Consider the following 113,922-nt stretch of genomic DNA (forward strand, 5'->3'; position numbering starts at 1 on the left):
GCTTCGAAGCACCCGAAGGCTTCGAGGCACGCGAAGGCTTCGAAGCACGCGAAGACCTCTGAGAACCCCACGACCGGGCCGGTCTTCCGGCCGCTCCTCGCGGTCGTCCTCTCGCGGTCGTCCTCTCGCGGTCGTCAGCGACGCCGCCCGCGCCGCGCAGAAGGGGCCGCGGGCAAGCCGGCCGCTACGCCGCCGCCCGCGCGGACTCGATCGCCGCCGCCAGCCGCTCGGGCTGCCTGGTCGACAGGTACAGGTACGGCGTCGGGTCGGCCGGGTCCGTGACCTCGACCTTCAGGGCCTTCGGGATGTACGCGCGCAGCAGCATGAAGGCGCGCGTGTCCGCCTTGTGCGTGCGCCACGCGCGGGCCTCCTCCGGGTCCAGGACCTGCGCGTCACCGAGCGCCGACACCGGGACCCTCGCCTCGCCCGCGATCAGCGAGCCGCCCACCACGCGGATGCGGACCGATCCGTACGAGCTGGCCACGACCGCCGACACCGCCGTGCCGCCGACCAGGCCGCCGAGCATCGGCAGCGTGCCGAAGGGCAGCAGGACCAGGGCCACGGCGGTCCCGGTCAGGAGGCACATCAGCCACCAGGAGCGGGGCGCGGTGAGGCGTTCTTCGTACGGTGTCGCGGAGAGCTGCATGGAGCCAAGCTTGGCACGGTGTCGGCGACCCGTTCACGCGCGGGTAAGGTCTGCGGCTGTGAGTGGTACTTCCGCAGCTCTGATGCCCCCCGCCGATGCCGTGGCGCCGATACGGCACCCTGACGCTCCCGCCCCGGGCGAACTGCTCGGCGAACACTACGGGCAGTGTTTCGGCTGCGGGGGAGAGCAGCCCCACGGGCTGCACCTGGCGGCGCGCGCCGGTGAGGGCGTGTCCCTCACCGCCGAGTTCACCGTCCAGCCCGCTCACCAGGGCGCGCCCGGCCTCGCCCACGGCGGGGTCCTCGCGACCGCCCTGGACGAGACCCTCGGCTCGCTGAACTGGCTGCTGCGCACCATCGCGGTGACCGGACGGCTGGAGACCGACTTCGCGCGGCCCGTCCCCGTCGGTACCGTGCTGCACCTGGAGGCCGAGGTGACGGCGGTGGCCGGACGGAAGATCTATTCGAGGGCGACCGGGCGGATAGGCGGCCCCGACGGGCCCGTCGCCGTGCGGGCTCAGGCGCTCTTCATCGAGGTGAAGGTCGACCACTTCATCGACCACGGCCGCCCTCAGGAGATCAAGGCGGCCATGGACGACCCGGACCAGGTGCGGCGCGCTCGCGCCTTCGAGGTGAACCCGTGAGCCGTGAGGCCGTGCAGGTGCTGATCCGGCGCGTCGACCCCGACGTACCGCTTCCGGCGTACGCGCACCCCGGCGACGCGGGGGCCGATCTGCGCACCACCGAGAGCTGTGAGTTGCGGCCGGGGGAGCGGGCCGTGCTGCCCACGGGCGTGTCCGTCGCGCTGCCCGAGGGATACGCGGCCTTCGTGCACCCGCGGTCGGGTCTCGCCGCCCGCTGCGGTGTCGGCCTCGTGAATGCCCCGGGGACGGTTGATGCCGGGTACCGTGGGGAGATCAAGGTGATCGTGGTGAATCTCGACCCGCGCGAGTCCGTGCGGTTCGAGCGCTTCGACCGGATTGCCCAACTGGTCGTCCAGCAGGTCGAGAGGGTCCGCTTCCAGGAGGTCGCGGAGCTTCCCGATTCGGCGCGGGCCGAGGGGGGCTTCGGGTCCACCGGCGGTCATGCCGCTGTGGGCGGCGAGGCGGGCGGGAATCGATACGCTTCGGTCGTATCCGACCGGGAAGGACAGTGACGTGTTCGGACGTCGCAAGAAGAAGGGTGCCGCCGAGGACGCGGCCGGCGAGGCCGAGCAGGTCGTCGACGGTGTCGACACTGAGGCGGAGGAAGAGGTCGGGCGCGAGCGCGAGCGCGTGCGGCTCGAACCGGAACCCAGGCCCGACGGACCCTGGGACAGCTCCGAGATCCGTGAGCCGGGTGAGGGCCGCGTGGACCTCGGCGGGCTGTTCGTGCCCGGGGTGGACGGCATGGAGCTGCGGGTCGAGGTCGCGGGTGACGCGATCGTGGCGGCGACCGTCGTCCTGCGCGACAGTGCCGTTCAGCTGCAGGCGTTCGCCGCGCCCAAGCGCGAGGGCATCTGGGCCGAGGTGCGCGAGGAGATCGCCTCCGGCATCACCCAGCAGGGCGGCATCGTCGACGAGGTCGAGGGCCCGCTGGGCTGGGAGCTGCGCGCACAGGTGCCGGTGCAACTGCCGGACGGCACGGGCGGTTTCCAGGTCGTGCGGTTCGTCGGTGTGGATGGTCCCCGCTGGTTCCTGCGGGGTGTGATCTCCGGCCAGGGCGCCGTGCAGCCGCAGGCCGCGGGCCTGCTGGAGCAGATCTTCCGGGACACGGTCGTGGTGCGCGGCGAGGGCCCGATGGCGCCGCGCGATCCGATCGTCCTGAAGCTGCCGAACGACGCCCAGATGGTGCCCGAGGGCATGCAGCAGGACGAGGGCGCCTCCCGTTTCTCCGGCGGCATGGGCCAGTTGCAGCGCGGCCCCGAGATCACCGAGGTCCGCTGACCGCCTCGCGGGACAGAACGATCAGGCAGGCCGTGCCCCTGGTTCAGGGGTGCGGCCTTTTCGTGTGCGGACCCTTGACCGGCAGTTGGTCTGTACCTATCGTCTCGGGCCATCGAGCGTTCAAGGGGACGCTCATCGTTCACATGTGAGAACGGATGGCTGTCGTATGCCTGCTGCTCCCCCACGTCATCGCCGCAGATCGCACGCCTTACTGTTCCTGACACTGGCCATCGCGCTGACCGGCGGCCTCCTGCTCCAGCCGGCGGCCCGTCGCGCCGAGGCGGCCCCCGCCGCCTTCGTCCACCCCGGAGTCACCGTTTCCAGGGCCCAGCTCGACTTCGCGCGCGACAGGGTCGCGGCCGGAGCCCAGCCCTGGAAGGGCGCCTTCGACCAGATGACGGCGAGCGCGTACGCCGACCTGAACCGCACCCCGAAGCCCCGCGCCACCGTCGAGTGCGGCTCCTACTCCAACCCGGACCACGGCTGCACCGATGAACGCGGGGACGCGATCGCCGCGTACACCGACGCCCTCGCCTGGTACATCACCCGTGACGAGCGGTACGCCGAGAAGTCCATCGAGCTGATGGACGCCTGGTCGGCCGTCCTCAGGAGCCACACCAACAGCAACGCGCCCCTGCAGACCGGCTGGGCCGGCTCCTCCTGGCCCAAGGCCGCGGAGATCATCAAGTACACCTACACGGGCACCTGGGCGAACGCGGGCCGCTTCGCCGCCATGCTCCGCGACGTCTACCTGCCGGAGGTGATCGGGGGCTCCCACTCCAACGGCAACTGGGAGCTGTCGATGATGGAGGCCGCCGTCGGCATCTCCGTCTTCCTCGGGGACCGGGCGTCGTACGACACGGCGATGGCGAGGTTCCGGACGCGGACGGCGGCGTACGTCTACCTCGCCTCCGACGGCGACCTGCCCAGGACCGTGCCGAGCCAGAACCTCGACACCAGGGACAAGATCGTCAAGTACTGGCAGGGACAGTCCGCCTTCGTCACCGGCCTCACCCAGGAGACCTGCCGCGACCTCACCCACACCGGCTACGGCATCTCGGCGATCTCGCACGTCGCCGAGACCAGCCGGATCCAGGGCCGGGACCTGTACGGGACCGACGTCGGCGAACGGCTGCGGCAGGCGCTCGGATTCCAGTCCAGGTACCAACTGGGCGCGGCCGTGCCGAGCTGGCTGTGCGGCGGATCCCTCACCCTCGGTCTCGGCCCGGTCACCGAGGTCGGCTACAACGCCCTGCACAACCGCCTGGGCATCGCGATGACCAGCACCCAGGCGCTGACCGAGCGGAACCGCCCGGCCGGCAGCAACAACCTCTTCGTCGCCTGGGAGACCCTCACCCACGGCGACAACCCCGGCTGACCGCTGTGCGGCACGGTCGCGCCCCCGCCGCCGTGGCCCCCGGGCGCGGCGGCGGCCCCCGACCCGCATCAGGGTTTCGTCAAGGACACCCTTCGTCACACACCACGCCCCGGCTGCCGTGATGATGGACCGTAGGGTCGAAACGGCGCACACAGCCGTGACGGGAAGACGATGAGGCCATGGGACGCGGCAAGCTTCGGATCTACCTCGGCGCGGCGCCGGGCGTGGGCAAGACCTACGCCATGCTGTCCGAGGCCCACCGCCGCGTCGAACGGGGCACGGACTGCGCGGTGGCCGTCGTCGAACACCACGACCGGCCGCGCACCGAGGTGATGCTGCACGGCCTGGAGCAGATCCCGCGCAGGGAACTGGAGTACCGCGGAAGCCGCTTCACGGAGATGGACGTGGACGCGGTCCTGCGCCGGGACCCCGCGGTGGCCCTGGTGGACGAGCTCGCCCACACCAACGTCCCGGGCTCCCGCAACGCCAAGCGCTGGCAGGACGTCGAGGAACTGCTGGCCGCCGGGATCGACGTGGTCTCGACCGTCAACATCCAGCACCTGGAGTCCCTCGGCGACGTCGTCGAGTCGATAACGGGCGTACGGCAGCGCGAGACCCTGCCCGACGAGGTGGTGCGCCGGGCGGACCAGATCGAACTGGTCGACATGTCGCCACCGGCGCTGCGCCGGCGTATGGCGCACGGCAACATCTACGCGTCCGACAAGGTCGATGCGGCCCTGTCCAACTACTTCCGGCCCGGGAACCTCACCGCCCTGCGCGAGCTCGCCCTGCTCTGGGTGGCCGACCGCGTCGACGAGTACCTGAACGAGTACCGCAGCCGGCACCGTGTCTCGGCCATCTGGGGCTCACGCGAGCGGATCGTCGTCGGCCTCACCGGCGGCCCCGAGGGGCGCACCCTGATCCGCCGGGCGGTGCGGCTGGCGGAGAAGGGCGCCGGGGGCGAGGTCCTGGCCGTCTACATCGCCCGCAGCGACGGGCTGACCTCGGGCTCGCCCAAGGAGCTGGCCGTCCAGCGCACCCTGGTCGAGGACCTGGGGGGCACCTTCCATCACGTGGTGGGCGACGACATCCCCGCAGCGCTCCTCGACTTCGCGCGCGGAGTGAACGCCACCCAGATCGTCCTCGGCTCCTCGCGCCGCAAGGCATGGCAGTACGTCTTCGGGCCCGGCGTCGGCGCCACGGTCGCCCGGGAGTCCGGCCCCGATCTCGACGTGCACATCGTCACCCACGAGGAGGCCGCCAAGGGGCGCGGTCTGCCCGTGGCCCGGGGCGCCCGGCTCGGCCGCTCGCGCATCGTCGCCGGCTGGCTGGTCGGCGTGGCCGGCCCCGCGCTCCTCACCCTCCTGCTCACCGGCATCGGCACCGGCCCCGGCATCGCCAACGACATGCCGGCGTTCCTGGCGCTGACGGTGGCCGCGGCCCTGCTCGGCGGGCTGCTGCCGGCGCTCGCCTCGGCCGTTGTGGCCTCCCTGCTGCTCAACTGGTTCTTCACCCCGCCCGTCCACACCCTGACGATCGCGGACCCGCAGAACATCGTCGCCATCGCGATCTTCATCGCCGTCGCGGTGTCGGTGGCCTCGGTGGTGGACGTGGCCGCACGGCGCACCCACCAGGCGGCCCGGCTGCGCGCCGAGTCGGAGATCCTCTCCTTCCTGGCGGGCAGCGTGCTGCGCGGCGAGACCAGTCTGGAGGCGCTCCTGGAACGGGTGCGCGAGACCTTCGGCATGGAGAGCGCGGCGCTGCTGGAGCGGACCGGCGACATCGACCCGTGGACCTGCGCGGGCAGCGTGGGCCCGGGCGCGTCGGTCGCCCGCCCGGAGGACGCCGACGTGGACGTGCCGGTCGGCGACCACATGGCGCTGGCCCTGTCCGGACGCGTCCTGCCCGCCTCCGACCGGCGGGTGCTGGCCGCGTTCGGCGCACAGGCCGCCGTGGTCCTGGACCGCCGGCGCCTGAGGCAGGAGGCCGAACAGGCCCGCGCGCTCGCCGAGGGCAACCGCATCCGCACCGCGCTGCTGGCCGCCGTCAGCCACGATCTGCGGACGCCGCTGGCGGGCATCAAGGCGGCGGTCACCTCGCTGCGCTCGGACGACGTGGAGTGGTCGCAGGAGGACCGCGCGGAGCTGCTGGAGGCGATCGAGGAGGGCGCCGACCGACTCGACCACCTGGTGGGCAACCTGCTGGACATGTCCCGGCTGCAGACCGGCACGGTCACCGCGCTGATCCGGGAGATCGACCTGGACGAGGTGGTGCCCATGGCGCTGGGCGGGGTCCCCGAGGACAGCGTGGAGCTGGACGTCCCCGAGACCCTGCCGATGGTCGCCGTGGACGCCGGGCTCCTGGAACGGGCGGTCGCCAACCTCGTCGAGAACGCGGTCAAGTACAACCCCCGGGCAACACCCGTGCTGGTCGCCGCGAGCGCCCTCGCCGACCGTGTGGAGGTCCGCGTCGTCGACCGCGGCCCGGGTGTCCCGGACCACGCCAAGGACCGCATCTTCGAGCCCTTCCAGCGCCATGGCGACGCGCCGCGCGGTGCCGGCGTCGGCCTCGGCCTCGCGGTCGCCCGTGGCTTCGCCGAGGCCATGGGCGGCACCCTCGACGCCGAGGACACCCCGGGCGGCGGGCTCACGATGGTCCTCACCCTCCGGGCCGCGGGGAGCCCGCACGGCCCCGGACGACTCGCCGAACCAGAAAGGCAAACCACATGACCCGGGTGCTCGTGGTCGACGACGAGCCGCAGATCGTACGCGCGCTCGTGATCAACCTGAAGGCGCGGGATTACGAGGTCGACGCTGCCGCCGACGGCACGACCGCGCTCCGGCTCGCCGCCGCGCGCCACCCCGACGTCGTCGTGCTCGACCTCGGGCTGCCCGACATGGACGGCGTCGAGGTGATCAAGGGGCTGCGCGGCTGGACCCGGGTGCCGATCCTGGTGCTGTCCGCGCGCCACTCCTCGGACGAGAAGGTCCAGTCGCTGGACGCGGGCGCCGACGACTACGTCACCAAGCCGTTCGGGATGGACGAGCTGCTGGCCCGGCTGCGCGCCGCGGTCCGCCGGGCCGAGCCGACCCTGGGCGGCGAGGAGGACGCGATCGTGGAGACGGCGGGGTTCGCCGTCGACCTGGCCGCGAAGAAGGTCAACCGCGGCGGGAAGGACGTGCGCCTCACCCCCACGGAGTGGCATCTGCTGGAGGTGCTCGTGCGCAACGCGGGCCGCCTGGTCGGCCAGAGGCAACTGCTGCAGGAGGTGTGGGGGCCGTCGTACGGGACGGAGACGAACTACCTTCGGGTGTACATGGCCCAGCTGCGACGGAAGCTGGAGGCGGACCCGTCGCATCCCAAGCACCTGATCACGGAGCCGGGGATGGGGTACCGGTTCGAGCGGTGAGGCGGCCCGGGCGGCGGGCGGCGGCGGGCGGTTGGGCGGGGGGTGCCGTGGGTACGTCGGTGTCAGCGCACCCCGGTACGCTTTCGGTATGAGTGCTGTTCCTCGTTCCGAAAAGCCGGTGGGCCGTTTCCGGCGCATGCTCGACCGGCTTTCCTCGTCGCGGGAGGACCTGGAGTCCGAGGAACTGCGGGAGGACGCGGAGACCGCAGGCTGTACGCGCATCGGTGACTGCCACGACCGGCAGATCGTCACGGTTACTGGTACCTTGCGCACGGTCACGCTGCGTCCGCGAGCCGGAGTCCCGGCCCTGGAGGCCGAGCTGTTCGACGGGTCGGCCGCGCTGGACGTCGTGTGGCTCGGCAGGCGCTCCATCGTCGGGATAGAGCCGGGGCGCAAGCTGATCGCCTCCGGCCGGATCTCGATGAGCCGGGGCCGCAGAGTGCTGTTCAACCCCAAGTACGAACTCAGACCGCTCGGACGGGAGTAGCCGGTGACGTCACTCGAGAAGCCGACCGAAGACGCCCAGCACGATTCCCGGGCGGTGACCGAGGCCGCGCTCTTCGAGGCGTTCGGCGGTGTCCGGGGCATGGTCGAGACGGTGGTGCCCGGCCTCCTCTTCGTCACCGTCTTCACCGTCAACAAGAACCTGCACTGGTCGGCGATCGCCGCGCTCGTGGTGTCGCTGCTGCTGGTGGTGGTCCGCCTCGTGATGCGGGACACCGTCAAGCACGCCTTCAGCGGTGTGTTCGGCGTCGCGTTCGGCGTGGTCTTCGCGATGATGACCGGCAACGCCAAGGACTTCTACCTGCCGGGCATGCTCTACACGCTGGGCCTGAGCCTGGCCTACATCGTCACCACGCTCGCCGGAGTCCCGCTGATCGGCCTGATCCTGGGCCCGGTCTTCAAGGAGAACCTCTCCTGGCGCACCCGGAACCCGGGCCGCAAGAAGGCGTACGCGAAGGCGAGCTGGGCGTGGGGCCTGATCCTGCTCGGCAAGTGCGCGATCCTGTTCCCCCTGTACTGGTGGGCCGACACCGCCCAGCTCGGCTGGGTCCTGGTGGCGCTGAAGATCCCGCCGTTCCTGCTCGCCGTCTGGCTCACCTGGGTGTTCCTCGCGAAGGCACCCGCGCCGATCGACGTGTTCGCCGAGATGGAGGCCGAGGAGCAGGCCGAGAAGGCACGGCAGGCCGCCGCCGAGGGGCACGAGGCCCCCGCGGGGCGCCACCGCCGGGAGTCGTAGGTCCGGGAGAAGGGCGCCCGGCGGTCGCCGCGCGCCCTTCTCAGGGGGCACCCCCGTCGGACCGCAGGTGGTCCACCGGACTGCCCGCAGAGCGCTCAGGCGTCCTCGCGCCGTACCGACAGCAGCTCCTCCAACTGCTCCTCTCGCGCCTGGGCCGCCACGAACAGCAGCTCGTCGCCCGCCTCCAGGGAGTCCTCCCGGGACGGGGTCAGAACGCGGGTACCGCGGATGATCGTCACCAGGGACGTGTCCTCGGGCCACAGCACATCGCCGACCTGTGTGCCCGCCAGGGCCGACTCCGGCGGCAGGGTCAGCTCGACGAGGTTCGCGTCGCCGTGGCTGAAACGGAGCAGACGCACCAGGTCGCCGACGCTCACCGCCTCCTCGACCAGGGCCGACATCAGGCGCGGGGTGGAGACGGCCACGTCCACTCCCCAGGACTCGTTGAAGAGCCACTCGTTCTTGGGGTTGTTGACACGGGCCACGACGCGCGGGACGCCGTACTCCGTCTTCGCCAGCAGGGACACGACCAGGTTCACCTTGTCGTCGCCCGTCGCGGCGATCACCACATTGCAGCGCTGCAGCGCCGCCTCGTCCAGAGAGGTGATCTCGCAGGCGTCGGCCAGCAGCCACTCCGCCTGCGGTACGCGCTCGACCGAGATCGCGGTCGGCGCCTTGTCGATCAGCAGAACCTCGTGCCCGTTCTCCAGGAGTTCGCCCGCGATCGAGCGGCCCACGGCACCGGCACCGGCAATGGCGACCCTCATCAGTGCCCGCCCTCTCCTTCAGGCCCCCCGGCGAACGCCGCCTCGACCTTCTCGACGTCGTCCGTCCGCATCATCACGTGTACCAGGTCGCCCTCCTGCAGCACCGTCTGCGAGGTCGGCAGCATCGCCTCGCCCAGTCGGGTGAGGAAGGCCACGCGCACGCCGGTCTCCTCCTGGAGCCGGCTGATCTTGTACCCGACCCAGGCCGGGGAGGCATGCACCTCGGCGAGCTGGACGCCACCGGTGGGGTCGCGCCACAGCGGCTCTGCGCCGGACGGCAGCAGACGGCGCAGCATCTGGTCCGCCGTCCAGCGGACCGTGGCGACCGTCGGAATGCCGAGGCGCTGGTAGACCTCGGCGCGGCGGGGATCGTAGATACGGGCCGCGACGTTCTCGATGCCGAACATCTCGCGGGCGACCCGCGCGGCGATGATGTTCGAGTTGTCGCCGCTGGAGACGGCGGCGAAGGCGCCGGCCTCCTCGATGCCCGCCTCGCGCAGCGTGTCCTGGTCGAAGCCGACTCCGGTGACCCGACGGCCGCCGAACCCGGAGCCCAGTCGTCGGAAGGCGGTGGGGTCCTGGTCGATCACGGCGACCGTGTGCCCCTGTTGCTCCAGGGTCTGGGCGAGAGCGGAGCCCACTCTTCCGCAGCCCATGATGACGATGTGCACGACCGTCCTTCCGATGTCCATGATGACAGCTAGGTTCCCTCAGGTTCTCAGACCGCCGCCCAAGCTACACAGGCACGGTCCGCGCGGGGCACCCCCGTGCACGTGCGTCGGACGGCTTTGTCGATCAGCCGCACTCCAGCCCCGCCCGGTCTGACTCGTGAGGCATGTCTCCACCTGTAGGTGGGCGACCTCCAGTTCGAAGCTTTACGATTCTCTGTTGTGTCCAAACTGACCGACGTGCCCAAGCGGATCCTGATCGGGCGCGCCCTGCGCAGTGACCGGTTGGCCGAAACGCTCCTGCCGAAGCGCATCGCCCTCCCCGTCTTCGCCTCCGACCCGCTCTCCTCCGTGGCCTATGCGCCCGGAGAGGTGCTGCTGGTGCTGTCCATCGCCGGCGTGACGGCCTACCACTTCAGCCCCTGGATCGCGCTCGCGGTCGTCGTCCTGATGTTCACGGTGGTCGCCTCCTACCGGCAGAATGTGCACGCGTACCCGAGCGGCGGCGGCGACTACGAGGTGGCGACCACCAACCTCGGCCCCAAGGCCGGTCTCACCGTCGCCAGCGCCCTGCTCGTCGACTACGTCCTCACGGTCGCCGTGTCGATCGCCTCCGGCATCGAGAACCTCGGCTCCGCGATCCCGTTCGTCGTCGAGCACAAGGTGCTCTGCGCGGTCGCCGTGGTCGTGCTGCTCACGCTGATGAACCTGCGCGGGGTCAGGGAGTCCGGGACGCTGTTCGCGATCCCGACCTATGTCTTCGTCACCGGCGTCTTCATCATGATCGCATGGGGCGCCTTCCGCGGACTGGCCCTCGGCGACACCATGCGGGCCCCGACGGCCGCGTACCACATCAGGGCCGAGCACCAGGGCCTGGCGGGCTTCGCCCTGGTCTTCCTGCTCCTGCGCGCCTTCTCCTCCGGCTGCGCGGCGCTCACCGGCGTCGAGGCGATCTCCAACGGCGTCCCGGCCTTCCGCAAGCCGAAGTCGAAGAACGCGGCGACCACGCTCGCGGCGATGGGCCTGCTCGCCGTCACCATGTTCTGCGGCATCATCGTCCTGGCCATGGCGACCAAGGTCCGCATGGCCGAGAACCCGGCCACCGACCTGATCCACAACGGCGTGGCGGTGGGCTCCGGCTATGTCCAGAACCCGGTGATCTCGCAGGTGGCCGAGGCCGTCTTCGGCAAGGGCAGCTTCCTGTTCATCGTGCTCGCGGCGGCCACGGCGCTGGTGCTGTTCCTCGCCGCCAACACCGCCTACAACGGGTTCCCGGTGCTCGGCTCGATCCTCGCCCAGGACCGCTACCTCCCGCGCCAGCTGCACACCCGCGGCGACCGCCTGGCCTTCTCCAACGGCATCGTGCTGCTGGCGGGCACGGCGACCCTGCTGATCGTCCTCTACGGCGCCGACTCGACCCGGCTGATCCAGCTGTACATCGTCGGTGTGTTCGTGTCGTTCACGCTGAGCCAGACCGGCATGGTCCGGCACTGGAACCGCCATCTGGCCACCGAGAAGGACCAGGCCAAGCGCCGCCACATGATCCGCTCGCGGGCCATCAACGCCTTCGGCGCCTTCTTCACCGGACTCGTCCTGGTCGTCGTCCTGGTCACCAAGTTCACGCACGGAGCCTGGGTCGCGCTGCTCGGCATGTGCATCTTCTACGCGACGATGACCGCGATCCGGCGCCACTACGACCGCGTGGCCGACGAGATCGCCGCCCCCGAGGACCGCAGCGACGACACCGTGCGCCCGTCGCGGGTGCACTCCGTGGTGCTCATCTCCAAGATCCACCGCCCCACGCTGCGCGCCCTGGCCTACGCCAAGCTGATGCGCTCCGACACCCTGGAGGCGCTCAGCGTCAACGTCGACCCGGCGGAGACGAAGGCGCTGAGGAGCGAGTGGGAACGGCGCGGCATCGACGTGCCCCTGAAGATCCTCGACTCGCCGTACCGCGAGATCACGCGCCCGGTGATCGAGTACGTCAAGAGCCTGCGGCGGGAGTCCCCGCGCGACGCCGTGTCCGTGATCATCCCCGAGTACGTGGTGGGCCACTGGTACGAGCACCTGCTGCACAACCAGAGCGCGCTGCGGCTGAAGGGCCGGCTGCTGTTCACGCCGGGCATCATGGTGACCTCCGTGCCGTACCAGCTGCAGTCCTCCGAGGCGGCGAGGCTCCGCGCCCGCAAGCGCCAGGAGTGGAACGCGCCGGGTTCCGTGCGGCGGGGGCCGGCGGAGCAGCGGTCCAAGGAGTCGTCGGCCCCGAAGGGCTGATGTCCGCAGGGGCCCGCCGCCCCTCCGGCTCGTGGCGACCGGCCGGACGACACCCGCGTAGACTGGTGGGCTGTTGTCCGGCCGCGCCGCTTCGCAGCCGCCCCTTCCGTTCCCCTCTCGTACCTGGAGCCGTCCCGCCATGCAGGCAGAACCCAAGAAGTCGCTGGTGGGGGAGGAGTACGAGGTCGAGATCGGCCCCGTCGCCCACGGCGGTCACTGCATCGCCCGTACGGACGCGGGCCAGGTCCTCTTCGTGCGGCACACGCTGCCCGGCGAACGGGTCGTGGCGCGGGTGACCGAGGGCGAGGAAGGGGACCGCTTCCTGCGGGCGGACGCGGTGCGGGTGCTGCAGGCGTCGAAGGACCGCATCGAGGCGCCGTGCCAGTACGCGGGCCCCGGCCGCTGCGGCGGCTGCGACTGGCAGCACGCCAAGCCGGGCGCACAGCGCCGGCTGAAGGGCGAGGTGATCGCCGAGCAGCTGAGGCGGCTTGCGGGTCTCACGCCGGAGGAGACGGGCTGGGACGGCACGGTGGTACCGGCGGAGGGCGACAAGCTGCCGGCCGGTGAGGTGCCGAAGTGGCGTACGCGGGTCCAGTACGCGGTGGACGTGTCCGGGAGGGCGGGCCTGCGCCGGCACCGCTCGCACGAGGTGGAGCCGATCGACCACTGCATGATCGCCGCGGAGGGCGTCAGCGAGCTGGGCATCGAGAAGCGGGACTGGACGGGCATGGACTCCGTCGAGGCGATCGCGGCGACGGGCTCGCAGGACCGCCAGGTGATCCTGACACCGAAGCCGGGCGCACGGCTGCCGCTGGTCGAACTGGACCGGCCGGTGTCGGTGCTGCGGGTCGACGAGAGGTCCGGTGGGGTGCACCGCGTCCACGGACGCCCCTTCGTCCGCGAGCGCGCCGACGGCCGCACCTACCGCGTCGGCGGCGGCGGTTTCTGGCAGGTCCACCCGAAGGCGGCGGACACCCTGGTCACGGCGGTGATGCAGGGTCTGCTGCCGCGCAAGGGCGAGACGGCGCTCGACCTGTACTGCGGCGTCGGCCTCTTCGCCGGCGCGCTCGCCGACCGGCTCGGCGAGCAGGGCGCCGTCCTCGGCATCGAGTCCGGCAGGCGTGCCGTCGAGGACGCCCGGCACAACCTGGCGGACTTCGACCGCGTCCGCATCGAACAGGGCAAGGTCGAATCGGTCCTCCCGCGCACCGGTATCACGGAGGCCGACCTGATCGTCCTGGACCCGCCGCGCGCGGGCGCGGGCCGCAGGACGGTGGAGCACCTCTCGACCCTGGGAGCGCGGAGGATCGCCTACGTCGCCTGCGACCCGGCGGCCCTGGCACGGGACCTGGGGTACTTCCGGGACGGGGGGTACCGGGTGCGGACGCTGCGGGCGTTCGATCTGTTCCCGATGACGCATCACGTGGAGTGCGTCGCCGTCCTCGAACCGGTGGTTGAGGGCTCCTGACGCCCAGATAGCAGCAGGCCAGGGTGGTTCATGGGCGGGGCTGGGCCACTCCACGGCCCAGGTGCGGAGAGCGGCCATGGCAGCGTCATCTGCCGCCGCGCGCGGGCGCAGGTCCCATACGGCGCGCACGGTGCGGCCGAGGAGGGTGCGCAGCTCCGGCCACAGCTGGAGGAGCAGGTCCTGGTTGAGGTGGCGGGGCAGGTCGTCGTGCAGGCCCTCGTGCAGGACGGTGCGGTACAGGCCCATACGCTGGCGCGGCTTGGCCAGGCCGTATGAGGTCATCCCGGTGGGCCGGCACCCGGCCGACTGGTCCCGCCACCGTCCGCGGCTACCGCGACCTGCGGGACTGGATGCGCTCACACGGCGAGCTGGCCGTGGTCGGGGTGGAGGGCACCGGCGCCTACGGGGCCGAGCCGGCCCGGGTGCTGGCCGCCGCCCGTTGAGCTCCCCGCGCTGTCACCGACTCACGAGCGCGGATGGGGCAAGGGCCCGAAGCCGGGCGGGATCGGCACCCCGGCGTCATCGGTTGTCCGCCGCGGTCAGCAGGACCTGGCGGGCCTCCCGGGCCTCATGGGTGCGGAGGGATGTCCATTCGGCTACCTGCTCCTGATGGCGGGTCAACCAGGTCCGTTGCATCACCGCAAGGCGGCCGTAGGCGCGCTCCAGGTAGTGGGTGCGCTTCTTGCAGGTGAGGTCGGCGGTGACCGAACGATCGGTGGTGAGGTCCGTGTCCTTGGGCAGGTGCTGGGCGAAGTCGCGAGGGTTCGGGGTCTTGATGCCCGCGTCCGCCATGCACGTGCGCCAGTCGGCGTCGGCGGCGTGCAGGGCGGGGGCGTCGGCCAGGGCGTCCACCGCGTCGCGTTCTCCCTGGTCGAGCACGAGGCGCAGGGTGAGATGCCGTTGCCGGCCGTTCTTGCCGAGGAGGCGGGTCTCGGCCTCGGCGAGGCAGCCGGTGGCAGGGTGGGTGACACGAATGACCTTGTTCTGCGCGGAGATCCGTCGGGCGGGGTCGCCGTAGAGGGCGCGGTCGAAGTCCTCACCCCGATTGTGTTCGACCGGCTGTTGCCCAGGCGCCCCCTCCGGGCCGACGGATTCGATGCCGAAGTAGGACTTGGCGGTGCCTGCCGTTTCCGCTGCGGCCGGGGCGGGGTCGGGTGCTTGGTCGTAATGGAAGCCGTGATGTGCCATGCAGGCGGCGATGAGTGACTGTTCCGCCCGGTGCACCTGGCGAGCCGTTTCCGGCGAGGAGTTGAGCAGTCCGTACAGCGGAAGGGCGGTGTGGAGGGCCGTCAAGTCGCTTGGCTGCGGGGGCCGTCGGGGTGCGCCGTCGTGGCTGAGGGACCAGCCGATCGTCCCCGCCAGTACGACGGATGCGGTGATGAGGGCGGCGGTGGCGGCCTTTCGGCGTGACCTCAAAAGCAACTGGGGATGGGGTGTTTGGGGTGAGTTGGCCGTGCTGGCCTGTGAACTCGTCGGTGGCATGGGGGCGTTCCTCCGCGCTGGCGATGTGAGTGGGCAGCCGGCCCGGGTGTGTGGGTTGCGCGGGTCCGGAGAGCGGGGGCGGCCCGGTGGCCTGCCGCCCCCACTCCACCGGCCGGGCCACTCAGTAGCAGCTGATGGTGGTGGTGCCCCGCAGTTGCAGGGAGCTCGCCCGGTTCTGCAGGCTGCTGGGCAGGTAGTCCACGTAGGAGCCCGGGTTCACGCAGAACAGGAATCCGCTGTAACCGGAGTTGTAGTAGTAGTGGCTCTCGTAGCCGCCCGTGCTGGAGTTGCTGGCGGACACCGTGTTGTCGTTGACGCTCAGGCCGCCGCCCGTCCGGGACGTGAGCTGGTTGAAGGTGTCGCCCGCGAAGTTGCTGTCGGAGTCGAAGTACGAGTGGCGGGCCGAATCGTTGATCCCCAGGTAGAAGACGCAGTGGTACCCGGAGGCGCAGTTCGGGCCGGCGGAGGCCGGAGCGGCGCCTGCGAGCAACCCGGCCGTCGCGGCTATCGCGGCCGCGGCGGCGGTGAGGCCTAGCCTTCTGCGGATGCGCATGTCTGTCTCCAGTCTTGTGACGGATGGGTCCTACGTCCGTGACGGATGGGGCGGACGTCGGATACGCCGACCTTTCATCCCTGTTCGCACGAAGGGGGTGCATTGGTCGGAGTGGTCGGAGTCACTCTGCCGGTCGAGGTGTGCGGAGGGCATGTGCCGGATGCGCACTGTGATTGGCCGACGGCGCACTGTCGTACAGGTGACGCGGGCACTCACGATGGGACCGGGGCTCAGGGGGGATGTCGTGCATGCTGTGTTCGATCTCGAGGACTTGCCTCGCTCCGACCGGGCGTCCGCATGGGAGGAGGCCATCACTCGTGCGACGCTGCCGATGAACTGCCGTTTCCTGGACCCGGGGGACTCCCGGGGTCGTCTGGTGTCCATGTTCCTGGGGGCCGGAGAAGTGCTGGAGACCAGCTACAGCGCGCTGATCGCGGAACGGACGCCACGGCTCATCCGGCGCGACGATCCGGAGCAGTACGTGATCGCCATACCCGCCAGCGGTGTTCAGGGCATTGAGCAGGCACGGCGGCAGGCCACGGTCAGACCCGGTGAGATGGTGCTCTACGACAGCTCGCTGCCGCTCACGGCGTCGGCCACGGTCACCCGGACCCTGTCGAGGGCGTTGGTGTTGCAGTTTCCCAAGCAGTCGATCCGGTTGCCGGAACCGCGGGTGAAGGAGTTGCTGGCAGTGCCGCTGCCGACGACGGCGGGGCTCGGGAAGCTGCTGGCGGGGCTGCTCCGCGGCATGACGGAGGAGTACCAGAAGCTTTCACCGCGCGATCTGGCGCGGGTCGGCCGGAATGCCGTGGACCTGGCCGCGGTCGTCCTGGGGCACTTCGCCAACCGCACCCCATTGCTGCCTCCGGAATCACGGCGCCGTGTTCTGTTCCTGGAGTGCGTCGCCTTCGTGGAGCGCCATCTCGGGGATCCGGACCTCTCCCCGGCCGTTGTGGCACAGGCGCACGGGATCTCGGCGCGGTATCTGCAGCAGGTCTTCCGGGAACAGGGCACGACCCCGTCGTCGCTCATCCGCGAACACCGACTCGCCCGCTGCCGCCGCGACCTGGCAGACCCCGCTCTCCATGCGGTTCCGGTGCACGCGATCGGGGCGCGCTGGGGGTTTCCCCGGCCGTCCGAATTCAGTCGGGCGTTCCGGAAGAGGGAGGGGGTGGCGCCGGGCGGGTACCGGCTGCTGGTCATGTCGGGTGCGGGCAGGAGGCGGTGCGAGCGGAGAGCGGAGGCCGCTCCGGGCACCGCTCGGGGCTGAGCGCACGGGGTCGTCGCCGCGCCCGGCCGATGCCGGTGGCGGTCTGGTGCGGGCGTGCGTGTCTATGCCGGGGCAGGGGCGTCGCCGTCAACGTCTCCAACGACTTCACCGACCTCACCCAGGTCGGGGACCGGCTCCGAGCCGGGTTGTCATGGTGCACGGGGTGGGGCGGCAACGTGACAGCCCCGAGACCCCTTTGGCGGAAGACGAACCAGCGATGCGTGGTGGGTCGGACTCGCCCTGCGCCGAATCCCACGCTCGGGCGGCTGAGGGACGACGACATCGGCTGCGCCGGATACGGGGACCTCTACCGGCAGCCCGGCACGCGAGGCGAGCCGTACTACCGGGCGGAGGACGTGGAGCCGGGGTTCGAGGCCGAACTGCTTGAGACCTGGTGGTGGGAGGCGGCCCGGCTGGATCCCCGTATGCCCAGACCGGACACCGCAGGGCCGGACGCGGGGCGCAGCCGTGCTGGTTCGATCCAGCCCCGGTCCAGCGCGGCGTACAGGGCGCCGTGCCCACGCCGGTGCTCGACCGCCAGCGACAACTCGACCAGGGTCTTCACCGGTCCGTCCGTGCACGGCACCGCGTCCGTGAGCTCGAAGAGCGCGTCCGCTCGGGCCTAGAGGCATGCGTGGAACCCGACCCGAAAGCGGGACAGGATGCCCGGTGCGCGCCGCTGCCTGCCGAGTGGTCCCCCGCTGCCGGGCGGACTCGCGGGCGGCTTGTGCCGAGCCCCGCGAGGGCCGCCCGGCAGCGGGGGACCCGGACCCGGCCTCAGAGCCGGGCGAGTGCGCGCCGCGCCGCGTTGTAGCCGCACATCCCGTGGGCGCCGGCGCCGGGCGGAGTCGCGGCGGAGCAGAGGTAGACCCCTGGCACGCCGGTGGCGTACGGGTCGAGCGCCGCGCGTGGCCGGAAGGCCAGCTGCCAGGGGTCGTTGGCGCCGGTCACGATGTCGCCGGCGACGTAGTTCTCGTTGTGCAGGCTCATCTCCGTCGTGGAACGCACCGATGTCGCCCGGATCCGGTCGCGGAAGCCGGGGGCGAACTGCTCGATCCGCGCGGTGATCGCCTCGGTCGCGTCGCCGGTGTAGCCGGCCGGTACATGGGCGTAGGCGTAGAGGGGGTGCACGTCGCCGGCCGATCGGGTCCTGTCGGCGAGGTACTGCTGGCCGACGAGCACGAACGGCCGCTCCGGCATCCGGCCGGCGGCCACGTCCTTCTCGGCCGCCGCCATCTCCTCCATGCCGCCGCCGAGATGCACCGTGCCGGCCGAGCGTGAACCCTCGTGCGTCCACGGCACGTCGCCCTCGACGGCGAAGTCGACCTTGAACGCGCCGGGTCCATGGCGGTACCGCAGGTACGCGCGGCGCACGCGGGCCGGCATCCGGGCGCCCGCGATCCGGGTGGCCGCCGCCGGGGAGGTGTCCAGCATCACCAGGTCGGGACCGCCGAGCTCGTCGAGCGACGTCACCCGGCGGCCGGTCTCGAACTGGACGCCGTGCTCGGCCGCGCGGACCAGGACCGCGTCCCGGATCGCGGCCGAACCGCCCTCGGCCACCGGCCAGCCGAAGGCATGCGCGGCCGTGGTCAGCGCGACCCCGATCGCCGAGGAGGCGAGCGTGTCCAGGGGCCGGAAGGCGTGCGCGGCGACGCCGGTGAAGAGCGCCCGGGCCTCCGGGGTGCGGAAGCGGCGCGCCAGCAGCGTGGCGGGAAGGCCGGCGTAGGCGCCGAAGAGGGCCAGGTGGAGCGGGTGCCGCGGAAGGTGCAGCACGGGCTGCAGGAACTCCCGGCTGATGGTGCCGAACCGTTTCACGAGCGGTCCGAACGTGTGCCGCCACGCCCGGCCGCCCTCCCCGAGCCCGGCGGCGGTCGCGGTCACCGACCGGATCGCGACCGCGCCGCGCCCGCCGTCGAGCGGGTGTGCGAACTCGACCGGGGCCCAGCGCCAGGACAGGCCCGCCCCGGCCAGGTCGAACCGCTCGGCGAAGGCGGAGCCGGGCGCGAGGGGGTGCATGCCGGAGCACTCGTCGTGGACCACGCCGGGCAGGGTCAGCTCGCTGGAGCGGGTGCCGCCGCCGAGGACGTCCGCCGCCTCGATGACGCGGACCCGCACGCCCGCGGCGGCGAGGGTGAGGGCGGCGGCGAGCCCGTTGGGCCCGCTGCCGACCACGACCGCCGTCGTCATGCGAGCGCCCCCTCGCCGTTCGCCGTTCGGTGCACCGGGTGGTGCCGCGGGTGCCGCCAGGTGACCTGGAGCGGGACGGGCCCGTCCGGCAGCCACGGCTGCCGGTCGACGAGGTCGCGCACGTCCCACCGGCCGCGCTCGACGATCCCGAGAGCCGCGTCCATCACGAAGTACTCCTGCACGGGCCGGTGGATCGGCTGGGACTCCACCCAGAAGACCACCAACTCGCCGGGGGCGAAGCCGAGCCGTCGCTGCATCGCCTCGATCAGCTGGTCGTCGTGGAGGTGGCCGTCGCCGAAGTTCCAGCCGACGACGAGGTTGGCGCCGATCTCGCCCTCACGCACGGTGTAAGTGTCGAGGTCGTCGCCGAGGTAGGTCCGCGCCACCGACAGCAGCCCCTTGCCCTGGGTGTGCATCGAGCGCCAGGCGATGAACATCTGCATCGCCATCTCGGCTTCCGGGGCGGAGTAGCCGAGGGCCCGCAACTGCCGGTTGTGCGTCTCGACCGGGATCGGCAGTTCGTTCAGCCGCTCCTCGGCACCCGGCGCCATCGCCCAGACCGCCGACGCCCAGTTCCCGGCGTACTGGCGCATCGAGGGCAGGAAGGAGACCAGATCCGGGCGCAGGTTCCCCAGTACGGGCAGGAACAGCAGGGCACCCGCGATCACCGGCAGCGTCCACGGCTCGCTGAAGTCGAGCGGGCCGTAGCCCTCGCCGGCCGGGTGCCCGGCGAACAGGAAGATCGCGGTGTACGCGAACAGGACGTTCCACTCCAGCGGCACCGCCAGCGGGAACGTCGAGGTGATGAACAGGTGGAAGAGCACCATGCACGCGACGGCGACGAGGGTCAGCTCCCGGTCGGTGCTGAACAGCAGCACGAGCGGCACGGCGAATTCGGCGAGCGTTCCCAGCACATGAGCCATGAAATGGGCCAGGCCGGAGGGACGCAGGTCCGCGGGCGGGTTCTTGTAGTGCCCGAGCCGCACCGCCCTCGGCATGAACGGCGCGTTCGACACCATCGGGGGCACGACGAACGAGAAGTGGCGGGTGAACTTCGAGACGGCGGCGCCCACCCACACGATGACGATGATCAGCTTCGCGGCGATGATCATGTCGGTGAAGTCGAGCGTGGCGCAGACGACCATCACCGGGACGTACTGCTCGCCCCGTGCCGCCAGGAAGGGGACCTTGTCGCGGAGGCCGAGGAGCACGAGCAGGACGGCCGGGACCGCGAACAGTACCGGCTGGACCAGGCCCCCGGTCACCTGCGGGCGGGCGGCGGACAGTGCCGCGGTGCCGGCCCCGGGCAGCACGACGGCCACGGCCAGGGCGGCGAGGACCGCGGCGTACAGCACAGCGTCGACGACACCGCGCCGGTCACCGCGGGTGAACGGCACCACGCGCGGCCACGGTGGCAGCCGGATCGTGCCCGGCCGCAGCCAGTAACGCGCCCCGCCGTACATCGGTTTGAAGTGGCCGGTGAGCGGACCCCAGGCGCCGCCGACGCCGACGGCCTCCAGCAGCGCCACCCACAGCACGAGCTTCTGGTAGACGATCGGCTCGTCCCACCACCGGCCGACGTCGAGCAGGCCGCCGACGTCGGAGGTGGCGGTCACGACCAGCAGACCGCCGATCGTGGAGAGGCCGACCAGCTTGAGGACGTAGACCAGGTGCAGCACCCACGGGCTGCCGAAGCCGTTTCCGGCCCAGAACGTGCTCAGCACCCTCACCCGCTCGAAGAACGGGCGCCGCAGGAACTCCTCGGGGTCGACGGCGGGGAGGACGGGGGTCTTGAAGGCCATGCCTCACGCTCCGGTGGTGACGGTCTCGTGCTGCCGGCGCAGCGCGGGCTTGTCGATCTTGCCGATGGGGTTCTTGGGGAGGGCGTCGAGGATCCGCACGCCCACGGGCACCTTGTAGCGGGCCATGTTCGCGCCACACGCCTCGACGAGGTCCTGAGCGGTGACGGCGGCGCCGGGGTGCAGTGCCACATAGGCGAACGGGACCTCGCCGAACCGCTCGTCGGGCTGGCCGATCACGGCGGCCTCGCAGACGCCCTCGCGGGAGAGCAGGACGGTCTCGATCTCCTTGGGGTAGATGTTCTCGCCGCCCCGGATGATCATGTCCTTGATCCGGTCGACGATGCGCAGACAGCCGTCCTCGTCGAGGACGCCGACGTCGCCGGTGTGCAGCCAGCCGCCGCGCAGGGTCTCGGCCGTGGCCTCGGGACGGTTGAGGTAGCCGCGCATCACGTGGGGCCCCCGGACGACCACCTCGCCGCGCCGGCCGCGGGGCAGGATCGTTCCGTCGGAGCCCATGATCTCCACCCGCGTCCCCGGGAACGCCGGGCCGACCGTGCCGGCCCTGCGCTCGCCCCACCACCGGTTGCTGGTGGCCGCGCAGGTGCACTCGGTCAGGCCGTAGCCTTCCGCCAGCACGAAGCCGAAGCGCTGCTCGACCGCGTCGAGCAGGTCCTTCGAGGCCGGCGCGGCCCCGCACACGGCGAACCGCACCGAGGAGAAGTCCGCGTCGCGCGGCTGCGCGAGCAGCATGGTGTAGATCGTGGGCACGCCCGAGAAGTACGTCGGACGCTGCCGCTCCACGGCGTCGAGGAACCCGTCGACGGTGAACCGGCTCATCAGCGTCAGCCGGGAGCCCGTGCGCATCGGCGACAGGAAGCTGACGCAGATCGCGTTCACGTGGAAGAGCGGGAGGAAGAGCAGGCAGTGGTCGTCGGCGGTGAGCCGCATCAGGTCGGCCATCATCGAGGTCATCGACTCAAGGTTGGCGTGGTCCAGCATCACCCCCTTGGGCCGGCCCGTCGACCCGCTCGTGTAGACCAGCAGGGCCAGTTCGTCCGGTGAGGTCCGCGCCGCGGGCAGCACCGGCCCCACGGGCACACGCCGCAGTTCGTCGGCGGCGAGGCTGGGCCGGCCACCGTCGGGCGTGCCCGGACCGAGGTTCACGACGAGGACGCTGCCGGCGTCCGTGATCTGGTAGTCGGCCTCCTCGGCGGTGAACGCCGGGTTGATCGGCGTCGCGGCCGCGCCGAGCCGCCACGCGGCGGCCATCGCGACGAGGAGTTCGACGCGGTTAGGCAGCATGACCGCCACGACCGACCCGCGCCCTATGCCGTGCTCGGCGAACTGCTCGGCCGCCGCCTCCACCCACGCGGCGAACTCCGCGTAGGTGAGCTGATGCCGTTCGTCGCGGACGCACGGGCGGTGGGCGTGGGCCGGGTCCGCGGACCAGGGGAGATACGCCGGTGGCGTCATGGATGGCTCCTGCCTTTCGAGGGGGTGCGTCGAAGGTAGGAAGGGTTGTGACGGGCGACACTGTCCTCGGGAGACAAGGAATGGGGTCAGAATGGTCCCGGCGGGCCGCATTCCTTGGCCGGACGGGCAGTTGGTGGAGGTGCCGGGATGGCGGGGCGTCACGACGTGGAGGTGCCCGCCGACGTCGGCGTGATCGGTGCCGCCCTCGCCGAGCAACTGGTGGACCTCACCACGGCCATGGCCGCCGCCATGGAGGAGCAGATCCCGGAGCTGCCGCAGGACCGGACGACCGCGGCTCTGCTCGCGCGGAGCGTGGAGAGCAACCTGCGCGCGGCGAGCGCGCTCTACCGCGGCGAGCTGGAACTCGCCGAGCTGGTGGCCCCCGTGGAGGCCCGGGAGTACGCGCGCAGGCTGGCACAACGCGGCGCCGCCGTGACCGCGCTGGTGCGCGCGTACCGGCTCGGGCAGCATCTGCACCTGGCGTGGTCCGTCGCGGAACTGGTCCGCGAGTACCCCGACCCGGCGCGGGCGCTGGCCGCCGTGCGCGCCCTGCTCGGGCTGAACTTCGTCTACATCGACACCGTCTCCGAGCAGGTCATCGAGGAGTACCAGGCCGAGCGCGAGCGCTGGCTCTCCCACCGCAACACGGTCAGGGCGGAGACCCTGGAGCGGATCCTGGCCGGGGACGCGGTCGAGGAGTCCGCCGCCGAGGCCACGCTGGGCATCCGGCTGCGCCGGCACCACCTGGGTGCGGTGCTGTGGACCGCGAGCGGGCACGACGCACCGGACGACCTGCCGCGGCTGGAGTCCGCGGCCGGCCGCCTCGGGCAGGCCCTGGGCGCCGTGGGCAGCCCCGTGTTCTGGCCGAAGGACTGGGCCTCGGCCTGGGTCTGGTTCCCGCTCGGCCGCGGGACGGCGGCCGACACCGAGGCCGCCGCCGCGGCCCTGGACCGTACCGCACCACGCGTGCACGCGGCCCTCGGCACTCCGGCCCCGGGACTGGCCGGCTTCCGGAACACCCACGAGGACGCCCTGCAGGCCTTTCGCGTGGCCACGTTCGGCACCGGCGAGCCGCCCTCGGTCGTGAGCTACACCGATCCCGGCGTCGGCGCCGCCGCGCTCCTCACGGCCGACCTGCCCCGCACCCGCCGCCTGGTGACCACCTCGCTGGGCGAACTGGCCGCCCGGACCGAGAGCGCCGCCAGGCTGCGCGAGACCCTGCTCGTGCTGATCCAGGAACGCGGGAGCCTCGTCGCCGCGGCGGATCGCCTGCACGTGCACAGGAACACCGTCAAGTACCGCATCGCCCGCGCCGTCGCCCAGCGCGGCCGCCCGCTGGAGGACGACCGCCTGGAGCTGGAGCTTGCGCTGGTCGCGGCGCACTGGCTGGGGGACGCGATACTGCCGGGGGGCTGACCGGCCCCCGAGGACTCGGCGAAGTCGTCCGCGCCTCCGCTGAAGAACCCCGTCCGACCTGCGATTTCTCCGGCGGACGGCAGCCTGTGCACTTTACGTCAAGTATCCAGACGGTGCGTAAAGTCGGAAGCCGGGGTGTGCGCGCACACCGGCGACCCGGACGCCGTCCCCGCGGTCGGCGGCGCGATGGGCGCCGAGGCCGGCCGGGGCGCGGGGCGCTGGTCCCCGCCGGCCCCGTCGGCCGGACAGCACGAGGGGCCTGCGGGACGCATCCGTCCGGCAGGCCCCTCGTGCAGGGTCACGACCGTGCGCTCGGCTCGCGTGCGCCCGGCTCGCGTGTGCCCGGCTCGTGGGCGCGTGCCTCCGCCAGGGCCTCGCCGCGGCGTGCCGCCACGGTCCGCCAGACCAGCGCCACCACTCCCGCGAGACCGATACCGACCCAGGTCAGCGGGTTGGTCCAGACGGCGGTGTCGAGCTGCTGGCTGAGTACGAAGACACCCATGACGACGACGAACCAGCCGAACGCCTTGCGCAGCGTGTCCTGCGGGATGCGCCCGGCGAAGCGGCTGCCGACGAGGCTGCCGACGACGGCCGCCCCGGTGACCATGAGCGCCATGTTCCAGTCGATCTGCACCCCGGCGAGGTGCCCGGCGAGACCGGAGAACGACTTCATGGCGATGACCAGGAGCGAGGTGCCCACGGCCACGCTCATGGGCAGTCCGCCGAGCAGGGCGAGCGCCGGTACGACCAGGAACCCGCCGCCGGAGCCCACCAGACCGGTCACCGCGCCCACGACCAGGCCCTCGATCACGATGTGCTTCACGGGCAGTTCGTGGTGGGCCGGCTTGGGCGCGGCGGCCTTGCGGGGCTTGCGGAGCATGGCGGCCGCCGTGGCGAGCATCATCAGCGCGAAGGCGATGAGCAGCACGGTGCCCGGGATGTACTCGGCCACCCGTCCGCCGGCGTAGGCGCCCACCATGCTGACCGCGCCGAACACCAGGCCCGTGCGCCAGCGCACCCGGCCGGCGCGGGCGTGCGGGACGAGCCCCACCAGGCTGGTGACGCCGACGACGAAGAGGGAGGTCGCGATGGCTTCCTTGCTGTCCTGACCGGCCAGGTAGACCAGGATCGGCACGGTCAGGATCGAGCCGCCGCCACCGAGGATGCCGAGGCTGATCCCGATGAGCACGGAGGCCAGGAGGACGATGGTGATCATGAATGCTCTCGCAGCGAGGAGATGACGGTCCGGATGTCGGTGCGCGGGCCGCGGTTGTAGGGCAGCTTGGACAGCAGCATGCCCATGGCGCAGGTGTTGCTGAGGGCGGCGAAGGTCAGCCCGGCGCCCATGAAGGTGCCGATCAGGTGCACGCCGGGGACGAACAGGCCGGCGATCCCGGAGACCAGGACCACGGACCCCGCGATCAGGCGGACCTGGCGCTCCAGGTCCCAGCGCTCCGGTCCCCGGGTGACGGGACCACCGGAAGCTTCCCAGGCCTTCATGCCGCCGGTCAGGACGCGCAGGTTGGGCAGGCCGGCCTCGGCGAGCGCCTGCTCCGCCTGGGCCGCGCGGCCGCCGGCAAGGCAGATGAGGACCACGTCCTGGTCGAGGTGGTTGAGCAGTTCGGCGCGGTGCTCCCGCAGTGTGTCCAGCGGGACGTTGTAGGCGCCGGGGATGTGAGCGGTGCGGAACTCGCCGGGCGTGCGCACGTCCAGCAGGCGGGGGCCGTCCCCGTGCTTGATGAGTTCTTCGAGGGCGGCGGGGGTCAGGCCGGCGGCGCGAGTGGCGTCGGTGGTCATGATGGCTCCGTCGTGAGTTTGTGAAAAGGCAGGAAATGCGGTGAGTACGGGGCGGCCGGTCCGGGCACCGGCGGCCGGTCGGGCAAGGGGCCCGGCGGGCCGCCGGTTTCAGGTCGGGAGGATCAGACGGCGGCGGGGGCGTTGAGCTGCTCCCAGGCCATGTAGCCGCCCAGCACGTCGGAGACGTCCTCGTAGCCGCGGTGACGCAGCAGGCTGGCGGCGATCGAGGAACGGAGGCCGCCCGCGCAGTGCAGGACCAGCGGCCGGTCGGTGGGGATCTCGTCGAGGCGGCGCGGCAGCTCACCCAGCGAGATGGGCAGGGCGCCCTCGATGGATCCGCTCGCGTCGCGCTCTCCGCAGTTGCGCACGTCGATGACGACCGGGGGCTGCTCCCCCTTCAGGGCATCGCGCAGCTGCGTGGCGGTCAGCCGGCTGGCGGGAACGACCTCGTCGGCCGCGGCGATCAGGGCGTCCTCGGGGCTGCGCAGGTAGCCCGCCACGCGGTCGAAGCCGATCCGGGCGAGCCGGGTGACGGCCTCCTCCTCGCGGTTCTGCGGCGCGATGACCAGCAGCTCCTGGCCGGGCTCGAGTACGGTGCCGACCCACTCGGCGAACCGGCCGTCTTCGGGCACGTTGACCGCGCCGCGCAGGTGTCCGGCGGCGTATTCCTCCATGCTGCGGGCGTCGACCACCACCGCGCCGGCCGCGCGCCGCTCCATGAACTCCTCCGTGGTCAGCGGTCGCGGCGCCGCGGCCTCGTTGTACAGCTCCCGCTCCTTGCGGTTGAGGATCGCGTCGTAGACGAAGTACCCGGGTGCGGAGGGCTGCCCGGCGGTGACGATGGCGATGAACTCGGCCTCGGTCATGGGGGCGCAGGCGTAGTTGGTGGCGCGCTGCGCGCCGATGGTGGACTGCTTCTCGTTCGAGAGGTTCTTGCCGCAGGAGGACCCGGCGCCGTGGGCGGGGAAGACGCGGACCTCGTCCGGCAGGCCCATCAGCTTGTTCTGGACGCTGTCGTAGAGCATGGCGCCGAGCTCGTCGGCGGTCACGCCGATCGAGGCCAGCAGGTCGGGACGGCCCACGTCCCCGATGAACAGGGCGTCGCCGGTCAGGACCCCGTACGGGACGGTGTCGTCGGCGTGCTCGTAGACCAGGACGCTGATGGACTCCGGGGTGTGCCCGGGGGTCTCCATGATCTCGAGGGTGACGTCGCCGAGGGCGACGCGGTCGCCGTCGGTGAACTTCCGGACGGCGTATTCCGTCTCGGCGCGCTGGCCGTAGCCGATCCAGGCTCCGGTGCGGGACGCCATCTCCAGGTGCCCGGCGATGAAGTCGGCGTGGAAGTGGGTGTTGATGACGCCGACGACGGTGTAGCCGCGCGCCTCGGCGTCGGCCAGGTACTCGGAGATGTCCCGGCGGGGGTCGACGACCACGGCCTGGCCGGTGGTCTCGTCGGCGATCATGTACGAGGCCTGGGAGAGGCAGTCCAGGTAGTACTGGGCGAAGAACACGGATACCTCCGTCTGGAAGGGGTCTCTATACCCCTAGGGGTATAGGTGCGGGTGTGCAGGGGGAGGGCTCGGCCGGCCCGGGAGCAGGCACCGCCACGACGGCGCGGCCCGCGCGGGACGCGGGCGCGGGTGGCGCCGGGAGTGACGGGAGTGTCGGCTCCTGCGGGTCGTCTACACCGGCCGCCCCTCGGGCAGGCCGGAAGCCGCGGCGGACGGCGCGGACAGCGGGGAGTGCTGCACACCGTAGAGCTCCACGTCGCGGGTCATACTTTCCTCCAGATACCCCCTGGGGTATTACGCCACCGACGGTAAAGGCTGGTTATCGGGCTTGTCAAATACCCTCCGGGGTATTTACCCGAGGTTTAGAACAGAAGCACCAGCCCTTGGCCGCCGTCGACTCTCACCCGTTGCCCGTCGGTGAGCCGGGTCGTGGCCCGGCCGGTCGCCATGACCGCGGGGATGCCGTATTCGCGCGCCACGATCGCGGCGTGGGACGCCATGCCGCCGGTGTCGACGACGACGGCCGCGGCCCTGCGGAACAGCGGCGTCCAGGCGGGGCTGGTGTAGGGCGCCACCAGGACCTCGCCGCTGCGCAGGCCGCCGAAGCCGGCCTCGTCGTGGACGATCCGCACCGGGCCCTCCGCGACGCCCGCGCTGCCGGGGGTGCCGCGCAGCACGACGCCCGCACCCGCCTCGGCGGGGGTCGCCGCAAGCGGTACGAGCGGTGTACCGGCGAGCCGTGCGCGCGCCGCCTTCCGGCGTGCCGCGTGGGCGCGCAGTTCGGCGCGGAGGGCGGGGGACGGCGGCCAGGTCCCGATGCGTTCGAGCTCGTCCAGACGCAGATGGACGATGTCCTCGGGGCCGTCCAGCGCCTTCGCCCCGGCGAGCCTGCGGGCCGCCTCCCGCAGGGCCTGCCGCATGGTGGGCAGGGGCAGCATGGCCAGGAAGCGGGTGTCGTCGCGCACCTGCTGGAACCACCGGGCCTGGCCCAGCAGTGCCCGCACCGCCGTCCGCAGAACGGGCGGGCCCAGACGCAGCAGGGGGCGGGAGAGCAGTTCCCGCTCGGCCCCGGCGGCCGGGCACGGGCCCTCCCGCGGCGGCGGCCGCGAGGCCAGCGCCGTCAGCAGCGAGAGGACCACGTCGGGCCGCTCGCGCCACGTCGGCTGGGACACGAGGAGCGGGGTGACCGTGTCGCGGTGCCCGTAGCGGTCGAGGAACGCCTCGACATCGGCGAGGAACGACGGAGCCGACGCCCTGAGAACGCCGGGCAGCTCGCCGGCGGGGTGGCGCGCGAAGGCGTCCAGGAGGCCGGGGTCGGCGCGGACGGCGGCGGCCAGGTCCTCCAGGGCGCGGTTCGCCTCGGAGGTCAGGGTGTCCACTCCGGTCAGCAGCGCGCCCAGCAGCCCGCGCCGGCGCAACACGCACAGCAGCGCGAACAGCCCCGCCAGCGCCAGGCCGGTGCGGGGCAGATAGCGCAGCCGCAGCACCAGCACCTGGGCGGCGATGCGCGGCCCTTCCCGCAGCACGGCGAGCAGTTCCGGCCAGGAGCAGCCGCGCAGGTCCCGTTCCCGCAGAGCCCGGGCGCGCTGCCGCGCCGCGTCGAGGAGCGGATCCGACCTCCAGCGGCGGGGGTCGTACCGGGCCGCCGCGCTCACGAGGTGCACCGGTGCCGTCAGCGCGCGCCACGTGGGCCGCGGCATCGGGAACTCCACGCGGGCCACCACGGCGTCCTCGCCGACGAACATCCGGTCCAGGGGCGGCAGCGCGAACCCGGTGACGCGGGCCGGCTTCTCGAACAGGCGCACAAGCGGGCCCACCCACGCGGTGAGGTCGATCGGGTACGGCCGCACCGGCACGACCTCCGCGAGCATCGGGGCCACGAGGCGCTGGACGCGCCCCGGGGTGACGGGCTGCTCCGGCAGCGCGGTCACGGGGCGTGTCTGCAGGAGGTGGACGGTGCCGCCGGCCCAGGCCCACTCGATGTCCTGGGGCCTGCCGAAGTGCCGCTCCACCCTCCTGGCCAGCCGGACGAGCCGCCGCACCGCGGGCGCGGGCAGCCCGGTCGCCGGGCGGTCCCCGGCCACCCGCTCGGTGCCGCCGACGGCGCGCGGGCGGACGAGGACCTCGCCGCCTCCCGCGCTGTGGGCGACCACACGCGCCCGCCGCCGGGTGTCGACCACGATGTGCTCGGGGGTCACCAGTCCCGCGACGACGGCCTCGCCGAGCCCCGGACTCGCGTCGATGACCACCGTGTGCCGGTCGCCGGTCACGGGGTCGCAGGTGAAGGCGACCCCCGCGAACTCGGCGGGCACCATGCGCTGCACGACGACGGCGATCCCGGCCCGGCGGTGGTCGATGCCGTGGCCGGCGCGGTAGTCGATGGCGCGGTCGGTCCACAGGGAGGCCCAGCAGCGGCGGACCGCGTCGAGCAGGTCCCGCTCACCGACGACATGGAGGAACGTGTCCTGCTGGCCGGCGGACGCCGCCCGCGGCAGATCCTCCGTGGTGGCGCTCGACCGTACGGCGACCGCGCCGCCGCCCAGTTCCCGGTACGCGGCGTACACCGCCGCACGCACCGCCCCGGGGACCTCGGCGTTGCGCACGGCCGCACGGACGGCCGCGCCGTCGGCCGTGCCGCGGCCGTGCCGGCCTGTGTCCGGGGGCCGGCAGGCCGCGGTCGTCACCACGAATCCGGGCGGCACCGGGAACCCGGCGCGGATCAGTTCGCCCAGGTTCGCGGCCTTGCCGCCCGCGAGCTCCACGTCCGCGCGGGTCACCCGGTCCAGCGGGACCACGTAGTCGGTGGCGGTCATCGTCTCGCCCTCACCTCGTGCCGGGCCGGGGCGGCTCGCGGCGTCCCACTCCAGGATCGCCCGGGGCGGCGCGGGGTGCCGGGTGACCACCCCCGGTGCGCGGGCCTCGGCCGACCCGCTCCCGGTGCGCGGGCCTCGGTCGACCGCTCCCGGTGCGCGCGGGGTCAGGTGTCCGTGCCGGGCGTGGTGAGGGAGGCGAGGGCCGCGTCGAGGCGCCGGGTGGCCTCCTCGGCGACCGGGCGGATGGCGTCGAGTTCCGTGAGGGCGACCATCGTGCCCGGGTCCAGGGCCTGGACCACCGTGCGGTCTCCGTCGGCGCGGACGACGACGTTGCACGGCAGGAGCAGACCGATGGTGCGGTCGGCCTGCAGGGCGCGGTGGGCGAGCGGCGGGTTGCAGGCGCCGAGGATGACGTAGTCCTCCATGTCGAGGTCGAGCTTGGCCTTCAGGGTGGCTGTGACGTTGATCTCGGTGAGGATGCCGAAGCCGTGCTCCGCAAGGGCTTCGCGGACCCGGCTCACGGTGGTGGCGAAATCGGTGTTCAGGCGCACTGTGCGGTCGTAGCGCATGAGGGCTGCCCCTTTCCGGAAACAGATCGTGTCAGGTGGGAGCGGGTGTTCCAGGTCACTCGAGGTACTCGGGAGTTGGCCGGGATTTAACCATGGCTGGAATACCCCAAGGGGTACTCATGTTAGTGTCAATTACATACCCCCGGGGGTAATTTCCGTATGAAAGGAAGTGTCACAGCGTGTTCTTCGTGGACACCGTAGAGGTGGCGGGGCTCGGCAACCGCAGCTACCTGGCCGGTGGCGACAGGACTGCGGTGGCGGTCGATCCACCACGCGACGTCGACCGGATGATCGCGGCGGCGGCCCGGCGCGGGGTACGCATCTCGCACGTCGTCGAGACCCACATCCACAACGACTATGTCACCGGAGGTCTGGAGCTGGCCCGTCTCACCGGCGCCGCCTACCTCGTGCCTGCCGGGGCCCGGGTGGACTTCGAGCGCATACCGGTGCGCGACGGGGAGACCACGGTCGTCGACGCCGAGGCGGGCGTGTCCCTGCGGGCGATCGCGACCCCCGGCCACACGCCGCACCACACCTCCTACGTGCTCCAGGACGGCGGGGCGGCGGTCGCCGTGTTCACCGGCGGCTCGCTGCTGATCGGCACGGTCGGCCGGCCGGATCTGGTCGAACCCCGGCTGACCGAGGACCTCGCCCGGGCCCAGCACGCCTCCGCCCACCGGCTGGCCGCCGAGCTGCCCGACGCGACGGCGGTGCTGCCCACCCACGGCTTCGGCAGCTTCTGCTCCTCCAGCCAGGCCGAGGGCACGGACACGACCATCGGCAGGGAGAAGACGGCCAACGAGGCGCTCACGCAGGACGTGGACAGCTTTGTCGCCGGCCTCCTGGCCGGCCTGGACGACATCCCCGCCTACTACACGCACATGGGCCCGGTGAACGCGGCCGGCCCCGCAGCGGTCGACCTGACCCCGCCCGCGGTGGCCGACGCCGAGGAGATCGCCGCCCGGCTCGCGGCGGGGGAGTGGGTGGTGGACCTGCGCAACCGGGTCGCGTTCGCGGCCGGGCATGTGGCGGGTTCGTTCAACTTCGAGGCCGAGGGACAGCTGGCCACGTACCTGGCCTGGCTGATCCCGTGGGGCAAGCCGGTGACCCTGCTGGCGGAGTCCGCCGAGCAACTGGGCGCCGCCCAGCGGGAGCTGGTGCGCGTCGGTATCGAGCGTCCGGCGGCCGCGGCCACCGGCGAGCCGTCCGCCTGGGTGCGCGAGGGGGAGACGCCGGCCTCCTTCCCGCGGGCCACGTTCGCCGACCTGGCGGGCCGGCGCCGCGGCGAGGGCGTCGTCGTGCTGGATGTGCGGCGCGACTCCGAGCGGGCCGACGGCTTCGTCGAGGGCTCGGTCCACATCCCGATCCACACCCTGCACCGCCGGCTCGACGAGGTGCCGGAGGGCGAGGTCTGGGTGCACTGCGCGGGCGGCATGCGTGCCGCCATCGCCGCGTCCCTGCTGGACGCGGCCGGCCGCAGCGTCGTCGCCGTCGACGACGCCTATGACAACGCCGAGAAGGCCGGACTCACCGTCCGGAACGACTGATCGGGCATCGGCACGACGCCGACTCGCCCGAAGGGAGAAGCAACACCCATGAACGTGTTCCACCCCGGTCCCGACCGGGTCACCATAGCCGAGGCCGTCGAACGCACCGGTCCCGACACCGCCGGCCGGGCCGTGTTGCTGGACGTGCGGGAAGCGCTCGAGTGGCAGATGGGCCATGCCCCGTGGGCGGTCCACGCGCCCTTGTCGGGACTGGCCGGGGGCTCGCCGCTGCCGCCCGAGGCGCAGGGGCGGCCGCTGGTGGTGATCTGCCGTTCGGGCGGCCGTTCCCAGAAGGCCGCCGAGCTGCTGGAGGAGCGGGGCGCCCAGGTGGTGGACGTGATCGGGGGAATGCAGGAGTGGTCGCAGGCCGGGCTGCGGGTCGTGGATGAGCGGGGCGAGGACGGCACGGTCGCGTGAGTGCTGTGATCCTCGCTCTGACAGCCGGGGCCGTCATCGGCCTGGCTCTCGGGGCGCTCGGGGGCGGCGGCAGTGTGCTCGCCGTCCCCGCCCTGATCTATCTGCTCGGATTCAGCCCGGTCGCGGCGACCACCGGGAGTCTCGTCATCGTGACCATCACCTCGGTCACCGCCCTGTCGGCGCATGCCCGTGACGGTCATGTGCGCTGGCGCACAGGGCTCCTGTTCGCGGCGGCGGGCATCGGCCCGGCGATGCTGGGCAGCGTGGTCGCCGCGCGGCTGCCGGCGGCGGCGCTGACGGCGGCCTTCGCGGTGGTCGCGGCGGGCGCCGCTCTTCGGATGCTGCGCGTGCGGCAGGGGCCGGAGACCGCCGGGCCGGTGCGGCCGGGCCGTGCGGCGGCGGCCGGTGCGGGGCTCGGCGCCGTCACCGGCATCCTCGGCGTGGGCGGCGGGTTCCTCGCCGTGCCGGCGCTGGTGGGCGTCCTCGGCATGCGGATGCGGGTGGCGGTGGGCACGAGTCTACTGGTGATCAGCGTGAACTCGGTGGCCGCGCTCACCACCCGGGTCGGCACGGTCGAGCGGCTGGACTGGGCGATCATCGGCCCGTTCATCGCGGCCGCGATCCTCGGCGCCTGGGACGGCAAACGGCTGGCCGCCAAGGTGTCCGGGCCCACGCTGCAGCGCATCTTCGCCGTGGTGCTGCTGGCGGTCGCCGCGTTCATGCTGATCGACTCGGTGCTGTGACGCACCCCGGTCCGCCCGGCGACGGCCGCCGGCGGGCGCGGTCACGCCAGCGACAAGAACAGCTTCTCCAGACGGGCGCGCAGCTCGTCGACGGTCTCGCCGTCACCGCGGCCGGATTCCATGCCGGTGACGCACTGCTGCAGACCGGTGGCGATGATCGCGAAGCCGGCCCGGTCCAGGGCGCGGGAGGCGGCGGCCAGCTGCATGACGACGTCCTCGCAGTCGCGGCCCTCCTCGATCATGCGGATCACGCCGGAGATCTGGCCCTGCGCGCGGCGCAGCCGGTTCAGCACGGCCTTCAGATCCGTGTCCACCAGGTCCAGCTGCATGACCACTCCTTGAAACGCCCGTTCGGGGAAATACCCATCGGGGTACTGTACGACGTCCCGCATCGGGACAGCATCGACGATAAGGACACAAGGGGATTACTTCTGCCATGACCGCTCCTGTCCCTGTGACCCTCGCCGCCGGCCAGGCACGCACCCGGCTGCACGAGCTGACCGTCATCGACGTGCGCACGCCCGGCGAGTACGCCTCCGGCCACCTGCCCGGCGCCCTCAACATCCCGCTGGACGCCGTCGAACGCGCGCTGCCCGACATCCGGGACGCCGCCGAGCGCGGCGACGTGCTGGTGGTGTGCGCCTCCGGCGCCCGCTCCGAGAACGCCTGCAGGCTTCTGGCCGAGCACGGGATCCCCACCGCCGCGCTCGCCGGCGGTACCGGCGCCTGGGCCGCCGAGGGCCACGACCTCCACCAGCCGGCCGCCCACGGCGATCGCGCCACCTGGAACATGGAACGCCAGGTCCGCTTCACCGCCGGCGCGGTCGTCCTCCTCGGCCTGGCCCTCGGACTGCTGATCCACCCCGCCTTCCTGCTGCTCTCGGCCGGCATCGCCGGCGGACTGGTGTTCTCCGCCCTCACCAACACCTGCGGCATGGCGGTCATGCTGGCCAAGCTGCCCCACAACCGCCCCCGCGCGGCCGACCTCGAGGCTGTCCTCGCGCAACTCCGCAGCCGCTGACCCCGCCTGCCGCCCGGGGCCGGGGGACGCGCGTCCCCCGGCCCCGGGCGGCTCAGCCATCCGTGCGCCGCCCCCTCACACGACGTCGCCCTCCAGCAGCCGGGCCAGGGTGGCGCGGCCCCGGGCGACGACCTCCTCGTCGCCGTGCGGCACGCCCCAGGAGACGGCGCTCGCCGCGTCCACCGCGCACAGACAGCGCAGCGCCGCCTCCTCGGAGGCCGTCAGCCGGCGCCCGAAACCCTCGAAGAAGGCGGTCCTCAGCCCCGGGTCCTCGGCCCAGGGCCCGCAGACGAGCCGGACGACGTCGAAGACCGCGGCGTGCGGCCGGGCCCGTTCCAGGTCGACCACGGCGAGCGCGCCGGGCCCGGTGTCGTACAGCCAGTTGCGTTCCTGGAAGTCGCCGTGGACGTAACCGGCCGGCAACGGGCCGAGCAGCGCCAGCGCGGCCGCATGCCGGCGTACGGTGTCCCGCTCCCGCGCCCCGATCAGGTTCCCGGCGCGCTCCAGGTGGACCTCGGCGTTGCGGGCGGCGCGCTCGACCTCGCCCGCCGCCTCCGCATGGTCCCGGGCGGTCAGGTCACGGGCGTCGCCGTGGAACCGGCGCAGCCATGAACCCGCCCTGCGGTGCAGGGCCCGCCGCTGGGCCGGAGCGAGCGCGAGGGCCGGTACGGCGCGGCCGGGGACCGCGGTCAGCAGCAGGGCCCGGTGCCGTGCGTCGGTCTCCACCAACCGCGGCACCGTGCCCCGTTCCAGGGAGGGGGCCGCTTCGCGGTAGGCGCGGGTCTCCCGGGCGTAGAACTTCGGTGTCGGCGCCACCTTGAGGAAGGTGCGGCCGTTGGCGGACGTCAGCTCCCAGACGCGGGACTCGGGGCGGGGGTGGGACACGTCCCGCACGGACCGGACGGGCCCGACGACGTCCTCGGCCCACTCCGCCAGGGCGGGCGGGATCGGGGTGTGCGGGGTCATGCGCCCCACCTCGGTGCCGGGCGTGATGTGGACGGACGGCCGCCGAGGCGGGTACCACCACGGCCCGTCTCGGTGCGGGCCCCGGCGTCAACCGCGTGCCCGGCGGCGGCGGGCCGTACGGGCCGGTTCTCGAACAGGGGGCGAAGGACGGCAGGGGCGGGGACGGGGTTCATGATTCCTCCAGGGTTCACGCCGATGCGGACAAGCGACCGAACAACCGCCCTGATCATGGACTCGTAACGGGTGCGCGGGAGCTAATTCTCGGACAAAGATTCGGGATGCCCGTGTCCGGCCGGTCGTTCCCGGTGAAACGGCGCGAGCCCCTGCGTTCGATTCCCCCGTGTGGTGACCGGTGACCCGGCCGGGGGGTTGCGCGCACCCTGGTTGACGGGTCGTCAGCTGCTGCCGGTGGCCGGTGGCCGGTGGCCGGTGGCCGGTGGCCGGTGGCCGGTGGCCGGTGGCCGGTGACTGGTGCGGGTGCCGGCGGCTGGTGTCCGTGCCGGCGACCGGTGGCGCCGGCCGGTGGTCCGGCTCGCCGGCTCACACCGGTACGTGCTCCAGCAGGCGCAGCAGATCCCCCGTCGCGTCCAGGGCCCCCAGCGCGGGCAGCGCGCCGAGCGCGAGCGTCGTCGCCGCGAGCGGCCACAGGGACGGGGGCGGGCCGGCCTGGAGGGCGGCGACGCGGCGGGTGACCGCGTGCCGGGCGAAGCCCAGCGCGCACGGCGGCGGGCGGCGCCCGGCGGTCAGGGCGGCGCGGGCGAGGGCGCGGGCCGTGGTGGTGCGGTCGCCGACCGCGTCGGCCGCCTGTTCGTCCGCCCAGCGCTCCACGAGGAAGGCCACCGTGGCGCGGAGGGGTGCGAGCAGCGGATCGGCCGCGGCGGCGAGCGCGACGGCCCTCGACATCAGCGCGTGCCGGTGCGCGAGATGGGCCCGCTCATGGGCCAGCAGCACCCGGCGCTCCGCCGGTTCGAGGGCGCGCAGCATCCCCGAGGTGACCAGGATCCGGCCCGGCGCGCCGCCGTCGCCGGGGATGGCGAAGGCCTGCGGCACGGGCGAGGCGGCGACGACCAGCTCCGTGTCCGCCGGATGCCCGGCGCATAGGGCCCGCAGCGCGCGGCGCATGACGCGTTCGGCCCGTGCGGTGCGGTACACGCGCACGGCGACGAGGACCAGGGCCGGCACGGCGGCGAGGGCGATCGCCTCCGGGACCGGGTCGGGCAGCCGGCGGCCGTCGTCGTGGGCGTCGGCCACGACCTGTGGCGCCTGATTGACCAGGGTGGCCGCGAGCAGGACGAGGGACCAGGTGGTGGCCGCCGCGGTGAAGACGGCGGACGCGGTCAGCACCCGGGCCGCGAGCGCGGGCGCCACCCGCCGGGCGACGAGCGGGCTGATCGCGGCCAGCAGGAGCGAGAGCAGGATCGGGAGGTAGACGTCGAACCTCATGCGCCGGCCCCGCCGGGAACCCGCGGCCTGTCCGTGGCCCCGCCGAGGAGGTCGCGCAGGGCCTGCTCCTCCTCGGGGCGCAGGCCGGACACGAACTGCTGCAGCGTGGCGATCGGGTCCGGGCCCCGGTCGAGTGCCTTGTGCATGGCCTCGGCGGTCAGTTCGGCCGCGTTCTTCGCGGGCCGGTACGCGCCGCGCCGCCCGTCCACGTCACGCAGCACAAGTCCCTTGTCGTAAAGGCGTTTGAGGATGGTGTGCACGGTGTTGTAGGCGAGGTCGCCGTCGATCTCCGACTGGACCTCGGCCGGCGTGAGTGCCTGCTCGGTGGCCCACAGCGCGGCGAGCACCTCGCTCTCCAACTCCCCGGCGCTGCGTCGTTCCACCCTGCCCTGCGGGCCTCTGCCAGCCATGCCCGCAACCTTACAGTGCGTAGGGGAGTGGTGACCCCGGCCGCGGAAGACGTCGAACGCCCCCGGGGCGGGCCCTGTTCACCCCTGTGGCGCAGTGCCGTCCGCAAGGTGGCCGGATCGCGCCCGGCTCCGCGCTGCACCCCCGGACCGGCCGCGCTAACTTGTCCGTGTTTTACCGACTTCTTTCCCGGCATCCACCGAAACCCTACGGCGTGTAGGGCGAGATGCCCCTACGCTCTGCAGGGGGTGAAGGGTGGTCATGGCGCACAGCTCGCACACCACGCTCGCGGACGTCCGCCGGCTCGCGGCGCCGTCGGTCGCGGGCCTGTCGTGGCGCGACCGCGGCCAGGCCCTGCTCGCCCTCGTCGCGGGCGCCTTCACGCTGGCCCAACTCGTCCTCGTGGGACCGGGTCTGGGACTCGGCTGGGACGAGACGGTATACGTGAGCCAGATCAGCGCCCACGCCCCCGCGGCGTACTTCAGCGCGCCGCGCGCCCGCGGCATATCCCTGCTGGTCGCCCCGGTCACCTCGTGGTCCTCCTCCACGGGGCTGCTGCGTGTGTATCTGGCGGTGCTGTCCGGGGCCGCCCTGTTCCTCGCCCTGCGCTCCTGGCGGGGTGTGTTCCCGGCCCGTGTACTCGCCCTCGGCGGCGCGCTGTTCGCGACCCTGTGGGTGACCCTGTTCTACGGTCCGCAGGCCATGCCCAACTACTGGATCGCGATCGGTGCCCTGGCCGGCACCGGCTGCTTCCTGCGGGCCCACGCGGACGGCACGGACCGGGCGGCCGTGTGGGGACTCGCGGTGAGTGCCGCGCTGATGATGTGGATGCGGCCCACCGACGCCGTCTGGGCGTCGGCTCCGCTGCTGATCCTGCTGCTCCTCGTCCGCCGGTGGCGGCGCCTGCCGCTGCTGCTGGCGCTGGTGGGCGGGCTGGCCGCGGGCGCCGCCGAGTGGATCGCCGAGGCGTACGCCGGCTACGGGGGGCTCTGGCAGCGCCTGTCCGACGGCTCCCGGATCCAGGGCGGACTCGGCTGGAACATCGCCGTCGTCGACCAGGTGCGCAGCCTCGGCGGGCGCGCCCTGTGCCGCCCGTGCACCGGCGACCTGCCCAACCCGGCGCTGACCGCCTGGTGGTTCGTGCTGCCCGTGCTCGCCGCGCTCTCGGCGGCCGTCGCGCTGCGGTCCGGGCGCCCCGCCCGCACCCTGCTGCCGCTGGCCTGCGCGGCGACGGCGGCCATTCCGTACCTCTTCATGATCGGGTACGCCGCGCCCCGCTTCCTGCTTCCCGCCTACGCCCTGCTCGCCATCCCCGTCGCCGATGTGCTCCTCGACGTGGTGACGGCGCCGGACGGCCGGTGGCGGCCGGTCACCGCGACCCTGGTGGCGATCGGGCTCGCCGGGCATCTGGCGGCGCAGTACGCGGTGCTGCACGGCACCGTGGACCGCTCGGCAGCCGACCGGCGGGCCTGGTCCCGGACGGCGGCCGAACTGCACCGGCTCGGGGTCCGGCCGCCCTGTCTGCTGACCGGGAACGAGGCACTGCCGATCGCCTTCTACACCGGCTGCTCCTCCGCCGCGACCAGCGGAAGCAACGCCAACACCACCGCCGCCGGCATCGTGCGCACCGCACGGCTCAAGCCCACCGCCTACCTCGGCACCCCCACCGGCCGCCCTCCGTCGTACGCGCGTGACTGGCCTGTCCACTCCTTCGAGGGCATCCGCATCCGCGTGGCCCCGGCGGCGGGGGGCGGGCGCCGATGACCCCTTCCCCGGGCACGGACGCGGCACCCGCCGTGCCGGTGCCGACCGCCACCGCCGCCCCTCGGGTGCGCACACGGGCCCCCTGGCACGTCGCCGTCACCCTTGCCGTGTTCGCCTGCGCCGTGTTCCTCGCCGGGCACCACTGGCCCGTGATCGAGGCCGGCGCCGAGCGGCTGGCGGGCGCCGACCCGGGCTGGCTGCTGCTGGGCGCGACCGCCACGGTGGCGACGTGGGCGTGTTCGGCGCTCGCCCAGCAGGGCGCGGTGACCGAGGCACTGCCCGCGGGGCGGCTGCTGGCCGTGCAGTTCGCGGCGTCCGCGGCCAACCATGTGCTGCCCGCGGGACTCGGCGCGGGCGCCGTCAATCTGCGCTTCCTGACCCGCAGCGGACTGTCCGTGCCCCGCTCGGCGGCCGCGCTCGCGGTCAAGGCCGCCGCAGGGGCCGCGACCCGCGGCGCGCTGATCGCCCTCCTCGCGCTCGCCGATCCCGGGCTGCTGCGCCGCCCGGGGCTTTCGACGGTCACGGTGGCCGCCGCCCTCCTGGCGGTGGTCGCCCTCGTGGTGCTGCTGCCCGGGCCGCTGCGCCGCGCCTCCCGGGCGGTGCTCACGGACGTACGCGCGGTGCACCGGCTTCCCGGCCGGGCCGCCGCCCTGTGGGGCGGCTCGCTGGCCTTCGCCTCGCTGCACGCGCTGGTGGTGGTCGCCGTCACCCGGGCCCTCGGGCTGGCGCTCCCGCCCGACCGGGTGGCGCTGGCCTACCTCGCGGCCTCCAGCGCGGCCGTCCTGCTGCCGACCCCCGGCGGTATCGGCTCCCTGGACGCCGCGCTCGCCCTCGCGCTCACGCTCGTCGGAGCCACGGGCAGCGCGGCCGCCTCGGCGGTCATCGGTTACCGGCTGCTGACGGTGTGGCTGCCGCTGGTCCCCGGACTGGTGGTACTGGGCGTGCTCCTACGGCGCAAGGAGCTGTGAGCGACGGCGTCCGTCATCCGCGGGCGCCGTCCTTCGCGGCCCGGCGGGAGCGCATGATCTCCAGGGCGATCGGGATCAGCGAGACCAGGACGATCGCCGCGATCAGCGGCAGCAGATACCGGTCGACGTTCGGCACCGAGGAGCCCAGCGCGTACCCGGCGAGGGTGAGCCCGACGCTCCACAGCAGGCCGCCGGTCACCTGCCAGACGGTGAAGGTCCGCGCGGGCACGTGCAGGGCGCCGGCCATCGGATTGAGCACCGTCCGCACCACGGGCACGAAGCGGGCCAGCACGATCGCCTTCGCGTGTCCGTACCGCTCAAGGAGCTCCTCGGCGCGCCTCGCGCCCTCGTGCAGCCGGGCGGAGCGGCTGCGGGCGAGCAGCGCGCCGCCCGCTCTGCGCCCGAGCAGATAGCCGCACTGGGACCCGGCGAGCGCGCCGGCCGCCGCGGCGACCAGCAGCAGCGGCAGCGACAGCTTCACGGCGTGCCGGTCGGAGCCGGTGCACAGCAGGCCCGCCGTGAACAGCAGGGAGTCGCCGGGCAGGAAGAAGCCGACGAGCAGGCCCGTCTCGGCGAACATCACGACGCCCACGCCCAGCACGCCGAAGGCCGCGAGCAGGGACTGGGCGTCCAGCACGTTCACCGCGAGCTGCGATGCGGGTGAGAGGGGTGTGACCATCGTCGCGCGCCCTTCCGTACGGGAGGCCGGGCGCGGCACGGTGCCACCCGGCGGCTGACTACAGTCATGTAGACCGTCTGTCGAACTGTAGACGACGTCGGCGCCGTGGACGTTCCCCGATCACCGTGACGAGTGAACCGGCCACCACCGGACCCTACTGCCCGGCGCCGCGGACAGCGGTCACCGGCGGCGTGCCCGTGCCGTGCCCGCGTCAGGCCGGGTACGCGTGCGTCTGGACCGCCTTGACGGCGGCCCAGAACGGTGCGCCCGGAGTGAGGCCGAGTTCGGCCGCGGCGACCGTCGTCAGGTCGGCGGCGAGCGGCAGTTCGCCGGTGAGCTCCGCGCGGATCTGGTCGCCGTGGGTCTCGAACCCCGTCACCTCGCACCGCCACACGTTGCGCGCGCTGGAACCGCTCGGCCGGTCCCGGTACAGGGTCACGGCGCACGGCGGGAACGCCACGAAGACGGGCCCGGACAGATCCTCCGTGGTCGTGATCGCGGGCCCCGCGTCGAGCCGCACCGTGTGCCCGTCGGCCGTTCCCCGGTACAGGTTGAGCCCCACGAGCTGGGCGATGTAGTCCGTCCGGGGACGGCGGGCGATGTCCCGGGGCCTGCCCTCCTGGACCACCCGGCCGTCCTCGACGACCACCAGCCGGTCGGCGAGGACCATCGCGTCCAGCGGGTCGTGGGTGACGAGCACGGCCACCGCCTCGAACCCGGCCAGATGGCGGCGCAGCGTGGCCCGCACCTCCAGCCGGGTGCGGGCGTCGAGCGCGGCGAGCGGCTCGTCCAGGAGCAGCAGCCGGGGCCGGACGGCGAGCGCGCGGGCGAGCGCGACACGCTGGGCCTGGCCGCCCGACAGCCGCCGCGGCTTGACGCCGGCGAGGTCGGCGAGTCCCATGCGCTCCAGCCACGTGGCGGCGATCTCCCGCGCCCGGGCCCTGGAGGCGCCCTGGCAGCGCGGGCCGAAGGCCACATTGTCGAGAGCGGTCAGATGCGGGAAGAGCAGATAGTCCTGGAAGACGACGCCGACGGGACGGGACTCGGGCGGCGTACGGTCCAACGCGACGCCGTCGAGCCGCAGATGGCCGCCGGAGAGCGGGACCAGTCCGGCCAGCGCGCGCAGGGCCGTGGTCTTCCCGGCCCCGTTGGGCCCGAGCAGCGCGACGACGTCTCCGGGCGCGGCGGCCAGCGCCAGGTCGAGTCCGAAGGAACCCCGCTCGACGACGATCCGCGCGTCGAGGCCCTCGCCGTGTGTCTCGCCGGCCACCGGGCCGGCGGTCGTGTCGTCGATGTCGGTCATCGTGGCCTCCGTGGCCTCTGCGGCCTCCCCGGCGCGTCGGCGGGCCGGCAGATCCGGGCGGCGGCCGGTCATGACGCCCTCATCCAGCGGTCCCGCAGCCCCGCGAGCACCGCGATGGACACGGCCAGCAGCACCAGGCTCAGGGCGACCGCCGCCGCCGGGTCGTTCTGCAGCGCCAGGTAGACGGCCAGCGGCATCGTCTGTGTGCGGCCGGGGAAGTTGCCCGCGAAGGTGATCGTCGCCCCGAACTCGCCGACCGCCCGTGCCCATGCCAGCACGGCACCCGCCCCGATGCCCGGAGCGATCAGCGGCAGCGTGACCCGGCGGAACGCCGTGAAGCGGGAGGCGCCCAGCGTCGTGGCGGCCTCCTCGTAGCGGCGGTCGGCGGCCCGCAGCGTGCCCTCGACGCTGATGACGAGGAACGGCATCGCCACGAACGCCTCCGCCACCACCACCCCGGCCGTGGTGAACGGCAGTGTGATCCCGAACCAGCCGTCCAGCCATTGCCCCACGACCCCGTTGCGCCCGAGCGCCAGCAGCAGCGCCACACCGCCCACCACCGGCGGCAGCACGAGCGGCAGGGTGACCAGGGCCCTTACGACGCTCCGGCCCGGAAACTCCGTGCGGGCCAGCACCCAGGCCAGCGGCACGCCCAGCACCAGGCTCACGGCGGTGGCGGCGGTCGCGCTCACCAGGGACAGCCGCAGCGCCTGCCACACCTCCGCACTGGTCAGCTGGTGCGGCATGCTGTGCCACGGGGCCCGCACGAGCAGGGCGACCAGCGGCAGCAGCAGGAACACCAGGCCGACGAGGGCAGGCAGCAGCAGCGGCAGCGGTGTGCCCGGTCCGCGCACGCGCCCGCGCGGCGGCCCGCCCGCCAGGGTGTCGGGCGCCGTGCCGGTCGCGTGGGGCCGCGTCATGGCCGGAGGAACCCGGCCCCGGTCAGGACCTCGCGGCCCTCGGCGGACTTCACCAGCGCGACGAACGCCTCGGCGGCCGGGGCGTTGGGAGCGTTCCTGAGCAGGGCGATCGGGTAGTCGTTGACCGCCTCGGCGGACTCGGGGAACTCCACGCCCCGCACCCTGCCGCCGGCCGCCTTCACATCTGTCCGGTAGACGACGGCGGCGTCGGCCTCCTTGAGCTCGACCTTGTTCAGGGCGCTCTTGACGTCCTGCTCGTAGGAGACCGGAGTGAGCCTGAGGCGGCTCGCGTCCAGGGTCTTCTGCGTGGCGGCGCCGCACGGCACCGTCTTGTCGCACAGCACGACCTTCAGGCCGGGCCGGGTGAGGTCCTTCAGGGAGGAGATCTTGTCGGGGTTGCCCGGCAGGGTGGCGATCTCCAGCTGGTTGCGCACGAAGGTGGCGGGCGTGCCGGAGACGCCGCCCGCGTCGGTGACGGTCTTCATCGTCTTGGGGCTGGCCGCGGCGAAGACGTCGGCCGGGGCGCCGCCGGTGATGCTCGCGGCGAGGGCGTCGCTGCCGCCGAAGCTGAAGGTCACCTTCGTGCCCGGGTGTTCCTTCTCGAACTTCTTGCCCAGTGTGGTGAAGCTCTCCTTGAGGGAGGCGGCGGCGAAGACGGTGACCGTGCCGGACGGCTTCGACGACGAGGACGCCGAGGAACCGGATGTCTTGCCGGAGCCGGAGCCGGACGAGGCGGAGCAGGCACTCAGGGCCAGCAGCACGGCGGCCGCCGCACCGGTCACCTGCAGGGTCCGGCGACCCCGGCGTACGGAACGGGTCATCTCGGCTCCACTTCCTCTGCTCGTGCGGAAGGAACCCGGCGGACCTTCCGATGTATCGATCACATTGTCGCAGATGCCAGCTGGAATCCTCCTTCAGCCTGGCACGAGCCGGTTGGGGGGTCTGGAAGGGTGTGCACATGCCATCACGCTCCTGATCCACCCGCCCGGATCGCGCCCCGGATCGCGCTCCGGGGCGCGCACGGAGCCGGCGCGCGGCCCGCGGCACACCCGCTGCTGCGTACGGCTCAGGTCCGGTCGATGTGCACGCTCGTCGACTTCACACGGGCCGTGGCCTCCGTCCCGACCTCCAGGCCCAGTTCCTCCACGGCCTCCCGGGTCAGCAGGGACACCAGACGGTGCGGCCCCGCCTGGATCGTGACCTGGGCGGCCACGTCACCGAGCTTGACGGCGGTGACGATGCCGGGGAACGCGTTGCGCGCCGAGGTGTACGAGGGGACCTCCTCGTCGCCGGTGCGGGCCAGCTCGACCGAGAACGCCGCCAGGTCCCTGCCGTCGATGACGCGGCGCCCGCTCTCGTCTCGCCGGGTCGCCACCCGCCCCGCGTCCGCCCACCGCCGCGCGGTGTCGGGGCTCACCCCCAGCAGACGGGCGGCCTGACCGATTGTGTAGGACTGCATGTGCGCCAAGATAGGCGCACGCACCGCCCCGGCCGAAACAGCCCCGGGGTGACCACCGGCGTGCCGGATCCGTGGAAACCGACGTGGCCGCCCTCACCCGCATGGGAAGATCCGGCGGCATGGGTGTGTCCTGGGCGGTGCGGAGCGTACGCGCGGCGGTGTTCGCCGTCGTCTGCGTGCTGCTCGCCGCCGGGGGCCATGCCCTGGCCACCGGCGCCGTTCCACCGGTGTGGGCGGACGCGGCCGCCTTCCTGCCCGTGTTCGCCGCCGCCGTGGCGCTCGCCGGGCGTGAGTGCTCGCTCCGTGCGATCGCCGCCGCGATGCTCACCGTGCAGGGTGCCCTCCACCTCGCCTTCGCGGCGGCCGGGCCGTCGCATGCGCCGATGCGTATGCCGGGCGTCTCCCACGCCATGCACGCGGCCTGCGAGCCGTGTGTGACGGCCTCCCGCGCAGTCGCCGCGCACCTGGCCGCCGCGCTGCTCGCCTCCTGGTGCCTGCGGCGCGGCGAGGCCGCCCTGTGGTCGCTGCTGCGCAAGGCGGTCACCTTCGTTCCGGGTCTGGTCGCCTGGTGGCGGCGTACGGCGCCGCCGCCCGTCCGCGTCAGAGCACCGCGCCCGCACGGCCGCAGGCGCCATCCGCTCAGGCAGGCACTGCCGCGCCATGCCCTGACCAGGCGCGGCCCGCCCCCGGTCGTCCCGTACGCGATCTGAACCCCCCATTGTCGAACACCAGTACGGAGTGTGCCCAGCCATGTCCCCGATGCGTACCACCCTGCGCCGCGCCGGCACCGTCGGCGCCCTCGCCGCCGCCTGCGTCCTCACCGCGGCGGGCGCGGCCTTCGCGCATGTCACCGTTCACCCCGAGAGCTATGCCAAGGGTGCCGCGGACGGCGTGCTGACCTTCCGGGTCCCCAACGAGCAGGACACCGCCGCCACGACCAAGGTCGAGGTCTTCCTGCCCACCGACCACCCGGTCCTGGGGGTGCTGGTCAGCCCGCAGAACGGCTGGACCGCGCAGGTGACCACCACCAAGCTCAAGAAGCCCGTCACCACGGACGACGGCACCATCACCGACGCCGTCTCCCAGATCACCTGGACCGGCGGGCGCATCCGCCACGGTCAGTACCAGGACTTCGACGTCGCCTTCGGCCGGCTCCCCGACGACACCGACCGGTTGACCTTCAAGACGCTGCAGACCTACTCCGACGGCACGGTCGCCCGCTGGATCGAGGAGACACAGGGGTCGGAGGAGCCGGAGAACCCGGCGCCGGTGCTCCGGCTGACCGCCAAGGGCGGCGCGGAGGAGGTCGGTCCGGCGGCGTCCTCCTCCACCGGCACGGAGAGGACGGGGACCTCCACCACCAAGGCCGCCTCGTCCGACGACTCCACGGCCCGCGGCCTCGGCATCGCCGGCCTGGTGGTGGGCGTCCTGGGCCTGGCCGCCGCGGGCTTCGCGATCGTCCGCGGCCGCACCCGCACCTCGGCGTCCGGGGAGAGCGACGACTGACGCGGTGACGGTGTTGTGTGGCCGCCGCGCTCTCTGGGACCCGGCAGACGCAAAGAGCGCGGCGGCTGCGAGAGCCCATCGTCGTCGGGCACTTGTGCCGACGCGGCCGCCGGGCCGCCACCGCCGGGTGGCCGAGCGCACCATGGCCCGGCTCGGTGGCAGCCGCCGCCGCGCCGGCTACGACGACCGCTAATCGGGTTGCCGCCGGCCGGCCCGGTCGGATAGGAAGCCTGCATGCTGAGGGGCGCCAAGGTCGGGCTCAGGGCCCGGCACGAGGACGACATACCGATCCTGCAGGCCGGGCTCTACGACGACGTGGTCAACCACTCGCGGGCCGACGGCCGGCCGTGGCGGCCGATCACGCCCGGCTCGAAGGACTCGCAGTTCGTGGTGGACGACAAGGAGCAGCGGCACGTCCCGTTCTCCGTGGTGGAGCTGGACGGCGGCACGCTGGTCGGCGACGCGATGCTGTGGAACATCGACAACCACAACCGGTCCGCGCACATCGGTGTGGGGCTGCTGCCGTCCTCGCGCGGCAAGGGCTACGGCACCGACGTGGTCGCGGTGCTGTGCCACTACGGTTTCGTCGTGCGCGGCCTGCAGCGGCTGCAGATCGAGACGCTGTCGGACAACGCCGCGATGCTGCGCTCCGCCGAGCGCAACGGCTTCGTCCGCGAGGGCGTACTGCGCTCCTCAGCCTGGGTGATGGGCGAGTTCCTGGACATGGTGCTGCTCGGGCTCCTCGCCCAGGACTGGAAGCCGGACCCCAGGGTCTGAGCCGCCGCCCGACGGGCACGGTGAGCCGGCCGCCGGGCAGCAGATCGATCGACGCGGGCGCGGCCTGCCATCGATCACGGCGACCGGCCGGCACCTGCCACTGCCACGCCCGCGGTCCGGCCGGATCCGGCGGTCAACTCCCGTCGGCGGGGCGGGGAGCCCACCGTTCCTCGACCTTCGCCAGCCGCCAGTAGGCGAGGGCGGCCGCCCACACGACCACGAACAGCCCGACGATGACGAAGCCCACGTTGCCGAGGTCGAGCCCCGCTATCCAGCCGGTGACCGCGTCCCGCAGGTCGAGCTTCTCGTGCAGGACGCCGACCAGTTCGATGGTGCCGATCAGGAAGGCCACCGCGATCGACAGTCCGGTGATCGTGAGGTTGTAGAACACCTTGCGCACCGGGTTGGAGAAGGCCCACTGGTAGGCGAAGTTCATGAACGTGCCGTCGAGGGTGTCGAACAGGCACATCCCGGCGGTGAACAGCAGCGGCAGGCACAGGATCGCGTACCAGGGCAGTCCGGCCGCCGCGCCCGAGCCCGCCATCACCATCAGCGTGACCTCGGTGGCCGTCTCGAAGCCGAGCCCGAACAGGAAGCCCAGCGGGTACATCTGGCCGGGGCGCGAGATCGTCCTGGTGAGGCGGCCGAGCACGCGGTTCATGAACCCCCGTGAGTCCAGGTGCCGTTCGAGCTCCTTCTCGTCGTACGTTCCCGAGCGCATCGACCTGAAGACCCTCAGGATGCCGGTGAGGGCGACCAGGTTGAGGGCGGCGATGAGGTAGAGGAACGTGCCGGCCACCGTGGTCCCCATGAAGCCCAGGACCTGGTGGGTGTGAGAGTTCTCGTTCGTGACCCGGTCGGCGAGCTGGGTGCCGGCCGCGATCATGACGGCCAGCAGGACCACCACGCTGGAGTGGCCGAGCGCGAACCAGAATCCGACGGACACCGGCCGCTTGCCGTCGGCCATCAGTTTCCGGGTGGTGTTGTCGATCGCGGCGATGTGGTCGGCGTCGAAGGCGTGCCGCATGCCCAGGGTGTACGCGGTCACACCGAGCCCGATGCCGAACGCCTTGGAGCCGACGGCGTAGTGCCCCGGCACCACCAGGAGGAACAGGATCCCGAAGGCGACCACGTGCAGGGCCGCGATCAGCGCCAGCAGCGCGGCGGTTCGCAGGGTGTCCTCGCGCCGCCACCGGAAGGACGCAGGGTTGGGCAGGGTCATACGGTCACGCTCCAGCACCTCGTGGATCACTTCGTGAGATGCCGTGGCCGGTCTCCTGGCTGACGGATCACCGCGCCCGTCCCAGCCTTCCCGGCCGCGTACGGCCAGTGGCGCCACCCGCGAACGGGCGGCACGGAACGGGAACTCCCCGATCACAGTGGCGAGGGCCGCTCCGGCCTGAGCCCCTGAGGGCTTTCACCGGTCTTCCCGAACACCACGGCCCGCCCACCTTAGGGCGGACCCCGCAATGCCTGCAAGGTTGCACAGTTGCGCAGATGTCCCGAGGTATCGAAGATCACACAGGGGCTCCTGGGACAATGGTCCGCATGCATCTCGTCCCCGCCGAACGCGCCGGCCGGCGCATCATCGACGGCAACCGGGTCTGCCAGGCCATCGAAGCCATCGGTGAGCCCGGAGCCGTGCGTGCCTGGGCCGACCGCTTCTCCCTGCTCGCCGATCCCGGCCGGCTCGCCCTGCTGCTCGCCCTGCACCGGGCCGGGCCGCTCGCCGTCTCCGATCTCGCCGTGGCGACCGGCATGAACGACCCGGCCGTCTCGCAGGCGCTGCGGCTGCTGCGGACGGCCGAGGTCGTCGCGGGGGAGAAGCAGGGGCGGATCGTCCGCTACCGGGTGACCGACTCGGTGATGCTGGAGCTTCTGGAACAAGTCACGTGACGGGCCGTCACTTCGGGGCCGCGGTCCCGCGCTCCAGAAGGATGTCCTGGCTCGACAGCGTCATCGGCGACGCGGAGAAGGCACGCAGCCGGACGCGGGTGCCCTTCGCGGGCAGGACGAGACGGCCGCCCGGCGCACGGAGCCGGTAGGTGGCCGTGGCGTGTGCGGGCACGGACGACGGACCGCGCAGCACCGTCCAGTAGCGGCTCATGCCCTGCCCGGTGGTCACCATGAAGTGGGGCTGGAGAGCCGCGTCGCCGGTGTTGCGCACACGGACCGTGAGCGTCTCCACGGTGAGGGGTGTGCGGGTCGAGCCGAGCGCCTGCATGCGCAACGGCGGCGAGCCGGTCGCCGCCACCGTGACGGCCACCAGGGACGGCAGCAGCAGGGCGGCGGCCAGCGCCGTCCGGGCCGCCGGGCGGCCCCGCAGCAGCCGCGGCTGCCAGGCGGTGGTGAAGGCGGTGGGCGGCACGGTGACGGCGGCCGCGAGCCACAGCGGCGTCATCAGCAGGTAGTAGCCGTCCTGCGAACGGGTCGCCAGGAAGAACGAGCACCAGGGCAGCACGGTCGCGGCGGGGCCCAGCCGGCGCACGAACAGCGCGAACACCGCCAGCAGGCCCGCCGCCAGCAGCATGCCGGCGCGCGAGTACCACACCAGGCGGTCGCTGCCGTCGGTGAAGTAGAGCGAGATGTCGACCAGACCCTGGCCGTGGATCACGGCGCCCTGGGTGATCGGCAGGGCGATGCCCCCGGCCCAGCCGCGCGGTTCGGTCACGATGAAGTAGGCGTTGATCAGCAGCCAGGTGCCGGCGGCCGTGCCGGCGATCCGCGCCACGGCGAGGGCGGCCCCGCGCCCGCCCAGTTCGCCGCGGCGCAGTGCGTAGACCCCGGCGAGCAGGAACGGCGCCAGGAACCACGGCAGTTGCTGGCTCGCGCAGGCCGCCCCCAGACAGGCGGCCCGTGCCCAGTCGGCCGGACCGCCCTCGCCCATGCGGGTCCAGCGCACCACCACGGGGATGAGGAAGGCCAGCGCAACCACCGCCGGGTAGCCGAGCCGGGCGTACGTCGGGACCATGCCGAAGCCCAGGCACACCATGGTGGCCGCCGAACGCCACGGTGCCGGCAGCATCCTCCGCAGGACGACCGCGCCCAGCACGATCGCGCTGGTGGTGACCAGGGTCTCCGGCAGCGCGCCGTGGCCGGCCCACAGCAGTGGCGCGGTCAGCAGCAGGGTCAGCGGCGGGTAGCCGTACGTGAAGTCGTAACCGCCGTGCACCGTCGCCGTGTACGCGACGCCGTGACCGAACAGCCAGGGCCACGGCTGCCCGTACACCGGCCGGCCGTGCAGCAGTTCGCGGGCGGCCTGTGTGGTGAGGACGGACTCGTCGCTGAACCCGTGCTTCACGGAGAGCGCGCAGTAGGCGAGCGTGACTGCTGTGACCAGGACCGTCAGGTCGAGGCGCGCCAGTGCACGGGTGCTCCGCACGACCAGCGTCAGCACACCGGTGGCCAGGATCGACGCGTAGCACACCGAGATGACCGCGGCGACCGCCAGGTGGTGACTGGCGGCGGAGGACCACACCGCGCGGGTGCCGATGAACAGGCTGATGTCCGCGAGCAGCGTCAGGACGCGATGCCACTGAGCGGGAGTCTCCTCCGGCGCGTCCGGGCCGTCCGGCCCGTCCGGCGCGGTCATGGGCGGGCGCGTCCACCGGCCCTTCGCCGGCGGCCTCACTTCTGCCAAGTGCACGACAGGGAACGTAAGCGGACATGATGAACATCAAGCCGATGAAGGTGAAGAGTCCGGTGTGAGGGCGGTAAGAGGCATCTGTCCTCGGTGCGCGGCCGGTGCGGGAGAGGTGGGAGGGTGGGCACACGAGGGCGGCACGCGAGGGCGGCACGCGAGGGGCGCCTTCCGGCCGAAGTGACGGCCGGGACTGTAGCGGTCCGTGTCGCTGTTGGGCCGAACGGGTGACCATGCGTAAGAATTGACCGGTGCAGACGATGAGTGCGAGCCACCCCGGGGAGGGCCGGTGAACAGTCGCGATGTCACCGACGAACAGTGGGAAGGGCTCGCCCAGGTCGTTCCGTTGCGCGGGCGGGACGCCTGGCCGTCGGCGGTCGGCCACCGGTCCGTACCCGAGGCCGAGACCGAGGCGCGACGCCGCTTCGTGGTGCTGCGGGTCAATGTGTTCGCGGATGCCCGCGAGGTCGCCGAGACGCTGATGGCGGGGGTGCCCGTGCTGCTCGACCTCACGGGCGCGGAGACCGAGGTCGCCAAGCGGGTGCTGGACTTCAGCACCGGCGTCGTCTTCGGACTCTCCAGCGGGATGCACCGGGTCGACCGCAACGTGTTCCTGCTGACGCCGCCGGGGACCGAGGTACGCGGGCTGATGGAGGGGGCCGGCGTCCCCGGGGTGTGAGACCGGGTCCGAGGGCGGGCCGGCGGCTCGCTCGATCGTGGGAAGCGCGCGACGGCGGAACGGTTCGCCCCGAGCACGACGGCCTACGGTCCGGACATGACCGTCTCCTTCGCGCCGTCCCCGCCCCGCCCGGCCCGTCTCGCGGATGCGCGGCCGGACCGGCCGTGCGTCACCGAGCTGCGGCTGTCCGCGTTCGCCGGTCACCGGCGGGCCGCCTTCGCCCTGGGACCGCTGACGCTCTTCACGGGACCGAGCGGCTCGGGCAAGTCGCGGGTGCTGCAGGCATACGAGGCGCTGGCGCGGCTCGGAGGCGGGGCGGGGCTGGCCGAGGCGTTCCCGCGTCCGGCGGCCTGCGTTCCCGAGCGGGCACGGCCCGACGCCCAGCGGCGGCGCGGCTTCCGCATCGGCTGCACGGCCGACGGCCCGCAGGGCCCGGTCCGGCTCGACGTCGCCGTCCAGGCCGAGCCCGATCTGCGTGTCGTGGGCGAGCGGTTGACGTCCGGCGGACTGGTCCTGCTGGAGACGGCCCTGCGCGACCCCGGACGGGCGAGCGTGCAGGCGGCCTGGCACACGGCGGGATCCTCCCCGGTGACCCGCGCTCCGCTCCCGGACGACCGCCTCGGCACCGCCCTGCTGCCGCTGCGCGTGGCCGGCCGGACGGACGGCCAGCGCCGGGTGCTGGCCGCGGCCGAGCAGATGGTCGTCGCGCTGCGCTCCGTCTTCGCCTGCGATCCGAGCCCCCGCCGGATGCGTGCCCCCGCCCCGTCGGCCGCGGGCCGGCTGCTGCCGGGCTGCGACAACCTGGCGGCCGTGCTGTGGCGTACGCGCGCGGAGTGCGCCCGGCGGCACGCGCTGCTGGCCTCGGCGGTCGGGGCCGGGTGCGCGGGACGGGTCGTGGATCTGCTCGCGGAGCCGCTCGGTGACGGCACGGTGCGCGCGCTGCTCGACCGCGGGGACGGGCTGCGGACGCCGCTGGAGTCGCTGGGGGACGGCGAACTGCGGTACGCGGCCCTGGCCCTCGTCCTCCTCACCGGCCCCGGCGTGCTGGAGGTCGACCCTGCGGGGGAGGTGCCCGCGGCGCTGCAGACGCTCACGGTGCTGGCGGACGGCCTCGACCGCTGCATGGACCGGCGGCAGGCGCGGGGACTGCTGGAGCTGGCGGCGCGGATGTGCGAGCGCGGCCATATCCGGCTGGTGGGCGCGGTGAGCGAGGCGTCCTGGGCGGCGGGGGTGGAGGGGGTGACGGTGGTAGACCTGAGCCCGTGACAGAAGAACCCCGGCGGCACAACGACCTGGATGTGGCGCGGCTGCAGCGCCGGCTCGCGGAGTTCGCCGCGGCGCGGGACTGGCAGCGCTACCACACCCCGAAGAACCTGGTGGCCGCGCTCAGTGTGGAGGCGTCCGAACTGGTCGAGATCTTCCAGTGGCTGACGCCGGAGGAGTCGGCCCGGGTGATGGAGGACCAGGGCACGGCGCACCGGGTGACCGACGAGGTCGCGGACGTGCTCGCGTATCTGCTCCAACTGTGCGAGGTGCTGGGCATCGACGCGCTGGCGGCGCTGGATGCGAAGATCGACCGCAATGAGGAGAGGTTCCCGGTACCGGGCGCGGACTGAACGACGGCCCCCGAACCCGATCGTCACTCTCCGGAGTTATGGAATGGTCCCCACCTCTCAAGTTGTCCACAGATTTCGGAATAGCTCTGGCTTTTCGTCCCGTGTGCCTTCACTCTGGGTAGTGGACAACGGAGTTCGGGCAGACGTGCACCAGCGCGTCGGACGGAGCGGGGGCAGCGCATGGACGCGGTGCGGCTCATCGTGGCGAGCAGGCGTGCCCTGGCGGGGAGCGAGGACGGGCCGAGGATCATGGCGGAGGCGTGGCAGGCGTACGCCCTGGCGCAGGCGATGGGCAGCCGCCTCGCCGTCTCGGGCCCGCCCGAACTGCGCGGCGAGGCACTGGGGTTGACGGAGCTGGCGGGCCGGGGGTGCGGCGTTCTGGACACGCCGCCCCTCGACGTGGCCGATCTGCGCGCCGCTCAGCTCACGGACCTGGGCGACGCCCGCAGGGCGCTCCTCGACCTCGGCACCCTCCTCGCGGAGCTGGGCATGGCCCTCATCGCCGTCGCGAGCGCGGCGGACGACGAGGGCACCTACTGGCAGTGCATGGAGGCGATCGACGCGGCGGACGAGTCGCGGGACCGGGTCAGAGAGCTGCTGCGCAGGCTGGCGGCGAGGGACGGTGAGATACGGGAACGGCACCGGACGGCGGGGTGAGCCGGGCCGGCCGGCGTTCCGGCGCCCGGTGGCACGGCCGGGCTAAACCGATCCGCAGGCGCCGGGAAGTACCGTCCGCGGGCAAGTGCCCCCCGCGAGAACAGGACATCGCTGATGAACATCGCCAGTCCCCTGGCAGGCAAGCACGTAGTCGTCATAGGCGGAACCTCCGGTATCGGCCTGGCCATCGCCGAGCACGCGATGGCCGCCGGGGCGCGGGTCACCGCGGCCAGCCGCAATCCCGGGCGTGCGGCGGGCACCGTGCCCGCCGGCATGGCGGTCGAGCAGGTCGACATCACCTGCGCGGCGTCGGTCGAGTCTCTGCTGGAGCGTGTCGGTGCCTTCGACCACCTGGCGGTGTCGGCGGGTACGACGGCGCTGGGCACCGTGCGGGAACTGGACTCCGGCGCCGCCCGGGCGTTCATGGACACCAAGTTCTGGGGCGCTTACGAGGGGGTGCGGGCCGCGGCGGACCGCATCGCGAAGGACGGCTCGATCGTCCTGATCGGGGGCATCGCGAGCCGCAAGCACGGCCCCGGCCGGCCGACCATGGCTGCGATCAACGCCGCCCTGGAGGCCTTCGGCAAGGCCAACGCCGTCGACCTGGCCCCGGTGCGGGTCAACGTCATCGCCCCGGGCCTGGTCGAGACCCCCGCCTTCGACGACGTCCCGATGGATGTGCGGCATCGCTTGATGTCCCAGTACATCGCCAGCGTGCCCGTCGCACGTGTCGGGCTGCCCGAGGACATCGCCTGGACCGCGGTGTTCTTAATGACCAACGGCTACGTCACCGGATCCGTGGTCGACGTCGACGGCGGCGTCCAGCTCACCTGAGCTGCGCGGTCGCCGCGGGGCGAGCGGTGCGGGCCCCGCCGCCTGAGGGACGGGGCAGAGGCGGGCTGCGGGTGGCGGGAGGCCGGGGCGGGGCCGCCCCTCGGAGCCGGGCTCGGCGCCGCAGGGCGATCACCGGGTCCGACCTCCGCCCGAGCGTGCAGGATGGAGGCATGGATCTTCGCATCTTCACGGAGCCCCAGCAGGGGGCGACCTACGACACCCTTCTCTCCGTCGCCAAGGCCACCGAAGACCTGGGCTTCGAAGGATTTTTCCGCTCCGACCACTATCTGAAGATGGGTGCCGTGGACGGCCTGCCCGGACCCACCGACGCCTGGATCACCCTCGCCGGCCTCGCCCGTGAGACCAGGCGCATCCGCCTCGGCACGCTGATGACCGCGGCGACCTTCCGCCTCCCCGGGGTTCTGGCCATCCAGGTGGCGCAGGTCGACCAGATGTCCGGCGGCCGCGTCGAACTGGGCCTGGGCGCGGGCTGGTTCGAGGAGGAGCACAAGGCGTACGGCATCCCGTTCCCCAAGGAGAAGTTCGGTCGTCTGGAAGAACAGCTGGAGGTCATCACGGGGCTGTGGGGGACCGAGGCCGGCGCGGCCTTCAGCTTCCACGGCGAGTACTACGACCTGACCGACTCACCGGCCCTGCCCAAGCCCGCCCAGGCCAGGATCCCGGTGCTCATCGGCGGCCATGGCGCGACCCGCACTCCCCGGCTGGCCGCGCGGTACGCCGACGAGTTCAACATGCCGTTCGCGTCGATCGAGGACAGCGAGCGCCAGTTCGGCCGTGTCCGTGCCGCCGCCACCGAGGCCGGACGTGACGCGGACGCGCTGACGTACTCGAACGCGCTGGTGGCCTGCGTCGGCAAGGACGACCAGGAGGTGGCCCGCCGCGCCGCCGTGATCGGGCGCGACGTCGACGAGTTGAAGGCCAACGGACTGGCGGGCTCCCCGGCCGAGGTCGTGGACAAGATCGGCCGGTACGCGGAGATCGGCTCCCGGCGCGTCTACCTCCAGATCCTCGACCTGCACGATCTGGACCACCTGGAACTGATCTCCGCGCAGGTCCAGTCCCAGCTGACCTGACCTGACCTGACCTGACCTGACCTGACCTGACCCGCGCGCCCCCGCGCCCTCCCCCTCCCCCTGCCCATGCCCGGGCCGCGGGTGCGGGCAGGGCGCGGGGCGCACGGCGCCGCGGTCCGGCGCCGCACCCACGACGGTGGCACCGGACCGACCACCGACCCCGAGCGCACCGGATGCTGGGCAGCTGTTCGAAATCCGTTGGTCACCGGTACCCCGGGGCCGGGAGACTCGGGACATGTTCCTGACGATCAGTACCACCGGCACAGCCGAACGCCCGGCGACCGACCTCGGTTTCCTGCTGCACAAGCATCCCGACGCGTCCCAGGCGTTCTCGACCTCCTACGGCACTGCGCACGTCTTCTACCCGGAAGCGGACGCCCAGCGCTGCACGGCGGCGCTGCTGCTGGAGGTCGATGCCGTGGCGCTGGTCCGGCGGGGCAAGGGCAAGGGGCGCGGCGGCGCGCCCGACGCGGCGCTCGCGCAGTACGTCAACGACCGCCCGTACGCGGCCTCCTCACTGCTCGCCGTGGCGCTGAGCAACGTGTTCTCCAGCGCGATCCGGGGCGTGTGCAAGGCCAGGCCCGAGCGCGCCGGGCAGCCGCTGCCGCTGCGCGTGGAGGTGCCCGCACTGCCCGCCCGGGGCGGCCCCGACCTGGTACGACGCCTCTTCGAACCGCTCGGCTGGACGGTCACCGCCGAACCGGTCGCGCTGGACGCCGAGTTCCCCGAGTGGGGTGACTCCCGCTATGTGCGCCTCGCCCTGGAGTCGGACGCGCTGACCCTGGCCGCAGCCCTGCGCCACCTCTACGTCCTGCTGCCCGTCCTCGACGACGCCAAGCACTACTGGGTCTCCTCCGACGAGGTCGACAAGCTGCTGAGGGCCGGTGAGGGATGGCTGCCCGACCACCCGGAGCAGAAACTGATCACCACCCGCTATCTCTCGCGCCGCTGGTCGCTGACCCGGCAGGCGATGGAGCGCCTGGAGCTGGTCCGGCTCGCGGAGGCGGACGACAGCGAGGTCGAGGAGATCGACAACGCGGTCGGGGCGGAGACCGAGACGGAGGAGAGGCCGGCGCCGCTCGCCGTGCAGCGCAGGGACGCGATCACCGCGGCGCTCCGGGAGTCCGGTGCCGCCCGCGTCCTGGACCTCGGCTGCGGCCAGGGCCAGTTGGTGCGGGAACTGCTCAAGGACCCGCGGTTCACGGAGATCGTCGGCGTCGACGTGTCGATGCGGGCGCTCACCATCGCCTCCCGGCGGCTGAAGCTGGACCGCATGGGGGAGCGGCAGGCGTCGCGCGTGAAGCTGCTCCAGGGCTCGCTCGCGTACACCGACGGCCGGCTGAAGGGGTACGACGCCGCCGTGCTGAGCGAGGTCGTCGAGCACGTCGACCCACCCCGGCTGTCCGCCCTGGAGTACGCGGTGTTCGGCTCGGCGCGGCCCCGCACGGTGCTCGTGACGACCCCGAACGTCGAGTACAACGTCCGCTGGGAGAGCCTTCCGGCCGGGCACGCCCGCCACGGCGACCACCGCTTCGAGTGGACGCGGGAGGAGTTCCGGGCCTGGGCGGGCGCGGTGGCCGGGCGGCACGGGTACGGCGTGGAGTTCCTGCCCGTGGGCCCCGACGACCCCGAGGTGGGGCCGCCCACGCAGATGGCCGTCTTCGCCCTGGGCACGACCACCACGACGACCGCCATGCCGACCGCCATGCCGACCGCGAAGGAGGAGAACGCCGCATGACCGAGGCACCCACCCGCGCATCCGCCCCGGCCCGCGCCGAGGGGCGCACCCTGCCCGTGACGGACCTCTCCCTCGTGGTCCTGATCGGCGCGTCGGGATCGGGCAAGTCGACCTTCGCCCGCAGGCACTTCAAGCCCACCGAGGTCATCTCGTCGGACTTCTGCCGCGGCCTGGTGGCCGACGACGAGAACGACCAGAGCGCCAGCCGCGACGCCTTCGACGTGCTGCACTACATCGCGGGCAAGCGCCTCGCGGCGGGCCGCCGCACCGTCGTCGACGCGACCAGTGTGCAGCAGGACAGCCGCCGCCAGCTGATCGACCTGGCCAAGCGGTACGACGTGCTGCCCATAGCCATCGTGCTCGACGTACCGGAGGAGGTGTGCGCCGAGCGCAACGCCGCCCGCAGCGACCGGGCCGGCATGCCGCGCCGCGTCATCGGGCGCCACATCCGCGAACTGCGCCGCTCGCTGCGGCACCTGGAGCGGGAGGGCTTCCGCAAGGTGCACGTCCTGCGGGGCGTGGAGGAGGCCGAGAAGGCGGCGGTCGTCACGGAGAAGCGCTTCAACGACCTGACCCATCTCACCGGCCCCTTCGACATCATCGGCGACGTCCACGGCTGCTCCTCGGAACTGGAGGCGCTGCTGGGCAAGCTGGGTTACGCCGACGGTGTGCACCCGGAGGGCCGTACGGCGGTCTTCGTCGGCGACCTGGTGGACCGGGGCCCGGACAGCCCGGGCGTCCTGCGCCGGGTGATGTCGATGGTGGCGTCGGGCGACGCGCTGTGCGTGCCCGGCAACCACGAGAACAAGTACGGGCGCCACCTCAGGGGCCGCAAGGTCCAGCCCACCCACGGGCTGGCCGAGACCGTCGAGCAGATGGAGCGGGAGAGCGACGAGTTCCGGCAGCAGGTGAAGGAGTTCATCGACGGCCTGGTCAGCCACTACGTCCTCGACGGCGGCAGGCTGGTGGTGTGCCACGCCGGGCTGCCGGAGAAGTACCACGGCCGTACCTCCGGCCGGGTCCGCTCGCACGCGCTGTACGGCGACACGACCGGGGAGACGGACGAGTTCGGGCTGCCGGTGCGCTATCCGTGGGCGGAGGACTACCGGGGCCGGGCGGCGGTGGTGTACGGCCACACGCCCGTCCCCCAGGCGACCTGGCTCAACAACACCATCTGCCTGGACACGGGCGCCGTCTTCGGCGGCCGGCTGACGGCGCTGCGCTGGCCGGAGCGGGAACTGGTCGACGTACCGGCCGAGCGGGTGTGGTACGAGCCGGCCCGGCCGCTGGCCACCGAGGCGCCCGGCGGGCACGACGGCCGTCCGCTGGACCTGGCGGACGTGCACGGCCGCAGGGTGGTCGAGACGCGCCACGCGGGCCGGATCTCGGTCCGTGAGGAGAACGCGGCGGCAGCCCTGGAGGTCATGAGCCGGTTCGCGGTGGACCCGCGGCTGCTGCCGTACCTGCCGCCGACCATGGCCCCGACCGCGACCTCGCACGTCGAGGGCTATCTGGAACACCCGGCCGAGGCGTTCGCCCAGTACCGGGAGGACGGGGTCGCGCGGGTCGTGTGCGAGGAGAAGCACATGGGATCGCGGGCGGTGGCGCTGGTGTGCCGGGACGCGGACGCCGCCCGCGCGTGCTTCGGGGTCGAGGCCGGCCCCACCGGCTCGCTCTACACGCGCACCGGCCGCCCGTTCTTCGACGACCCGGCGGTGACGGAGGAGGTCCTTGACCGGCTGCGGCAGGCTGTGTCGGCGGCGGGTCTGTGGGAGGAGCTCGAGACCGACTGGCTGCTGCTGGACGCGGAGCTGATGCCGTGGTCGCTGAAGGCGTCCGGGCTGCTGCGGAGCCAGTACGCGGCGGTCGGGGCGGCGTCCGGGGCGGCGTTCCCGGGTGCCCTGGCGGCGCTGGAGGGGGCAGCGGCGCGCGGCGTCGACGTAGGTGACCTGCTGTCGAGGCAGCGCGAGCGGGCGTCGGCCGCGACGGCGTTCACGGAGGCGTACCGGCGGTACTGCTGGCCGACGCAGGGCCTGGAGGGCGTCCGGCTGGCGCCGTTCCAGCTGCTGGCGGTCCAGGGCCGCAGCCTCACCAGGCTGCCCCACGACGAGCAGCTGGCGCTCATCGACCGGCTGGTCGAACACGACGGGAGCGGGCTGCTGCAGACGACCCGGCGGCTGTTCGTCGACACCGGTGACCCGGAGTCCGTGCGGGCGGGCATCGACTGGTGGCTGGAGATGACGGGCCGGGGCGGCGAGGGGATGGTCGTCAAGCCGGTGGATGCGGTGGTCCGTACCGCCGCCGGCCGTCTGGCGCAGCCTGGTGTCAAGTGCCGGGGCCGCGAGTACCTCCGGATCATCTACGGTCCGGAGTACACGCGCCCGGACAACCTGGCGCGGCTGCGTTCCCGCTTCCTCAACCACAAGCGGTCGCTGGCGATCCGCGAGTACGCGCTGGGACTGGAGGCCCTGGACCGGCTGGCGGAGGGCGAGCCGCTGTGGCGGGTGCACGAGGCGGTGTTCGGCGTGCTGGCGCTGGAGTCCGAGCCGGTGGACCCGCGGCTGTAGGGCTTCGGCCCGGCCCGCTGTGCTCCTGCCGCTCCGGCCCGGCCGCCTCGGTCCGGCCGCTCGGCCGCGGCTGCTGCGCCGCGGCCGCTCCGGGCCGGTCAGCCGACGTCCGCCGCGGGGGCCGTCGGGGTGCCGTCCGGAGCGTGCCGAAGCAACGTCGGGCCCGCATCGCGGTCCGGCGGTGTGTGCCGATCCCGCTCGCTCGGGCGGCGGACCAGGAGCAGCAGCGGCTGGGTGAGGAGCGTGGTGGCGAGTGCCATGAAGACCAGGACGGTGTACAGGGGAGTGCTCAGCAGACCCGCCTGGAGACCCGCGTTGAGGGCGATCAGCTCGGTGAGGCCACGGGTGCTCATCAGGACGCCGACGGTCCGCGCGTCGTGCCGGTCCAGGCCCCCCATACGCGCCGCCATCGTGCCGCTGCCGACCTTCGTGGCGACCGCCAGCACCGTCACCACCAGCAGAGTGACCCAGCCTGTGGCGTTCATGCTGTTCACGGCGACGGACCGGCCCGAGATCACGAAGAAGAACGGCAGGAGCAGCGAACTGACATCGTGCAGGGGCCGCAGCAGATCGGCATCGAGCGTGCCGCCCTCCTCACGCGGCACCACGACGCCCGCCAGCAGCGCACCGAAGATCACATGCAGCCCGATGAGGTTGGTCACCCAGGCAGAGCCGAGGGCGAAGCCGATGAGCAGCGCCACCCGCAGCGAGGGTTCCATGCGCGTGCCCCACAGCAGTCTGCGCAGCAGCGGCCGGGCCGCGAGGAGCATCAGAACGATGAAGCCGACCGCTATCGTCACCCGCCACGGTCGGCCGAGCGACTGCTCGCCGCCCCTCTCCAGCAGCACCCCGGCCAGCACCGTCCAGCCGATCACGTCGAGCAGTCCGGCGGCGGAGACCGCCACCACCCCGGGCACCGTGCGCGCCAGACCGTTCTCCCGCACCACGGCGGCCAGCACCGGCACCGCCGTGATCGACAGGGCGACGCCGGCGAACACCACCGTGGACGGGGACAGGTGCCGCGGCATACCCAGGTCGCGCAGTGTGTCCCGGAACAGCAGTGCGCAGCCGCTGCCCACAGCCATGGGCACCACGAAGGCCGCCAGTGCCACGGTCACCGAGGCACGGGCCCGGGTGCCCAGGAGCTTCAGATCCAGCTCGTAGCCCACCGCGAACAAGAAGATCACCAGCGCGAACTGGGCGATTCCCGTCAGTGCCGGGCCGATGGCCTCAGGGAACAGTGCCTCATAGGCGCCGGGCGCCACGCCGCCTAGCAGGGAGGGGCCGAGCGCGATGCCCGCCGTCAGCTGGCCCACTATGCAGGGCTGTTTCAGCCGCTGGGCCGCCCAGCCCCCCGCCTGGGCCACCACCAGGATCAGTGCCGCGGCGCCCACGAAATGCGTGACCATGGCATCTGCGCTCACGCTGTCTCCCCGCTCTCGGTCGTCGAAGCCGATGACCCGCCCGGAAGCGGGGCGTGCATGTCCCCACCCGGTTCTGCCTTCCCCAAGGGCTGAGGGCCGATGTCTTGAACTCGCCATGGCAGTCGTGCATGCACCTGCACCAGTATGACGAATGACCGTGCGCCTGGTGTCGGCCCCCCGACGCAACCGCTTCCCGCCCGAGAAGGCGCAGCTTGTCGCCGGGGAGGCGAAATCGACGGGTCCCGGTTGCGGGGACACGAGGGTGAACACGCGCCCGAATGGTCAGGATGGAGGCATGGCATTCCACGTCGACTCGGAGGCCGGGCGGCTGCGCCGCGTCATCCTGCACCGGCCCGATCTCGAGCTCAAGAGGCTCACCCCCAGTAACAAGGACGCGCTGCTCTTCGACGACGTGCTGTGGGTGCGCCGGGCGCGCGCCGAGCACGACGGGTTCGCCGACGTGCTGCGCGACCGCGGGGTCGTCGTCCATCTCTTCGGCGATCTGCTCACCGAGGTCCTGGAGATCCCGGCGGCGAGGTCCCTGGTCCTGGACCGCGTCTTCGACGAGAAGGAGTACGGGCCGCTCGCCACCGACCATCTGCGCGGCGTCTTCGAGCCCCTGCCCGCCCCGGCGCTCGCCGAGGCGCTCGTCGGCGGTATGACCAAGCGGGAGTTCCTCGACGCCCACCCGGAGCCGACCTCCGTGCGGTTCCATGTGATGGACCTCGACGACTTCCTGCTGCGGCCCCTGCCCAATCACCTCTTCACCCGCGACACCTCCGCCTGGATCTACGACGGCGTCTCGATCAACGCGATGCGCTGGCCCGCACGGCAGCGCGAGACCGTCCACTTCGAGGCGATCTACCGGCACCACCCGCTGTTCCGCGATGAGGACTTCCACGTCTGGTCCGAGGGGCAGGCCGACTACCCCTCCACGATCGAGGGCGGTGACGTGCTGGTCATCGGGAACGGCGCCGTGCTCATCGGCATGAGCGAACGCACCACGCCGCAGGCCGTGGAGATGCTGGCGCACAAGCTCTTCGCCGCCGGGTCGGCCCGGACGATCGTCGCCCTCGACATGCCCAAGCGGCGCGCCCTCATGCACCTGGACACCGTGATGACCATGGTCGACGGGGACACCTTCACGCAGTACGCGGGGCTCGGCATGCTCCGCTCGTACACCATCGAGCCCGGCGCCGTGGACACGGAGCTGAAGGTCACCGATCATCCGCCGGAGCACATGCACCGGGCGATCGCCGCGGCGCTGGGGCTGAGCGAGATCCGGGTGCTGACCGCCACGCAGGACGTGCACGCGGCGGAGCGGGAGCAGTGGGACGACGGGTGCAACGTCCTGGCGGTCGAGCCGGGGGTCGTCGTCGCCTATGAGCGGAACTCGACCACCAACACACACCTGCGCAAACAGGGCATCGAAGTGATCGAGATCCCCGGGAGTGAGCTGGGCCGGGGGAGGGGCGGGCCGCGGTGCATGAGCTGCCCGGTGGAGAGGGAAGCGGTCACGGTGTGACCGGTGCCGCTGTGATGGATCACACGGTCGCATAGAAATGTGAGGAGTCGTATAGACTTCCAGCTCATTCCCGTGTCCGACCCTGCCCTCTCGTACTCTGGAGCGCCCCATGGCGACAGTCCCGACCGCCCTCGCCGGCCGCCACTTCCTCAAGGAGCTGGACTTCACCGCCGACGAGTTCCGCGGCCTGATCGAACTGGCCGCCGAGCTGAAGGCGGCCAAGAAGGCCGGGGCGGAGACGCGGTACCTGAAGGGCAGGAACATCGCGCTGGTCTTCGAGAAGACCTCGACGCGCACGCGCTGCGCGTTCGAGGTCGCCGCCGCCGACCAGGGCGCGCACACCACGTACCTGGACCCGGCAGGCTCGCAGATCGGGCACAAGGAGTCCGTGAAGGACACCGCCCGTGTGCTCGGCCGGATGTTCGACGCCATCGAGTACCGGGGGAGCGGGCAGGCCGTCGTCGAGGAGCTGGCCGCCCACGCCGGCGTGCCCGTCTACAACGGCCTCACCGACGAGTGGCACCCCACCCAGATGCTCGCCGACGTGCTCACCATGACCGAGCACAGCGGCAGGCCGCTGACCGGCATCACCTTCGCCTACCTCGGCGACGCCCGCTCCAACATGGGCAACTCCTACCTCGTCACCGGGGCCCTGCTCGGCATGGACGTCCGCATCGTCGGCCCCCGGCCGCTGTGGCCCGACGACGCCGTCGTCGAGGCGGCCCAGCGGCTCGCCCGCACGTCCGGCGCCCGGATCACGCTCACCGAGGACGTGACGGAGGGCGTGCGCGGCGCCGACTTCGTGGCCACGGACGTGTGGGTGTCGATGGGTGAGCCCAAGGAGGTCTGGGACGAGCGCATAGCGCTGCTCGGCCCGTACGCCGTGACCATGGACGTGCTGCGTGCCACCGGCAACGACGACGTGAAGTTCCTGCACTGCCTGCCGGCCTTCCACGACCTCGGCACCGCCGTGGGCCGCGAGATCCACGAGCGGCACGGGCTGACCGAGCTGGAGGTCACCGACGAGGTGTTCGAGTCCGCGCACTCCGTCGTCTTCGACGAGGCGGAGAACCGCATGCACACCATCAAGGCGGTCCTGGTCGCCACCCTCGCCTGACAGTGACGATGTGACGTGGTGACGCCGCTGGTGGCTCTGACCCCTCGCTGGTCCCGGCAGATTCCGTCCCGTGCGCCTCCTCACCCGCTCGCCCACTTCGCCAGCCCCCGGAGCACGGCGTTGCGGCCGCGGTCCGGCACCGTCCACAGGGTCTGCCCGCGCACGCCCCACCGCTCCAGCAGGGCGTTGGCGGCCTGGAACCCGGTCGTCGCCGCCCGTTCCATCAGCGCCACGGGCAGTTCGCTGCGCACCAGGTCGCCCGCAACCACCAGGCGGGGATCGGGGGTGCGCACGGTCGGCCGGTCCCGGTAGCCGCCCACCGGGAACAGGGGGCAGTCCGCGCGCCACTCGTGGCGGGCGTCGACCACCGTCGCCGCGCGCGTCTCGGGGTAGACGCGGTGCAGCCGGCCGACGAGGCGCTTCTCCTCCACGTCCCGGGCCGCCTCGGGCGCAACCGCGTAGGCGTGGAGTTCCACGACCGACCCTCCCGTGCGCGCGGCCCACCGGGCGGCCTCATCCTCCCAGCGTTCCAGGACGCTGATGTTGTCCAGCGTGCCGAAGCCGCTGGTCCCGAGGAAGCCGGGCCGGTCGGGCGCGACGGGCCGGTCCAGCCACAGGCGGCTGACCAGGAACGGCGGGGCGGTGCGCAGCCGTGCGACGCGCTCACGCCAGGGGGCGTCGCCGAGTCGGTCGCAGCGGGCGACGAGGGAGCGCAGTCCGGCGGCGTCCAGGGCGAGGACGACGCTGTCGTACGGCCCCTCGTCCCCGTCGGTGGTGATCCGGTACCCGCCGTCCCGCGCCGGCGCGATGTGCTCGACGGGCGTGCCGGTGCGCAGCCGGGCGCCGTGCCGCTCCACGTAGCCGGCGAGCGGGTTCCACAGGGCGTGCGGGAAGGGGGCGCGGGGCACGTCGAACAGCAGTCCCTCGGCGGAGCCGAGGAAGTAGATGTGGAACATCAGCGCCAGCTCCGCCGCCGACAGCTGCCGCGGGTCGGCGAAGAAGCTCCGGGAGAACACCTCGAAGGCCAGGTGCCGGGCTTTCTCCGGGAAGCGGACGGCGTCCAGGAAGTCGTGGGCGCTGATGCCGTCGAGGCGCGCGTAGACGTCGGGGACGCGGACATCGAACAGGGGCATGGCCGCGACCGGGTCCACGGCACCCAGGTCCCGCAGCCCGAAGGAGGGGCTGAGCAGGGCGAAGCCGAGCGCGCTGAACGGCGGGGTCCGCGGCACGTGCCGGAAGCCGTCCCGCGTTCCGCTGCCGTGCAGCAGGGGGTAGTCCGGCAGGCCGGTCAGCCGCGCCAGGGCGGGGTCGGTGCGGCGCAGCAGCCCGCGCAGGTTGTAGTACTGGCGGAAGAAGGCGTGGAAGCCCCGGCTCATGGTCGCCCCGGTGCCGTCCCTCAGGCGGGTCGGCCAGCCTCCGACCCGCCCGCCGAGGTAGGGCTCGCGTTCGTACAGCGTGACGGCCACGCCCCGCTCGGCCAGCGCCGTGGCGGCGGCCAGTCCGGCGATGCCGCCGCCGACGACGGCGGTGCTGGGACGGGCGCCGTCGATGCGGCGCCGCCCAGCGGGGCCGGGCAGGACACGGGCGCGCCGGTCCCGCCCGCGGCGGGCGGCGGGCGGCCGCGCCGCGCCGGTCATCGCGCGGTCTCCGGGCGCCGGGCGACGAAGGTGTGGGTGATGCCCGTCTGCCATCCCGGCAGCGGCAGGGCCCGCACCCGGTCGAAGCCGGCCTCGCGCAGGCGGTCCGTGAAGCGGTCCGCGCTGTCGAAGTCGACGACGCTGCGCCACAGATGGCGGTACAGGGCGCCGTCTCCGAGAGCGCTCGCCACCGGCTGGACGAGGCCCCGGCTCACCATGGTCCACACGGCGCGGTCGGCGCGCCGGCCGCTGAGGGTGTACTCGTGCACGGCGAGCCGTCCCCCGGGCGCCAGCAACTCGCGCACGATGGTGAGGACGGCGTCGGGGTCCTCGACGTTGCGCAGCAGGTAGGCGGCGAAGACCGCGTCGAACGGCCCTTTCACCCCCGCCTCGGCGAGCCGCTCCACCGGCGCGTGCACGAAGGCGACGCCGTCCGCCCAGGGCTTGGCGGCGGCCCGCTCCAGCATGCCGGCGGAGGCGTCGACGGCCGTGATGTGCGCGGCCGGCAGTTCGCAACGCAGCGCCGCGGTCGAGGCGCCGGTGCCGCAGCCGAGGTCGAGCAGGCGCAGCCCCGCGCCGTACCCGGGCAGCCCGAGCCGGCGCACCGAGCGCCGCAGGTGCGCGTGGTAGCCGGGATTGGCGGCCACCAGCGCGTCGTAGCTGCGGGAGGCGTGGTCGAAGGCGGCGGCGAGGTCGTCGTCACGCAGCAGGGTCATGCGGTCTCCAGGGCGGGTGGGTACGGGTTCGGAAGGTCAGTCGAAGGGGCGGCGGGGCAGGGCCGGCAGCTCCAGCGCCGACCGCAGCATCGGTGCGACCGGGGTGCGCAGGCCGATGGCGAGGTCCTCGTGCAGTCGGGTGTCGCCGTCGAGGAAGCGCAGCAGCCGGTCCATGGGGACCTGGGCGAAGAGCCGGCAGAACAGGGCGGGGCCGTCGACCCGGCCGCTGGCCAGGGCGCGCAGCAGCACGGCGTCCATGGCGCGGGAGCGGGCGGAGTGGGCGGGCGGCGGCAGCGGGCGGCGTCCCCGGCGCAGCGCGGCCGCGACGGCGCGCGTCTGGCGCTGGAGGCCGGCGAAGGTGTAGCCGGTGGCGGGCCGGGTGGCGCCGCCGGCGGCGCCGATCCGGAAGACCGAGGCCCCGGCCCGGCGGGCCATCGGGGCGTCCGTCATGGGGATGACGCCGGTCTCCGTGGCGAGGATCCGCCGGTCACCGAGGCGCAGCACGTCGTCGGCGTAGTGGCGTACGGCCGCTTCGTAGCCCTCCGGCGTCAGGGTGCGCGGGGAGAACTCGGTGTACTCCACGAGGGCTTCGTGGGGTCCGATGGGCAGCACGTAACCGAAGGAGAGCCCGTCGGCGGGCTGCGGGGTGCGGAAGTCCATCAGGTCCGCGACGCGCGTGTCGAAGACCGGCCGGGACGTGCGCACGAACCAGCCGTGGAAATGCTGGAGCAGGGTGGTGCGCGCGGCCGGCAGGCTGCCCAGGGGGCGGGAGTCGAGGACCCAGCGGGCGTGCAGGACGCGGCGGGTGCCGTCGGCCTCCCGCAGGTGTACGCGGGCTCCGCCGGTGACGTCCTCCACCGTGTCGACGGCGGCCTCCAGGCGGCGCACGTTGGGGCTGCCCGCCAGGTCCCGGCCGACCAGGCGCTCGAAGTCGTCGGACCGGATCATCTTGTACCGCAGCGGCCCGAGGTCGCCCTGGAGGGGGTCACCCGTGGGCGGGCGCACCCTGAGCCGGCGCCAGCGGGCCGTCACCGCGGCATCGAACCGGCCGCCCTCCGGCTCCCAGAAGCACCAGGTGCGGCGCGGCGCGCTCAGGGGGCCGGGTGGTGCGCCCACCAGGACCACGGAAGGCGTCCGCAGCCCCGGCACCTGCCCGGACAGGCGGTGGGCCAGGGAGAGTCCCGCTGCTCCCGCCCCCACCACCGCCACCTCCGCCTGCAGCACCGCGGCCTCCTCCTGGCTGTGCCCCGCTCGCCTCGCCTGCCGTATTCCCGCCCGTGTGCCCGAACGGATGCGGATCACCCGTCTGCGGCGGCCGGCCGTCCTTCGGTGAACGACCGGGGAAAAGACATCCCGCAGCAGCGAATCCCGCCCGTCGGGTGGTGCCGCATCCATGTCCGGCCTCCGCGCCGAAGCAGGTGGCGACGGAGCGAAGTGCGTTCACGACGAGAGGAACCGGGATGAGCCCCACACAGGCGAAGGAACACCACGGCGCCGCGCCGCCGCCCGTCCCGCGCCTGCTGCCCGTACCGGGATCGCCCGTCCGGGCGCACCCGGACGGGGCACCGGACGACGGCCGGCCGGAGGAGGCGGGAGCCGTGGACCCGGCCGGCGCCGAGGACGTGCGCCTCGTCGACGCCGACGTGCCCGCCGCCGTCGGACGGGTCCTCGGCCACGTCCTGGACGAACGCCTCGCCCATGCACGGGAGACGGACGAGCTGTTCGCCGAGGACCTAGCGGGACGCGTCGCCGGCTTCACCCGCGCCGGAGGCAAGCGGACCAGGCCCCAGCTGCTGTGGTGGTCCCTGCGCGCCTGCGGCGACACCGCCCCGACGACCGTCTCGGCCGCCCTCCGGATCGGCGCGGCCCTCGAACTGCTGCAGACCTGCGCCCTGGTCCACGACGACGTCATGGACGGCTCGGTGCTGCGGCGCGGCCGGCCCGCGCTCCACGCCGACCTGCGCGCCCGGTACGCCACGGCCGCGTCCCCCGCGCGCGCCGGGCGGTTCGGGGACGCCGCCGGCATCCTGGCCGGCGATCTGGCGCTCGTGTGGGCGGACGACCTGGTCGCCGAGACCCTCCTGGAACCGGCGACGGCGCGCGAGGTGCGGCGGCTGTGGAGCGACATGCGCACCGAGATGGTGGCGGGACAGTACCTGGACGTGCAGGGCCAGGTCACGGCGTCGCACTCGCTGTCGCGTGTCCTGCGCACCGCGTGCCTGAAGAGCGCTCTGTACTCGGTTGAGCGGCCGCTGGCGCTGGGGGCCGTCCTGGCCGGCGCCGACGGCAGTACGCTGCGGGCCCTGTGCTCGGCGGGCCGCTGTGTCGGCATGGCCTTCCAGCTGCGCGACGACCTGGACGACGTCTTCGGCGACTCCGGCCTGACCGGCAAGAGCTCCGGTTCCGACATCCGGGAGGGCAAGCCCACGTACGTTGTCGCCCTGGCGCGGGCCCGCGCCGCCGCGGCCGGCGACCACCGCGCGCTGGCCGTGCTGGACCGGTCGCTCGGGGACGCCGCGTTGCCGAAGGCCGGCCTGGAGGACGTGCGGGCGGTGCTCGAGTCGACCGGCGCGCGGGCCGTGGTCGAGACGAAGATCAGCCGTCTGGTGGCGCAGGGGCTGCGCCACTTCGAGGGCGCGCCGCTCGACCCGGAGGGCGGCGGGCGGCTGTGCCGGCTGCTCCGCTCGGTGGCCGACGGCGGCACCGGTTCCGCCGCGGCGCCTGACGTGCCGGGTGTCCGGGGGGCGCGGCGATGACGCGTACGCTGCCCGGCCGCACCGACCACGTCGTGGTCGTGGGAGCTGGACTCGCCGGACTGGCCGCCGCCCTGCACCTGCTGGGCGCCGGACGCCGGGTCACCGTGGTGGAACGGGACGCGCTGCCCGGCGGCCGGGCCGGACGCCTGGAGCTCGGCGGCTACCGCATGGACACCGGCCCCACTGTGCTGACCATGCCGGACCTGGCCGACGAGGCGTTCGCGGCCGTCGGCGACAGCCTGTACCGGCGCGTCGAGCTGGTCCCCCTGCACCCGGCCTACCGGGCCGACTTCGCGGACGGCACCAGCCTCGACGTGCACACCGGGGCGGACGCCATGGCCGCGGAGGTGGAACGCTTCGCCGGGGCGGGTGAGGCGGCCGGGTACCTGCGGCTGCGTGCCTGGCTGGAGCGGCTCTACCGGGCGCAGATGCGCAGCTTCATCGACGCCAACTTCGACTCGCCCCTCGGTCTGCTGGGCGCCGACCTGGTCCGGCTGGCGGCGCTCGGCGGCTTCGGCCGGCTGGACGCCCGTATCGGGCGCTTCCTGAACGACGAGCGGCTGCGCCGCGTCTTCTCCTTCCAGGCACTCTACGCGGGCGTACCCCCGGAGCGGGCCCTGGCCGCCTACGCCGTCATCGCCTACATGGACACCGTCGCCGGGGTGTACTTCCCGCGCGGCGGCATGCACGCCCTGCCGCGGGCGATGGCGGACGCCGCCGCCGAGGCGGGCGCCGACCTGCGGTTCGGCCGGCAGGTGACCCGGCTGGAGCGGTCCGGCGCACGCGTCACCGCGGTCGTCACCGACCAGGAGCGCATCCCCTGCGACGCGGTCGTCCTCACCCCGGACCTGCCGGTCACCTACCGTCTCCTGGACCGCCGGCCCCGGCGTCCGCTTCGGTTGCGGCACTCGCCGTCCGCGGTCGTGCTGCACGCGGGCACTGACCGCACCTGGCCGCACCTGGCCCACCACACCCTGTCGTTCGGCGCGGCCTGGCGCGGCACGTTCGAGGAACTGACGCGCACCGGGCGGCTGATGAGCGACCCGTCGCTGCTGATCACCCGTCCCACCGCCACCGACCCCGGGCTCGCTCCCCCGGGGCGCCACCTGCACTACATCCTCGCGCCCTGCCCCAACACCGACATCGGCCCGACGGCCGCCGCCTGGGGCGAACTGGCCCCACGCTACCGGGCCAGGCTGCTGCGGGAGCTGGAGCGGCGCGGACTCGACGGCATCGAGGACGCGATCGAGGAGGAGAGCCTCGTCACCCCGGCCACCTGGCACGCCCAGGGGCATGCGGCGGGCACGCCCTTCTCCGCCGCCCACACCTTCCCCCAGACCGGCCCGTTCCGGCCCCGCAACCTGGTGCGCGGCACCGAGAACGCCGTCCTCGCCGGCTGCGGCACCACCCCGGGCGTGGGCGTGCCGACCGTGCTCGTGTCAGGGAAGCTCGCCGCCGCGCGCGTCACCGGCCTCCCCGGCCGCGCCCCGGCCGGCGGGCACGCACCACTGCCTGTGAAGGAGACCACCGGATGACCGACCGTGAACTGGCCGCGGCGGGAATCGCCGACCCGGCGCTGCGCGCGGCGTACCGCCACTGCCGCGCCCTCAACGCGCGGCACGGCAAGACGTACTTCCTCGCCACCCGACTGCTGCCCGTCGAGCGCCGGCCCGCCGTGCACGCCCTGTACGGGTTCGCCCGCTGGGCCGACGACATCGTCGACTCCCTCGACGGCGCCAGCGCGCGCGTCGAGGCGCTGGCGGCGCTGCAGGACGCCCTGGAGACGGGACTGCGCGACGGCCGCAGCCGGGAGCCGGTGGTGCTGGCCCTCGCCGACACCGCGCGCCGCTACGGCATCGAGCACGCGCACTTCCGCGACTTCATGGCCGCGATGCGAGCCGACCTCACGGTCACCGACTATCCGACCTACGCCGACCTGCGCGGTTACATGCACGGGTCCGCCGCCGTGATCGGGCTGCAGATGCTGCCGGTCCTGGGCACGGTGGTGCCGCGCGAGGAGGCCGCGCCGCACGCCGCCGCGCTGGGCGTCGCCTTCCAGCTGAGCAACTTCCTGCGGGACGTCGGCGAGGACCTGGACCGCGGCCGGGTCTACGTGCCCGCGGACCTGCTCGCCGACCACGGAGTCGACCGCGAGATGCTGCGCTGGAGCCGGGACACGGGCCGGCCGGACCGGCGGATCACCGCCGCGCTCAGGGAGTTCGAGGCGCTGACCCGGGGCGTGTACCGGGAGGCGGCCCCGGGGCTCGCGATGCTCGACCCGGTGTCACGGCCCTGCATCCGCACCGCGTTCGTGCTGTACGGCGGCATCCTGGACGCCGTCGCCCGGGACGGGTACGCGGTGCTGCACCGCCGGGCAGTGGTCCCGCGCCGGCGCCGTGCCGTGGTCGCCGCGGACGGGCTCACCCGGGTGGCCGCCGCGCGGCTGCGCGCCCGGAACCAGGCCCGGCGGTCGGTGCCCGTTCCCGCGTGCCCGCTGCCCACCGCCGCGTCCGCCGTACCGGGCCGGCCCGTCACGGAGGAGGTCTCGTGAGCCTGCGCCGCCCCATCCCGCTGTCCCTGCGCCGCCGCCCGGTGCCGTGGGACCGTCAGCGGTCCACCTGGCGCGATGCGAAGCCCGCGTTGATCGCGCAGGCGCTGAAGCGGTCTCAGGCGCGCCCCTCGGGCAACTGGTACGTCGTCGGCGCGACCCGGGACCTGCGCGCCGACCGCCCGCTGGCGCGCACCGTCGCGGGGCAGGAGGTGGTCGTCTGGCGAGCCGCCGACGGCCGGCTCGTGGCCGGCCCCGGTATCTGCCCGCATCTGGGGGCGCCGCTGCGGGACAGCCCCGTGCGCTGCGGCACCCTGGTGTGCCACTGGCACGGCCTCGCCCTCGGCGGCGGCCCGTACGCGGGCTGGCGGCCGCTGCCGGTGCACGACGACGGGGTCCTGGTGTGGGTGCGGCTGGACGCGGTCGGCGGGGAGTCCCCGCTGGACGCGCCGGTCGTGCCGGTGCGTCCCGACGCGGAGCGCGCCCTGACGGCCGTCTACGTCGGGATGGGGACCTGCGAGCCCGAGGACGTCGTGGCCAATCGCCTGGACCCGTGGCACGGGGCCTGGTTCCACCCGTACTCGTTCGTCGACCTGACGGTCGTCGGTTCACCGGACGGCGGCGCGGAGGGCAGCGAGGACGCGTTCACCGTCGACGTCTCCTTCAAGGTGGCGGGGCGGCTGGTGGTGCCGGTGCGGGCCGTGTTCACCGCTCCCGAGCCGCGCACGGTGGTCATGCGCATCACCCGTGGCGAGGGCGCGGGCTCCGTGGTCGAGACGCACGCCACCCCGCTCGGCACGGACGCGCACGGCCGGCCGCGCACGGCGGTCGTCGAGGCCGTGGTGGCGGTCTCCGACCGCCGCGGCTTCGCCGCCGCACGCCGGGCCGCACCGGTGTTGCGCCCCCTGATGCGTGCCGCGGCGGGGCGGCTCTGGCGCGACGACCTGGCCTATGCCGAACGCCGCTGGGAGCTGCGATCCACGGGGCGCCACCCCGGATGAGCGCCGCCCGGCGGCCGGTGACGCCCGCTCACCGGGTTCGCAGTTCGAACGCCGCACCGAGCAGGGGCTGGACAAGAAGGACATCATGTGCTGCCTCAAACGATTCGTCGCCCGAGAGGTCTATCGCGCCCTGACCAGCACACCACCGAACGAATCACTCGAACCGACCTGAGTCCAGCGGGCATCCGGGGCCCTCACACCGGGCGCCGCGGCCCCGGGAGCGACGGCAGCCTGAACCACACCGCCTTGCCGGACTTGGTGGCGCGGTGACCGCAGGACGAGCTGAGGCTCCGGATCAGCAGCAGGCCCCGCCCGTGCTCCTGCCAGGGGTCGGGCGCCCCCGCGGCCGGGCGGGTCAGATTGCCGGGCGGCGCCGGGTCCGGATCGTGCACCTCGACCGTGCACCCCGTCGGCATCAGCTCGACGACCAGCTCTATCGGACCGTCGCCCGTGGCGTGCTCCACGGCGTTCGCCACCAGCTCCGCGGTGAGCAGCTCCGCGGTGTCGCTGTCCGCCGCGTGCTCGATCTCCGCCAGTGCCGTACGGACCAGTGCCCGGGCGACGGGCACGGCCGCGGCGGTCTGCGGCAGCGCGATCCGCCAGGAGGCGGGGGCGGGTGGCTCGTGCAAGGCGGGTCCGTTCATGGCGCAGGCTGTCCTGCTTTCGACTCGGGCATGGTACGGGGCACCCCGCGAGGGGCGGTCGGCGGGCTCGACCCGGGAACTCGGTCGGCTCCCCGGTACCGGGCTGCGTACCCCTACCGACGCCCGGCCGCGCACGGCCGGACCCGTCGTTACCGGCCTGTCGACAAGGTGTGACGCAGGCCGGGCGGCTCTGTCACACGGCGCCCTGCGCGCACCGCGCACGACCGCCTCTTCCCGTTCCACGGAGCCGATCATGGGACGGTTCACCGGATTCACGAAGAATCCGGGCGTATCACGATCGAATCCACCCTGTATCGCGGCATCATGACGACAGTCACCAATGAGTGATAACTTCAGGGGGGGAACAGCACAGCAGACAGCCGCCGCCCCGTCCGAGGAGGCCGCACGTCATGAGTCCCTTCACCGGTTCCGCCGCCCGCACCTCCGACTGGCGGCATCTGCGGTGCGCGTTCGCCGACGGGGTCGCCACGGTGACACTGGCCCGCCCCGAGAAACTCAACGCGCTCACCTTCGGCGCCTACGCCGACCTGCGCGACCTGCTCGCCGAGCTGTCCCGGGAGAAGTCCGTGCGGGCCCTGGTGCTGGCCGGCGAGGGGCGCGGCTTCTGCTCGGGCGGCGACGTCGACGAGATCATCGGCGCCACCCTGTCCATGGACACCGCCCGGCTGCTCGACTTCAACCGCATGACCGGGCAGGTGGTACGGGCCCTGCGGGAGTGCCCGTTCCCGGTGGTCGCCGCCGTGCACGGGACGGCCGCCGGTGCCGGCGCCGTCCTCGCGCTGGCCGCGGACTTCCGGGTGGCGGACCCCTCCGCCCGCTTCGCGTTCCTCTTCACCAAGGTTGGGCTGTCCGGCGGCGACATGGGCGCCGCCTATCTGCTGCCGCGGGTCGTGGGGCTCGGGCACGCCACCCGGCTGCTCATGCTCGGCGAGCAGGTGCGGGCGCCCGAGGCCGAGCGGATCGGGCTGATCAGCGAGCTGACCGGGGAGGGCCGCGCCGACGAGGCCGCCCAGGCGCTGGCCCGCCGGCTCGCCGAGGGCCCGGCGCTCGCCTACGCGCAGACGAAGGCGCTGCTCACCGCCGAACTCGACATGCCGCTCGCCGCCTCCGTGGAACTGGACGCCTCGACCCAGGCGCTGCTGATGAACGGCGAGGACTACGCCGAGTTCCACGCCGCCTTCACCGAGAAGCGGACCCCCAAGTGGCGGGGGAGGTGACGGGGCCGTGCGCGTCGCGGTGATCGGCGGAGGGCCGGGCGGGCTCTACGCGGCGGCTCTGCTCAAACGCCTCGACCCCTCCCGCGAGGTCACCGTCTGGGAGCGCAACGCACCCGACGACACCTTCGGCTTCGGTGTCGTGCTGTCCGACGAGACCCTCGGCGGCATCGAGCACGCGGACCCGGTCGTGTACGAGGCGCTGAAGGCCGAGTTCGTGCGCTGGGACGACATCGACATCGTGCACCGGGGCGTGCGGCACACCTCCGGCGGCCACGGCTTCGCCGCGCTCGGCCGGCGCAGGCTCCTTCAGATCCTGCACGAACGCTGCCGCGGCCTCGGGGTCGAACTGCGCTTCAGGACCGAGGCCCCCTACCCGGCCTGGCTGGCGGAGACGTACGACCTGGTGATCGCCGCCGACGGGGTGCACAGCGCCACCCGTGAGGCGTACGCCGAGGCGTTCGGGCCCTCGGTCGAGGAGCACCGCTGCCGCTACATCTGGCTCGCCGCGGACGTCGCCTTCGACGCCTTCCGCTTCGAGATCGCCGAGACCGAGCACGGCGTGATGCAGCTGCACGGCTACCCCTTCGCGGCCGACGCCTCCACGGTGATCGTGGAGATGCGCGAGGAGGTGTGGCGGGCGGCCGGATTCGACGAGACGGAGACCGCCGAGTCGATCGAGCGCTGCGCCAAGATCTTCGCGGACGCGCTGGGCGGCCGGTCCCTGCGGTCCAACAACTCCGCCTGGACCACCTTCCGCACGGTCGTCAACGACCACTGGTCGCACGGCAATCTGGTCCTCCTCGGCGACGCCGCGCACACCGCGCACTTCTCGATCGGATCGGGCACCAAGCTGGCGGTCGAGGACGCGCTGGCGCTGGCCGCGTGCCTGCGGGAGCACACCGCGCTGCCGGAGGCACTGGCCGCCTACGAGGAGGAGCGCCGCCCGGTCGTCGCCTCCACCCAGCGCGCGGCCTGGGCCAGCCTGGAGTGGTTCGAGAACCTCGGCCTCCACCTCGGCCAGCCGCCCCGGCAGTTCGCCTTCAACCTGCTCACCCGCAGCCGCCGGGTCACCCACGACAACCTGCGGCTGCGCGACGCGCGCTTCACGGACGCGGTGGAGCGCGAGTTCGGCTGCCCGCCCGGCACACCCCCGATGTTCACCCCCTTCCGGCTGCGCGGGCTGACCCTGCGCAACCGGGTCGTGGTCTCGCCGATGGACATGTACTCGGCGGTGGACGGCGTCCCCGGCGACTTCCACCTCGTCCACCTGGGCGCGCGGGCGCTCGGCGGGGCGGGCCTGGTGATGACCGAGATGGTGTGCGTGAGCGCCGAGGGCCGCATCACCCCCGGCTGCGCGGGGCTCTACACCGGGCGGCAGGCCGAGGCGTGGCGGCGGATCACCGGCTTCGTGCACGCCCAGGCGCCGGGCACCGCGATCGGCGTGCAGCTCGGGCACAGCGGCCGCAAGGGCTCCACCAAGCTGATGTGGGAGGGCATGGACGAGCCGCTGGACGAGGGCAACTGGCCGCTGGTGGCCGCCTCCCCGATCCCGTACACGCCGGCGAGCCAGACGCCCCGCGAGCTGTCCCGCGCCCAGCTGACCGACATCCGCGAGCAGTTCGCGGCCGCGGCCTGGCGCGCCGCCCGCTGCGGCTTCGACCTCCTCGAACTCCACTGCGCCCACGGCTATCTGCTCTCCGGGTTCCTCTCACCGCTCACCAACCACCGCAAGGACGCCTACGGCGGCACGCTCGCGCAGCGGCTGCGCTTCCCGCTGGAGGTCTTCGACGCCGTGCGGGCCGTGTGGCCCGAGGAGAAGCCCATGACGGTACGGATCTCCGCGACCGACTGGGCCGAGGGCGGTACCACGGCCGAGGACGCCGTCGAGATCGCCCGCGCCTTCGCCGCGCACGGCGCCGACGCGATCGACGTGTCCACCGGGCAGGTGGTGGCAGGGGAACGGCCGGCGTACGGGCGCTCGTACCAGACCCCGTACGCCGACCGGATCCGCCACGAGACCGGCGTCCCGGTGATCGCGGTGGGCGCCATCTCGTCCTGGGACGACGTCAACTCGCTGATCCTGGCCGGGCGCACCGATCTGTGCGCGCTGGCCCGGCCGCATCTCTACGACCCGCACTGGACCGTGCACGCGGCGGCCGAGCAGGGGTACAGCGGGCCGGGCGTGGCGTGGCCCGCGCCCTACCGGGCGGGCAGCCGGCGCCCGCAGACCGGGCGCGCGGACGCCCCGAAGCCCCGGCTCACGCTCGGTGGCTGAGGCTCACCCCGCCAGGTCCGCCACGCCCGCGAAGACCGCCCCCGCGTCCCGCAGCCGCTCGTGCAGCGCCCGGAAGACGGCGGCCGAGCGGACCCCCGGCCAGTCGTGGGGGAGCAGGCCGGCCGGCAGCCCGGGGTCGGCGTACGGCAGATGGCGCCAGGAGTCCAAGGCGAGCAGGTAGTCGTGGTACGCCTCCTGGGGCGGGGTGTCCTCGCGGTCCTCCCAGGCGTGCAGCACGCGCGCATGGCGGTCGAGGAACGCCTCGTGCTGCCCCGCGATCGCGGCCAGGTCCCACCAGCGCGTCACCGCCTCCACGGTCGGCGCGAAACCGAGGTGCTCGCCGCGGAAGAAGTCCACGTACGCGTCCAGGCCCAGCCGCTGAAGGGTGTGGCGGGTCTCCTCGTACAGGCGTGCCGGGGCGACCCACACCCCTGGGGCCGCGGTGCCGAAGCCGAGTCCCGCGAGCCGGGAGCGCAGCAGGTGCCTCTTCTGCCGCTCCGACTCCGGCACGGAGAACACCGCGAGCACCCAGCCCTCGTCCCGCGGGGGCGCCGTCGCGTACACGCGCCGGTCGCCGTCGTCGAGCACCTGCCGGGCGTCCGGCGACAGCGCGTACCCGGCAGCGCCCGCCGCGGTGCGCTCGGGCACCAGCAGTCCGCGCCGTTTCAGCCGGGACACCGACGAGCGTACGGACGGCGCGTCCACGCCGACCGCGCCGAGCAGCCTGATCAGCTCGGCCACCGGCACCGGGCCGGGGGTGAAGCGGCCGTAGGCGCCGTAGAACGTGACGATGAGGGAGCGGGGAGCGTGCTGATCGGACACGATGATCACTCTAGATCGTCCGCGTCACTCATGATCACCTTGTACCCGTGCGGAGTTGACGCCGGTGCCGTCGCCCGCCGCGTCGACCGTACCGCCGGCGGCCCGCGCGGGCGCCGTGGGCTCCGTCCGCAGCCGGAAGCGCTGGAGCTTGCCCGTCGCCGTGCGCGGCAGCGCGTCCAGGAAGACGAACTCCCGCGGGCACTTGTACGGGGCCAGCTCGGCCTTGAGGAAGGCGCGCAGCCCCTCCGGGTCGCGCCGCGCCCCTGGGCGGAGGACCGCGTACGCCACCACGACCTGTCCGCGCGCCTCGTCGGGCCGCCCGACGACCGCCGTCTCGACCACGTCGGGATGGCGCAGCAGGGCGTCCTCGACCTCGGGACCCGCGATGTTGTACCCGGCCGAGATGATCATGTCGTCGGCGCGGGCGACATAGCGGAAGTAGCCGTCGGGTTCGCGGACATAGGTGTCGCCGGTGATGTTCCAGCCGCCTTGGACGTACTCCCGCTGCCGCGGGTCGGCGAGATAGCGGCAGCCGACCGGGCCGCGCACCGCGAGCAGCCCGGGCTCGCCGTCGGGCACGGGCCTGCCCTGCGCGTCCTGCACGCGCGCCTGCCACCCCGGCACCGGAACTCCGGTGGTTCCCGGGCGGATCCGGTCGTCCGCGGCGGAGATGAAGATGTGCAGCAGCTCGGTGGCGCCGATGCCGTTGATGATGCGCAGCCCGGTGCGCTCGTGCCAGGCCCGCCAGGTGGCGGCGGGCAGGTTCTCGCCGGCGGACACACAACGCCGCAGCGACGCGACGTCGTGTCCGTTCAGCTCGTCGAGCATCGCGCGGTACGCGGTCGGCGCGGTGAACAGCACGGACACGCGGTGCTCGGCGATCGCGGGCAACAGCTGCCGGGGACCGGCCTGTTCGAGCAGCAGAGCACTGGCGCCGGCCCGCAGCGGGAAGACGACGAGGCCGCCGAGCCCGAACGTGAAGCCCAGCGGGGGGCTGCCCGCGAACACGTCCTCGGGGCGCGGCCGCAGCACGTGCCGGGAGAAGGTGTCCGCGATGGCGAGCACGTCCCGGTGGAAGTGCATACAGCCCTTCGGGCGGCCCGTGGTGCCGGAGGTGAAGGCGATGAGCGCCACGTCGTCCGCGGCCGTGGCCACCGGCGGGTAGGGCTCCTCGGGTGCCGGCAGGCGCAGCAGGTCGTCGGGGCCGTCGCCGCCGTAGGCGGTGATGCGCAGCCCGGGCACGCCGGCCTTCACCAGGTCGTCGGCGGCGCGGACGTCGCACAGGGCGTGGCCGACCCGGGCGATCTCGCACATCGTGCGCAGCTCGTGCGGGCGCTGCTGGGCGAGGACGGTGACGGCGACCGCGCCCGCCTTGAGCACCGCCAGCCAGCAGGCGGCGAGCCAGGGGGTCGTCGGGCCGCGCAGCAGGACGCGGTTGCCGGGGACGACACCGAGGCGGGAGGTGAGCGCGTGGGCGATCCGGTCGACGCGGGTGCGCAGTTCGCCGTACGTCCACACGCCGCCGTCCGCCGTGCGGAACGCGGGGCGCACCGGGTCGGTGCCGGCGAGCAGTTCGGCGGCCGCGTTCAGCCGTTCGGGGTAACGCAGCCCGGGCAGGTCGAAGCGGAGGCGCGGCCACTGCTCACGGGGCGGGAGATGGTCGCGGGCGAAGGTGTCGTGATGGGCGGTGGGGGCGCCCGCCTCACTTCCGGCGGCCGTGCCGCTGTCCGGGTCCGGGTCCGTGGTGGCGCTTGTGGCGTCCCTGTGGTCCATGGCGGTTCGCCCCCTCGTCGTGGTGGGCTCGCACAGGGAGCGTATCGTGTTGGTGACGACAGTCAATGGCCCGCGATACGGTCTGGGTCGTCGAGGCGCGCACCCCTGATGCACCGCCAGGAGAGGGGACCGGCAATGACCGCATTCTCGCTCGATCCGGCACAGACCGCCCGCAGCGCGGAGCTGCGCACACTGGCCGTGCGGCGGCTGCGGCCGCTCGCGGAGCGGGGCGAGCCGGGCCGCGTCAATCGCGCACTCGTCGCCGAACTCGGGCAACTCGGCCTGCTGGAACGCCTGTTCACCTCCGGCGCGCTGGAGCTGTGCCTGATGCGGGAGTCCCTGGCGTACGCCTGCACGGAGGCCGAGACGGCGCTCGCCCTCCAGGGCCTGGGCGCGCATCCGGTGCACGCACACGGTACGCCGGCCCAGCGCGCCCGCTGGCTGCCCGGCGTCCGCGCGGGCACCACCGTGGCGGCCTTCGCCCTGACGGAACCGGACGCGGGCTCGGACGCGGCGGCGCTGACCCTCACGGCGCGGCCCGATCCCCCGTCCGGCTGGCGGCTCACCGGTGAGAAGTGCTGGATCTCCAACGCACCCGAGGCCGGCTTCTACACCGTCTTCGCCCGCACCACCCCCGGGGCCGGCTCCCGGGGCGTGACCGCGTTCCTCGTGCCCGCCGACCGCCCCGGCCTGAGCGGCGCCCCGCTCGACATGCTCTCGCCGCACCCCATCGGCGTCCTCTCCTTCGACGCCGTGCCCGTGACCGCGGACGACGTCCTCGGCGAGCCGGACCGGGGCTTCCGTGTCGCCATGACCACCCTCAACCTGTTCCGTCCCAGCGTCGGCGCCTTCGCGGTCGGCATGGCGCAGGCGGCCCTCGACGCGACGCTCGCCCACACCGCCGGACGGGACGCGTTCGGCGGCAAGCTGAAGGACCTTCAGGCGGTCTCCCACCAGGTCGCCGAGATGGCCCTGCGCACGGAGGCGGCCCGCCTCATGGTGTACGCGGCGGCGACCGCGTACGACGAAGGCGCCCCGGACGTGCCACGCCGGTCCGCCATGGCCAAGCTGCTCGCCACCGAGACCGCGCAGTACGTCGTCGACACGGCCGTCCAGCTGCACGGCGCCCGCGCCCTGCGCCGCGGCCACCTCCTCGAACACCTCTACCGCGAGGTGCGCGCCCCCCGGATCTACGAGGGCGCGAGCGAGGTCCAGCGCGGCATCATCGCCAAGGAGCTGTACGCGGCCGTGCGGAGCACGGAGACCGGGATGACCACAGGGACCGGGATGACCACAGGGACCGGGATGACCACAGGGACCGGGATGACCACAGGGACCGGGATGACCACAGGGACCGGGATGACCACAGGGACCGGGATGACCACAGGGACCGGGACGACCACAGCAACCGGGACGACCGGGTTGACCGTGGAGGCCGCACCGTGACCGCCGAACGCGTGAACCCGCCCGAACTCTCCCCGCCCACCGGCTTCTCGCACGCCGTCGTCGCCACCGGCACCCGGCTGGTCTTCCTGGCGGGCCAGACCGCCCTCGACACGGACGGCAAGGTGGTCGGCGACACGCTGCCCGAGCAGTTCGAGCGGGCGCTCACCAACCTGCTCACCGCCCTGCGTGCGGCCGGCGGGACCCCCGCGGACCTCGCCCGGGTCACCGTCTACGCCGCCGACGTGGCCGACTACCGCGCACACGCCGCCGAACTCGGGCGCATCTGGCGGGACTCGGCGGGCCGCGACTACCCCGCGATGGCCGTCGTGGGGGCCGTCCGCCTCTGGGACGAGGAAGCCCTCGTGGAACTCGACGGCTTCGCCGTGCTCCCGTAGCCCGCGCGTCAGGCCGCCATGGCGAGGCGCTCCATCGGCACCCGGCGCGGAGCGATCACACTGCCGTCGGGGAGCAGTTCACCGGTGTCGTCGAAGACGATCACGCCGTTGCACAGAAGGCTCCAGCCCTGCTCCGGGTGGGCGGCGACGACGTGCGGGGCGGTGGTGCCGGCAGCGTGGCACGTGGGCTGGTGGGAACACATGGCGCACCTCCGGGTGAGGGGCGGGCGGCCGGATCGCCGCCTCCCTGGACACGACCATGCTCCGCCGGCCGGCTCATCGGAACCGCCGGCCGGGAAGCGTGACACGATACGGACAACTCCCTGACGGTTCGCGGACGGCCGGTGCCGATTCGCCACGAAGGGCCCCGGCGGCCTCCCCGTGAACTCGACCGTGACCCGGTCATCCGCATCGTGGCCGGCCCGGAGGCGGCTGAGTCAGTCGGCCGTGGGCCTCCACTGGTCGGCCTCTCGTGCCGCCGCGCGCGCACCGAGGAGGCCGACGGCGAGCGAGACCACGGCACATGTCGCCGTGCCGGCCGCCAGGACGGTCCAGGACACGGAGCCTTCCTGTACCAGGGCGATGAAGAACACCGAATGCCATGCGGTCACTGCGCCCGTCACCACTGTGGAGATGAGCAGGGGAACGGTCAGGTGCCATGAGCTCACGGAGCGGAACACGCGGCGGCGGCCGGTCAGGACGGACAGCGGGGCGAGAGCGTGGCGGATCCGTACGAACTCTGCCGCCGCGCTCACCGCGCCGGCTACCAGAAGGAAGAGGAGGCCGGTGACGCCGAACAGCTGGATCCAGTTCGGAAGGCGGGTACGGGAGGACCCCAGCCAGGTCCCGCCGAGCTCTGTGACCTGGACGGACGGGTCGGGGAGCGTGTACGCGGCCTGCTTGACCGCGGCGAGCTGTCCCGGTGCGGGGGTCACGACGAGGAGGGACTGGGTGCCGTCCGCCTTCACCGTGATCCGGGATGCCGGGCTGAACTCGATGTCTCCGTACCAGCGGCGCAGTTCGTCCACCTGCGCGCTGCCTGCGGCCGCGGTCCTCGTGCCGCCGGTGCAGGCGACGTGCAGCGTGCGCAGGTCCCGGCAGGACCCTTCGATCGACACCCACGGGTCCTTCGGCGGTCCGGGGTCGTGCAGGGTGCGGGTCAGCAGAATCGACCCTGAGGGAAGGGAGGTGCGCAACCGGTCCGTCTGCGCCGCGGTCATGCCGCTGGTGGTCAGCTCGATCACGGTGTCCTTGATGCGCTGGTGGGTGGCGACCGCGGCTTGTGCGTGCTCTCCGAGTCTGCTGGTCCACACCTGCATCTGGGCGACGATTCCGATGCCGATCACCATGGCCAGCGCGAGGCGGACGATGACGCCGGGGTGCGCGTGGGTCCACCGTCCGCCGATCATGCGGCCCGGGTGGCCCCGGCGCCGGCCGTTGTCGGCGAGCCAGGCGCCCAGACGGCGGGTGGCGAGGGCCACGACGGAGGACAGGAACGCCCACATCACGACGGTTCCGCCGGTGAACACGATCAGTTGAGCCTTGCGGGGCACGTACTGGCTGGCCAGGACCAGCGCGACACCGGCTCCGCAGACCACCAGCCGCCAGGCGGGAACACGGGAGGTGAACGATGTCGGGCGGGTGGATCCGCCGTCCCGGTGGACACGGTGCGTGGCCACGACGATGCCCAGCACGGCCAGCAGGGAGACGACTCCCGCCCCGGCGGCGGTGGGCCAGGCGTCCGCCACGTCGCGGTGGTCGAGGAGGTATCCGGTGGGCGCCAGGCGGATGTCCGCCACGGAGGCGACGGTGTACGGGACGAATGCGGCGAGGGTTCCCAGCGCCGCCGGGAGGGCGGCTTCACCGATGTTGACGATCATGCGGTGACGCCATGTCCCGCCGAGGGCCTGCAGCAGACTGCTGCGCCGGTCGCGCGAGCGGGAACCGACCCGTGCACTGATCACGACCAGGGCGAGGGCGGGCAGGCCCGTCAGCGCCCACATGGCCGTGAGGGGAGACGTCACGGGAGCTTGGTCGGCCATTTCCCCGGTCGCTCCGCCGCCGCCTCCGAAGGCGGCCACGGGCAGCCATCGGTGATCGCTCTTCGGCGGGGCCTGCGCCACGTGGACGTAGGCGATCCTCTCGGAGGGGGTGACCAGGCCGTCGGTGGTGATGGTTCCGGCGAACGACCCGTACCGGGTGCGGATTCCCTCCGTGTCGCCGGTACGGAGGAGTTCGGGCGAGAGCAGTACCTCGCCCGGCCCGGGCCAGCGGGGCACGCCGGCGGGGACCGGGGCGTCGGCTGTGAGGGGGTGGACGAACACGACGGATACGGGCCGTGCGCCGATGGCGTCGGCGCCTTCCCGGTACAGCAGCGCGGCATGACCGCTGCCGGTGATCACCGGTCCGCGGGCGTCCGCGCGGTTCTCGCGGCCGTCGTACGTGGCCAGGGTGGCCACGGTCGCGAGAGTGACGAAGGCGACGGCGAGGGCGGCACCGAACAGGCCCCACCAGCGCAGGCGGTCGCCGGGACCGGACCGGCCTGCGGCGAGCCCGACCCGGACCAGCGTGCCCGCGGTACGCGTTCGGGTGAGCATCAGACGGCTCCTGCTTCGGCCAGGATCCCGCCGTGCAGTTCATGGCGGCGGTCCGCCCGACCGGCCACCGAGGGATCGTGCGTCACCAGGAGCAGCGCGCAGCCGCGGTCGCGGGCGGCGCTGAACAGCAGGCGGGCCACGCCCTCCTTGGCCTCGGGGTCGAGGGCGCCGGTGGGCTCGTCGGCCAGGAGAACGGCGGGCTCGGTGATCAGGGCGCGGGCCACCGCGGTGCGCTGGCGCTCGCCCCCGGAGAGCATCCCGGTGGGGGTGGTGCCGACGGGGACGCCGAGTTCGCCGAGGAGTTCCTCCGCGCGCCGGTAGGCGTCCTGGGGCCGGCCGCCGTCGAGCAGGACCGGCAGTGCGACGTTCTCCACCGGGCTGAGTTCGGGGAGGAGTTCACCGAACTGGAACACCATGCCGAGGGTGTCGCGCCGTGCCCGGGCGAGCTGCGCGGACCCGAGTCCGGTGATCTCCCGGCCCCCGGCGGTGATCGTGCCCGCCTGCGGCTTGATCAGGCCGAGGATGCACATGAGGAGCGTCGACTTGCCGGAGCCGCTGGGGCCGGTCACCGCGACCGACTCGCCGGGGGAGACGGACAGCGCGACGCCGTCGAGGAGGGTTCGTCCCTCCACCCGGTAGCACAGACCGCTCACCCGGAGCCCGGACGAATCACGTGGTTTCACAGAATCTGGCCTCTTGTGTCAGAAAAGGGAACGCCGCGCCGGCCCGTGCGGGCCGGCGCGGCAGGAGCATCCGTGGGGTGCCGGCTTACGGGATGACCCAGCCGGAGCAGTCGTCCGGGTTGCCGTAGTTCTCGTCGCACGCCTTGAACTTGTAGATCCGGGAGCCGTCGCCCGAGGTGGCGGTGGTGCCCGGGCCGCTGTGGTTCCACAGCGTCCGCTTCGTGTCCGGGCTGGCCGTGCGGTAGTACTCGGCCTTCACCGGGTCCCCGTCCTTGCTGTTGTCCTTGACGGATATCTTCCCGCTGTCACCGCCGGCCGGTGACCAGGCGTGCGCACCGCCGCCGTAGGCGTCGGCGGCGACAGCCGTGGCCGTGGGTACGGCGAGCGCCGCGGTGAGCAGCGCGGCGGCGACGAATCTGACCTTCTTCATTCTGTTCCCCCTGCTTGGTCATCTGTTGGGTGCGAAAAGCCGAGTTGCCATGACATGGCGCCGATGCCACGGCTTTGGGCTGTCGCCCCAGTTGGCGCAACTATCACACAGGTGACGCTCGGGAAGCCTGGAGGTTGCGGGGGGACGACCCAATGTCGGCCTGGGGCTCTATATCGGGTTAAGTAGGTCATGTCCGGTGGTTGTAGGTGAGAGTCCGGAGAGAACCGGAACGAGTCGTGGACGGCGGCTCACCATGGGACGGTCACGGTGTCGAACGGAAACGGATCACGACGGCGCGCCAGGTCCCGAACACATGGCGACGGCGACGTGACCGGGGCCGCAGCCGCCTGTTGGCGGGAATCGATCGGTGGCGAGGCCGCCTCCACCGGCGGACGGACGAAGGCGGGGTGCCCTGCTGGGCGGCCACGGGTGCGGCCGCCGGGGAGCGGGCCGCGGGGGACCGGGCCGCGGGGGACCGGGTTCAGCGGCAGAGTTCCATGATGGAGTCGTCGAAGTCCGGGAACTCTCGCGTGGTCTCCTCGATCACGGCAGCTGCCGGAGCCCGGTGGTCCGGTGCGCATCGCTCGGCGATGGCCGTCAGTTCACGATCGGGGTGCGGAACCCAGTCGGGCTCGTACGAGGCGGCAGCCTCCCAGGGGCCGAAGCCGCCGGCCAGCAGCCACAAGAAGGCGCCCAGGTCGCGCGCCTGGGCCCACGACCCATTCGGCACCCGGGTGCTGAACACCACCACCAGCGGCGCACCGGCGAGCACACCGTCCTACACCGGCGCCCGCTACGAGACCACCACGGGCAACCTCGACCTGCACGCCCGCCAGTACACACCGGCCACAGGCCGCTTCAACCGTCCCGACCCGGCCACCCCCGACCGCTCCAGCCCGTACACCTCGGCCTACGCCTACGCCAACAACACACCCACCTTCCTCACCGACCCCAGTGGCCTGGCGCCGCAGGACCCCGACGACGAGCACGTCCACAGCTTCGGCCAGGCCCTCAAGATCTTCGGTGACGCCTTCGTCCAGGTCTTCAAATCACCCTTCGAGTTCCTCGGCGACGCTCACGACGCCTTCACCGGCCAGAACGGTGGCGCCGGAGCCTTCGTTGACAAATACCTCCCCCTCCGCCCCACCTACCGGCTCTACCGAGCCGAATACATGCTCCGACAGCAGGTCAAGATCACGGATACGGCGATGAGCAAGCTCGAGGAGGCCGGAGCCGTGACCCGGAAGATTCCGGAATCACCGAAGTCGCCGAGATTCCAGGGTTACGAGTTCCACATCCCCCATCGGCTTTCAACCTCTTCAATCGGCTCAGACGGGACGGCGGCATTGAGATATCACCCTGACGACATCGCCCAACCCGACGTGATGGGTTACCTGCGGAGGAATGAGAGCCAGTTCTTCCGCTCGGGTACCTACGACGCCGTCGAACTGGCAGGCATGATCGCCACCGAAGCTCTGACCCTGGGCGCGGGGAATGTCCGGATCCAGTCCGCCGGGGAGTGGCTGACCGTGTCGGCTGACAAGGACTGGCTGGAACGCCACGAGCACGAAGCGTTCCACAACATCACGCCGTTCCCGGAAGCCGGCGTCAACAGCATGCTGGCAGAGGTTCTCGCCGTTGCCTTTTCGGCAGCCGTGACAACCGCCACATGCGACAGGTTCAAGGTGATCAAGGGGGAGGTCACTTCCCCCGCCCGCCCAGTCGGCCAAGACACGGGCAGGGCGGTTGCCTTCATGCGCCGACGCGGGCTCCAACCCCTCGGATGAGTGCGGTGCGGCCGCATGAACCACAACCGGTTCATGCGGCCGCGCTCCCCAGAAAGTACGCCAAGCGAGACGGCGAATCGGGCCACGACGGCTCGAGCACAGCCTGGACGAGCGGGCAGTAGCTCGGCCCCGGCCGAAGTCGCAGAGAAGTCCCACAGGGGCCCGCCGCGCCCGCTCCGGACTCGCCTCAGCGCAGGTCGGACAGGGTCCGGCAGCGTCCGCCCGTCAGATGTTCCGGAACGTCTCGATCTGCGCCCCCACCGTGTTGAGCCGCTCGGCCAGGTCCTCGTAGCCGCGGTTGATGACGTACACGTTCCGCAGCACGGACGTGCCCTCCGCCGCCATCATCGCCAGCAGCACGACGACGGCGGGCCGCAGTGCGGGCGGGCACATCATCTCGGCGGCGCGCCAGCGGGTGGGGCCCTCCACCAGGACCCGGTGCGGGTCGAGGAGCTGCAGCCGCCCGCCGAGCCGGTTCAGGTCCGTGAGGTAGATGGCCCGGTTGTCGTACACCCAGTCGTGGATCAGCGTCTTGCCCTGCGCGGAGGCCGCGATGGCCGCGAAAAACGGGACGTTGTCGATGTTCAGGCCGGGGAAGGGCATCGGGTGGATCTTGTCGATCGGCGCCTCCAGTTTGGAGGGCCGCACGGTCAGGTCCACCAGCCGCGTGCGGCCGTTGTCGGCCACGTACTCGGGCGTGCGGTCGTGGTCGAGCCCCATCTCCTCCAGCACCGCGAGCTCGATCTCCAGGAACTCGATCGGCACGCGCCGGACCGTGAGCTCGGACTCGGTGACGACCGCGGCGGCGATCAGGCTCATCGCCTCGACCGGGTCCTCGGAGGGGGAGTAGTCCACGTCGACGTCGATGGTGGGCACGCCGTGCACGGTGAGCGTGGTGGTGCCGATGCCCTCGATCCGGACGCCGAGCGCCTCCAGGAAGAAGCAGAGGTCCTGGACCATGTAGTTGGAGGAGGCGTTGCGGATGACCGTGACGCCGTCGTGGCGGGCGGCGGCGAGCAGGGCGTTCTCGGTCACGGTGTCGCCGCGCTCGGTCAGGACGATGGGGCGGCGGGGACGGACCGACCGGTCCACCACCGCGTGGTACTGCCCCTCCGTGGCGGTGACGTCGAGCCCGAACCGGCGCAGCGCGATCATATGCGGCTCGACGGTGCGCGTGCCCAGGTCGCAGCCGCCCGCGTACGGCAGCTTGAAGCGGTCCATGCGGTGCAGCAGCGGACCGAGGAACATGATGATGGACCGCGTACGGCGGGCCGCCTCGGCGTCGATGGCGTCCAGGTCGAGGCCGGCGGGCGGCACGATCTCCAGATCGACTCCCTCGTTGATCCACCGGGTCCGCACGCCGATCGACCCGAGCACCTCCAGCAGGCGGTAGACCTCCTCGATCCGGGCGACCCGGCGCAGGACCGTGCGTCCGCTGTTCAGCAGCGAGGCGCACAGCAGGGCCACACAGGCGTTCTTGCTCGTCTTCACGTCGATGGCGCCGGAGAGCCGGCGGCCGCCGACCACCCGAAGATGCATGGGGCCCGCATACCCCAGCGACACGATCTCACTGTCCAGGGCTTCACCGATTCGGGCGATCATCTCAAGGCTGAGGTTCTGATTGCCGCGCTCGATCCGGTTCACGGCGCTCTGACTGGTGCCGAGTGCCTCCGCGAGCTGCGCCTGGGTCCAGCCCCGGTGTTGCCGGGCGTCACGGATGAGCTTGCCGATGCGTACGAGGTAGTCGTCGGACATGAGGCTGAGGTTATCTCAGATATGAGATGGCGCCTCTTGTGGGGTCCGTTCGGGTGGCGGAGGGTGCCGGGGCCGCGCGGGTCGCGGTGCGGTGCGGGGCCGCGCCGGGGCGGGGCGTGATCCGGGTCTCGCATGACCATCCGGCCCCCATGTACTAGAGTTATCTCGACATCGAGATATCTGCCGAGGCGCACCGCAGCCGCCCCGGCGGTAAGGGTTACCTAACTTAGCCTTACCTTGCCGAAGCGGCCGAGGCGTCGTGGCGGCAGGATTGCGGTGGTACGCGCACATCAATGAAGGAGACTGTCGTGTCGGCGAACAGCTTCGACGCCCGCAGCACGCTGCAGGTGGGCGACGAGTCGTACGAGATCTTCCGGCTGGACAAGGTGGAGGGCTCGGCCCGCCTGCCGTACAGCCTCAAGGTCCTGCTGGAGAACCTGCTCCGCACCGAGGACGGCGCGAACATCACCGCCGACCACATCCGCGCCCTCGGCGACTGGGACTCCCAGGCCCAGCCGTCGCAGGAGATCCAGTTCACGCCGGCCCGCGTGATCATGCAGGACTTCACCGGCGTACCCTGCGTCGTCGACCTCGCCACCATGCGCGAGGCCGTCAAGGAGCTCGGCGGCGACCCGGCGAAGATCAACCCGCTGGCCCCGGCCGAGCTGGTCATCGACCACTCCGTCATCGCCGACAAGTTCGGCACGAACGACGCCTTCAAGGTGAACGTCGAGCTGGAGTACGGCCGCAACAAGGAGCGCTACCAGTTCCTGCGCTGGGGCCAGACCGCCTTCGACGAGTTCAAGGTCGTCCCGCCGGGCACCGGCATCGTCCACCAGGTCAACATCGAGAAGCTGGCCCGCGTCGTCATGGTCCGCGACGGCAAGGCGTACCCCGACACCCTGGTGGGCACCGACTCGCACACCACCATGGTCAACGGCCTCGGTGTCCTCGGCTGGGGCGTCGGCGGCATCGAGGCCGAGGCCGCGATGCTCGGCCAGCCGGTCTCCATGCTCATCCCGCGCGTGGTGGGCTTCAAGCTGACCGGTGAGCTCAAGCCCGGCACCACCGCCACCGACCTGGTGCTCACCATCACCGAGATGCTCCGCAAGCACGGCGTGGTCGGCAAGTTCGTCGAGTTCTACGGCGAGGGCGTCGCCGCCACCTCCCTCGCCAACCGCGCCACCATCGGCAACATGTCGCCGGAGTTCGGCTCCACCGCCGCGATCTTCCCGATCGACGAGGAGACCCTCAACTACCTGCGCCTGACCGGCCGCTCCCCGCAGCAGGTCGCCCTCGTCGAGGCGTACGCCAAGGAGCAGGGCCTCTGGCTGGACCCGAAGGCGGAGCCGGAGTTCTCCGAGAAGCTGGAGCTCGACCTGTCCACGGTCGTCCCCTCCATCGCCGGCCCGAAGCGCCCGCAGGACCGCATCGTCCTGGCGAACGCCGCCGAGCAGTTCAAGCAGGACGTCCGCAACTACGTCGACACCGCCGACGAGGCGGGCAAGGAGTCCTTCCCGGCCTCCGACGCCCCGGCCGTCCACAACGGCGTACCGGCCAACCCGGTCCCGGTCACCGCCCCCGACGGCACCACCTACGAGCTGGACCACGGTGCGGTGGCCGTCGCGGCCATCACCTCCTGCACCAACACCTCCAACCCGTACGTCATGGTCGCCGCCGCGCTGGTGGCCAAGAAGGCGGTCGAGAAGGGCCTGACCCGCAAGCCGTGGGTGAAGAGCACCCTCGCCCCGGGCTCCAAGGTCGTCACCGACTACTTCGACAAGGCCGGACTGACCCCGTACCTCGACAAGCTCGGCTTCAACCTCGTCGGCTACGGCTGCACCACCTGCATCGGCAACTCCGGCCCGCTGCCGGAGGAGGTCTCCAAGGCCGTCAACGACCACGACCTCGCCGTCGTCTCGGTCCTCTCCGGCAACCGGAACTTCGAGGGCCGCATCAACCCCGACGTCAAGATGAACTACCTGGCGTCCCCGCCGCTGGTCGTCGCCTACGCCATCGCCGGTTCCATGAAGGTGGACATCACCAGGGACGCCCTGGGCACCGACCAGGACGGCAACCCGGTCCACCTGACGGACATCTGGCCCAGCGAGGCCGAGGTCAACGAGGTCGTCGCGAGCGCCATCGGCGAGGACATGTTCACCAAGTCCTACAGCGACGTCTTCGCCGGCGACGCGCAGTGGCAGGCGCTGCCCATCCCGACCGGCAACACCTTCGAGTGGGACGCGGAGTCGACGTACGTCCGCAAGCCCCCCTACTTCGAGGGCATGGGCATGGACCCGGAGCCGGTCTCCGACATCGCCGGCGCCCGTGTGCTGGCCAAGCTGGGCGACTCCGTCACCACCGACCACATCTCCCCGGCCGGTGCGATCAAGGCCGACACCCCGGCGGGCAAGTACCTCACCGAGCACGGTGTCGAGCGCCGCGACTTCAACAGCTACGGCTCCCGCCGCGGCAACCACGAGGTCATGATCCGCGGTACGTTCGCCAACATCCGCCTGCGCAACCAGATCGCGCCGGGCACCGAGGGCGGCTACACGCGTGACTTCACGCAGGAGGGCGCCCCGGTCTCCTTCATCTACGACGCCTCCCGCAACTACATCGAGCAGGGCATCCCGCTGGTCGTCCTGGCCGGCAAGGAGTACGGCTCCGGTTCGTCCCGCGACTGGGCGGCCAAGGGCACGGCACTCCTCGGCGTCAAGGCCGTCATCGCCGAGTCGTACGAGCGCATCCACCGCTCGAACCTCATCGGCATGGGCGTCCTGCCGCTGCAGTTCCCGGAGGGCGCCTCGGCCGGGTCCCTCGGCCTGACCGGCGAGGAGACCTTCTCCTTCACCGGCGTGGAGGAGCTGAACAACGGCACCACCCCGCGCACGGTCAAGGTCACCACCGACACCGGGGTCGAGTTCGACGCGGTCGTCCGCATCGACACCCCCGGTGAGGCCGACTACTACCGCAACGGCGGCATCATGCAGTACGTGCTGCGCAGCCTGATCCGCAAGTAAGGGATCCGGCACGGCGGTTGGGCCGCGACCCCGGCGACGGGGCCGCGGCCCGCTGCCGTTCTCGGCGGGAGAAGGGGGGGCGGAGCACGCGGAGAAGGGGGGGCGGAGCACGCCGTCGGCCTGATTGTCAGTGGCCGTCCCTAGGGTGGCTCGCATGGAAGTCATGGCCTTGGAACAAACGCTGCGCGAGCGCCCCGGCGACGAAGCCTCGTGGGGCGCCTACGGCGACTGGTTGCGGGAACAGGGCGATCCCCGGGGCGAGTTGATCCGCCTGGAGCAACGCCACGCCCACGCGAGGCCCGCCGACCGGGACGAGCTCAAGCGGCGGATCGATCTGCTGGTCGAGGAGCACGGGAAGAACTGGGACGCGGAGCTGCCGCCCGCGGTGACCGTCCGGGCGCGCCGGCACGGATTCGCCGTCGGCGTCGCCGTCGAATGGTCCGAGCAGGCGCCCGCGCTGATCGAACAGGCGTTGCGGGGCCGCTTTGTGACCGGGCTGCTCATCCGGCCTGGCGACCAGGCGCAGGAGGCCGACGAGGAGTACTACAACGACGAGCCCGGCTGGGACGAGGACGGTGTGCCGCTGCCGCCGCCACCCCATGACGCCGGCGCCCTGGCGGAGCTCGACCTCGGCGGGCTGAGCGAACTCAGCCTCCAGTACTTCCGCATCGGCGACCCCGGCGCCGAGGCCCTGGCCGCCGCGTCCTCGCACGGGCGGATCGAGACGCTCGACCTGCGCTACTGCGGCATCGGCGACGCCGGCCTGGCAGCCCTCGCCGCCTCCCCGGCCTTCACCACCGTCCGCTGCCTGCACCTCCAGTCCAACCGGCTCACCGCCACGGGCGTGCGCGCGCTGGCCCGTTTCGAGCGGCTGGAACAGCTCGACCTCCGCTACAACCGGATCGGTGCGGACGGGGCACAGGCCCTGGCCGAGGCCCCGTTCGCCGGCTCGCTCAGGCGCCTGCTGCTCTACCGCGAGGACGTCTCCGGCGCCGGCGTGCACACCCTGGCGCACGCGCCGCAACTTCCGACGGCCCTGCGCAGCTTCTGGAGGAGCGTATGAGCACCGCACTCCGCGACCGCTTCTTCGCCCTGTCGGCCGGGCGGGCCGACGCGGACGAGATCGCCCGCTACCGCGCGGAGGTCGACGCCACCGACACCGAGCCCGCCGCGACACTGGACGGGCTCGCGATCTCCTGGCACCCCACCGCGCGCTTCAAGGCCGTGCGCTTCGTGGACGCCGAGCGCATCGACGAGGGTGTGCGCGAGCAGTTCGCGCGGCCCAGTGAGCCGGCACCCCACCTGGCCGCCGTCTTCGTCGATCCGCGTGAGCTGTCGTTCCGTACCTTCGAGAACATCGTGCCGCTCGACCGCTGGTTCGCGGACACCCCGCTTCGGTTCGAGCCGGCGGAGCCGGTGGAGCTCACCGGGGGCGCCTACACATCACGGCTGCTGCTTCCCGACGCGGGCCGCGCCCGCCTCGAAGGTCTCGACGCGCTGGGCCTGTACGTCCCGCCGCTCAACGCCGCCACGCGCGGCGGCGAACGCTTCATCTTCCACTCGGCCCTGCTCGCCGAGGCACTCACCGAGGCGGTCGCCGGGGCGATGCCCAAGCCGTTGCTCGACGGCTTCTCGCACGTGAACCCCGTCTTCCGCTGCAACCGCTTCGAGCCCGGCGACGCCAACTTCCACCGCCACCGCGACACGCCCTACTACGACGCCGCCCGCGGGCACGTCTCCCGCTACACGCTGCTGCTCTACCTCACCGGCGGCTGCGGAGACCCCGCGCTCGACCTGACCGGGAGAGCGTCGATCGAGGACGTCGAAAGCTTCACCTGCGTCATCTTCGACCAGCGCTACGAGCACGAGGGCGCGCCCTTCCGCGACGGCCGCAAGGTCTTCCTGCGCACCGAACTCGTCTTCGCCGAGGATCCCGAGGTCACCCACGACCCCGAGATCGGGGCGCTGTTCAGCAAGGCGTGCTACCTGACCGGCGAGAGCGTCTTCGCCCCCGAGCTCGCCCGCCACGCCGACGCCTGCTACAACCAGGTCGCCGCCGCGCACTGGAACGGCGGCCTCTCCCACGGCCCCGCGCACGAGCCCTATGTCCACAAGCAGTTCCGCGGTGTGCACTTCATCGCGAACGGCTACGACTTCTGGTTCGCGAAGAGCGACACGCTCTCCCTCGCCGAGTGCGCCGCGATCACGCTGCTCGACTACTTCAACTGCAAGCTCGGCGACACCGCCTTCCGCGACCTGTGCGCATCGGTCGTGATCGAGGCGGAGGACGACACATGGATACCGGGCTTCCTCGGGGAGAAGAGCGGGGGCGGGGCCGGCGCGTCCGCCGTGGCGCCGTTCGACAAGTCCGCGTTGTTCCCCGAGCCGGAGCTGACGGACGGCGTGTGCTGCCCGTTCCACGACTGCGGCCGGTTCGACCCCACACGCCTGGATGAGATCGTCGACCTGAACGAGCGCGCGCAGAGCTTCGCGAAGGCGCACATCATGCCGGCGCCGATCCTGATGCTCGGCGAGGACGTGGTGCTCGATCCCGACAAGTTCGTGATCCGGGGCAACCAGATCCATGTGCTGGGCAAGGAGTCGCTCACCCCCGTGAACTTCGCCGCGTGCTGGAACGCCGGCGGAGTCCCCGGCAACTACATCGGCGTGGCGGCCACCGTCGGCGCGGCGCACTTCCTCGTCCCGCCGATCGTCTTCTCCGAGACGGACGGCTGCCGCCGCCTGCAGTTCGACTTCTTCCGCAACACCTGGATGGTGAAGCACCGGCAGGCGACCGTCCCCGTCCCCAGGATCAGCCCGCTCGCCGATCTCGACCTGGGCGAACTGGAGGAGGGCGCGGACGAGCCCTGGCTGGACGCCGTCGATCCCTCACTGGTCGAGGGCGGTTCGGGCGAACACCCGACACCGTGGTGGGCCGATCGCTCACCGCTGGTCGACGAGCTCTACGACCATCTCGGCGACTACGACTACGAGTACTACGGCGGCGACCACGATGCCGAGGACGAGGACACCGAGGGGTAGGGGGACACCGAGGACGAGGGGGAGTGCCGGGACGAGGGCCGTCGGACGGCGTCCCGGCACCGCTCAGATCCACCCGGCCGCCTGAGCGATCGCGAAGGGCGCGGGGATCAGGGTCGTCAGACGCAGGTACAGGCCCAGCGGTCTGCCCTCCTGCCAGGGCATGAGGACGTCCACCACCAGCACCATCCCGAGGACGAACGCGCTGCCCAGCGCCGCGCCCAGGGCCATGCCGACGGTGTTGTCGGGTGATCCCCTGCCGCAGCCCAGCCCGTTGGCGCAGCCGGCGAGTATGTATCGGGTCAGCAGCCACCGGACGCACACGCCCGGGACGATCGCGACCGTCCCGATCAGAAGGTTCGCCACCGCGGCCGCCCACCAGGAACCGGCGGTGCCCCTGTCATGGCCACCGTCCGCGCCGGAACCGTGCACAGCCCGCCCTCTCCCCGCTCGTTGCGTTCGTACAGGTAGATGACCACGAGAGCACTCGGGTTGCCCCGCGTGCCGCCGGGGGAGGCCGACACCGCCCCCACGAGTGACCCCTCGTGACACCGGCGTTGCCCCGAGCAGGTGCGAACACGACGGGACCGCCGCTCCCTTGTGCGTCAGACGTTTACAGGGAGCGCTGTGCGCGCTAGCTTCACGCACAGCGGGTGGGAGCGCTCCCATTGGCTCGCGGTCCCGGTGGACCGGAACCTGCCCGGATCGCGCGGGCGCGCTCCCGCTCGGCACCCCGGTAGCGGCCCTCAACGGCGCGTCGAGTTCCTCGAAGGGCCCGGACGTCCGGACGCGACGGTGCGCAACGCCGACTGGAACGGAGTGCTGGATCCGGGCGAGAGCACGACGTTCGGATGCGTCGTCCGGGGCCCGGGTGACGATCCGGCGACCAGCCTTCCCTGCCAGGTGGGTTGAGGCGCTCGGGGCGGACCGGGTGGCGGGTGTGCGCCACCCGGTCCGCGAGCCGTTCCGGCCCACGGGGGAGGGGGCCGGACCGGATGGAACGTGGTTTGCGGGCGTCCGATGGGACGCGACAACGTTGTCGGACCTGGTCTGCCGAACATGGCCCGCGGATGACTGTACGCCCTCAACGGACAACGGTGTCAAGGGCGTTCACCCGTCTGGCTGACCCGCCGGGGAGGGCGCGGGTGTCCGTGGATGCGCGGCGGGCGGTACGCGAGCGGGGCGGGCGCGGAGGGATCTCCGCGCCCGCCCTTTGTCCCACGGCGCCGTCAGGCCAGCAGCTCCACCTCCGCCAGGGTCGACTCCGCGTTCAGGACCAGGCGGTAGTGCGTGTACGCGCCGGGACGCGGGATCGAGAACACCCGGGTCTGCCGGTCCCAGGTGAAGGGTTCTCCCGTGCGGCGGTCAACGGTCCTCCAGTGTGTGCCGTCCCGGGACGCCTCGACGGTCCAGCCGGCCGGTGCCTTCGTGCGGTCCGCCGAGGAGGTCAGGGTGTACTGCACCGCCCGGGGGCGGCCCGTGACCGGCAGGTCCACGCTCGTCACGGTCGCGTCCGTCGCCGACGTGTCGTCGAAGAGGGGACCCTCACCCCGCAGCACGTCGGCGCGCGGCGAGGGCACCTTGTCGTCCCGCGTGATCGACGCCGGTGCCGCGTTCTTCCCCGTGCCCCAGGCCGACGGCCGCGGACCCATGTCGAACTCCAGCACCCCGCCCCGGGAGAGCAGCGCGTGCGGCAGCGCCGTCGACGTCCACCGGTGGCCGTTCACCTTCAGGCCCTGGACGTAGACGTTGCGCGCGCTGTTCCCCGGGGCCTTGATCACGAGGTCCCTGCCGTTCTCCAGGTGCACCGTCGCCTTGGTGAACAGCGGCGATCCGACGGCGTACTCGCCGCTGCCCATCACCAGGGGGTAGAAGCCCAGCGCCGAGAACACGTACCAGGCGGACTGCTCGCCGTTGTCCTCGTCGCCGTGGTAGCCCTGCCCGATCTCGCTGCCGGTGTACAGACGCGAGAGGGCCTCGCGGACCTTCGCCTGCGCCTTCCACGGCTGCCCGGCGGCGTCGTACATGTAGATCACATGGTGGGCCACCTGGTTGGAGTGCCCGTACATGCCCATCCGGACGTCGCGCGCCTCCGTCATCTCGTGGATGACACCGCCGTAGGAGCCCACGAACTCGGGCGAGGCCGTCTCCGGCGTCGTGAAGTACCGGTCGAGCCTGTCCGCCAGCCCGGCGCGGCCGCCGTACAGGTTGGCCAGGCCCCGGCTGTCCTGCGGGGCCGTGAAGGCGTAGCCCCAGCCGTTCGTCTCCGTGTAGTCGTAGCCCCACACGCGCGGGTCGTACGCCGACGAGTCCACCCGCCAGTCGCCCCGCGCGTCACGGCCCTGGAAGAAGCCGGCCTTCGCGTCGAAGAGGTGGACGTAGTCCCGGGCGCGGTTGAGGAAGTACGCCGACTCCTCCTTGTAGCGCTTCGTGCCGGTCTTCTCGTACAGCGCCTGCCCCATCCTGGCGATGCCGTAGTCGTTGACGTAGCCCTCCATCGCCCAGGACAGGCCCTCCCCGGTGGCGGTGGTGGTGTAGCCGAGGAACGGGGAGGAGGCCATGCCCTTGCGGCCGACCCCGGACGACGGCGGGTCGACCGTCGCGTTCTTCACCGCCGCGTCGTAGGCGGCCTCGGCGTCGAACTTCACGCCCTTCACATAGGCGTCCGCGAACGCCACGTCCGACGAGGTGCCCGTCATCAGGTCCGCGTAGCCGGGCGACGACCAGCGCGAGGTCCAGCCGCCGTCCTTGTACTGCTGCACGAAGCCGTCGACCAGCTCGCCCGCCTGGCCCGGGGTGAGGAAGGAGTAGGCGGGCCAGGTCGTGCGGTAGGTGTCCCAGAAGCCGTTGTTGACGTAGACCTTGCCGTCGACGATCTTGGCCCCGGTGTGGGTGGGTGTGTCGGGGCCCGTCATCGGGGAGAAGGGCGACGCGTACCGGTATGCCGATCCCACCTTCTCGAAACCCGAGTTGGGGTACAGGTACAGCCGGTAGAGCGAGGAGTAGAGCGTCGTGAGCTGATCCGCCGTGGCGCCCTCCACCTCGATCCGCCCCAGCAGCCGGTCCCAGGCGCGCTGTGCGTGCGCCTTCACCGTGTCGAAGGACGTCCCGTCCGGGATCTCCCGGCGCAGATTGTCCTTGGCCTGGTCGATGCCGATGAGCGAGGTGGCGAGCCGGAGGGTGACCGTGTGGCCGGCGCCCGGCCGCAGCCGCAGATACCCCTTGACCCCCGAGGACGCGCCGTCCGTCACCGGGGCGTCGAAGACGCCGTAGACGAACAGCCGGGTCGCCCCGGTCGACAGCCCGGACTTCACGTCCGAGAAGCCGGTGACGATCCCGTGCTCCTTGTCGAGGGTGAGCCCGGCCTGCTCCGTGACATTGTCGAAGAGCACGCTCGCGTCGTCTCCGGGATAGGTGAAGCGCAGCACGGCCGCGTGGTCCGTCGGCGTCATCTCCGCCTTGATGCCGTTCTCGAAGGTCACGCCGTAGTAGTAAGGACGCGCGATCTCGTTGTCGTGCCGGAAGGGCAGCGCCCGCGCGGTGCGGCCGGTGTCCGGGGTGCCGGACGCGGCCGAGGGCATCACCTGGAACGTCTGCCGGTCACCCATCCACGGGCTCGGCTCATGGCTCGCGCTGAACGCCTGTATGGTGGGCAGATTGTCTGGGTTGTTGGCCCTTGCGTACTCGTACAGCCAGCTCAGCGAGCCCGCGTTGGTCACCGGCGTCCAGAAGTTGAAGCCATGCGGCAGGGCCGTGGCCGGGAAGGTGTTGCCGCGCGAGAAGGCGCCGCTGGAGTTGGTGCCGCGGGTCGTCAGCGCGTAGTCGGACAGATGCGCCTCGGGTCGCTGCGGTGGCGCCGCCTTCAGCGAGATGTCGTCCAGCCAGCCCCGGAACCGCGCCGGTCCCTTCGGCGCGTCGTACGCCACCAGGATCCGGTCCACGGTCTTCCCGGCCGCGACCGAGCCGATCCGGGAGACCACGCTGTTCCACTGGTTGACGTACAGCGCCTTCGACGCGCCCTGCCCCTGCGGGCTCAGCGGGAAGCCGTGCTGGTCCAGCGCTCCGAGGCCGCTGAGACGGGTGCCGTCGGTGAAGGCCAGGTCCACGGAGACGTTCGTGGCGTCGTAGTCCCGGTCTCCGTCCGCCATCGACGGGAAGATCCGGTACGACAGCCGGGTGTCCCGCGCGACACCCACGTTCACATCGAAGACCTTGTTGTACGAGTAGGCCCGTCCGTCCGCCCGGTGCGTTCCCGCGTACCGCAGCGCCCGCCTGCCGGTGAAACCGGCGCCCGCCTTGGCGGTGGGGGAGCCGCTCGGGCCGCGGTCCACCAGTGAGCGCATGTCCCTGGGCGCGGGCTGGGAGCTGTCGCCCGTGGAGAACTGCACGTCGGCGAGCTGGAGTATGCCCGCGCCGTGGTTCTCGGTGAAGTCGATCCGGAAGTGGGCGTACTGGCCCGGCTCGGCGAGGTCGTACGATTTCGTCTGGAAGCGTTCGCTGAACGATTCGCCGGTGCGCGTGTCGAGGGTCTTCCAGTCCTTCCCGTCCGTCGAGCCCTGGAGCGTCCAGTCGGCCGGGTCCCGCTCCGCGTAGTCGTTGGCCGAGGTGAGCGCGTACGTCACGACCTTGACCGGTGCGTCCAGGTCGAACTCCACCCAGCCCGTCGGCGCGAAGGCCAGCCACTTGGTGCCCGGCTCGCCGTCGACCAGGTTCTCCTTGACCTCGCCGGCGCCGGTGTTCTCCGCGCTGGCCCGGACATCGGTGACCTCGTCGGTCACATTGCCCGGAATGCCCGTGGTGTACCCTCCGTCTACGCCGGACGCCCGCTTCGTGCCGTCCGCTGCCGTGTCCACCGTGTTCAGCCATGTCGGGGGCGGATCGTCCGGCTCGAACGAGGAGGCGAACTCCCGGTCGACGGCCGCCGGTCGGGCGGGCAGTCCCTCTGCCGCGCCCTGCCCGGCCACCAGCAACGCGAAGGCGGCCGTTGCCACGACCGCCGTAGGAGACCATCTGTGCCGAGATCTGTGCTGCATGCGCGAGCACCCTCCCTGCGCCGTAAAGGAAATGGACAACGTTGTCACTTCATCGCGCAAGGACCAGTAGGTGGTCAAGTGGCCAGTGATGTCAAGGGTGTTGAGCGTGGCATTCGGGCCCTATGCGGTGGATATCCCGTTCGGGGGCCGTACTGACATCCCGTATTTCCGCGAGGTCTCAACTCGGAAAAGCAAACCGCCAACCTTGCATTCGATCTTGCTCCGTTGGCGGGAAGTGGACTATACCTGTCGGCGTCCGGGCAGCCGTCACCAAGCGGTACGGCGGCTGTGGACAGGCACGACCGGGGGGAATTCGGGAGGCGGCGCACCGTTTCGGGCACGACCGACTGCCGTGCCGTTCCACCGAATCCCTCGTGCACGACCCCAGCTTCACCATCACCGCGGTGCCGGGAGGATCCGGTTCACCGCCTGAGTCCTGGAGAAGGCGAGGACTTGAGCATGGGATCCACTTCCGGAGCGAACACCACCCCCGAGGGCGTAGGCCGCCGCGATCTGATCAAGCGGTCCGCCGCGCTCGGTCTGATCTCCGTCCCCGCGATGGGCTTCCTGTCGGCGTGTGCCAGCGGGGGCGGGGGCGACAACTCCAGCAACAACGGGACCCAGGGGAAGACGTCGAAGACGAACCCCTTCGGTGTGGCCAAGGGGGGCAAGCTCGACGTCGTCATCTTCAAGGGCGGTTACGGCGACGACTACGCCAAGGCGTGGGAGGCCGACTACCAGAAGCAGCTCGGCATCACCTCCACCCACACCGGCACCCAGGAGATCACCGGCAAACTGCAGCCGCGCTTCAACGCCGGCAACCCGCCGGACATCGTGGACGACTCCGGCGCCCAGCAGATCAAGGTCGACGTGCTGTACAAGAACGGCCAGCTGCTCGACCTCGCCGAGGTCCTCGACGCGCCGTCCGTCGACGACCCGGCCAAGAAGGTCCGCGACACCCTCATCCCCGGAACCCTCGACCCGGGCGTCCAGGAGGGCAAGGTCGTCGCCCTCAACTACATCTACACGGTGTGGGGCCTGTGGTACTCCGGCAAGCTTTTCAAGGAGAAGGGCTGGACGGCGCCCAAGACCTGGGACGACTTCCTCGCCATCTGCAAGGACGCCAAGTCGCAGGGCATCGGCGGCCTCGCCCACCAGGGCAAGTACCCGTACTACATCAATGTCGCCATCATGGACATGATCGCCAAGAAGGGCGGCATCGACGCCGTGAAGGCGATCGACAACCTCGACCCGAAGGCGTTCGTCGGGTCCGACGCCGCGCAGGCGGGCATCGAGGCGGTCTACGAGGTCGTGGAGAAGGGCCTGCTGATGCCCGGCACCAACGGCCTCACCCATACCGAGTCGCAGACCCGCTGGAACCAGTACAAGGCCGCCTTCATCACCTGCGGCTCCTGGCTGGAGAACGAGCAGCTCAAGCAGACCCCGTCCGACTTCGACATGAAGTTCCTGCCGATGCCGCTGCTGGCCGGCAGCAAGATGCCCTTCGAGGCGATCCGCGCCGGCTCCGGCGAGCCCTTCATCATCCCCGCGAAGGCGAAGAACCTGCCCGCGGCAAAGGAGTTCATGCGCCGCATGCTCTCCAAGGAGTGGTCGACGCTGTTCGCCAAGCAGGCCAACTCGCTGACCATCCTCAAGGACGGCGTCGACTCCAGCGTGACACTGCGCCCGGGCACGCAGTCCACGGTCGAGGCGTCCAAGGCCGCGGGCTCCAACACCTTCCGCTACCTCTACCCCGACTGGTACAGCGAGATGGACACCGCTCTCCAGAACGCCTCCAACGAGCTGATGGCCAAGCGCATCCAGCCCAAGGAATGGCTGAAGCGCTGCCAGGCCGCGGTCGACAAGCAGGCCAAGGACCCGGCCAGCAAGAAGAACCACCACGACTGAGGCTCGCTCGACCGACCGCGTTCCGGGCCGGACGTGAGCGTCCGGCCCGGAGGGGCACACCAGGGGCAGGAACGCCATGCGCAAAGGGCAGTACAGGTTCGTCGCGGGATTTCTCTTCGTGCCCGTGGCGCTCTACCTGATCTTCGTCATCTGGCCGTACATCCAGACGTTCGGCTATTCGCTGACCGACTGGAAGGGCCAGTCGCAGACCTTCTCGTTCGTCGGCCTGGACAACTACCGGGCGCTGTTCCAGGACGATGTCTTCCTCCAGGCCATCTGGCACAACATCCTGTTCCTGGTCTTCATCCCGGTGATCACCATTCTGCTCGCCCTGTTCTTCGCCTTCATGGTGAACGCGGGCGGGCGCAGCCGGGCCGGCGGTGTCCAGGGCGTGGCCGGATCGAAGCTCTACAAGATCATCTATTTCTTTCCGCAGGTCCTGTCGCTGGCGATTCTGGCCGTGCTGTTCAACGCGGTCTACCGCAGTGACGGCGGAGGTCTGCTCAACGGCTTCCTGATCAAGCTCGGCCTGGTCGACGCGAACAATCCCGTCGAATGGCTCAACGAGCCGAACATGGTGCTGTGGGCGCTGATCCTGGTCGTGGTCTGGCACGGCGTCGGTTTCTATCTGGTGCTGTTCTCGGCCGCCATGCAGTCCATCCCGAAGGACGTCTACGAGGCGGCCCTCATCGACGGCGCGGGCCGCTCCCAGTCCTTCTTCCGCATCACCCTGCCGCTGCTGTGGGACACCGTGCAGACGGCATGGGTGTACCTGGGCATCGTGGCCATGGACATGTTCGTCCTGGTCTCCTCCATGACCCAGAACATGGGCGCCTACGGAGGCGGGCCCGATCACCACAGCGATGTCATGTCCACCGTGATGATGCGCAACTTCCTCTACTACGGGAAGAGCGGCTACGCCTGCGCCATGGGCGTCGTCATGCTGCTGCTCACCCTGATCCTGTCCGTGGTCACGCTGCGCGCCACCCGCCGCGAGCGCATCGAATTCTGAGCGGGAGAGACGACGATGAGCGCACCCCTGAAGGAAACGGCCGCCACCGGCGGCACCGTCCCCCCGCAGCCCTCGGCCGGCACGGCCCCGGCCCGCCCCGGTGACCGGCGCAGCGAGGGCGTCGTCCTGAACGTCTTCTCGCACGGCTTCCTCGCCGTGTGGGCGCTGCTGATCGTGCTGCCCCTGCTGTGGCTGGTGATCAGTTCGTTCAAGACCGACGCGCAGATCGGCGGCTCGGCCTTCGGCTGGCCGCAGGCGTGGTCCTTCGACGTGTTCCGCCGCGCCTGGGACAAGGGCATCGGCGACTACTTCCTGAACACCGTCATCGTGCTGGCGTTCTCCGTGCCGCTGACGATGCTGTTCGGCTCGATGGCCGCGTACGTGCTCGCCCGCTACCGGTTCTGGGGCAACCGGCTCCTTTACTACTTCTTCGTCGCGGGCGCGATGTTCCCCGTCTTCCTGGCCCTGGTCCCGCTGTTCTTCATGGTCAAGCGGCTGGACATGCTGAACACCTACCAGGGGCTGGTCCTGGTCTACATCGCGTACTCGATGCCGTTCACCGTGTTCTTCATGCACGCCTTCTTCCGGACGCTGCCGACGGCGGTCTTCGAGGCGGCCATCCTGGACGGGGCCTCGCACACCCGGACCTTCTTCCAGGTGATGCTGCCGATGGCGAAGCCGGGTCTGATCAGCGTCGGGATCTTCAACACGCTGGGTCAGTGGAACCAGTTCATCCTGCCGACGGTCCTGATGCAGCCGCAGAGCGGCTCGGACCCCGAGCGCTACGTCCTCACCCAGGGCCTCATCCAGCTCCAGCAACAGCAGGGGTACGCCTCCGACCTCCCCGTTCTGTTCGCAGGCGTGACCATCGCGATGATCCCGATGCTGGTGGTCTACCTGTCCTTCCAGCGTCAGGTGCAGGCCGGTCTGACCTCGGCGACGCTGAAGTAGCCGCGCGGCCGCTCTCTCCGGTTGCCGTCGGGGTGTGCCGGGCGCTTTCTGGAAGAGCGGGTGGAACGGCCCGCTCTTCCGGGAGGAGCGCACCATGGGGCAACCGGTGGGCCGGCCGACGATCAGCCCTGAGCAGTTCAGCCGGGTGTGCGACGAGATCAGAAGCACGGCGGCGCCCGGGAAGGACGCCCAGGCCGTCCGCGACTGTGCGCTGCGCATCGTGCAGACGCTGGGCCTGGCGCTGTCCACGGACGACCTGAGCGGGCTGCTGACCGAACTCATGGCCCCCGGGGTGGCGGCCCCGCCCCCAGGGCACCCCCGGTACACCCGGGAGGCCATCCTGGACCGGCCCGACGAACTGCCGGGGGAAGAAGACGAAGGCCCGGTCAGGTAGACCGGGCCCGCGGGCCGGCACAGGCCCGGTACGACGGCGCCCCCGTGGCCCCGTAGCAAGCCCGAACGAGTCTGCGATCACGCCCGCCGGCGTCCTTCCTGTGAACGGGGAGGGCGCCGGCGTTCGCATGATCGCGTCGCTGTTCTCCCTCGATTTCCCTCAAGGTCTTGACTGCGGTAACCCGTTCAGCGGAGCTTGGAGTTCATAACTTGTAAGTGACCCGGTTCCATGCCGTGATCCGGGTCACACGGGCGGCAACGTGGCCGCCGGTGCTGGAGGCAGGAGTGGATGGGTCGATGGAGACTCCGGGGTCGCAGTCGTCGCTGCACCGAGCAAATCTGGAGCGCGTCGTGCGCGCGGTGCGTCTTGCCGGGTCGCTCACACAGGCGGAGATCGCGAGGGCGACGGGTCTGTCCGCGGCCACGGTCTCCAACATCGTGCGGGAGCTGAAGGAAGGCGGGACCGTCGAGGTCACACCCACGTCGGCGGGCGGCCGCCGGGCGCGCAGCGTCTCCCTCAGCGGCGACGCCGGCATCGTCATCGGTGTCGACTTCGGGCACACCCATTTGCGCGTCGCGATCGGGAACCTCGCCCATCAGGTGCTCGCCGAGGAGTCCGAGCCGCTGGATGTGGACGCCTCCGCGGCGCAGGGCTTCGACCGGGCGGAGGAACTGGTCAGCAGGCTGATCGAGGCGACCGGGGTGGACCGGTCGAAGATCGCGGGCGTGGGCCTCGGTGTGCCCGGCCCGATCGATGTGGAGTCGGGCACGCTGGGCTCCACCGCCATCCTGCCGGGCTGGACCGGCGCCAAGCCCGCCGAGGAGCTGCGGGGGCGGCTCGGCGTGCCGGTGTACGTGGACAACGACGCCAACCTCGGCGCGCTCGGCGAGCTGGTCTGGGGCAGCGGCCGCGGGGTCAAGGACCTGGCGTACATCAAGGTCGCCAGCGGTGTCGGCGCCGGACTGGTGATCGACGGCAAGATCTACCGCGGCCCCGGTGGCACCGCAGGAGAAATCGGGCATATTACTCTTGATGAATCCGGCCCCGTGTGCCGCTGCGGCAACCGGGGCTGTCTGGAGACCTTCGCGGCGGCGCGCTACGTCCTGCCGCTGCTCCAGTCCAGCCACGGCACCGATCTGACCATGGAGGGCGTGGTCAGGCTGGCGCGGGACGGTGATCCGGGCTGTCGTCGGGTGATCGCCGACGTCGGCCGCCACATCGGCAGTGGAGTCGCCAATCTCTGCAATCTGCTGAACCCGAGCCGAGTGGTCCTGGGCGGTGATCTCGCCGAGGCCGGGGAACTGGTTCTGGGGCCCATCAGGGAGTCGGTCGGCCGGTACGCGATCCCCAGTGCCGCACGTCAGCTCTCGGTGTTGCCAGGGGCGCTCGGAGGCCGTGCGGAGGTGCTCGGGGCGCTTGCTCTCGCACTCAGCGAGATGGGTGATTCAACCCTTTTGGACGGCACGCTTCCCGCGGCGGCCCCTGCCTTCACTTAGAGAACGGATGGCACCGTTGCCATCTCGTTAAGGATTTACTTCTTGACGTCGCACGTGTGGCCGAGTTGACTTCCAGCCACCTCGGCCGCAACGACGCGGCCTCGTCAGGGAGGTTTGTGAAGTGAACATGCGCATGCGTCGTGCCGCCGTTGCCGTTGCCGCTGGCGCGATGGCCGTCACGCTGGCTGCCTGTGGCAGCGCCAAGGAGTCCGGTGGGGGCTCCTCCTCGTCCTCGGGCGCCAAGAAGAAGGGCGACGACATCAAGGTCGGTCTGCTCCTTCCCGAGAACCAGACGGCCCGCTACGAGAAGTTCGACCGCCCGCTGATCGAGAAGAAGATCAAGGAGCTGACGAACAACAAGGGCGAGATCGTCTACGCCAACGCCAAGCAGGACGCGACCACGCAGAACCAGCAGGTCGACTCCATGATCACCAACAAGGTGGACGTCCTGATCGTGGACGCGGTCGACGCCGCCGCCATCAAGGGCTCGGTGCAGAAGGCCAAGGACGCCGGCATCCCGGTCGTCGCCTACGACCGCCTCGCCCAGGGCCCGATCGACGCCTACACCTCGTTCGACAACGTCACCGTCGGCAAGACGCAGGGCGAGGCCCTCCTCGCGGCCCTCGGCTCCAAGGCCAAGTCCGGCAAGATCGTGATGATGAACGGGTCCTCCACCGACCCGAACGCCGCGCAGTTCAAGCAGGGCGCCCACTCCGTGCTCGACGGCAAGGTCAACGTCGGCAAGGAGTACGACACCAAGGAGTGGAAGCCGGAGAACGCCAACGCCAACATGGAGGGCGCCATCTCCGCCCTCGGCAAGAAGAACATCATCGGCGTCTACTCCGCCAACGACGGCATGGCCGGCGGTATCATCACCGCCCTGAAGGCCGCGGGCATCAAGGTCCCGGTCACCGGCCAGGACGCGGAGCTCGCGGGTGTGCAGCGCATCGTCACCGGTGACCAGTACATGAGCGTCTACAAGCCGTACATCCCGGAGGCGGACGCCGCCGCCGAGATGGCCGTCGCGCTCGCCCAGGGCAAGTCGCTCGACTCGATAGCGAAGGACAAGGTCGACAGCCCGACCAACAAGCAGATCCCGTCGGTCCTGGTCCCGGTCCAGTCGCTGACCAAGGACAACATCAAGGACACCGTCATCAAGGACGGCGTCTACACGGTCGCCGACATCTGCACCGCCCAGTACAAGGCGGCCTGCGACAAGATCGGCCTGAAGTAATCGGCTACGCGTCCTTTCCCCGTACGGAATTCCGCCCTTGAATCTCCGTACGGGGCCGGCGCACGAAGGCTCGTCCGGCGCCCCGTGTTCACCAGCCCCGCAAGCTCGTGCGGGGCGCCGGACGGAACACTCCCAAACTTCTTGAAGCAACCTTCCGCCGGGTCAGGCGGCGAAGGAGATGGTTTACGTGTCCGCTACGCCCGTGCTGGCGTTGCGCGGGGTCTCCAAGCGGTTCGGTGCCGTTCAGGCGCTCACCGACGTAGAGCTTGAGGTCCACGCCGGTGAGGTGGTCGCCCTCGTGGGTGACAACGGCGCCGGAAAGTCCACGCTGGTCAAGACGATCGCCGGCGTGCATCCCATCGATGAGGGCGTCATCGAGTGGGAGGGCAGGCCCGTACAGATCAGCAAGCCGAACGACGCTCAGCACCTGGGCATCGCGACGGTCTACCAGGACCTCGCGCTGTGCGACAACATCGACGTGGTCGGCAACCTCTTCCTGGGCCGCGAGATCCGCAAGCGCGGTGTCCTGGACGAGGTGGAGATGGAGCGCCGCTCCCGCGAGCTGCTCCAGACGCTGTCGATCCGCATCCCGAGCGTGCGCATCCCGATCGCCTCCCTCTCCGGTGGCCAGCGCCAGACGGTGGCGATCGCCCGTTCCATGCTCGGCGAGCCCAAGCTGGTCATCCTCGACGAGCCCACCGCGGCGCTCGGCGTGGAGCAGACCGCCCAGGTCCTCGACCTGGTCGAGCGGCTGCGCGAACGCGGTCACGCCGTGATCCTCATCAGCCACAACATGGCCGACGTGAAGGCCGTCGCCGACCAGGTGGCGGTGCTGCGTCTGGGGCGCAACAACGGCGTCTTCGAGGTCAAGTCGACCTCCCAGGAAGAGATCATCTCCGCCATCACCGGCGCCACGGACAACGCCGTGACCCGTCGTGCGGCGCGCAGCAATGGGGAGATCAAGAAGTGAGCAGCATCGACAAGACCTCCACGCCCCCCGAGAGCCACATCGTGGAGAACCCCGAGGCGGCCACCGGCGCCGATGTCGCCGTCGACCCGCGGCTGCTGGTACGTGAACGCGGCTTCGCGGGCTACCTCACCGAGTTCAAGCGCAAGATGAAGGCCGGCGACCTGGGATCCATGCCGGTCGTCATCGGCCTGGCCGTCATCTGGATCATCTTCCAGAGCCTGAACTCCAACTTCCTCACCGCGGGCAACCTCTCCGACATCTCCGTCGCCATGGTCGGCACGGGCATGATCGCCGTCGGCATCGTCTTCGTGCTGCTGCTCGGCGAGATCGACCTGTCGGTCGGCTCGGTCTCCGGTGTCGCGGGTGCCACCTTCGCCGTCCTGAACATCACCCACGGCATGACCGAGTGGATGGCCTTCGTGCTGGCCATCCTCACGGGCACGGCCGCGGGCGCGCTCCACGGCTTCTTCTTCGCGAAGATCGGCGTGCCGGCGTTCGCGGTCACGCTGGCCGGTCTGCTGTTCTGGAACGGCTTCATGCTCAAGATCCTGGGCGACAACGGCACGATCAACCTGAACAGCGACGGCCTCGTGGCCAAGCTGACCAGCTACTACTTCTCCGATGTGGCCGCCGCCTACGGGCTGGCCATCGCGGTCACCGTGCTGTACTTCGTCAGCTCCTTCCTCGGCAACAGGCGGCGCGAGGCCGCCGGTGTGCCGTCCCGGCCGCTGAGCGAGACCATCCTGCGCACCGCGCTGCTGGCGGTCGTCGCCTTCGCCGTCGCGGTGGTCTACAACCAGTACAAGGGTCTGCCGCTGGCCGTGGTGATCTTCATCGGCATTCTGCTGATCACCGACTTCGTGCTTCGCCGCACCCCGTACGGCCGCAAGATCTTCGCGCTCGGCGGCAGCGTCGAGGCGTCCCGGCGTGCCGGTATCAACGTGGAGATGGTGCGGATCTCGGTCTTCGCGATCTCCGGCACGTTCGCCGCGATCGGCGGTCTGTTCATCGCCTCGAAGATCGCGTCCGCCAACCAGGGCGCGGGCGGCGGTGACCTGCTGATGAACGCCATCGCGGCGGCCGTCATCGGCGGCACCAGCCTCTTCGGCGGCCGCGGGCGCACCTGGAACGCGCTGCTGGGTGTGCTGGTCATCGTGTCGATCCAGTACGGCCTCGCCCTGGAGGGCATCGCCTCGCCGGTCCAGTACATGATCACCGGTGGCGTTCTGCTGGCGACCGTGGTCATCGACGCCGTCACCCGCAAGACGCAGAAGACGGCCGGCCGCGCATAACGCTCCGCTGCCGGGCGCCCGTGGGCAGGAGCGCGGGCGCCCGCAGGCGAGGGCCGGCCGCGGCCCGGCCGCCGGGCCCGTGCACGCCGGATCAGCCGGCTTCCGGGCCGCGGCCCCGCGCGGGAGTCCCCCCACGGGGGTGGCGCGGCCCGGACCCACGACCGCCCGGTCGCGGGTCCGGGCCGCGCCCTCATGCGTCAGGTGCCATCGGGCTCGGTCCACGGCGCGCAGCCGGCTGCGCGCCGCGGACCTGCGTGGGAGTGCCATGTGCCCGGGAGTCGTTCCGCGGGCGGCAGTGGCGTTCGTCCGGCCTGGCCGGGGTTGCGGAGCCGGGTGCGCGCCGCGGACCTGCGTGGGAGTGCCATGTGCCCGGGAGTCGTTCCGCGGGCGGCAGTGGCGTCCGTCCGGCCTGGCCGGGGTTGCGGAGCCGGGTGCGCGCCGCGGACCTGCGTGGGAGTGGCCATGTGGCTGGGAGTGGTTCCGCGCGGCAGTGGCGTTCGTCCGGCCCGGCCGGGGTTGCGGAGCCGGCTGCGCGCCGGGGAGCGGAGTGGGGGAGCGCCGCGGCGCGCAGCCGGCTCCGGCGGCTGCCCGGCGACGCCGTGCCCGCCGTGTCCGAGTCCCGGCGCCACCCGGTCGCGGCCGCGCCGCGCACCGCCGGACGGCGCGCCGCGGCCGTGACCGCCCGAGCCGTGCCCGGCACCGACGACGGTGCCGGGCACGGGTTCGTCGGCGGCCGAAAGTATGACCCCGAACGTGAGGGCCGTCCATGATCGGCCCGGGCGGAACATTAGACTCGACGGGCCCGGCAATAGCTCGACACAGCCCTACTGCAAGGAGGCACGGGTGCCGCTGCTGACCCGCATCAGGGGACCGCGCGATCTGGACCGGCTCAGCCTGGAGCAGCTTGACCGGCTGGCAGAGGAGATCCGGACCTTCCTCGTGGACGCGGTCTCCAAGACCGGCGGCCACCTCGGCCCCAATCTCGGCGTGGTCGAGCTCACCATCGCCCTGCACCGTGTCTTCGAGTCGCCGAAGGACAAGGTGCTGTGGGACACCGGCCACCAGTCCTACGTGCACAAGCTGCTCACCGGGCGTCAGGACTTCTCCAGGCTGAAGATGAGGGGCGGCCTGTCCGGCTATCCCTCACAGGCCGAGTCCGAGCACGACGTCATCGAGAACTCGCACGCCTCGACCGTCCTCGGCTGGGCCGACGGCCTCGCCAAGGCCAACCAGCTGCACGGGCGCGACAGCCACGTGGTCGCCGTCATCGGTGACGGCGCGCTGACCGGCGGTATGGCCTGGGAGGCCCTCAACAACATCGCGGACGCCAAGGACCGCCCCCTGGTCATCGTCGTCAACGACAACGAGCGGTCGTATGCCCCGACCATCGGCGGCCTGGCCAACCACCTCGCGACGCTCCGGACGACCGACGGGTACGAGCGCTTCCTCGCGCGCACCAAGGAGGTCCTGGAGCGGACCCCCGTCGTCGGCAAGCCCCTCTACGAGACCCTGCACGGCGCCAAGAAGGGCCTGAAGGACTTCATCGCCCCGCAGGGCATGTTCGAGGACCTGGGCCTGAAGTACGTCGGCCCCATCGACGGCCATGACATCGAGGCGCTGGAGTCCGCGCTGGCCCGGGCCAAGCGGTTCGGCGGGCCGGTCATCGTGCACTGCCTCACCGAGAAGGGCCGCGGCTACCAGCCCGCCCTCCAGGACGAGGCCGACCGCTTCCACGCCGTCGGCAAGATCCACCCCGACACGGGCCTGCCGATCGCCTCCTCCGGCGCCGACTGGACGTCGGTGTTCGGTGAGGAGATGGTCAGGCTGGGCCGGGAGCGGGAGGACATCGTCGCCATCACGGCCGCGATGCTCCAGCCGGTCGGCCTCGAGAAGTTCGCCAAGGCGTTCCCGGACCGGGTCTACGACGTCGGCATCGCCGAGCAGCACGGCGCCGTCTCCGCGGCCGGCCTCGCCACCGGCGGCGTCCACCCCGTCTTCGCCGTGTACGCCACCTTCCTCAACCGGGCCTTCGACCAGGTGCTGATGGACGTGGCCCTGCACAAGTGCGGCGTCACCTTCGTGCTCGACCGGGCCGGCATCACCGGCACCGACGGCGCCTCGCACAACGGCATGTGGGACATGTCGATCCTCCAGGTCGTGCCGGGGCTGCGTCTCGCCGCGCCGCGCGACGCCGACCAGGTCCGCGCCCAACTCCGCGAGGCCGTCGCGGTCGAGGACGCCCCGACCGTCGTGCGCTTCTCGAAGGGCGCCGTCGGCCCCGCCGTACCGGCCGTGGGCCGCGTCGGCGGCATGGACGTGCTGCGCGAGGCGGGCACCGACACCCCGGACGTGCTCCTCGTCTCCGTGGGCGCCCTCGCGCCGATGTGCCTGGACGTCGCCGACCTCCTCGACAAGCAGGGCATCTCCGCCACCGTCGTCGACCCGCGCTGGGTCAAGCCCGTCGACGAGGCGCTCGCCCCGCTCGCCGAGCGGCACCGCGTGGTCGTCACGGTCGAGGACAACTCCCGTGTGGGCGGCGTCGGTTCGGCGATCGCACAGGCGCTGCGCGACGCGGGCGTCGACATCCCGCTGCGCGACTTCGGCATCCCGCCGCGCTTCCTCGACCACGCCTCCCGCCAGGAGGTCATGGCGGAGATCGGCCTGACCGCACCGGACATCGCCCGCCAGGTCACCGGGCTCGTCGCGAAGCTCGACGGCCGGTTCGACCGTACGGCGGTGGACTCGGTGGAGCCCGCCTGCGACTGACGCGACCGCCGGGCAGGTCTCCCCGGGCCGGTTCCACCATCCTTTACGGTGGCGGAACCGGCCCGTTCGCGTGAATCCGCCCGAGGCGGGGCACACGGTCGTCACCCCCTTCCGATCATGTCGGGGACGACGAGCGTGGGAGGCAGTCCGTGGGCAGCACCCTCTTCAGGACGAAGAAGGTCGAACAGTCGATCCTGGACACCGAGGAACCCGGGCACGCGCTCAGGAAGACGCTGTCCGCGCTGGACCTGACCGTGTTCGGCGTCGGCGTCATCATCGGCACCGGCATCTTCGTCCTGACCGGCAAGGTCGCCAAGGAGAACGCGGGCCCCGCCGTCTCCCTCGCCTTCGTGGTGGCCGCCGTCGTCTGCGCGCTGGCCGCGCTCTGCTACGCGGAGTTCGCCTCCACGGTCCCGGTCGCGGGCTCCGCGTACACGTTCTCGTACGCCACGCTCGGCGAGCTGCCGGCCTGGATCATCGGCTGGGACCTGGTCCTGGAGTTCGCACTGGGCACGGCGGTGGTCGCCGTCGGCTGGTCCGGCTACGTCCGGTCGCTGCTGGACAACGCGGGCTGGCACCTGCCCGCGGCGCTCGGCGGCCGGGACGGGGCGAGTGGGTTCGGCTTCGACATCCTCGCCGCCGCGCTGGTCCTGGTGCTGACCGCCGTCCTCGTCCTCGGCATGAAACTCTCCGCCCGGCTCACCGGAGTCGTCGTCGCCATCAAGGTGACCGTGGTGCTGATCGTGATCGTGGCGGGCGCCTTCTTCGTCACGGGCGCCAACTACCGGCCGTTCGTCCCCAAGGCCCAGGCGGTGGAGGCGGGCGGCACGCTCAAGGCCCCGCTCATCCAGCTGATGTTCGGCTGGGCGCCCTCCAACTTCGGGGTGATGGGCATCTTCACCGCCGCGTCCGTCGTCTTCTTCGCCTTCATCGGCTTCGACATCGTGGCGACGACGGCCGAGGAGACCAGGAACCCGCAGCGCGACATGCCGCGCGGCATCCTGGGCTCCCTGTTCGTCTGCACGGCGCTGTACGTGGGGGTGTCCATCGTCGTCACCGGCATGGAGCACTACACCAGGCTGACCGTGGACGCCCCGCTCGCCGACGCGTTCAAGGCCGTCGGGCACCCCTGGTACGCGGGTGTGATCAGCTTCGGCGCCGCCATCGGCCTCACGGTCGTCTGCATGATCCTGCTGCTCGGACAGTCCCGGGTCTTCTTCGCGATGAGCCGCGACGGGCTGCTGCCCCGCTTCTTCTCCCGTGTCCACCCCCGCTTCAGGACGCCGCACCGGCCGACCGTCCTGCTCGGCGTGGTCATCGCCGTCGTCGCCGGCTTCACCAGCCTCAGCGAACTCGCCGAACTGGTCAACATCGGCACGCTCTTCGCCTTCGTCGTCGTCGCGCTCGGCGTGATCATCCTCCGTCGGACCCGCCCCGACCTGCACCGCGCCTTCCGCACCCCGTTCGTCCCCGTGGTACCGGTCCTGTCGGTGTGCGCCTCGCTGTGGCTGATGCTGAACCTGCCCGCCGAGACCTGGCTGCGGTTCGCGGTCTGGCTGGTCATCGGCTTCGCCGTGTACTTCCTCTACGGGCGCTCGCACAGTGTCCTGAGCCCCGGCGAGGGGTCTGCGGCCGACGGGGCGGCGGGCCCGCCGGGCAACCGGGCGCCGTGAGCAGCCGCCGCACGCGGAGCGCCGGGCGCGCCCTCCCCGCGCGGGCGCCGGCCGCTCAGCCGCGCACCGCGCGCGGCCCGGCGACCTGCGCGCCCAGCTCCGTCACCCGGCGCCGCAGCTCCCGGTCGGCCGTGACGACCAGACAGGGGCGGCCGCCGGCCGCGGCGACCAGTTCGACGATGCGGTCGTCCCCGCTGCCAGACGCCGTCTCCACCCGCACCCCCGGCACGGAGGCCACACCGCGCGCCGCGCCCTCCACCACGAGGACGATCTCCACGGGGTCCGGGCGGCCGGGGACGCCGTCCACCGCCAGCCGGTCCCGCAGCCGCTCCGCGGCACCCTTCCTGTCCCGCCACCATCCGTCGGGCACCGATCCGACGACGTTGGCCGCGTCGACGATCGTGAGCAGGGGAGCGTCCTCGTCCATGGGGCAAGCGTGGCACGAGCCGGGCGGCAGCCCGTCGCGCGGCCCCTCGCCCTTACAGTGAACCGGTGAACGGCGAATGGTTCATCCGCGGCCGTGACGGCCGGCTCAGCGTCTACATCCCGTCGGGCGACGCCCTCCTGTGCCGGGCCGAGCGCCACCCCGGTGGCCCCTGGGAGGCCCCTCGCCGTGTGGGCGGCGAACAGAAGCTGCTTCCCGGGCCGGCCGTCGGCCAGGGCGCCGACGGCTACGCCCATCTGGTGTCCTGGCGGCCCACGGTGCCCGGCGAGTCCGGTCTGGTGCACTCCACGCACTTCCGCCCCCATCTCGCGGCGCTGGACTGGGTCCCCGTCGGCCACCCCAACAAGAAGGGCGACCGTACCGGCATGCCGGCCGTCGCCGTCGACGCCGAGGGGCGCGCTCATGTCTTCGTGCGCAACCTGGGCGGCGGGGTGAGCATGGTCGCCCAGAAGGAGACGGGCGGCTGGGACCCGTGGCGCGACCTGAAGGGCGATGGCGTCCGGGAGGATCTGGCGGCGGTGACGGGGGAGTCCGGGCGCGTGGAGCTGTACGCGGCCGCTCCCGTCGGCATCCTGCACTGGCGGCAGGAGGAACCGGGGGCCCAGCCGGTCCTGGACGAGGTGGTGGAGGTTCCGGTACGCCCGGGCACGCTGCGCGCGCTCGCCACGTCCCCGGACGGCACCACCCTCTTCTACACCGACGGATCCGGTGACCTGTGCGCCTG

General features: G+C 72.2%; 97 protein-coding genes, 2 pseudogenes and 1 riboswitch (2 of these 100 cut by a window edge). Of the genes and pseudogenes, 58 read left to right on the plus strand and 41 right to left on the minus strand.

All coding sequences use genetic code 11. The features are described from left to right. Window positions 1-62, plus strand: the end of a protein-coding gene (locus ACZ79I_RS30055; protein WP_471501272.1) for a hypothetical protein. It extends 931 nt beyond the left edge of the window; only the last 62 of its 993 coding nucleotides appear in the window; its start codon lies off the left edge, out of view; the stop codon is at window positions 60-62. Between the two features lie 122 nt (window positions 63-184). On the opposite strand, the gene ACZ79I_RS30060 is transcribed toward ACZ79I_RS30055, so the two are convergent. Continuing rightward, window positions 185-646, minus strand: coding sequence for a DUF3093 domain-containing protein (locus ACZ79I_RS30060; RefSeq protein WP_471501273.1), 462 nt, complete (start codon window positions 644-646; stop codon window positions 185-187). 58 nt (window positions 647-704) lie between these two features. Here ACZ79I_RS30060 and ACZ79I_RS30065 point away from each other — a divergent pair, with 58 nt between their 5' ends. The 8 genes from ACZ79I_RS30065 to ACZ79I_RS30100 all read left to right on the plus strand — a co-directional run bounded on the left by ACZ79I_RS30065 (window position 705) and on the right by ACZ79I_RS30100 (window position 8,597). Then, window positions 705-1,289, plus strand: a complete 585-nt coding sequence (locus ACZ79I_RS30065) for a PaaI family thioesterase (RefSeq protein ID WP_471501275.1) — start codon at window positions 705-707, stop codon at window positions 1,287-1,289. Beyond that, window positions 1,286-1,801, plus strand: a complete 516-nt coding sequence (gene dut / locus ACZ79I_RS30070; protein WP_471501277.1) for a dUTP diphosphatase — start codon at window positions 1,286-1,288, stop codon at window positions 1,799-1,801. The genes ACZ79I_RS30065 and dut overlap by 4 nt, the downstream gene beginning before the upstream one ends. Window position 1,802: 1 nt before the next feature. Continuing rightward, window positions 1,803-2,570: a DUF3710 domain-containing protein gene (locus ACZ79I_RS30075; protein ID WP_471501279.1), complete on the plus strand. Its 768-nt coding sequence runs from the start codon at window positions 1,803-1,805 to the stop codon at window positions 2,568-2,570. A gap of 166 nt (window positions 2,571-2,736) precedes the next feature. Next, on the plus strand, window positions 2,737-3,948 hold the full coding sequence (locus ACZ79I_RS30080; protein WP_471501281.1) for an alginate lyase family protein: 1,212 nt from the start codon (window positions 2,737-2,739) through the stop codon (window positions 3,946-3,948). A gap of 179 nt (window positions 3,949-4,127) precedes the next feature. Beyond that, window positions 4,128-6,677, plus strand: coding sequence for a DUF4118 domain-containing protein (locus ACZ79I_RS30085; RefSeq protein WP_471501283.1), 2,550 nt, complete (start codon window positions 4,128-4,130; stop codon window positions 6,675-6,677). Continuing rightward, the gene (locus ACZ79I_RS30090) at window positions 6,674-7,357 is read left to right on the plus strand and encodes a response regulator (protein WP_471501285.1); all 684 of its coding nucleotides are present in this window, start codon (window positions 6,674-6,676) and stop codon (window positions 7,355-7,357) included. The genes ACZ79I_RS30085 and ACZ79I_RS30090 overlap by 4 nt, the downstream gene beginning before the upstream one ends. Window positions 7,358-7,445: 88 nt before the next feature. Further along, on the plus strand, window positions 7,446-7,844 hold the full coding sequence (locus ACZ79I_RS30095) for an OB-fold nucleic acid binding domain-containing protein (protein ID WP_381081032.1): 399 nt from the start codon (window positions 7,446-7,448) through the stop codon (window positions 7,842-7,844). A 3-nt stretch (window positions 7,845-7,847) separates the two neighbouring features. Continuing rightward, window positions 7,848-8,597: a DUF3159 domain-containing protein gene (locus ACZ79I_RS30100; protein WP_471501287.1), complete on the plus strand. Its 750-nt coding sequence runs from the start codon at window positions 7,848-7,850 to the stop codon at window positions 8,595-8,597. Between the two features lie 95 nt (window positions 8,598-8,692). On the opposite strand, the gene ACZ79I_RS30105 is transcribed toward ACZ79I_RS30100, so the two are convergent. Both ACZ79I_RS30105 and ACZ79I_RS30110 read right to left on the minus strand, forming a co-directional pair. Further along, entirely contained in the window at window positions 8,693-9,364 is a 672-nt protein-coding gene (locus tag ACZ79I_RS30105; RefSeq protein WP_471501289.1) for a potassium channel family protein, read from the minus strand. Beyond that, window positions 9,364-10,035 (minus strand): potassium channel family protein, encoded by a 672-nt coding sequence (locus ACZ79I_RS30110; protein WP_471505312.1) that lies wholly within the window; start codon window positions 10,033-10,035, stop codon window positions 9,364-9,366. Before ACZ79I_RS30110 ends, ACZ79I_RS30105 begins: the two co-directional genes overlap by 1 nt. Window positions 10,036-10,254: 219 nt before the next feature. On the opposite strand from ACZ79I_RS30110, the gene ACZ79I_RS30115 reads away from it, so the two are divergent. The 3 genes from ACZ79I_RS30115 to ACZ79I_RS30125 all read left to right on the plus strand — a co-directional run bounded on the left by ACZ79I_RS30115 (window position 10,255) and on the right by ACZ79I_RS30125 (window position 14,217). Continuing rightward, window positions 10,255-12,306, plus strand: a complete 2,052-nt coding sequence (locus tag ACZ79I_RS30115; RefSeq protein WP_471501291.1) for an APC family permease — start codon at window positions 10,255-10,257, stop codon at window positions 12,304-12,306. Window positions 12,307-12,445: 139 nt separating this feature from the next. Next, window positions 12,446-13,774, plus strand: a complete 1,329-nt coding sequence (locus tag ACZ79I_RS30120; protein WP_471501293.1) for a class I SAM-dependent RNA methyltransferase — start codon at window positions 12,446-12,448, stop codon at window positions 13,772-13,774. Between the two features lie 272 nt (window positions 13,775-14,046). Next, the gene (locus ACZ79I_RS30125) at window positions 14,047-14,217 is read left to right on the plus strand and encodes a hypothetical protein (RefSeq protein WP_471501295.1); all 171 of its coding nucleotides are present in this window, start codon (window positions 14,047-14,049) and stop codon (window positions 14,215-14,217) included. Between the two features lie 76 nt (window positions 14,218-14,293). Here the strand turns inward: ACZ79I_RS30125 and ACZ79I_RS30130 are convergent, their stop codons facing one another. Together ACZ79I_RS30130 and ACZ79I_RS30135 are read right to left on the minus strand one after the other, a co-directional pair. Then, window positions 14,294-15,067 (minus strand): hypothetical protein, encoded by a 774-nt coding sequence (locus tag ACZ79I_RS30130; RefSeq protein WP_471501297.1) that lies wholly within the window; start codon window positions 15,065-15,067, stop codon window positions 14,294-14,296. Between the two features lie 310 nt (window positions 15,068-15,377). Next, window positions 15,378-15,809, minus strand: a complete 432-nt coding sequence (locus ACZ79I_RS30135; RefSeq protein ID WP_471501299.1) for a hypothetical protein — start codon at window positions 15,807-15,809, stop codon at window positions 15,378-15,380. A 253-nt stretch (window positions 15,810-16,062) separates the two neighbouring features. On the opposite strand from ACZ79I_RS30135, the gene ACZ79I_RS30140 reads away from it, so the two are divergent. Continuing rightward, entirely contained in the window at window positions 16,063-17,079 is a 1,017-nt protein-coding gene (locus ACZ79I_RS30140; RefSeq protein WP_471501301.1) for an AraC-like ligand-binding domain-containing protein, read from the plus strand. A gap of 454 nt (window positions 17,080-17,533) precedes the next feature. On the opposite strand, the pseudogene ACZ79I_RS30145 reads toward ACZ79I_RS30140, so the two are convergent. The 4 genes and pseudogenes from ACZ79I_RS30145 to ACZ79I_RS30160 all read right to left on the minus strand — a co-directional run. Next, window positions 17,534-17,743: pseudogene (locus tag ACZ79I_RS30145) on the minus strand (transposase); the annotation flags it as partial. A gap of 113 nt (window positions 17,744-17,856) precedes the next feature. Beyond that, window positions 17,857-19,266, minus strand: a complete 1,410-nt coding sequence (locus ACZ79I_RS30150) for a phytoene desaturase family protein (RefSeq protein ID WP_471501303.1) — start codon at window positions 19,264-19,266, stop codon at window positions 17,857-17,859. Beyond that, window positions 19,263-21,068: a DUF3556 domain-containing protein gene (locus ACZ79I_RS30155; RefSeq protein WP_471501305.1), complete on the minus strand. Its 1,806-nt coding sequence runs from the start codon at window positions 21,066-21,068 to the stop codon at window positions 19,263-19,265. Before ACZ79I_RS30155 ends, ACZ79I_RS30150 begins: the two co-directional genes overlap by 4 nt. A gap of 3 nt (window positions 21,069-21,071) precedes the next feature. Then, window positions 21,072-22,541 carry a class I adenylate-forming enzyme family protein gene (locus tag ACZ79I_RS30160; protein ID WP_471501307.1) on the minus strand — a complete coding sequence of 490 codons (1,470 nt, stop codon included), beginning with the start codon at window positions 22,539-22,541 and terminating at the stop codon, window positions 21,072-21,074. Between the two features lie 147 nt (window positions 22,542-22,688). Between ACZ79I_RS30160 and ACZ79I_RS30165 the strand changes: the two genes are divergently transcribed. Continuing rightward, complete coding sequence (locus ACZ79I_RS30165) at window positions 22,689-23,957, plus strand: PucR family transcriptional regulator (protein ID WP_471501309.1); 1,269 nt, start codon at window positions 22,689-22,691, stop codon at window positions 23,955-23,957. A gap of 298 nt (window positions 23,958-24,255) precedes the next feature. Here ACZ79I_RS30165 and ACZ79I_RS30170 read toward each other — a convergent pair whose 3' ends face one another. The 5 genes from ACZ79I_RS30170 to ACZ79I_RS30190 all read right to left on the minus strand — a co-directional run bounded on the left by ACZ79I_RS30170 (window position 24,256) and on the right by ACZ79I_RS30190 (window position 30,647). Beyond that, window positions 24,256-25,173: a sulfite exporter TauE/SafE family protein gene (locus tag ACZ79I_RS30170; RefSeq protein ID WP_471501311.1), complete on the minus strand. Its 918-nt coding sequence runs from the start codon at window positions 25,171-25,173 to the stop codon at window positions 24,256-24,258. After that, the gene (locus tag ACZ79I_RS30175; RefSeq protein WP_471501313.1) at window positions 25,170-25,754 is read right to left on the minus strand and encodes a rhodanese-like domain-containing protein; all 585 of its coding nucleotides are present in this window, start codon (window positions 25,752-25,754) and stop codon (window positions 25,170-25,172) included. Before ACZ79I_RS30175 ends, ACZ79I_RS30170 begins: the two co-directional genes overlap by 4 nt. Window positions 25,755-25,876: 122 nt before the next feature. After that, a complete protein-coding gene (locus tag ACZ79I_RS30180; RefSeq protein ID WP_471501315.1) occupies window positions 25,877-27,265 on the minus strand; it encodes a rhodanese-like domain-containing protein in 1,389 nt (462 codons plus the stop codon). A 362-nt stretch (window positions 27,266-27,627) separates the two neighbouring features. Then, entirely contained in the window at window positions 27,628-30,078 is a 2,451-nt protein-coding gene (locus ACZ79I_RS30185) for a PEP/pyruvate-binding domain-containing protein (RefSeq protein WP_471501317.1), read from the minus strand. Between the two features lie 164 nt (window positions 30,079-30,242). Continuing rightward, window positions 30,243-30,647: a DUF302 domain-containing protein gene (locus ACZ79I_RS30190; protein ID WP_471501319.1), complete on the minus strand. Its 405-nt coding sequence runs from the start codon at window positions 30,645-30,647 to the stop codon at window positions 30,243-30,245. Window positions 30,648-30,826: 179 nt separating this feature from the next. Between ACZ79I_RS30190 and ACZ79I_RS30195 the strand changes: the two genes are divergently transcribed. From ACZ79I_RS30195 to ACZ79I_RS30205, 3 genes are read left to right on the plus strand one after another with little or no spacing between them, the layout of a single operon-like run. After that, entirely contained in the window at window positions 30,827-32,194 is a 1,368-nt protein-coding gene (locus tag ACZ79I_RS30195; protein WP_471501321.1) for a rhodanese-like domain-containing protein, read from the plus strand. Between the two features lie 48 nt (window positions 32,195-32,242). Continuing rightward, entirely contained in the window at window positions 32,243-32,611 is a 369-nt protein-coding gene (locus ACZ79I_RS30200) for a rhodanese-like domain-containing protein (protein WP_471501323.1), read from the plus strand. Next, complete coding sequence (locus ACZ79I_RS30205; RefSeq protein ID WP_471501325.1) at window positions 32,608-33,354, plus strand: sulfite exporter TauE/SafE family protein; 747 nt, start codon at window positions 32,608-32,610, stop codon at window positions 33,352-33,354. The genes ACZ79I_RS30200 and ACZ79I_RS30205 overlap by 4 nt, the downstream gene beginning before the upstream one ends. A gap of 41 nt (window positions 33,355-33,395) precedes the next feature. On the opposite strand, the gene ACZ79I_RS30210 is transcribed toward ACZ79I_RS30205, so the two are convergent. Further along, window positions 33,396-33,683: a metal-sensitive transcriptional regulator gene (locus ACZ79I_RS30210; protein ID WP_471501327.1), complete on the minus strand. Its 288-nt coding sequence runs from the start codon at window positions 33,681-33,683 to the stop codon at window positions 33,396-33,398. Window positions 33,684-33,790: 107 nt separating this feature from the next. Between ACZ79I_RS30210 and ACZ79I_RS30215 the strand changes: the two genes are divergently transcribed. Further along, window positions 33,791-34,375 (plus strand): rhodanese-like domain-containing protein, encoded by a 585-nt coding sequence (locus ACZ79I_RS30215; RefSeq protein ID WP_471501329.1) that lies wholly within the window; start codon window positions 33,791-33,793, stop codon window positions 34,373-34,375. Window positions 34,376-34,450: 75 nt separating this feature from the next. Here ACZ79I_RS30215 and ACZ79I_RS30220 read toward each other — a convergent pair whose 3' ends face one another. From ACZ79I_RS30220 to ACZ79I_RS30230, 3 genes are all read right to left on the minus strand, one after another. Next, window positions 34,451-35,341, minus strand: coding sequence for an aminoglycoside phosphotransferase family protein (locus ACZ79I_RS30220; RefSeq protein WP_471501331.1), 891 nt, complete (start codon window positions 35,339-35,341; stop codon window positions 34,451-34,453). Between the two features lie 540 nt (window positions 35,342-35,881). After that, the gene (locus ACZ79I_RS30225) at window positions 35,882-36,784 is read right to left on the minus strand and encodes a M48 family metalloprotease (protein WP_471501333.1); all 903 of its coding nucleotides are present in this window, start codon (window positions 36,782-36,784) and stop codon (window positions 35,882-35,884) included. Further along, the gene (locus tag ACZ79I_RS30230) at window positions 36,781-37,194 is read right to left on the minus strand and encodes a BlaI/MecI/CopY family transcriptional regulator (RefSeq protein WP_471501335.1); all 414 of its coding nucleotides are present in this window, start codon (window positions 37,192-37,194) and stop codon (window positions 36,781-36,783) included. Before ACZ79I_RS30230 ends, ACZ79I_RS30225 begins: the two co-directional genes overlap by 4 nt. A 259-nt stretch (window positions 37,195-37,453) precedes the next feature. Between ACZ79I_RS30230 and ACZ79I_RS30235 the strand changes: the two genes are divergently transcribed. Together ACZ79I_RS30235 and ACZ79I_RS30240 are read left to right on the plus strand one after the other, a co-directional pair. Beyond that, complete coding sequence (locus tag ACZ79I_RS30235) at window positions 37,454-38,956, plus strand: hypothetical protein (RefSeq protein WP_471501337.1); 1,503 nt, start codon at window positions 37,454-37,456, stop codon at window positions 38,954-38,956. Next, window positions 38,953-39,924: a lysylphosphatidylglycerol synthase transmembrane domain-containing protein gene (locus ACZ79I_RS30240; protein WP_471501339.1), complete on the plus strand. Its 972-nt coding sequence runs from the start codon at window positions 38,953-38,955 to the stop codon at window positions 39,922-39,924. The genes ACZ79I_RS30235 and ACZ79I_RS30240 overlap by 4 nt, the downstream gene beginning before the upstream one ends. A 13-nt stretch (window positions 39,925-39,937) precedes the next feature. Here the strand turns inward: ACZ79I_RS30240 and ACZ79I_RS30245 are convergent, their stop codons facing one another. From ACZ79I_RS30245 to ACZ79I_RS30265, 5 genes are all read right to left on the minus strand, one after another. After that, window positions 39,938-40,603 carry a DedA family protein gene (locus ACZ79I_RS30245; protein ID WP_471501341.1) on the minus strand — a complete coding sequence of 222 codons (666 nt, stop codon included), beginning with the start codon at window positions 40,601-40,603 and terminating at the stop codon, window positions 39,938-39,940. Window positions 40,604-40,814: 211 nt separating this feature from the next. After that, complete coding sequence (locus tag ACZ79I_RS30250) at window positions 40,815-41,906, minus strand: ABC transporter ATP-binding protein (protein WP_471505314.1); 1,092 nt, start codon at window positions 41,904-41,906, stop codon at window positions 40,815-40,817. A gap of 68 nt (window positions 41,907-41,974) precedes the next feature. Then, a complete protein-coding gene (modB, locus tag ACZ79I_RS30255; protein WP_471501343.1) occupies window positions 41,975-42,826 on the minus strand; it encodes a molybdate ABC transporter permease subunit in 852 nt (283 codons plus the stop codon). After that, complete coding sequence (gene modA, locus ACZ79I_RS30260; RefSeq protein WP_471501345.1) at window positions 42,823-43,647, minus strand: molybdate ABC transporter substrate-binding protein; 825 nt, start codon at window positions 43,645-43,647, stop codon at window positions 42,823-42,825. The genes modB and modA overlap by 4 nt, the downstream gene beginning before the upstream one ends. Before the next feature lie 245 nt (window positions 43,648-43,892). Then, entirely contained in the window at window positions 43,893-44,285 is a 393-nt protein-coding gene (locus ACZ79I_RS30265; RefSeq protein WP_471501347.1) for a TOBE domain-containing protein, read from the minus strand. 101 nt (window positions 44,286-44,386) lie between these two features. Here ACZ79I_RS30265 and ACZ79I_RS30270 point away from each other — a divergent pair, with 101 nt between their 5' ends. From ACZ79I_RS30270 to ACZ79I_RS30280, 3 genes are all read left to right on the plus strand, one after another. Next, window positions 44,387-44,995 (plus strand): hypothetical protein, encoded by a 609-nt coding sequence (locus tag ACZ79I_RS30270; RefSeq protein WP_471501349.1) that lies wholly within the window; start codon window positions 44,387-44,389, stop codon window positions 44,993-44,995. Window positions 44,996-45,035: 40 nt separating this feature from the next. Continuing rightward, entirely contained in the window at window positions 45,036-45,791 is a 756-nt protein-coding gene (locus ACZ79I_RS30275) for a YcnI family copper-binding membrane protein (RefSeq protein WP_471501351.1), read from the plus strand. A gap of 234 nt (window positions 45,792-46,025) precedes the next feature. Further along, window positions 46,026-46,568: a GNAT family N-acetyltransferase gene (locus ACZ79I_RS30280; RefSeq protein WP_471501353.1), complete on the plus strand. Its 543-nt coding sequence runs from the start codon at window positions 46,026-46,028 to the stop codon at window positions 46,566-46,568. 133 nt (window positions 46,569-46,701) lie between these two features. On the opposite strand, the gene nicT is transcribed toward ACZ79I_RS30280, so the two are convergent. Continuing rightward, window positions 46,702-47,790 (minus strand): Nickel transporter NicT, encoded by a 1,089-nt coding sequence (gene nicT, locus ACZ79I_RS30285; protein WP_471501355.1) that lies wholly within the window; start codon window positions 47,788-47,790, stop codon window positions 46,702-46,704. A 28-nt stretch (window positions 47,791-47,818) separates the two neighbouring features. Beyond that, a riboswitch (cobalamin riboswitch) is annotated at window positions 47,819-48,024 on the minus strand. Window positions 48,025-48,116: 92 nt separating this feature from the next. Between nicT and ACZ79I_RS30290 the strand changes: the two genes are divergently transcribed. Then, window positions 48,117-48,464 carry an ArsR/SmtB family transcription factor gene (locus ACZ79I_RS30290; protein ID WP_471501357.1) on the plus strand — a complete coding sequence of 116 codons (348 nt, stop codon included), beginning with the start codon at window positions 48,117-48,119 and terminating at the stop codon, window positions 48,462-48,464. A 7-nt stretch (window positions 48,465-48,471) separates the two neighbouring features. Here ACZ79I_RS30290 and ACZ79I_RS30295 read toward each other — a convergent pair whose 3' ends face one another. Further along, window positions 48,472-50,160, minus strand: a complete 1,689-nt coding sequence (locus ACZ79I_RS30295) for a hypothetical protein (RefSeq protein ID WP_471501359.1) — start codon at window positions 50,158-50,160, stop codon at window positions 48,472-48,474. Between the two features lie 337 nt (window positions 50,161-50,497). Between ACZ79I_RS30295 and ACZ79I_RS30300 the strand changes: the two genes are divergently transcribed. The 8 genes from ACZ79I_RS30300 to ACZ79I_RS30335 all read left to right on the plus strand — a co-directional run bounded on the left by ACZ79I_RS30300 (window position 50,498) and on the right by ACZ79I_RS30335 (window position 59,393). Continuing rightward, entirely contained in the window at window positions 50,498-50,887 is a 390-nt protein-coding gene (locus ACZ79I_RS30300; RefSeq protein WP_381081113.1) for a cell division protein SepF, read from the plus strand. 96 nt (window positions 50,888-50,983) lie between these two features. Then, window positions 50,984-52,153, plus strand: a complete 1,170-nt coding sequence (locus ACZ79I_RS30305) for an AAA family ATPase (protein ID WP_471501361.1) — start codon at window positions 50,984-50,986, stop codon at window positions 52,151-52,153. Next, window positions 52,150-52,503 (plus strand): nucleotide pyrophosphohydrolase, encoded by a 354-nt coding sequence (locus ACZ79I_RS30310; protein ID WP_471501363.1) that lies wholly within the window; start codon window positions 52,150-52,152, stop codon window positions 52,501-52,503. The genes ACZ79I_RS30305 and ACZ79I_RS30310 overlap by 4 nt, the downstream gene beginning before the upstream one ends. A gap of 180 nt (window positions 52,504-52,683) precedes the next feature. Further along, window positions 52,684-53,160 carry a DUF6099 family protein gene (locus tag ACZ79I_RS30315; RefSeq protein ID WP_471501365.1) on the plus strand — a complete coding sequence of 159 codons (477 nt, stop codon included), beginning with the start codon at window positions 52,684-52,686 and terminating at the stop codon, window positions 53,158-53,160. 114 nt (window positions 53,161-53,274) lie between these two features. Then, the gene (locus ACZ79I_RS30320) at window positions 53,275-53,994 is read left to right on the plus strand and encodes an SDR family oxidoreductase (RefSeq protein ID WP_471501367.1); all 720 of its coding nucleotides are present in this window, start codon (window positions 53,275-53,277) and stop codon (window positions 53,992-53,994) included. A 170-nt stretch (window positions 53,995-54,164) separates the two neighbouring features. Beyond that, window positions 54,165-55,088 (plus strand): LLM class F420-dependent oxidoreductase, encoded by a 924-nt coding sequence (locus ACZ79I_RS30325; protein WP_471501369.1) that lies wholly within the window; start codon window positions 54,165-54,167, stop codon window positions 55,086-55,088. Window positions 55,089-55,323: 235 nt separating this feature from the next. After that, window positions 55,324-56,826: a 3' terminal RNA ribose 2'-O-methyltransferase Hen1 gene (locus tag ACZ79I_RS30330; RefSeq protein WP_471501371.1), complete on the plus strand. Its 1,503-nt coding sequence runs from the start codon at window positions 55,324-55,326 to the stop codon at window positions 56,824-56,826. Continuing rightward, window positions 56,823-59,393 carry a polynucleotide kinase-phosphatase gene (locus ACZ79I_RS30335; protein ID WP_471501373.1) on the plus strand — a complete coding sequence of 857 codons (2,571 nt, stop codon included), beginning with the start codon at window positions 56,823-56,825 and terminating at the stop codon, window positions 59,391-59,393. Before ACZ79I_RS30330 ends, ACZ79I_RS30335 begins: the two co-directional genes overlap by 4 nt. A 98-nt stretch (window positions 59,394-59,491) precedes the next feature. Here ACZ79I_RS30335 and ACZ79I_RS30340 read toward each other — a convergent pair whose 3' ends face one another. Continuing rightward, window positions 59,492-60,817 carry a cation:proton antiporter gene (locus ACZ79I_RS30340; protein ID WP_471501375.1) on the minus strand — a complete coding sequence of 442 codons (1,326 nt, stop codon included), beginning with the start codon at window positions 60,815-60,817 and terminating at the stop codon, window positions 59,492-59,494. A gap of 295 nt (window positions 60,818-61,112) precedes the next feature. Between ACZ79I_RS30340 and ACZ79I_RS30345 the strand changes: the two genes are divergently transcribed. Together ACZ79I_RS30345 and argF are read left to right on the plus strand one after the other, a co-directional pair. Beyond that, complete coding sequence (locus tag ACZ79I_RS30345; protein ID WP_471501377.1) at window positions 61,113-62,342, plus strand: arginine deiminase; 1,230 nt, start codon at window positions 61,113-61,115, stop codon at window positions 62,340-62,342. Window positions 62,343-62,451: 109 nt separating this feature from the next. Next, on the plus strand, window positions 62,452-63,459 hold the full coding sequence (gene argF / locus ACZ79I_RS30350; protein WP_471501379.1) for an ornithine carbamoyltransferase: 1,008 nt from the start codon (window positions 62,452-62,454) through the stop codon (window positions 63,457-63,459). Window positions 63,460-63,539: 80 nt separating this feature from the next. Here the strand turns inward: argF and ACZ79I_RS30355 are convergent, their stop codons facing one another. Genes ACZ79I_RS30355 through ACZ79I_RS30365 form a run of 3 tightly spaced genes read right to left on the minus strand, consistent with a single transcriptional unit; the run spans window position 63,540 to window position 67,036 of the window. After that, a complete protein-coding gene (locus ACZ79I_RS30355; protein WP_471501381.1) occupies window positions 63,540-65,096 on the minus strand; it encodes an FAD-dependent oxidoreductase in 1,557 nt (518 codons plus the stop codon). Next, window positions 65,093-65,812 carry a class I SAM-dependent methyltransferase gene (locus ACZ79I_RS30360; RefSeq protein WP_471501383.1) on the minus strand — a complete coding sequence of 240 codons (720 nt, stop codon included), beginning with the start codon at window positions 65,810-65,812 and terminating at the stop codon, window positions 65,093-65,095. Before ACZ79I_RS30360 ends, ACZ79I_RS30355 begins: the two co-directional genes overlap by 4 nt. A gap of 36 nt (window positions 65,813-65,848) precedes the next feature. Continuing rightward, window positions 65,849-67,036: a lycopene cyclase family protein gene (locus tag ACZ79I_RS30365; protein WP_471501385.1), complete on the minus strand. Its 1,188-nt coding sequence runs from the start codon at window positions 67,034-67,036 to the stop codon at window positions 65,849-65,851. A 236-nt stretch (window positions 67,037-67,272) separates the two neighbouring features. On the opposite strand from ACZ79I_RS30365, the gene ACZ79I_RS30370 reads away from it, so the two are divergent. The 5 genes and pseudogenes from ACZ79I_RS30370 to ACZ79I_RS30390 all read left to right on the plus strand — a co-directional run. Next, entirely contained in the window at window positions 67,273-68,568 is a 1,296-nt protein-coding gene (locus tag ACZ79I_RS30370) for a polyprenyl synthetase family protein (RefSeq protein WP_471501387.1), read from the plus strand. Further along, on the plus strand, window positions 68,565-70,103 hold the full coding sequence (crtI, locus tag ACZ79I_RS30375; RefSeq protein ID WP_471501389.1) for a phytoene desaturase family protein: 1,539 nt from the start codon (window positions 68,565-68,567) through the stop codon (window positions 70,101-70,103). Before ACZ79I_RS30370 ends, crtI begins: the two co-directional genes overlap by 4 nt. Then, window positions 70,100-71,119, plus strand: coding sequence for a phytoene/squalene synthase family protein (locus ACZ79I_RS30380; RefSeq protein WP_471501391.1), 1,020 nt, complete (start codon window positions 70,100-70,102; stop codon window positions 71,117-71,119). The genes crtI and ACZ79I_RS30380 overlap by 4 nt, the downstream gene beginning before the upstream one ends. Continuing rightward, window positions 71,116-72,117, plus strand: coding sequence for a DUF5914 domain-containing protein (locus ACZ79I_RS30385; RefSeq protein WP_471501393.1), 1,002 nt, complete (start codon window positions 71,116-71,118; stop codon window positions 72,115-72,117). Before ACZ79I_RS30380 ends, ACZ79I_RS30385 begins: the two co-directional genes overlap by 4 nt. Before the next feature lie 49 nt (window positions 72,118-72,166). Further along, a pseudogene (locus tag ACZ79I_RS30390) lies at window positions 72,167-72,289 on the plus strand (IS110 family transposase); the annotation flags it as partial. A 22-nt stretch (window positions 72,290-72,311) separates the two neighbouring features. On the opposite strand, the gene ACZ79I_RS30395 reads toward ACZ79I_RS30390, so the two are convergent. Beyond that, window positions 72,312-72,761 (minus strand): ATP-binding protein, encoded by a 450-nt coding sequence (locus ACZ79I_RS30395; RefSeq protein WP_471501395.1) that lies wholly within the window; start codon window positions 72,759-72,761, stop codon window positions 72,312-72,314. A 410-nt stretch (window positions 72,762-73,171) separates the two neighbouring features. Between ACZ79I_RS30395 and ACZ79I_RS30400 the strand changes: the two genes are divergently transcribed. Continuing rightward, on the plus strand, window positions 73,172-73,999 hold the full coding sequence (locus ACZ79I_RS30400; RefSeq protein WP_471501397.1) for an enoyl-CoA hydratase family protein: 828 nt from the start codon (window positions 73,172-73,174) through the stop codon (window positions 73,997-73,999). A gap of 7 nt (window positions 74,000-74,006) precedes the next feature. Next, window positions 74,007-76,274, plus strand: coding sequence for a bifunctional salicylyl-CoA 5-hydroxylase/oxidoreductase (locus ACZ79I_RS30405; RefSeq protein WP_471501399.1), 2,268 nt, complete (start codon window positions 74,007-74,009; stop codon window positions 76,272-76,274). A gap of 3 nt (window positions 76,275-76,277) precedes the next feature. Here the strand turns inward: ACZ79I_RS30405 and ACZ79I_RS30410 are convergent, their stop codons facing one another. Continuing rightward, window positions 76,278-77,105 (minus strand): PaaX family transcriptional regulator, encoded by an 828-nt coding sequence (locus ACZ79I_RS30410; protein WP_471501401.1) that lies wholly within the window; start codon window positions 77,103-77,105, stop codon window positions 76,278-76,280. Between the two features lie 15 nt (window positions 77,106-77,120). Then, the gene (locus ACZ79I_RS30415; RefSeq protein ID WP_471501403.1) at window positions 77,121-78,869 is read right to left on the minus strand and encodes an AMP-binding protein; all 1,749 of its coding nucleotides are present in this window, start codon (window positions 78,867-78,869) and stop codon (window positions 77,121-77,123) included. A gap of 135 nt (window positions 78,870-79,004) precedes the next feature. Here ACZ79I_RS30415 and ACZ79I_RS30420 point away from each other — a divergent pair, with 135 nt between their 5' ends. Both ACZ79I_RS30420 and ACZ79I_RS30425 read left to right on the plus strand, forming a co-directional pair. Continuing rightward, the gene (locus ACZ79I_RS30420) at window positions 79,005-80,315 is read left to right on the plus strand and encodes an acyl-CoA dehydrogenase family protein (RefSeq protein WP_471501405.1); all 1,311 of its coding nucleotides are present in this window, start codon (window positions 79,005-79,007) and stop codon (window positions 80,313-80,315) included. Further along, on the plus strand, window positions 80,312-80,710 hold the full coding sequence (locus tag ACZ79I_RS30425) for a RidA family protein (RefSeq protein WP_471501407.1): 399 nt from the start codon (window positions 80,312-80,314) through the stop codon (window positions 80,708-80,710). Before ACZ79I_RS30420 ends, ACZ79I_RS30425 begins: the two co-directional genes overlap by 4 nt. An 8-nt stretch (window positions 80,711-80,718) precedes the next feature. On the opposite strand, the gene ACZ79I_RS30430 is transcribed toward ACZ79I_RS30425, so the two are convergent. The 5 genes from ACZ79I_RS30430 to ACZ79I_RS30450 form a co-directional block, all read right to left on the minus strand. Further along, window positions 80,719-80,913, minus strand: a complete 195-nt coding sequence (locus tag ACZ79I_RS30430; protein ID WP_471501409.1) for a DUF5999 family protein — start codon at window positions 80,911-80,913, stop codon at window positions 80,719-80,721. 234 nt (window positions 80,914-81,147) lie between these two features. Further along, the gene (locus ACZ79I_RS30435; RefSeq protein ID WP_471501411.1) at window positions 81,148-83,307 is read right to left on the minus strand and encodes a permease; all 2,160 of its coding nucleotides are present in this window, start codon (window positions 83,305-83,307) and stop codon (window positions 81,148-81,150) included. Beyond that, entirely contained in the window at window positions 83,307-83,990 is a 684-nt protein-coding gene (locus ACZ79I_RS30440) for an ABC transporter ATP-binding protein (protein WP_471501413.1), read from the minus strand. Before ACZ79I_RS30440 ends, ACZ79I_RS30435 begins: the two co-directional genes overlap by 1 nt. 85 nt (window positions 83,991-84,075) lie before the next feature. After that, entirely contained in the window at window positions 84,076-84,420 is a 345-nt protein-coding gene (locus ACZ79I_RS30445) for a hypothetical protein (protein WP_471501415.1), read from the minus strand. Window positions 84,421-84,901: 481 nt separating this feature from the next. Next, window positions 84,902-85,150, minus strand: coding sequence for a hypothetical protein (locus tag ACZ79I_RS30450; protein ID WP_471501417.1), 249 nt, complete (start codon window positions 85,148-85,150; stop codon window positions 84,902-84,904). Window positions 85,151-85,154: 4 nt separating this feature from the next. On the opposite strand from ACZ79I_RS30450, the gene ACZ79I_RS30455 reads away from it, so the two are divergent. Beyond that, entirely contained in the window at window positions 85,155-86,207 is a 1,053-nt protein-coding gene (locus ACZ79I_RS30455) for an RHS repeat-associated core domain-containing protein (protein ID WP_471501419.1), read from the plus strand. A gap of 225 nt (window positions 86,208-86,432) precedes the next feature. On the opposite strand, the gene ACZ79I_RS30460 is transcribed toward ACZ79I_RS30455, so the two are convergent. Continuing rightward, the gene (locus tag ACZ79I_RS30460) at window positions 86,433-87,962 is read right to left on the minus strand and encodes a helix-turn-helix domain-containing protein (protein ID WP_471501421.1); all 1,530 of its coding nucleotides are present in this window, start codon (window positions 87,960-87,962) and stop codon (window positions 86,433-86,435) included. Between the two features lie 308 nt (window positions 87,963-88,270). On the opposite strand from ACZ79I_RS30460, the gene acnA reads away from it, so the two are divergent. The 3 genes from acnA (at window position 88,271) to ACZ79I_RS30475 (ending at window position 94,027) form a co-directional block, all read left to right on the plus strand. Beyond that, window positions 88,271-90,985, plus strand: a complete 2,715-nt coding sequence (acnA, locus tag ACZ79I_RS30465; RefSeq protein WP_471501423.1) for an aconitate hydratase AcnA — start codon at window positions 88,271-88,273, stop codon at window positions 90,983-90,985. 163 nt (window positions 90,986-91,148) lie between these two features. Beyond that, entirely contained in the window at window positions 91,149-92,048 is a 900-nt protein-coding gene (locus ACZ79I_RS30470; protein WP_471501425.1) for a TIGR02996 domain-containing protein, read from the plus strand. Further along, complete coding sequence (locus ACZ79I_RS30475) at window positions 92,045-94,027, plus strand: hypothetical protein (RefSeq protein WP_471501426.1); 1,983 nt, start codon at window positions 92,045-92,047, stop codon at window positions 94,025-94,027. Before ACZ79I_RS30470 ends, ACZ79I_RS30475 begins: the two co-directional genes overlap by 4 nt. A gap of 63 nt (window positions 94,028-94,090) precedes the next feature. Here the strand turns inward: ACZ79I_RS30475 and ACZ79I_RS30480 are convergent, their stop codons facing one another. Both ACZ79I_RS30480 and ACZ79I_RS30485 read right to left on the minus strand, forming a co-directional pair. Then, entirely contained in the window at window positions 94,091-94,390 is a 300-nt protein-coding gene (locus tag ACZ79I_RS30480; RefSeq protein ID WP_471501428.1) for a hypothetical protein, read from the minus strand. 863 nt (window positions 94,391-95,253) lie between these two features. After that, window positions 95,254-99,057, minus strand: a complete 3,804-nt coding sequence (locus tag ACZ79I_RS30485; RefSeq protein ID WP_471501430.1) for a GH92 family glycosyl hydrolase — start codon at window positions 99,055-99,057, stop codon at window positions 95,254-95,256. Window positions 99,058-99,516: 459 nt separating this feature from the next. Here ACZ79I_RS30485 and ngcE point away from each other — a divergent pair, with 459 nt between their 5' ends. The 10 genes from ngcE (at window position 99,517) to ACZ79I_RS30535 (ending at window position 112,753) form a co-directional block, all read left to right on the plus strand. Further along, window positions 99,517-100,965: an N-acetylglucosamine/diacetylchitobiose ABC transporter substrate-binding protein gene (gene ngcE, locus ACZ79I_RS30490; RefSeq protein ID WP_471501432.1), complete on the plus strand. Its 1,449-nt coding sequence runs from the start codon at window positions 99,517-99,519 to the stop codon at window positions 100,963-100,965. Between the two features lie 76 nt (window positions 100,966-101,041). Then, a complete protein-coding gene (locus ACZ79I_RS30495) occupies window positions 101,042-101,977 on the plus strand; it encodes a carbohydrate ABC transporter permease (protein WP_471501434.1) in 936 nt (311 codons plus the stop codon). Window positions 101,978-101,992: 15 nt separating this feature from the next. Then, window positions 101,993-102,928 carry a carbohydrate ABC transporter permease gene (locus ACZ79I_RS30500; RefSeq protein ID WP_471501436.1) on the plus strand — a complete coding sequence of 312 codons (936 nt, stop codon included), beginning with the start codon at window positions 101,993-101,995 and terminating at the stop codon, window positions 102,926-102,928. A 94-nt stretch (window positions 102,929-103,022) separates the two neighbouring features. Continuing rightward, window positions 103,023-103,322 carry a hypothetical protein gene (locus tag ACZ79I_RS30505; RefSeq protein ID WP_471501438.1) on the plus strand — a complete coding sequence of 100 codons (300 nt, stop codon included), beginning with the start codon at window positions 103,023-103,025 and terminating at the stop codon, window positions 103,320-103,322. 296 nt (window positions 103,323-103,618) lie between these two features. Next, a complete protein-coding gene (locus ACZ79I_RS30510; RefSeq protein ID WP_381081197.1) occupies window positions 103,619-104,818 on the plus strand; it encodes an ROK family transcriptional regulator in 1,200 nt (399 codons plus the stop codon). A 133-nt stretch (window positions 104,819-104,951) separates the two neighbouring features. Continuing rightward, window positions 104,952-106,052 (plus strand): substrate-binding domain-containing protein, encoded by a 1,101-nt coding sequence (locus ACZ79I_RS30515; RefSeq protein WP_471505316.1) that lies wholly within the window; start codon window positions 104,952-104,954, stop codon window positions 106,050-106,052. A gap of 178 nt (window positions 106,053-106,230) precedes the next feature. After that, on the plus strand, window positions 106,231-107,022 hold the full coding sequence (locus ACZ79I_RS30520) for an ATP-binding cassette domain-containing protein (protein ID WP_471501440.1): 792 nt from the start codon (window positions 106,231-106,233) through the stop codon (window positions 107,020-107,022). Next, complete coding sequence (locus tag ACZ79I_RS30525) at window positions 107,019-108,314, plus strand: sugar ABC transporter permease (RefSeq protein ID WP_471501442.1); 1,296 nt, start codon at window positions 107,019-107,021, stop codon at window positions 108,312-108,314. The genes ACZ79I_RS30520 and ACZ79I_RS30525 overlap by 4 nt, the downstream gene beginning before the upstream one ends. 843 nt (window positions 108,315-109,157) lie before the next feature. Beyond that, window positions 109,158-111,080: a 1-deoxy-D-xylulose-5-phosphate synthase gene (gene dxs / locus ACZ79I_RS30530; protein WP_471501444.1), complete on the plus strand. Its 1,923-nt coding sequence runs from the start codon at window positions 109,158-109,160 to the stop codon at window positions 111,078-111,080. 149 nt (window positions 111,081-111,229) lie between these two features. Next, window positions 111,230-112,753, plus strand: coding sequence for an amino acid permease (locus tag ACZ79I_RS30535; protein WP_471501446.1), 1,524 nt, complete (start codon window positions 111,230-111,232; stop codon window positions 112,751-112,753). Between the two features lie 55 nt (window positions 112,754-112,808). Here ACZ79I_RS30535 and ACZ79I_RS30540 read toward each other — a convergent pair whose 3' ends face one another. Continuing rightward, window positions 112,809-113,180, minus strand: a complete 372-nt coding sequence (locus ACZ79I_RS30540; RefSeq protein WP_471501448.1) for a PIN domain-containing protein — start codon at window positions 113,178-113,180, stop codon at window positions 112,809-112,811. Window positions 113,181-113,245: 65 nt separating this feature from the next. On the opposite strand from ACZ79I_RS30540, the gene ACZ79I_RS30545 reads away from it, so the two are divergent. Beyond that, a protein-coding gene (locus tag ACZ79I_RS30545) for a hypothetical protein (protein ID WP_471501450.1) crosses the window boundary here: on the plus strand, window positions 113,246-113,922 show its 5' portion. It continues 337 nt past the right edge of the window; 677 of the gene's 1,014 nt are visible here — the first part of the coding sequence; its start codon is at window positions 113,246-113,248; its stop codon lies beyond the right edge, outside the window.

The sequence above is a fragment of the Streptomyces sp. PSU-S4-23 genome (genome assembly GCF_055632315.1).

What these genes read in the sequence shown, in the direction of transcription:
- ACZ79I_RS30415 (WP_471501403.1), bottom strand. Translation starts at nt 78,869, where the DNA reads ATGGACCACAGGGACGCCACAAGCGCCACCACGGACCCGGACCCGGAC.
- ACZ79I_RS30430 (WP_471501409.1), bottom strand. Translation starts at nt 80,913, where the DNA reads ATGTGTTCCCACCAGCCCACGTGCCACGCTGCCGGCACCACCGCCCCG.
- ACZ79I_RS30275 (WP_471501351.1), top strand. Translation starts at nt 45,036, where the DNA reads ATGTCCCCGATGCGTACCACCCTGCGCCGCGCCGGCACCGTCGGCGCC.
- ACZ79I_RS30190 (WP_471501319.1), bottom strand. Translation starts at nt 30,647, where the DNA reads ATGCGCTACGACCGCACAGTGCGCCTGAACACCGATTTCGCCACCACC.
- ACZ79I_RS30400 (WP_471501397.1), top strand. Translation starts at nt 73,172, where the DNA reads ATGAGTCCCTTCACCGGTTCCGCCGCCCGCACCTCCGACTGGCGGCAT.
- ACZ79I_RS30200 (WP_471501323.1), top strand. Translation starts at nt 32,243, where the DNA reads ATGAACGTGTTCCACCCCGGTCCCGACCGGGTCACCATAGCCGAGGCC.
- ACZ79I_RS30360 (WP_471501383.1), bottom strand. Translation starts at nt 65,812, where the DNA reads ATGACCCTGCTGCGTGACGACGACCTCGCCGCCGCCTTCGACCACGCC.
- ACZ79I_RS30460 (WP_471501421.1), bottom strand. Translation starts at nt 87,962, where the DNA reads ATGTCCGACGACTACCTCGTACGCATCGGCAAGCTCATCCGTGACGCC.
- ACZ79I_RS30060 (WP_471501273.1), bottom strand. Translation starts at nt 646, where the DNA reads ATGCAGCTCTCCGCGACACCGTACGAAGAACGCCTCACCGCGCCCCGC.
- ACZ79I_RS30245 (WP_471501341.1), bottom strand. Translation starts at nt 40,603, where the DNA reads ATGGTCACACCCCTCTCACCCGCATCGCAGCTCGCGGTGAACGTGCTG.
- argF (WP_471501379.1), top strand. Translation starts at nt 62,452, where the DNA reads ATGGCGACAGTCCCGACCGCCCTCGCCGGCCGCCACTTCCTCAAGGAG.
- ACZ79I_RS30420 (WP_471501405.1), top strand. Translation starts at nt 79,005, where the DNA reads ATGACCGCATTCTCGCTCGATCCGGCACAGACCGCCCGCAGCGCGGAG.
- ACZ79I_RS30220 (WP_471501331.1), bottom strand. Translation starts at nt 35,341, where the DNA reads ATGACCCCGCACACCCCGATCCCGCCCGCCCTGGCGGAGTGGGCCGAG.
- ACZ79I_RS30120 (WP_471501293.1), top strand. Translation starts at nt 12,446, where the DNA reads ATGCAGGCAGAACCCAAGAAGTCGCTGGTGGGGGAGGAGTACGAGGTC.
- ACZ79I_RS30150 (WP_471501303.1), bottom strand. Translation starts at nt 19,266, where the DNA reads ATGACGACGGCGGTCGTGGTCGGCAGCGGGCCCAACGGGCTCGCCGCC.
- ACZ79I_RS30155 (WP_471501305.1), bottom strand. Translation starts at nt 21,068, where the DNA reads ATGGCCTTCAAGACCCCCGTCCTCCCCGCCGTCGACCCCGAGGAGTTC.
- ACZ79I_RS30125 (WP_471501295.1), top strand. Translation starts at nt 14,047, where the DNA reads ATGAGGTCATCCCGGTGGGCCGGCACCCGGCCGACTGGTCCCGCCACC.
- ACZ79I_RS30250 (WP_471505314.1), bottom strand. Translation starts at nt 41,906, where the DNA reads ATGACCGACATCGACGACACGACCGCCGGCCCGGTGGCCGGCGAGACA.
- ACZ79I_RS30325 (WP_471501369.1), top strand. Translation starts at nt 54,165, where the DNA reads ATGGATCTTCGCATCTTCACGGAGCCCCAGCAGGGGGCGACCTACGAC.
- ACZ79I_RS30080 (WP_471501281.1), top strand. Translation starts at nt 2,737, where the DNA reads ATGCCTGCTGCTCCCCCACGTCATCGCCGCAGATCGCACGCCTTACTG.
- ACZ79I_RS30305 (WP_471501361.1), top strand. Translation starts at nt 50,984, where the DNA reads ATGACCGTCTCCTTCGCGCCGTCCCCGCCCCGCCCGGCCCGTCTCGCG.
- ngcE (WP_471501432.1), top strand. Translation starts at nt 99,517, where the DNA reads ATGGGATCCACTTCCGGAGCGAACACCACCCCCGAGGGCGTAGGCCGC.
- ACZ79I_RS30320 (WP_471501367.1), top strand. Translation starts at nt 53,275, where the DNA reads ATGAACATCGCCAGTCCCCTGGCAGGCAAGCACGTAGTCGTCATAGGC.
- nicT (WP_471501355.1), bottom strand. Translation starts at nt 47,790, where the DNA reads ATGACCCTGCCCAACCCTGCGTCCTTCCGGTGGCGGCGCGAGGACACC.
- ACZ79I_RS30435 (WP_471501411.1), bottom strand. Translation starts at nt 83,307, where the DNA reads ATGCTCACCCGAACGCGTACCGCGGGCACGCTGGTCCGGGTCGGGCTC.
- modB (WP_471501343.1), bottom strand. Translation starts at nt 42,826, where the DNA reads ATGACGCGGCCCCACGCGACCGGCACGGCGCCCGACACCCTGGCGGGC.
- ACZ79I_RS30510 (WP_381081197.1), top strand. Translation starts at nt 103,619, where the DNA reads ATGGAGACTCCGGGGTCGCAGTCGTCGCTGCACCGAGCAAATCTGGAG.
- ACZ79I_RS30520 (WP_471501440.1), top strand. Translation starts at nt 106,231, where the DNA reads ATGGTTTACGTGTCCGCTACGCCCGTGCTGGCGTTGCGCGGGGTCTCC.
- ACZ79I_RS30345 (WP_471501377.1), top strand. Translation starts at nt 61,113, where the DNA reads ATGGCATTCCACGTCGACTCGGAGGCCGGGCGGCTGCGCCGCGTCATC.
- ACZ79I_RS30265 (WP_471501347.1), bottom strand. Translation starts at nt 44,285, where the DNA reads ATGCAGTCCTACACAATCGGTCAGGCCGCCCGTCTGCTGGGGGTGAGC.
- ACZ79I_RS30215 (WP_471501329.1), top strand. Translation starts at nt 33,791, where the DNA reads ATGACCGCTCCTGTCCCTGTGACCCTCGCCGCCGGCCAGGCACGCACC.
- ACZ79I_RS30505 (WP_471501438.1), top strand. Translation starts at nt 103,023, where the DNA reads ATGGGGCAACCGGTGGGCCGGCCGACGATCAGCCCTGAGCAGTTCAGC.
- ACZ79I_RS30185 (WP_471501317.1), bottom strand. Translation starts at nt 30,078, where the DNA reads ATGACCGCCACCGACTACGTGGTCCCGCTGGACCGGGTGACCCGCGCG.
- ACZ79I_RS30295 (WP_471501359.1), bottom strand. Translation starts at nt 50,160, where the DNA reads ATGACCGCGCCGGACGGGCCGGACGGCCCGGACGCGCCGGAGGAGACT.
- ACZ79I_RS30135 (WP_471501299.1), bottom strand. Translation starts at nt 15,809, where the DNA reads ATGCGCATCCGCAGAAGGCTAGGCCTCACCGCCGCCGCGGCCGCGATA.
- ACZ79I_RS30240 (WP_471501339.1), top strand. Translation starts at nt 38,953, where the DNA reads ATGACCCCTTCCCCGGGCACGGACGCGGCACCCGCCGTGCCGGTGCCG.
- ACZ79I_RS30210 (WP_471501327.1), bottom strand. Translation starts at nt 33,683, where the DNA reads ATGCAGCTGGACCTGGTGGACACGGATCTGAAGGCCGTGCTGAACCGG.
- ACZ79I_RS30380 (WP_471501391.1), top strand. Translation starts at nt 70,100, where the DNA reads ATGACCGACCGTGAACTGGCCGCGGCGGGAATCGCCGACCCGGCGCTG.
- ACZ79I_RS30500 (WP_471501436.1), top strand. Translation starts at nt 101,993, where the DNA reads ATGAGCGCACCCCTGAAGGAAACGGCCGCCACCGGCGGCACCGTCCCC.
- ACZ79I_RS30495 (WP_471501434.1), top strand. Translation starts at nt 101,042, where the DNA reads ATGCGCAAAGGGCAGTACAGGTTCGTCGCGGGATTTCTCTTCGTGCCC.
- ACZ79I_RS30290 (WP_471501357.1), top strand. Translation starts at nt 48,117, where the DNA reads ATGCATCTCGTCCCCGCCGAACGCGCCGGCCGGCGCATCATCGACGGC.
- ACZ79I_RS30540 (WP_471501448.1), bottom strand. Translation starts at nt 113,180, where the DNA reads ATGGACGAGGACGCTCCCCTGCTCACGATCGTCGACGCGGCCAACGTC.
- ACZ79I_RS30485 (WP_471501430.1), bottom strand. Translation starts at nt 99,057, where the DNA reads ATGCAGCACAGATCTCGGCACAGATGGTCTCCTACGGCGGTCGTGGCA.
- ACZ79I_RS30515 (WP_471505316.1), top strand. Translation starts at nt 104,952, where the DNA reads ATGCGTCGTGCCGCCGTTGCCGTTGCCGCTGGCGCGATGGCCGTCACG.
- ACZ79I_RS30235 (WP_471501337.1), top strand. Translation starts at nt 37,454, where the DNA reads ATGGCGCACAGCTCGCACACCACGCTCGCGGACGTCCGCCGGCTCGCG.
- ACZ79I_RS30370 (WP_471501387.1), top strand. Translation starts at nt 67,273, where the DNA reads ATGAGCCCCACACAGGCGAAGGAACACCACGGCGCCGCGCCGCCGCCC.
- ACZ79I_RS30280 (WP_471501353.1), top strand. Translation starts at nt 46,026, where the DNA reads ATGCTGAGGGGCGCCAAGGTCGGGCTCAGGGCCCGGCACGAGGACGAC.
- ACZ79I_RS30085 (WP_471501283.1), top strand. Translation starts at nt 4,128, where the DNA reads ATGGGACGCGGCAAGCTTCGGATCTACCTCGGCGCGGCGCCGGGCGTG.
- ACZ79I_RS30475 (WP_471501426.1), top strand. Translation starts at nt 92,045, where the DNA reads ATGAGCACCGCACTCCGCGACCGCTTCTTCGCCCTGTCGGCCGGGCGG.
- ACZ79I_RS30095 (WP_381081032.1), top strand. Translation starts at nt 7,446, where the DNA reads ATGAGTGCTGTTCCTCGTTCCGAAAAGCCGGTGGGCCGTTTCCGGCGC.
- ACZ79I_RS30270 (WP_471501349.1), top strand. Translation starts at nt 44,387, where the DNA reads ATGGGAAGATCCGGCGGCATGGGTGTGTCCTGGGCGGTGCGGAGCGTA.
- ACZ79I_RS30175 (WP_471501313.1), bottom strand. Translation starts at nt 25,754, where the DNA reads ATGACCACCGACGCCACTCGCGCCGCCGGCCTGACCCCCGCCGCCCTC.
- ACZ79I_RS30395 (WP_471501395.1), bottom strand. Translation starts at nt 72,761, where the DNA reads ATGAACGGACCCGCCTTGCACGAGCCACCCGCCCCCGCCTCCTGGCGG.
- ACZ79I_RS30230 (WP_471501335.1), bottom strand. Translation starts at nt 37,194, where the DNA reads ATGGCTGGCAGAGGCCCGCAGGGCAGGGTGGAACGACGCAGCGCCGGG.
- ACZ79I_RS30170 (WP_471501311.1), bottom strand. Translation starts at nt 25,173, where the DNA reads ATGATCACCATCGTCCTCCTGGCCTCCGTGCTCATCGGGATCAGCCTC.
- ACZ79I_RS30160 (WP_471501307.1), bottom strand. Translation starts at nt 22,541, where the DNA reads ATGACGCCACCGGCGTATCTCCCCTGGTCCGCGGACCCGGCCCACGCC.
- ACZ79I_RS30335 (WP_471501373.1), top strand. Translation starts at nt 56,823, where the DNA reads ATGACCGAGGCACCCACCCGCGCATCCGCCCCGGCCCGCGCCGAGGGG.
- ACZ79I_RS30355 (WP_471501381.1), bottom strand. Translation starts at nt 65,096, where the DNA reads ATGACCGGCGCGGCGCGGCCGCCCGCCGCCCGCCGCGGGCGGGACCGG.
- ACZ79I_RS30330 (WP_471501371.1), top strand. Translation starts at nt 55,324, where the DNA reads ATGTTCCTGACGATCAGTACCACCGGCACAGCCGAACGCCCGGCGACC.
- ACZ79I_RS30315 (WP_471501365.1), top strand. Translation starts at nt 52,684, where the DNA reads ATGGACGCGGTGCGGCTCATCGTGGCGAGCAGGCGTGCCCTGGCGGGG.
- modA (WP_471501345.1), bottom strand. Translation starts at nt 43,647, where the DNA reads ATGACCCGTTCCGTACGCCGGGGTCGCCGGACCCTGCAGGTGACCGGT.
- ACZ79I_RS30090 (WP_471501285.1), top strand. Translation starts at nt 6,674, where the DNA reads ATGACCCGGGTGCTCGTGGTCGACGACGAGCCGCAGATCGTACGCGCG.
- ACZ79I_RS30445 (WP_471501415.1), bottom strand. Translation starts at nt 84,420, where the DNA reads ATGAAGAAGGTCAGATTCGTCGCCGCCGCGCTGCTCACCGCGGCGCTC.
- ACZ79I_RS30470 (WP_471501425.1), top strand. Translation starts at nt 91,149, where the DNA reads ATGGCCTTGGAACAAACGCTGCGCGAGCGCCCCGGCGACGAAGCCTCG.
- ACZ79I_RS30165 (WP_471501309.1), top strand. Translation starts at nt 22,689, where the DNA reads ATGGCGGGGCGTCACGACGTGGAGGTGCCCGCCGACGTCGGCGTGATC.
- ACZ79I_RS30105 (WP_471501289.1), bottom strand. Translation starts at nt 9,364, where the DNA reads ATGAGGGTCGCCATTGCCGGTGCCGGTGCCGTGGGCCGCTCGATCGCG.
- crtI (WP_471501389.1), top strand. Translation starts at nt 68,565, where the DNA reads ATGACGCGTACGCTGCCCGGCCGCACCGACCACGTCGTGGTCGTGGGA.
- ACZ79I_RS30225 (WP_471501333.1), bottom strand. Translation starts at nt 36,784, where the DNA reads ATGAGGTTCGACGTCTACCTCCCGATCCTGCTCTCGCTCCTGCTGGCC.